The sequence below is a fragment of the Citrobacter sp. CtB7.12 genome (assembly GCF_001297795.1).
Taxonomy (GTDB): Bacteria; Pseudomonadota; Gammaproteobacteria; order Enterobacterales; family Enterobacteriaceae; genus Citrobacter_A; species Citrobacter_A amalonaticus.
The window spans coordinates 1-87,864 of the sequence record NZ_LIFT01000020.1; the positions used below are offsets into that span (position 1 = coordinate 1).

The following is an 87,864-nucleotide window of genomic DNA, read 5'->3' on the forward strand; positions in this document are numbered from 1 at the left end:
TGGACTGACCCCATAAATCTGGACAGTTTATATTAAGCGGCCTTCAGAGCCTGGGCCCGGTACTCTACCGGACTCAGGCCTTTTAGTTTCAGGCTTATCCGCTCGTTGTTGTAGTAACGGATATAATCCTCTATCGCCTTCCTCAGTTCGCTGATATTGCTGAACTGACTCAGGTAAAAACACTCCGATTTCAGCGTCCCGAAGAAGTTTTCCATCACGGCATTATCCAGACAGTTTCCTTTTCGGGACATACTTTGCGTCATGCCCTGCGCCTTTAACTTTGCCTGATAGCCTGCCATCCGATATTGCCAGCCCTGATCTGTGTGCAGCAAGGGGGCGTCGTCTGGTCCGAGCTTTAAGAACGCATCCCGCAGCATGGTATTAACCATCTCCATCACCGGCCTTTCCGACAGGCTGTAGGAGATTATTTCCCGGTTAAAAAGATCGAGTACCGGCGACAGGTACAGCTTTTTACCCTGCAGCGAGAACTCTGTAACATCCGTAACCCATTTTTCATTGGCTTTTGATGCACTGAAGTTCCTGCTCAGGATATTGGGGGCTGCCTTGCCTGTTTCCCCCTTCCATGAGCGGTATTTCTTCGCCCTTATCAGAGACCGGAGCGACAGCTCTGTCATCAGCCGCTGCACGGTTTTATGGTTCACCAGCAGACCCTGCTTTCTCAGCGAAAGCGTGATCCTGCGGTAGCCATAACGGCCTTTGTGCCAGGCGTATATCTCACGGATTTTATCTTTCAGCCCGGCATGCCTGTCCACCTGCTTCAGGGCATTCATATTGTAATACCATGTACTGCGGGACATGCCTGCCGCGCGCAGGAGGTCTCGCAGAGCGTGCTTATGCCTCAGTTCACTGATTATCAGGGCTTGCTGCCGTTTTTTTCGCTCTGAACCAAGGCCTTCAACTTTTTTAGATAGGCATTCTCTGCCCGCAGGTAACGGAGTTCAGCCCGGAGTTCTTCGGGGGAGAGTTTTTCCAGTTCTTTATCTGTAGGGGATGGGGGGATTTTTTGTTTTGTCATTTTTCCAGGCCGTCCGCGTTGAATGTTTAGCAGTCCTTCCGCTCCGGCATCGTTGTACACGCAGACCCAGTGTCGGACAAGCGTTTCTGCAGAGAGATTAAACCGGGCAGCTGCTTCACGCATCGTCAGGTGGTCACGGATAACCGCCCGGACGACGACGAGTTTAAATTCAGCTGAATGATGTTTATTTTTCCCTGACAGCCCTTCCATACCGTGGAGTTGCCACGCCCTGACCCAGCGACGGACGGAAGTTCTTTCAACACCAAAACGGTCGGCTGTACGCTCTTCTCCGTCTTTTCCGGACAAATAATGATTAACCACAGCCAGTTTTGTTTCAGGGGAATATTTTGGCTTTGCCATAAAAAACTGCACCTTACTCAGTTGAGTGTCCAACTTTTGGGGTGCAGTCCAGTATTTCAGCGGGGCTTTTTATTTCCATTCCTTATACGCGATCCGCTTTTTTTCTGCGTCCAGGCTGCGATAATTAAGACAAGGCGCAATGCGGTAATGGCGCATTGCCGGGAGCAGAGGACTACATTATGGATTACGAATTTCTGCGCGATGTTACCGGTCGGGTTTTGGTGCGCATGTCCATGGGTCACGAAGTGGTCGGGCACTGGTTTAATGAAGAAGTGAAAGAAAACCTGGCCCTGCTGGACGAAGTGGAACAGGCGGCTAACGCGGTAAAAGGCAGCGAACGTTCCTGGCAACGGGCGGGGCATGAATATACGCTCTGGATGGACGGCGAAGAGGTGATGATCCGCGCCAACCAGCTGGAGTTTACCGGCGACGAAATGGAAGAAGGGATGAATTACTACGATGAAGAAAGCCTGTCGCTGTGCGGCGTCGAGGATTTCCTGCAGGTGGTAAACGCCTATCGGGAATTTCTGCGTCAATCCTGAATAATTTCAATCATCAGTGGAGCCGGGCGTCTGCGTCCGGTTTTTTTTTACCGAAAAATGATTGTTTGATTTTTATTAATCATTTTAAAACTGTGATCTGGCCCATTTGTGATCTAAAATTGATTAAATATAATCGTTGTGATTTTATTTAATCACAACACAACAACAGGCGGGAAGACCATGAACATCAAGAAGGCAATAGAACGCGTACCCGGCGGCATGATGGTCGTGCCATTGGTTATCGGTGCCATTATCAATACCTTTGCCCCGCAGGCGCTGGAGATCGGCGGATTTACTACCGCGCTGTTTAAAAACGGCGCCGCGCCGCTAATCGGTGCATTCCTGTTGTGCATGGGCGCAGGGATCAGCGTGAAGGCGGCACCTCAGGCTTTATTGCAGGGCGGTACGATTACCCTGACCAAACTGCTGATCGCCATTGCGCTCGGTCTTGGCGTTGAGCACCTGTTCGGGACTGAAGGGATCTTTGGCTTAAGCGGACTGGCGATTATTGCTGCCATGAGTAACTCGAATGGGGGGCTGTACGCGGCATTAGTCGGCGAGTTCGGTAACGAGCGTGACGTCGGCGCAATCTCTATTCTGTCTCTTAATGACGGTCCATTCTTTACCATGATCGCGCTGGGTGCTGCGGGAATGGCCAACATTCCGATCATGGCACTGGTGGCGGTCCTGGTCCCGCTGGTGGTTGGCATGATCCTCGGTAACCTCGATCACAACATGCGTGACTTCCTGACCAAAGGCGGACCGCTGTTGATCCCGTTCTTCGCCTTTGCGCTGGGGGCTGGCATCAACCTCGAAATGCTATTGCAGGGCGGTCTGGCGGGCATCCTGCTGGGGGTGTTAACCACGTTCGTCGGCGGCTTCTTTAACATCCGCGCAGACCGTCTGGTGGGCGGTACCGGGATTGCCGGAGCGGCGGCCTCCAGTACTGCCGGTAATGCCGTTGCAACGCCGCTGGCGATAGCCCAGGCTGACCCTTCGCTGGCGGAAGTCGCTGCTGCTGCCGCGCCATTGATTGCCGCCTCCGTGATCACCACCGCGATCCTGACGCCGATCCTGACCTCGTGGGTTGCCAAAAAACAGGCTCGTCAGGTTACTCAGGAGAATAAAGCATGAAAATGATCGTCATTGCCGATGATTTTACGGGCTCTAACGATACCGGCGTGCAACTGGCGAAAAAAGGCGCACGCACAGAGGTAATGCTCACCCCGACGCAGAAGCCTTCCCGTCGTGCTGATGTGCTGGTGATCAACACAGAGAGCCGGGCAATCCCGTCGGCGCAAGCCGCGCAGGCGGTACAACAAGCGTTAGCCCCCTGGTGTGAAGGGGAAACCGCGCCGCTGGTGTATAAAAAAATTGATTCTACGTTTCGTGGCAACGTCGGCGCCGAGGTGACGGCGGCGATGCGCGCCGCTAACCGGACGCTGGCCGTGATTGCGGCGGCGATCCCCGCCGCAGGGCGCACAACACGCGATGGACTGTGCCTGGTCAACGGAACGCCATTACTGGAGACCGAATTTGCCAGCGATCCCAAAACGCCGATTATCTCTTCGCGCATTGCGGAACTGGTCTCGTTGCAAAGTGACATTCCGGTGCATGAAGTGTCGCTCGACGATGTCCGTCGCGGACGACTGAGCGCGCTGTTAGCCGCTTTCGCTGCTGAAGGTGAGTGCATGGTGGTGGTGGATGCCGTTGAGGACCGTGATTTGTCGCTGATTGCGCATGCAATCTGTGAGCAGGAGACGCTGCCGTTACTGGTCGGCGCGGCTGGTCTCGCCAATGCCCTGCCGGTCCGCCTGTTTATGCAGGAAAAGCAAGCGTTGCCGGTGCTGGTCGTCGCGGGTTCGATGAGTGAAGCCACGCGACGTCAGGTAGACAAGGCGCTGTGTCAGGACCGGGCAAAGGTTGTCGATATCGATGCCTCACGACTGGCCTCTGCCGGTTTCGAACAGGAAATCGCGTCGGTGGTGGAGCAGGCCTGCGCGTTACTGAGCCGTCACCACCATACGATTTTACGTACCAGTCGTAGTGCGGACGACCGACAGATGATCGACACGCTGTGTGCCAGCGTCGGGATGAGCCGTCAGGCGCTTGGCGAACGGTTAAGCCAGCGTCTTGGAATCATCACGTTACGCATTATTGAGCAGGCGCGTATTGGCGGCCTGTTCCTGACCGGAGGGGATATTGCGACCGCCGTTGCCAGTGCGCTGGGGGCGGAAGGCTATCGCATTCAGAGCGAGGTAGCGCCGTGCATTCCGTGCGGAACGTTCGTGAACAGCGAGATTGACGATCTGCCGGTGATCACCAAAGCAGGAGGATTCGGCTCCGACAGTACCCTTTGTGATGCGCTTTATTTTATTGAGGAGATGTACAGTGGTAACTAAAACCGTCGCGATTACGATGGGCGATCCTGCGGGGATCGGCCCGGAAATTATTGTTAAAGCGCTCAGTGAAGATGAACTTAACGGCGCGCCGCTGGTGGTAGTGGGATGCCTGCAAACCCTGAAGCGGTTACAGGCCAACGGTCTGGCGGAGGGCGTGACGTTTCGCGCCATTACGCAGGTGGCGGACGCCCGCTTCGTGCCTGGTGTGATTCATGTGATTGATGAACCGCTGGCGGACCCGGACGCACTGGAGCCGGGTAAAGTGCAGGCTCAGGCAGGCGATCTGGCTTATCGCTGCGTAAAACGGGCAACGGAACTGGCGATGAAAGGCGACGTTCATGCTATCGCCACTGCGCCGTTGAACAAAGAAGCCCTGCATCTTGGCGGGCACCATTTCCCCGGACACACCGAGTTGCTGGCGACGCTGACGGAAAGTCGCGACTACGCGATGGTGCTTTATACCGATAAGCTGAAAGTCATTCACGTTTCCACCCATATCGCCCTGCGTAAGTTCCTCGATACCCTGAACGGTCAGCGCGTGGAGACTGTTATTAGTATCGCCGATACCTTCCTGAAGCGTGTGGGTTATGCGCAGCCGCGTATAGCCGTGGCGGGGGTGAATCCACATGCTGGTGAGAACGGGCTGTTCGGCGATGAGGAGATTCGCATCGTCGGTCCGGCGATTGAGAACATGAAGGCAAAGGGGATGGATGTTTACGGCCCATGCCCGCCGGACACTGTATTTTTGCAGGCGTATGAAGGTCACTATGACATGGTGGTGGCGATGTACCACGATCAGGGCCATATCCCGCTGAAGCTGCTGGGTTTTTATGACGGCGTCAACATCACTGCCGGTTTGCCGTTTATTCGCACCTCCGCCGATCACGGGACGGCATTTGATATCGCCTGGACGGGAAAAGCAAAATCTGAGAGCATGGCCGTATCGATTAAACTGGCAATGCAACTGGCATAATTTCCTGTTATGAAAGGACAACACCGTCTGGATCAGATTGTGGCGTATTTGAAAAATCATACGCTGGTGACCGTGGAACAACTGGTGGATGCCGTTGAGGCCTCTCCGGCAACGATCCGCCGCGATCTGATCAAACTGGATGAACAGGGGGTGATCAGTCGCAGCCACGGCGGTGTGGCGTTACGGCGTTTTGAAGCAGTGCAACCGACCACCAACGAGAAGCAACTGCGATCGCCCGCCGAAAAACGGGCGATTGCGCGTTATGCGGCCTCGATGGTGCATGCGGGCGATGCCGTGGTGCTTGATGCCGGAACCACGATGCTGGAGCTGGCAAAATGTTTAACTCATCTTCCCCTCAGAGTCATTACCGTTGATCTGCACATCGCCCTGTTTTTATCCGAGTTTCGCCAGATAGAGGTGACTATTGTCGGTGGGCGAATTGATGACAGCAGCCAGTCATGCATCGGCGAGTTTGGCCGCAAAATGCTGCGCAGCGTCTATCCTGATATCGCGTTTATGAGCTGTAATACCTGGAGTATGGAAAAGGGCGTGACCACGCCGACTGAGGACAAAGCGGGACTGAAGCAGGAAATTATCGCCAATGCGCAACGAAAAGTGCTGCTGGCCGACAGCAGCAAATACGGCGCGCATTCGCTATTTAATGTGGCTTCTCTCAGTCGCTTTACCGACGTCATTACCGATGTTAATTTACCGCAAGACGTACAGGCCGAACTGAAAGCGCAATCCGTCGCCCTGACGCTGGTACAGCCTGAGTAATTAACGTTGGGATAACCCCAGGAGATGAGTGATGGGTAATGAAATACCCCTGAAATATTATGATATTGTGGATGAGTATTCGACGGAATCCGCAGAACCGATTAACGCGTCGGAGCGTGATCCTCTTGCTCGCTATTTCCAGCTACTGATTGCTCGCTTAACAAATAACGAAGAGATCAGCGAAGAAGCGCAGCAGGAGATGGCGGTCGACGCTGGCATTGACGCGCAACGCATCGATGATATCGCAGAATTCCTGAATCGATGGGGAAATGAATAGTCTCGGATTCGGCTCAGGCACTCCGCAGAGTGCCTGAGCATTTTTCTTACACGCTCGGGATATTGCGCCCGTAGTAAATCTCTCGCATCTCTTTCCACAGCGCAGCGGTAATCTCTTTACGCTCTGCGTCGGTCAAGTCTTCTGGTCGGGTATGGAACATGTAGTGCTTAAGGTCGAACTCTTTAAGCAGCATTTTGGTATGGAAGATATTTTCCTGATACACGTTCACATCCACCATGTCATACAACGACTTCATATCCTCGGACATAAAGTTCTGAATGGAGTTAATCTCATGATCGATAAAGTGCTTCATCCCGTTGATATCACGGGTAAAGCCACGCACGCGATAATCGATGGTCACGATGTCGGATTCAAGCTGGTGGATCAAGTAATTCAGTGCCTTCAAGGGAGAAATCACACCGCAGGTTGAAACCTCAATATCGGCGCGGAAGGTGCATAATCCGCCTTCCGGGTGGCTTTCCGGATAGGTATGCACGCAAATATGGCTCTTATCAAGATGGGCGACCACCGTTTCCGGCAGCGGGCCGGGATGCTCGGTTTTATCAATCAACTGCGGATCGACAGGTTCTTCGCTCACCAGAATGGTGACGCTGGCACCCTGAGGTTCGTAATCCTGACGGGCAATATTCAGGATATTGGCGCCGATGATAGAGCAGGTTTCTGACAGAATTTCGGTCAGACGGTTAGCGTTGTAGAGTTCGTCGATATAGGCGATGTATCCGTCGCGCTCTTCGGCGGTTTTGGCATAGCAGATATCGTAAATACAAAAACTCAGACTTTTAGTCAGGTTGTTAAAGCCATGCAGTTTCAGTTTTTTCAATTTCTTATCTTCTCCTTAGGACGATGCTGTCGCCAGCGCGTCTTGCAGATACTGGGGTAAGGCAAACGCTGCCGTGTGGATTGCCGGGTTGTAATAGCGACACTTAAGGCCAGAGGTGTGAAAACGCGCCTGGATGATTTCAGTCGACAGGTGGCGCAACGCTTCATTATCGGTCGCCCACGCGAAAGTCATTATGCCGCCGTAGTAGGTGGGGATCGCCGCCTGGTAGAAGCCAACGTCGGCGAAGTAATGGCTGAGCTTACGGTGGCTGTCGAGGGCTTCATCCTGTTGCAGGAAGCAGACGCCGTTCTGCGCGACAAAGATCCCGCCCGGATTCAGGCAGCGTTTACAACCTTCGTAGAATGCCGAGGTGAACAGACTCTCACCGGGACCGATCGGATCGGTGCAGTCGGAGATGATCACATCAAACGTGTTCTGCGTCTGGTTGACGTAATTCACGCCGTCGTCGATCACCAGCGTAAAGCGCGGATCGTCATAGCTACCGGCGTTGTGGTTGGGCAGATACTGGCGGCAGAACGAGACAACGCCAGCATCGATTTCCACCATCGTGATGGTTTCAACGTTTTTGTGCCGGGTGACTTCGCGCAGCATCGCACCGTCGCCACCGCCGATAATCAGTACGTGTTTCGCGTGACCGTGAGCCATCAACGGAACGTGCGTCATCATCTCATGATAGATAAACTCATCGCGCTCGGTGGTCTGCACCACGCCGTCCAGCGCCATTACGCGACCAAAGGCGGCGTTTTCGAAGATGATGAGATCCTGATGCGCGGTCTTCTCGTGATAAAGAACGTTATCGACGGCAAAGTACTGCCCAAACTGGTCGTGTAGCGTTTCATGCCACTGTGGTTTTTCGGCCATAGGGTGATGCCTCCTTTGTTAACACCCGTAAAAAAAGGGCGCAACATCATAGCTAACAATGACCGTTGATGCACGGTCATTGTTTCAGCAACAGGGACGGGAGGTTATTTGACGTAAGCCAGCAGGCTCAGGGAGTCGCGCGCCAGCGCTTTGCATTTTTTGGCGACAGGGATACCGATACCGCTGAGATCGCGATAGCTGTCTTCGCCGAGGGATTTCATATCGAAGGTGTCGTAATTGCTGAGGTCCCACTGGTTTTGCTGAGCAAAGAAGACCAGTGCGCGGCGAATCTGCCCGTTGGGTAAATTCTGGTAGCCGCAGTCATTTTTCAGAAAGACAAAAACGGCCGTCAAATCGGCCATATCTTCGGCTTCAGATTCACTGAGCGCATAGCTGTTTGCGCATACGGCCATCAGGCTGCCGAACAACACGGTTCTGAAAAACGTCTTCATTGCTTCTACCACTGCATTACGGAAAGTCAACGTTAGCATACTGGAGGCGAAGCGACGACTTTTATTATCTATTAAGTGATATCCCTGGCTTGACCTTGCCGTAAGGGGAGGGTCTATGCTCAGAGATTAGCGTTATTTCGCCTGCAGCAAAATAAGGAAATAATTATGCAACGTCGTGATTTCTTAAAATATTCTGTGGCTCTGGGGCTGTCGTCAGCCTTACCGCTCTGGAGCCGCACCGTTTTTGCCGCCCAACGCCCCACGTTGCCCATTCCCGAGCTTCTCACCGCCGACGCACGTAACCAGATCTCGCTGATGGTGAAAGCGGGTCAGTCGACCTTTGCCGGAAAAGCGGCAACCACCTGGGGCTATAACGGTAATCTGCTCGGGCCTGCGCTGAAGTTGCAAAAAGGCAAAGCGGTGACGGTGGATATCCACAACCAGCTTCAGGAAGAGACCACAGTGCACTGGCATGGGCTGGAGGTGCCGGGTGAGGTGGATGGCGGGCCGCAGGGGATTATCCCGGCGAGCGGAAAACGTACCGTTACGTTTACGCCGGATCAGCGAGCGGCGACCTGCTGGTTTCATCCCCATCAGCATGGGAAAACCGGGCATCAGGTGGCGATGGGCTTAGCGGGGCTGGTTCTGATTGAGGATGAAGAAATTCATAAGCTGCTGCTCCCGAAGCAGTGGGGAATCGACGATATCCCGGTCATCGTGCAGGACAAACGGTTTAACGCGGCCGGGCAGATTGATTATCAGCTTGATGTGATGACGGCGGCTGTAGGCTGGTTTGGCGATACGCTACTGACCAATGGCGCCATTTATCCTCAACATGCTGCGCCGCGCGGCTGGTTACGTCTGCGGTTGCTTAACGGTTGTAACGCCCGTTCACTCAATTTTGCCGCCAGCGATAAGCGTCCGCTGTACGTCATTGCCAGCGACGGCGGGCTGCTGGCGGAACCGGTAAAAGTAAATGAACTGCCCATGCTGATGGGCGAGCGTTTTGAAGTACTGGTGGACGTCAGTGACGGTAAACCGTTTGATTTGGTTACCCTGCCGGTCAGCCAGATGGGGATGGCGATTGCGCCGTTTGATAAGCCGCATCCGGTCATGCGTATTCAGCCGGTTGCCGTGAATGCCTCCGGTACGCTGCCGGACACTCTAAGTACCATGCCTGCGCTACCTGCGGTTGACGGCCTGACGGTACGTAATCTGCAACTGTCGATGGATCCGATGCTCGACATGATGGGAATGCAGATGCTGATGAAAAAGTATGGCGATCAGGCGATGGCGGGCATGCATCACGGGCAGATGCAGGGGCATATGGGCAACATGCAGCATGGCGACATGGGCCATATGAACCACGGCGGTCAGTTTGATTTCCATAACGCGAATAAGATAAACGGCGTGGCGTTCGATATGAACAAGCCGATGTTCGCGGCCAGCAAAGGTCAATATGAACGCTGGGTCATCTCCGGGGTGGGCGATATGATGCTGCATCCGTTCCATATCCACGGTACGCAGTTCCGCATCCTGTCGGAGAACGGCCAGACGCCTGCGGCCCATCGTGCGGGCTGGAAAGATACCGTTCGGGTGGAAGGCAGCGTCAGCGAGGTGTTAGTGAAATTTGATCACATCGCGCCCAAAGAGCATGCCTATATGGCGCACTGTCATCTGCTGGAACATGAAGATACCGGCATGATGTTAGGCTTTACGGTATAAGCGACGGATGGCGATGTCGGTTTTCCCGGAATCGCCATCCATCAGTAATAAGAATAATACCACTCTCATCCTTAATTTCTGAAAATAGATTAGGGCCGTATTTTTATTCCTCTTTCGGGATATACTCGCGGAATCTGACCATCAAACCTGAGGTGAAAAATGGATATTTTCCGTAAAATTGTGGCGGCTTCTTTTGCTATGTTAGTGGCGATTTCTGCTCATGCCGGAATGGACATGGAGCGTAAACACTTTCCCGAGCTGAAGTTAAGCATCGAAATTCCGCAAACGCTGACGCCTATGTCGGCGGAAATGGCGAAAATTAAATACCCGTTTGAGAATCGTCCACAGATCATTTATGGCGACGAGAGAGGTAAAGCCTCACTGGGCGTGACGGCGGGTCGCAACGCACTGCCTGCGGCGCAGCTGGATATGATGAAAGATGCGATGTTGAAAATGTTAGCTAACTACAAACCAGAGGCAGAAGCCGTTACGGTTGATGGGCATAAGGCATGGCTAGTGACTTTCCGCTCTCAGGCTGCGGATAGCGAAATTCTGAATCTGATGCTGATTACCAGTCAGGATAATAAAGCTGTGCAGGTTGCCTTTAATATGACGAAGGATTTAGTTGACCAGTATCAGGATGTCGCAAAAGCGTCATTAATGTCGCTTAAGTTTGACTAATCATTATCGCTAAATATCGATAAGCGCCCGCAAGTATTGTGGGCGTTTTGCGTTAAAAAAAGACAGCGTGGGATTTCCACGCTGTCTCTGCTCAGAACAAAATGGTTTTATTTCGCGTCGTCAGGCAAGGCGTAAGCGACAATATAATCGCCCATCTTCGTACCAAACGAGCCGTGGCCTCCGGCTGAAATTACGACATACTGTTTACCTTTCACCTCATAGGTCATCGGTGTGGCTTGTCCACCGGCTGGCAGACGCCCCTGCCACAGTTTCTCACCGTTGCTCATGTTATAGGCGCGCAGGTAGTTATCCGCCGTGGCGGCAATAAACAACACGTTGCCCGCCGTTGAGATAGGACCGCCCAGCATTGGCATCCCCATATTGAACGGTACTGGAACCGGCATCGGGAACGGCATGCTGTCCTGCGGCGTGCCAATGCGTTTTTTCCAGACTACCTCATTGGTCTTCAGATCCAGCGCGGAGATATAACCCCAGGCCGGTTGCTTACATGGCAGACCAAACGGCGACAGGAATGGGTTCAGCGTGACGCCAAACGGCACGCCATATTGCGGCTGGATGCCGGATTCGGTGCCTGTGCCTTTTGCATCTTTCGGCTGTTCCATCGGATTACCCGGACCGCGTGGGATCAGCTTCGAGACGAACGGCAGCGCCATCGGGTTGGCAATCGCCACCTGACGGTTCGGATCGACCGAGATACCACCCCATTCGAACATCCCGAGGTTGCCCGGGAACACCAGCGTGCCCTGCTCAGACGGCGGGGTAAAGATGCCCTCATAGCGCATCTGGTGGAACATCACGCGGCACACCAGTTGATCGAACATGGTGGCGCCCCACATATCCGCTCCGGTCAGATCTTTTTTCGGACGGAAACTCAGTTCAGAGAACGGCTGCGTTTTGCTGACGTAATCGCCTTTCGCGGCACCCTGCGGAACCGGTTTTTCCGGTGCCGGAACGACCAGTTCACCGTTACGGCGGTCGAGGACAAAGATGTTACCGGTTTTCGCTGGCGCGTAGATAACAGGGACTTTCTCACCGTTGACGGTGATATCCGCCAGCGTCGGCTGGGACGGCATGTCCATATCCCACAGATCGTGGTGGACGGTCTGATAGCTCCAGGCAAGTTTACCGGTGGTCGCGTTCAGCGCCACAATCGAGCTGGCGTAGCGTTCCTGCTCTGGCGTACGGTTACCCCCCCAGATATCCGGCGTAGTCACCCCCATCGGCAGATAGACCAGATCCAGCTTCGCGTCGTAGGCCGCCGGAGCCCAGGAGTTCGGCGAGTTAAAGGTAAAAGAGTGCTCATCGGAAGGGATTGCATTCGGGTCTTTCGCACCCGGATCGAACGCCCACAGCAGTTTACCGTTATTGACGTCAAAACCACGGATCACGCCCGAGGTTTCGCGGGTGGAGAAGTTATCCGTTACTGAACCAGCAATCACAATCGTTTTATCGGTGATGATTGGCGGCGATGTTGGCTCATACAGACCCGGCGTGGTGTCCGGCATGTTGGTCTGCAGATTCAGAATACCTTTGTTGGCAAAGGTTTCACACAGCTTGCCGGTTTCGGCATTCACCGCAAACAGACGACCGTCGTTGACGGGCAGGATGATACGGCGCGGACAGTCGGCAACCACTTCCGGGGACGCGTTATCGGCTTTCGCTTCATGGTACGACACGCCACGGCAGGTCACGTGCTGGAAGCTGGTGTTGGTATTGAGTTGCGGATCGAAATGCCACTTCTCTTTACCGGTAGCGGCATCCAGCGCGAACAGACGCTGATGGGCGGTACAAAGATACAGCGTATCGCCAACCTTAATCGGCGTCACTTCATTGGTGATTTCACCCGGATCGTTCGGCTGCTTCAAGTCACCGGTGCGGAACACCCACGCTTCTTTCAGATTGTGGACGTTATCGGCGTTGATCTGTTTGAGCGGCGAGAAACGCTGGCCTTCCTGATTACGACCATACGCGGGCCAGTCGTTGTCCGAAATGGCGGAGATAGGTTCGGCTGGTGTGGCGTCGGCGCTCAGCGTGCCGTTGATCTCCTGCGGATCATGAAAGCCCGCCCAGGTGAGGAGCCCGCCGCTGATCAGCAGGGCCACCACCAGAGCGGCTACGGCACCGCGGGAAGGGACGAGCAGGCGATGCCAGACGAACGGTAAAATCAGCCAGATGCCGAAGAAGACCAGAATATCGCTGCGCGGCGTCAGCGCCCAAAAGTCGAACCCGACCTCCCACACGCCCCAAATCAGGGTGGCGAGGAGCAGGGCGGCGTACAGCCAGAGTGCGGAACGTTTGCTGCGCCAGAGCAATACGGCAACGCCCAGCATCACCAGTCCCGCAATCGGGTAGTACCAGGAGCCGCCAATGGCGACCAGCCAGCCTCCGCCGATCAAAAGATAAAGCCCGCATAGCGCTGCAAAGAGGGCCGTTAGCGTCACGAGTAACCGTGGCGAACGTGCGTTGTTATCTGCCATAAAAATACACCATCTCAATTTGTTAATTTTTTAGTAGCAATTAATTATAGGATTTAACATGTGTGATCGTCATCACAAAATGAGCTTTATTAAGAGATGCCGCGAATAAATACTTTTACTGGTATACTGCGTGCCTTGCGCTTAGATGCTGACTTATCAAGAGCAGGCATTGAGTGATTTGTTTTTAAATCATATGGTTAGAGATATGAAACATACTGTAGAAGTCATGATCCCCGAAGCGGAGATCAAAGCGCGTATCGCTGAACTGGGCCGTCAGATTACTGAGCGTTATAAAGACAGCGGCAGTGATATGGTGCTGGTGGGTCTGCTACGTGGCTCATTCATGTTTATGGCGGACCTGTGCCGTGAAGTGCAGGTATCTCATGAAGTCGATTTTATGACCGCCTCCAGCTACGGTAGCGGCATGTCCACCACCCGAGACGTCAAGATCCTTAAAGATCTCGATGAAGACATTCGCGGCAAGGACGTGCTGATTGTGGAAGACATTATCGACTCCGGTAACACGCTGTCGAAAGTGCGTGAAATCCTGAGCCTGCGTGAACCGAAATCCCTGGCGATTTGCACCCTGCTGGATAAACCCTCTCGCCGTGAAGTGAACGTTCCGGTCGAGTTCATCGGGTTCTCCATTCCGGATGAGTTCGTGGTGGGTTACGGTATTGATTACGCTCAGCGCTATCGTCATCTGCCGTATGTCGGCAAAGTGGTGCTGCTGGACGAATAAGCGTAAAAAAGCCGGGAAAATCCCGGCTTTGACTGGATACATCCCTGGTGTATGACCGGGGATTTTTATTTGTGATTGACGTGCTTCTGGCTGAGGTTAGACACGCCCTGACGATAACGCTGCTCCAGGGTGGCGCGACTGGTCGCGGTCACTTCCAGATCGCGCAGCAGGCCGTCGTGAATACCGTATGCCCAGCCGTGGATGGTCACTTTCTGACCCCGTTTCCAGGCTGACTGCATGATGGTGGAGTGGCCCAGGTTATACACCTGTTCCATCACGTTCAGCTCGCACAGCGTGTCCATACGGCGCTCTTGCGGCATTTCACCCAGCAATGAGCTATGTTTGAACCAGATATCACGGATATGCAGCAGCCAGTTGTCGATGAGGCCCAGTTCCGGGTTATCGACCGCAGCCTGTACGCCGCCACACCCGTAGTGACCACAGATAATAATGTGTTCAACTTCGAGGACATCAACGGCATACTGAACAACAGAGAGGCAGTTGAGGTCGGTGTGGATGACCAGGTTGGCCACATTACGGTGGACAAATAATTCGCCCGGTTCAAGACCGGTTAAACGTTCTGCGGGAACGCGACTGTCGGAACATCCAATCCATAGAAAGCGCGGTTTTTGCGCTTGCGCCAGTTTCTCAAAAAATCCGGAATCCTCTTCCACCAGCATTTTTGACCATAGTGCATTGTTGCTGATGAGTGTATCTATGTCTTTCATGGAGGTTAACGACCTGTAACCAAATAAGTGCGTTGGGCTAATATAGGGCAACTCCGGGATTATTTAAACCACATATAAAGTGTAAGTACGTAAGGTAAGTAAAAATTTATGACCATTGCGCTGGAACTTCAACAACTTAAAAAAACCTATCCTGGCGGTGTTCAGGCACTGCGCGGGATAGATTTACAGGTCGAAGCGGGGGATTTTTACGCGCTTCTGGGGCCGAACGGGGCAGGCAAGTCGACCACTATCGGTATCATCAGCTCGCTGGTGAATAAATCGTCCGGGCGCGTCAGCGTCTTTGGTTACGATCTCGAAAAAGATGTCGTCAACGCCAAACGTCAACTCGGGCTGGTGCCACAGGAATTTAACTTCAACCCGTTTGAGACCGTACAGCAGATTGTGGTCAATCAGGCGGGCTACTACGGCGTGGAGCGAAAAGAAGCGGTTGAGCGCAGCGAAAAGTATTTAAAACAACTCGATCTGTGGGAAAAACGCAACGAACGTGCGCGGATGTTATCCGGCGGGATGAAGCGCCGTCTGATGATCGCCCGCGCGCTGATGCACGAGCCGAAGCTACTGATTCTCGATGAACCGACAGCGGGCGTCGATATTGAACTTCGCCGCTCAATGTGGGGATTTTTGAAGGATTTAAACGATAAAGGCACCACGATCATTCTGACCACTCACTATCTGGAAGAGGCAGAAATGCTCTGCCGCAACATCGGGATTATTCAGCACGGCGAGCTGGTCGAAAACACCTCGATGAAGAACCTGCTCTCTAAGCTCAAATCCGAAACCTTCATTCTCGATCTGGCGGCGAAAAGTCCGTTACCGCAGCTGGAGGGCTATCACTATCGGCTGGTGGATACCTCTACGCTGGAAGTGGAAGTGTTGCGTGAGCAGGGAATTAACAGCGTGTTCAGCCAGCTCAGCGCGCAGGGCATTCAGGTATTGAGTATGCGTAACAAAGCGAACCGCCTTGAAGAGCTGTTTGTGTCACTGGTTCATGAAAAACAAGGAGATCGCGTATGATGCAGCTTTACTGGGTCGCGCTGAAAAGCATCTGGGCGAAAGAAATTAACCGTTTTATGCGGATCTGGATCCAGACGCTGGTGCCGCCCGTCATCACCATGACGCTCTATTTTATTATCTTCGGCAACCTGATTGGTTCCCGCATTGGCGAGATGCACGGTTTCAGCTATATGCAGTTTATCGTGCCGGGTCTAATCATGATGGCGGTCATCACCAACGCGTATGCGAACGTGGCGTCGTCATTCTTTAGCGCCAAATTCCAGCGCAACATTGAAGAGCTGCTGGTTGCGCCGGTGCCGACACACGTGATTATCGCCGGTTTTGTCGGCGGCGGTGTGGCGCGCGGACTGTGCGTCGGGGTGCTGGTGACGGCGATTTCACTGTTCTTTGTTCCGTTCCAGGTGCATTCGTGGCTGTTTGTGGCGCTGACGCTGGTTCTGACGGCGATTCTGTTTTCACTGGCGGGGCTGTTGAACGCCGTATTTGCGAAAACCTTTGATGATATCAGCCTGATCCCGACGTTTGTCCTGACGCCGCTGACCTATCTCGGTGGGGTGTTTTACTCCCTGACGCTGCTGCCGCCGTTCTGGCAGGGCTTATCGCAACTGAACCCAATCGTCTATATGATTAGCGGCTTCCGCTACGGCTTCCTCGGCATTCACGATGTGCCGTTAGTGACTACGTTTGGCGTGCTGGTGGTCTTTATTGTGGTGTTTTATCTGCTGTGCTGGTCTTTAATCCAGCGCGGTCGCGGGTTGCGTAGCTGACCGTTTTCACCCTCTCCTCCCGGTGAGGAGAGGGTGATTGTTGACCATTGTCATCATTCTCCATTTGTCACTCTGATAAACTACTTGCCTGCTAATGAGGTGAGAAATGCTAGGCTGGGTCATAACCTGTCATGACGATAAGGCTGAGGAACTGCTGAGCCTTCTGGAAAAAAAACACGGCTCACTGGCGCAATGCCGGGCGGTGAATTTTTGGCGTGGATTGAGCGCGAACATGCTGAGTCGGATGATGTGCGACGCATTGCATGCTACGGATTCCGGTGATGGCGTCATCTTTCTGACCGACCAGCCCGGTGCGGCGCCGTATCGCGTGGCGTCACTGCTGAGCCATAAACATCCGCAGTGTGAAGTCATTTCCGGCATTTCTGTAACGTTGCTGGAGCAAATGCTCCCAACACGAGAATCCATGAGTAGTCAGGCGTTTCGCGACCAGATAGTTGCTCTTGGTGGGCCAGAGGTGACCAGTCTTTGGCATCAGCAACAGAAAAATCCTCCCTTTGTTCTGCTGCACGATTTGTATGAGTATTGATCATTCTTATTAATGAGGTGAATTGATACAATCGCTGCGTTGTTTCTTGCCCCGGTTATGGTTAATGATGAAATATCTGTTTCTGCTGCTGCTGTCCCTCTCTACAGTCGTCAGTGCGGCGTTGCCTGCTCGCTATATGCAAACCACTGAAGATGCGGCTATTTGGGCGCAAATAGGCGATGACATGGTGACCGTGGGAAATATTCGCGCCGGACAGATTATTTCTGTCATTCCGGTCGCGGCGGATTATTACGAATTCAAATTCGGTTTTGGCACCGGGTTTATTGATAAGGGCCATCTGGAACCGGTGCAGGGTAAACAACGCGTTGAGGACAGCCTCGGCGATCTCAATAAACCGCTCAGCAATCAGAATCTGATCACCTGGCAAGCCACCCCCGTTTATAACGCACCGAATATTGGTAGTGCGCCGTTTGGCATACTGGCGGATAATCTGCGTTATCCCATCATCAGTAAACTGAAAGACCGGCTGAATCAAACCTGGTATCAGATTCGCATTGGCGACCGGCTGGCCTGGATAAGCGCCCTCGATGCCCAGGAAGACCGTGGATTGCCTGTGCTGACCTATCACCATATTCTGCGCGATGAAGAGAACACCCGTTTTCGTCATACCTCCACCACCACGTCAGTTCGCGCCTTCAGCAACCAGATGACCTGGCTGCGCGATCGCGGATACCGTACGCTGACGATGGCGCAAGTGGAAGGCTATGTGCGTAACAACATGAATCTGCCCGCGCGAGCGGTGGTGATTACCTTTGATGACGGCCTGAAGTCAGTGAGTCGTTATGCTTATCCGGTGCTGAAGCAGTATGGGATGAAGGCCACGGCGTTTATTATCTCGTCGCGAATTAAAGTTCGCCCACAAAAATGGGACCCCAAATCGCTGCAGTTTATGAGTATTTCAGAGCTTAATGGTATCCGCGACGTGTTTGACTTTCAGTCCCATACGCACTTTTTACATCGGGTCGACGGCTATCACCGGCCAATCCTGCTCAGCCGCAGCCATCACAATATTCTGTTTGATTTTGCACGCTCCCGGCGTGCGCTGGCCCCGTTTAATCCCCATGTCCTTTATCTTTCGTATCCGTTTGGCGGTTATAACGCGACGGCCGTAAAAGCCGCGGAAGAGGCTGGATTTCACCTGGCGGTGACTACGATGAAAGGGAAGGTGAAGCCGGGGGATAATCCGTTTTTACTGAAACGCCTGTATATCTTAAGAACGGATTCGCTGGAGACGATGTCGCGGCTGATCAGCAATCAGCCGCAGGGGTAGTTCGTTTACGCAACCTGAACCGGAATGGCTTTTGCGGTGCGTTTCATTTCATTATCGCCTTCGAAGTAAGCGACCTTTGGCTGCCAGCGGCGCGCTTCTTCGTCTGACATGGTCACGAAGCTGGCGATGATCACAATGTCGCCCACGCTGGCACAGTGTGCCGCTGCGCCGTTGACGGAGATGATTCTGGAACCGCGCTCGGCGGCAATCGCATAGGTGGAAAAGCGTTTACCGTTGCTCACGTTCCAGATATCGATGGCTTCATTTTCCAGAATCCCGGCGGCATCCAGAAAATCCTGATCGATGGCGCAGGAACCTTCATAGTGCAGGTCCGCCTGAGTTACTTTCACGCGGTGGAGTTTGCCCTGCAGCATAGTGCGAATCATAACGTCTACCTTAAACTCGTATCGATAACGAAGCAGGTCGAAACCTGCTTTGAGAAATTTCTCAGGCAGTATTGCCCGATTTTTAACCCCTGTCTACTGGGTTAATGCAACCGTCTGATTGTCAATTAACCGTGCCTGGCCAAGCCATGCGGCAACCAGAATCACCGCACGCTGGCTGCTTTCGGTTAGCTCAAGCAGCGTGTCAGCATCGCGGATCTGAATGTCATCGGGGCGGAAGCCTTTTTCCGTCAGCTCCTGTTCAGCGATGGCAATAATCTCTTCCAGTTCACGCTCGCCAGCCTGCAGTTTCTCCGCGATGCGGCCCATCACTTTGTACAAACCTGGGGCGATTTTGCGTTGTTCGGCCGTCAGATAACCGTTACGCGAACTCAGGGCTAAACCGTCTTTGGCGCGAATAATCGGCACGCCGACGATCTCGATGTCGTAGCCCATGTCGGCAACCATTTTGCGGATCAGCGCCAGTTGCTGGAAGTCTTTCTCGCCAAAGCAGGCGACGTCCGGTTGTACCAGATTGAACAACTTGCTGACGATGGTTGAAACCCCACGGAAATGGCCCGGGCGGCTGGCGCCTTCCAGCATCGTCGAAAGGCCGGGGACATCCACGTAGGTCTGCCCGTCGGTGCCCTGAGGATAGATTTGGTCCGGTGCGGGAGCAAAGACGAAATCCACCTTACGCTTGTTCAGTTTTTCGCAGTCTTCCTGCAGCGTGCGGGGGTAGCGCACCAGATCGTCCGGACGGTCAAACTGCATTGGGTTGACGAAAATACTCACCACCACGATGTCCGCACGGGCTTTGGCTTCATCCACCAGCTTCATGTGACCATCATGCAGGTTGCCCATCGTCGGCACCAGCGCAATGCGCTTCCCTTCCTGACGGGCTCTGCGGATATGCTGGCGCAGCAGCGGCAGGGTTTCAATAATCAGCACAACAAGACTCCTTAATGGAAACTGTGTTCTTCGCCCGGATAGACGCCGGACTCAACCTCGGCAATATACTGCCGTACCGCGGCGCGCATGTCGCCTGCTTGCGTAAGGAAATTTTTGGCAAATTTCGGAATATGGCCGCCGGTGATGCCAAAGGCGTCGTGCATGACTAAAATTTGTCCGTCGGTCACGTTGCCTGCACCGATACCGATAACCGGAATGGAGAGCGCCTCCGTCACGCGTTTGGCCAGTTCAACCGGAACGCATTCCAGCACGATGAGCTGCGCGCCTGCGGCTTCCAGCGCCAGGGCATCGTCCAGCAAAACCTGTCCGGCATCGCCACGGCCCTGAATTTTATAGCCGCCGAAAATATTGACCGACTGTGGCGTCAGGCCCAGGTGTCCGCAGACGGGGACCGCGCGCTCGGTGAGCATTTTCACGGTCTCCACCAGCCAGGCGCCACCTTCAATCTTGACCATATTCGCGCCCGCACGCATGACGGTGGCCGAATTTTCAAAGGCCTGTTCCGGCGTCGCGTAAGCCATAAACGGCAGATCGGCGAGCAGCAGGCAATTCGGCGCGCCGCGACGCACCGCCTGCGTGTGGTAAGCGATATCCTCAACCGTCACCGGCAGGGTGGAGTCATGCCCCTGTACTGTCATCCCCAGGGAATCCCCGACCAGCATCACATTGATCCCTTCGTCGGCAAACAGTCTGGCGAAACTGTAGTCATAAGCAGTAATGGTGGCGAAGCGTTTTTTCTCTTGTTTGCACTTCTGCAACAGCGAGAGGGTGGTCGGTTTCATAACATTTCCTGATGGTGAACGTCATATTTACCGGCATTCTAACAGTCACATTCAGGGGGGCAATTGTTTTAAGCAACTGTTTGCGCGAAAGCAATAAACAGGAAATGAGGTGAGGGCCATTACCAGTGTGCGGGTTTTTCTGCACCAAGATGAGTGAGTCTCTGTTGCAGTGAGGTACCGTCAGGGAAGTGCAGGTCAGGGGCGATTTCGAACAGCGGCCAGAGCATAAAACCGCGATTTTTCATATCGTAATGCGGCACGGTCAGGCGTTCGCTGTTGATGACGCGATCGCCAAACAGCATGATATCCAGGTCTAACGTGCGCGGTCCCCAGCGTTCGGCCTTGCGTACCCGGCCCTGCTGGAGTTCGATGCGCTGGGTGTGGTCGAGCAGGGCTTCTGGTTCGAGCGTTGTTTCCAGCGCCACGGCGGCGTTCAGGTAATCGGGCTGATCCTGTGGGCCCAGCGGCGGGGTTCGATAAAAAGAAGAGATGGCGACAATCTGGCTTTCGGGGATCTCGCCTATCGCGTTGACGGCAGCATTGACCTGCTCCAGAGGAGAGGCCAGATTACTGCCCAGTGCGATATAAACGAGGGTCATGCCGTTCCTTCACGACGCGGCGCACGCTTGCGCGGACGACGGTGACGACGGCGCGGCGATGGATCTTCATCCAGCTCGTTCAGCATGCCTTTCTGCTCGGGTGGCGCAGAAACCTGGAATTCTCCCCACCACTGCGCCAGACGCTGCAGTTCGGCATTGTTTTCCACTTCAGCACGCAGAGCGAGTAAATCATATGCGGCGCGGAATTTCGGATGCTCCATCAGCTTCCACGCGCGTTTACCCTGACGACGGGACATGCGCAGCTGTAGCTGCCAGATATCGCGGGTCAGCGACGTGAGGCGTTTCGGGATTGCCAGCGAACGGCAGGCTTCATCGAGCACTTCATTCATTGCCAGCGCAAACGCGTCATAGTAGGCCAGACCGCTTTCCTGGGCGATTTTCTGCGCCATTTCCAGCAGCGGATACCAGAACATCGCGGCAAACAGGAAGGCCGGGTTAACGCGCATATCGTTATGAATGCGGTTATCGGTATTTTTCAGTACCTGCGCGATGATACGTTCCATTGCGCTGTCGCCATTCTCGGTGAAATAGCGCGTAATGGTCGGGAACAATGGTTGGAACAGGCTGTATTCGCGCAGCTTTTTATAAGTTTCATAGCCGTAGCCCGCCTGTAGCAGCTTCAGCGCCTCTTCAAACAGACGCGCAGGCGGGATATCGTTGAGCAGCGTGGCCAGGCGCGGGATCGGCTCTGCCGTTTCCGGGCTGATCTTCATATCGAGCTTGGCTGCGAAACGCACGGCGCGCAGCATCCGCACCGGATCTTCGCGATAGCGGGTTTCCGGATTGCCGATCAGGCGAATCACGCCATCTTCCAGATCCTGCATGCCGCCGACATAGTCGCGAACGGTGAAATCGGCGACGCTGTAATAAAGGCTGTTAATGGTGAAGTCACGGCGCTGGGCGTCTTCTTCGATGGAGCCGAAAATGTTGTCGCGCAGCAGCATGCCGTTTTGTCCGCGCTGGGACGTGGTGCGGTCGCTTTCGCTGCCTTCGTGGTGACCTCGAAAGGTGGCGACTTCAATAATTTCAGGGCCAAACATGACGTGCGCCAGACGGAAACGGCGGCCAACAAGACGGCAATTGCGGAACAGCTTGCGCACCTGGTCCGGCGTCGCATTGGTTGTGACGTCAAAATCTTTCGGTTTTTTGCCGAGCAGAAGGTCGCGGACGCCACCGCCAACCAGCCAGGCTTCATATCCCGCTTTATTCAGCCTGTACATTACCTTCAGGGCATTTTCACTGATATCTTTGCGTGAAATAGCGTGCTGCTCGCGCGGGATGACCGTCATACGCGGACGGGCGACGGCAATTTCGGCCTCGCTCTCCTCGCGGCTTAGCACCTTGCGGCAAAAATTAGCGACTCGGGTAAAAATAGTGCACCTCGGTAGTGTCAAACAATATTCAGAATTCAGTTCAAATCGTTGGCTGTGTAAAAATAGCGGCTAATCATAGCTCAGCACGACGTATTTGAGAATGCCGGATTTACAATCGCCGATTCAGGTATCGTCGAAAGCGTCCAGTTTGCCACGGCGGATGCCAGGATCTCATCGACGCGCATCTCCTGCCACGGCAAATCGCTCTGTTGCCCGAGAAAGTGTAGCGCGTCGATAAGAACAGGGCGTGGATCGCCGTGCGGCAAGGCAGGGGCATGATTCTGTTTGGAAAGTTTAGCGCCTTGTTCATTGAGCGCCAGCGGTAGATGAATATAGTCGGGAGGCGTCCAGCTGAACTGCTGGTACAGTGAAATTTGTCGCACCGTCGGTTCGATCAAATCGGCGCCGCGCACGATTTCGCTGACCCCCTGAAAATGGTCATCCACCACCACCGCCAGGTTATAGGCGAACAGTCCATCACGGCGATGGATAATAAAATCCTCTCTCGCCAGTCGTTCGTCAGCCTGAATGTCTCCGCGCAGCCGATCGTGAAAACGGGTGACAGGATGCCGCTGTTTAATCCGCACCGCCGCCTGTTCCGGCCCGTGGTGTAACTCACGGCAATGACCATCATATATTCCGCCAATGCTCTGGATCCGCGCACGGGTACAGGTGCAGTAGTAGCTCAGCCCCCGGTCGTATAACCAGGCGAGCGCTTCGCGGTAGGCGTCATGGCGTTGTGACTGCCATAAAATGTCGCCATCCCAGTGCAGGCCGTAATGTTCCAGTTGACGCAGAATAGTGTCAGCGGCACCGGGAACTTCACGAGGGGGATCAATATCTTCTATACGTACTCGCCATACTCCCTGACGGGCGCGAGCCTGTAAGTAGCTGCCCAGCGCAGCAATGAGGGAGCCAAAATGCAGTTCACCGGAAGGCGATGGAGCGAATCGGCCAATGTAGTGTGAGTCAGTCATCTTTGTGTAAAAATGAACAGGCGGGGAAAGCCCCGCCTGTTGTAAACGTTTCAAACGCCAGGCCTTAGCCCGCCATCTGTTTTTCGCGAATTTCAGCCAGCGTTTTGCAGTCGATGCACAGATCGGCTGTCGGACGCGCTTCCAGGCGACGAATACCAATTTCCACACCGCAGGATTCGCAGTAGCCGAAATCTTCGTCTTCAACCTTCTTCAGCGTTTTCTCGATCTTTTTGATCAGTTTGCGCTCACGGTCACGGTTACGCAGTTCGAGGCTGAACTCTTCTTCCTGTGCGGCACGGTCTACCGGGTCCGGGAAGTTGGCAGCTTCATCCTGCATATGAGTAACGGTGCGATCGACTTCATCCCTAAGTTGATTACGCCATGCTTCAAGAATACGCCTGAAGTGCGACAGCTGGGCTTCGTTCATATACTCTTCGCCCGGTTTCTCCTGGTACGGCTCCACCCCAGCGATGGCGAGAATACTCAGGGACGATGTTTTACGGTTTTGCCCTTCTTGCATGTTGCTTCTCCTTAACACGCACTATCGATCCCCATGTTCGGGGGAAAAATCAGGTCGCTATAAATAGCAGATGCTTTTCCGGATAGCAATTAACTAAACGTAACACTTGACAACCCTGTGAGGAAAAGCGTATTTGCGCACGCGACCAGAATACTAAATAACCAATTGTTTACAACACTATAAAGTGACAGTTAATGGCTCTATCAGAGTCATACTATCGGCAGAAAGTTCCGCTTTATAAACCAGAATTTCTACCCCCTTACGCTGTGCTTCGAACAATAGTTGCGCATATTTCGCGTCAATATGGCGCGCGGGTGAAAACCGTGTAATGGCGGAGTGCAGGACGGCAAAGAAAATCACTGCGCGTTTGCCCTCAGCCGCTACGCTCATCAGTTCCCGAAGATGTTTCTGACCTCGTTCAGTGATGGCATCGGGAAAATAACCAAAATCCTTTTCCGCTAACGTTACCGATTTCACTTCAATATAGCAGTCAGGCCGCGAATCTGCCTGTAACATAAAATCAATGCGGCTCCGTTCGGCGCCGTATTTTACTTCGCTTCTCAGCGTGGAATAACCTGAAAGTTCTGAAACTCGCCCCTGTTCAATGGCCTCTTTCGTCAGCCTGTTAGCCCATAACGTATTCACACAAATTAACGCGCCCGTCTGGGTTTGCGTTAATTCCCAGGTGTGCGGATATTTGCGTTTACTATTCTCCGACGTCGAATACCAGACCGTATCACCGGGCGTTGCACACCCGGTCATCGCCCCGGTGTTAGGGCAGTGTAGCGTGAGTTCAGTCCCGTCAGGTGTGATCACATCGGCTAAAAAGCGTTTATACCGCTGAACCAGCGTCGCGCGCTGGAGAGAAGGAGTAAATTGCATCGCGCATTTCCTTAATTAGTCGCTGAGCGTCCAGCGCTGAAGTTCCGTATAACGCGTGCGACCGCGTGCAAAGGTCGAGGCATAGAGGGTAAATTCCGTCACCGGAAAGGACCAGCAAAAGCCCGGCGGCGGGATCGCCACCGCATGGCTTGCATCGCGCAGTAGCGTGACGTGAGGGTGAAACGGCTGCGGACTCTGATAACAACCGCTGCGCGCCGCCTGGGCTCGCAGCATATTGGCCAGTTGCAGCAGCCCACGTGGGGACTGACGCGTCCCCAGCCAGACCACACGAGAGCGTAACCACTGCCCGGCATCATCGAGATTGAGCGTAAAACCCGGCTGGCGAATGCGTCCGGCAAGGGCGATCAGCGCCTGTTGTTTGTCTGCGCTCACATCGCCTAAAAACGCCAGCGTTAAATGCAGATTTTCGGCCGCGACCGGTCGCCCCGCTTCAGGGGGGAAATGCGCCGCTCGCCACTGTATTATCTCTTCGCGCACGGTGGTGGGGAGTTCGAGGGCAAAAAACAGCCGTTTCGGCTCAGACATCTTAGGTACTCGGTTATGAATTAACGCGATGCTACAATGCGGCGCGAAGAATGTTAACCCTCTGGAGCCATTTGTGACGTCGTTACCTGTTGCCGCTGTACTGCCTGAATTGCTTACCGCTCTGGATTCTGCGCCGCAGGTTCTGCTGAGCGCGCCGACGGGTGCCGGTAAGTCAACCTGGTTACCGCTACAGTTTCTGGCACATAAAGGGTTCGAAGGGCGGATTATCCTGCTGGAACCGCGTCGTCTGGCGGCACGAAACGTGGCGCAAAGGCTTGCGGAACTGCTCAATGAAAAGCCCGGTGAGACGGTCGGTTACCGGATGCGATCGCAATCCTGCGTCGGGCCAGCAACACGGCTTGAGGTGGTTACCGAAGGGGTTCTGACGCGTATGATCCAGCGTGACCCGGAACTCAGTGGCGTTGGGCTGGTGATCCTCGATGAATTTCACGAACGCAGTTTGCAGGCGGATCTCGCACTGGCGCTGCTGCTGGATGTGCAGCAAGGGCTGCGCGACGATCTCAAACTGTTGATTATGTCCGCCACGCTGGATAACGATCGCCTGCAACAGTGCCTGCCGGATGCGCCGGTGATCGTTTCCGAAGGGCGCGCCTTTCCCGTTGAGCGGCGTTATCAACCGCTGGCGTCGCAATTGCGTTTCGACGAAGCCGTGGCGGTCGCCTGCGCCGAGCTGCTGCGCAGAGAGCCAGGCTCGCTGCTGCTGTTTCTACCCGGTGTCGGGGAGATCCTGCGCGTACAGGAGCAATTAAGTACGCGAGTCGGCAGCGATGTGCTGCTGTGTCCGCTGTATGGCGCGCTGTCGCTCAACGATCAGCGCAAAGCGATTTTGCCGGCCCCGGACGGGATGCGCAAAGTTGTGTTGGCAACCAATATTGCGGAAACCAGTCTGACCATTGAGGGGATTCGACTGGTGGTGGATTGCGCGCAGGAGCGGGTGGCGCGGTTTGATGCGCGAACCGGGTTGACCCGGCTTATCACTCAGCGCATTAGCCAGGCCTCAATGACCCAGCGCGCCGGGCGTGCCGGGCGTCTGGAGCCGGGGATTTGTCTGCATCTGCTGGCGAAAGAGCAGGCGGAACGCGCGGCAGCACAGGGGGATCCTGAGATGTTGCACAGCGATCTCTCCGGTTTGCTGATGGAGTTGTTGCAGTGGGGATGTCGCGATCCCGCGCAACTCACCTGGCTGGATCTGCCACCCGCCGTCAACGTACAGGCGGCGAAACGATTACTGCACATGCTGGGCGCGCTGGATGACGAGCAGCTCAGTGCGATAGGGCAAAAAATGGCGGCGTTGGGTAACGATCCGCGCCTGGCCGCGATGCTAGTCAGTGCTGCCACGCCCGACGATGCAGCTACGGCAGCAAAGCTGGCAGCCATTCTTGAGGAGCCGCCGCGGATGGGCAATACCGATCTGGGAGTGGCGTTTTCCCGCCATCAGCCTGCCTGGCAGCAGCGCAGTCAGCAACTTCTCAAACGTCTGAATGTTCGTAACGGCGAAGCGGATGCGTCGCGCATCGCCCCACTGCTGGCCCAGGCCTTTGCCGATCGCATCGCGCGTCGACGCAGCCAGGACGGGCGTTATCAACTGGCGAACGGTATGGGCGCGGCGCTGGATGTCGATGATGCGCTGGGGCGGCACGAATGGTTGATTGCGCCTCTGTTGCTGCAGGGGAGCGCGTCGCCGGATGCGCGGATCCTGCTGGCGCTGCCGCTCGATATCGACGCGCTTATCTCGCGTTGTCCTGAACTGCTACAGCAGTCTGATACCATTGAGTGGGATGAGGCGCAGGGGACGCTGAAAGCCTGGCGTAGAATGCGGATAGGCGAACTGACGGTTAAAGTCCAGCCGCTGGCAAAACCGTCTGAAGACGAGTTGCATCTGGCGATGCTTAACGGTATCCGCGATAAAGGCCTGAGCGTGCTCAACTGGACGCCTGCGGCAGAACAACTGCGGTTACGTTTGCATTGTGCGGCGAAATGGCTGCCGGAGTATGATTGGCCTGCGGTGGACGACAGGACATTGCTGGCCACGCTGGAGAACTGGCTGCTGCCGCATATGAGCGGCGTGCATTCGCTGCGCGGCCTGAAATCGTTGGATGTTCACCAGGCATTGAGCGGATTACTGAATTATTCCCTGCAGCAACGTCTGGTGAGTTCGTTACCCACACATTACACTGTGCCGACGGGAAGTCGGATAGCCATTCGTTATCACGAAGATAACCCGCCGGCGCTGGCGGTCAGAATGCAGGAGATGTTTGGCGAGGCCAAAACGCCGACTATTGCGGAGGGCCGCGTGCCACTGGTGCTGGAGCTCTTATCCCCCGCGCAGCGACCGTTGCAGATTACTCAGGATTTGGCCGCGTTCTGGCAAGGGTCGTATCGCGACGTGCAAAAAGAGATGAAAGGGCGCTACCCCAAACATGTCTGGCCGGACGATCCGGCGAACACGGCGCCGACGCGGCGAACCAAAAAGTATTCGTAGGCCGGATAAGGCGTTTATGCCGCATCCGGCAAAAGAGCAGTAAAATTGAGAGATTTCTTCTTCTGTCTTCTGACGGAAGAACAGAGAATCAGGCCTTTGCGCCTGAATGTTGCGGAGAAAAAGCATGGCCGGGAATGACCGCGAGCCAATTGGACGCAAAGGGAAACCCACGCGTCCGGTGAAACAAAAGGTGAGCCGTCGCCAACTCAGAGATGATGAGTACGACGACGAATATGATGATGACTATGAGGATGAAGAACCGATGCCGCGTAAAGGTAAAGGCAGAGGGCGTAAGCCTCGTGGTAAGCGCGGCTGGTTGTGGCTGCTGCTGAAAATTGCGATTGTTTTTGCGGTACTGCTTGCCATTTACGGCGTCTATCTGGATCAAAAAATCCGTAGCCGTATCGATGGCAAGGTCTGGCAGTTGCCGGCGGCGGTATATGGCCGGATGGTCAACCTTGAGCCGGAAATGTCGGTCAGCAAAAACGAAATGGTTAAACTGCTGGAAGCCACCCAGTACCGTCAGGTCAGCAAAATGACGCGTCCTGGCGAGTTTACCGTGCAGGCGAACAGTATTGAGATGATCCGCCGTCCGTTTGATTTCCCGGACAGCAAGGAGGGTCAGGTGCGCGCGCGTCTGACGTTCGATGGCGGCCGCCTGGATACCATTGTCAACATGGACAACAACCGCCAGTTCGGTTTCTTCCGTCTCGATCCGCGTTTGATTACCATGCTGTCGTCGCCAAACGGTGAACAGCGTCTGTTTGTCCCGCGTAGTGGCTTCCCGGATCTGCTGGTGGATACGCTGCTGGCGACGGAAGACCGTCATTTCTATGAACATGACGGGGTGAGTCTGTACTCCATCGGTCGCGCGGTGCTGGCGAACCTGACCGCCGGACGCACGGTACAGGGGGCAAGTACCCTGACCCAACAGCTGGTGAAAAACCTGTTCCTCTCCAGCGAACGTTCGTACTGGCGTAAGGCTAACGAAGCCTATATGGCGCTGCTGATGGATGCGCGCTACAGCAAAGATCGTATTCTTGAGCTGTATATGAACGAGGTGTATCTCGGTCAGAGCGGTGATAATGAGATCCGTGGATTCCCGCTGGCGAGCCTGTACTACTTTGGCCGTCCGGTAGAGGAACTGAGCCTTGATCAGCAGGCGCTGCTGGTAGGGATGGTGAAAGGGGCCTCAATCTACAACCCCTGGCGCAACCCGAAACTGGCGCTTGAACGTCGTAACCTGGTGCTGCGCCTGCTGCAACAACAACAGGTGATCGATCAGGAACTCTACGACATGCTGAGCGCGCGTCCGTTAGGCGTGCAGCCGCGCGGTGGGGTGATCTCACCACAGCCCGCGTTTATGCAGATGGTGCGTCAGGAGTTGCAGGCGAAGCTGGGTGATAAAGTAAAAGATCTCTCCGGCGTGAAGATCTTCACCACCTTTGACTCTGTCGCCCAGGATGCCGCTGAGAAAGCCGCCGTTGATGGCATTCCGGAACTGAAGAAACAGCGCAAACTGAGCGATCTTGAAACGGCGATTGTAGTGGTAGACCGCTTCAGTGGCGAAGTCCGCGCTATGGTCGGCGGCGCTGAGCCGCAGTTTGCAGGCTATAACCGCGCGATGCAGGCACGTCGCTCGATTGGTTCACTGGCCAAACCGGCAACCTATCTGACCGCGCTGAGCCAGCCGAAAATCTATCGCCTGAACACCTGGATTGCCGATGCGCCGATTGCGCTGCGTCAACCAAACGGCCAGGTGTGGTCGCCGCAGAACGATGACCGTCGCTACAGCGAAAGCGGAAAAGTGATGCTGGTGGATGCGTTGACGCGTTCTATGAACGTGCCGACGGTCAATCTGGGGATGGCGCTTGGCTTGCCGGCTGTCACCGACACCTGGCTGAAGCTGGGCGTGCCGAAAGAGCAGTTGCATCCGGTTCCGGCTATGCTGCTGGGGGCACTGAACCTGACGCCGATCGAAGTGGCACAGGCGTTCCAGACGATCGCCAGCGGCGGTAATCGTGCGCCGCTTTCCGCGCTGCGTTCGGTCATCGCTGAAGACGGCACTGTGCTGTATCAGAGCTTCCCGCAGGCGGAGCGTGCCGTTCCGGCGCAGGCCGCCTATATGACGCTGTGGACGATGCAGCAGGTGGTGCAGCGTGGTACTGGTCGTCAGCTGGGCGCGAAGTACCCGAATCTGCATCTGGCGGGTAAAACCGGGACCACCAACAACAACGTCGATACCTGGTTTGCCGGTATTGACGGTAGTCAGGTGACCATCACCTGGGTGGGTCGCGATAACAACCAGCCGACGAAGCTGTACGGGGCGAGCGGGGCGATGTCGATTTATCAGCGCTATCTGGCTAACCAGACGCCAACGCCGCTCACGCTGACGCCACCGGAAGATATTGCGGAGATGGGCGTCGACTATGACGGCAACTTTGTCTGCAGTGGCGGTATGCGCACGTTGCCAGTCTGGACCTCCGATCCCGACTCGCTCTGCCAGCAGGGCGAAATGATGCAGCAGCCGACCGGGAACCCGTTCGATCAATCCTCTCAGCCACAGCAACCGCAGCAACAGCCGCCGAAGGAAGAGAAGAAAGACAGCGATGGCGTGGCGGGATGGATTAAGGATATGTTTGGCGGTAACTAACCGCCGTGCCGGATGGCGCTTCGTTTATCCGGCCTACCGGCTCATGCAGGTTTTGGGTGGTAGGCCGGATAAGGCGTTTTCGCCGCCATCCGGCAATGCCTTCACAGAAACATTTCCGGCTTCTTTTTAACCCTTTCTTTTCATCTGGATATTTCTTAACCCCTCAGTTTTGGTAGGGACGCGTATCGCTTGCTATCGCGGCCGCGTTTCGAATATTATTCTGCCGTCATAATAATAATTCTCGTTTACGTTATCATTCACTTTCCATCAGAGATATACCAATGGCGCGTCAAAAAACTGCTCAGCCAAAACACTCGCTGCGTAAAATCGCAGTCGTAGTAGCCACAGCGGTTAGCGGCATGTCTGTCTATGCACAGGCGGCGGTTGAACCGAAAAAAGAAGACACTATCACCGTCACTGCGGCTCCTGCTCCGCAGGAAAGTGCATGGGGACCATCTCCGACCATTGCCGCGAAGCGCTCCGCCACTGCAACCAAAACTGATACGCCTATCGAAAAGACTCCGCAGTCTGTTTCGGTAGTGACGCGTGAAGAAATGGATATGCATCAGCCTGGGTCGGTGAAAGAGGCTTTAGCCTATACGCCCGGCGCAGCTGTTTCTACACGTGGCGCTTCCAGTACTTATGATTTCGTTATCATTCGTGGCTTCTACACCCCTGGTCCGACCCCGAACAATTACCTTGATGGTATTAAACTACAGGGTGATTACTACAGTTCTGCCGTTGTTGACCCTTACATGCTTGAACGTGTAGAGATGATGCGTGGGCCAACTTCTGTTCTTTATGGGAAAAGTAACCCAGGTGGCCTGATCTCTATGGTCAGCAAAAGCCCAACATCAGAGCCGTTAAAAGAAATTCAGTTCAAAATGGGGACAGATAATCTGTTCCAGACCGGTTTTGATTTCAGCGATTCTCTGGATGATGACGGCGTCTATTCCTATCGTTTAACAGGGCTGGCGCGTTCTAATGACGAACAACAGGATTTCGCGAAGCAGAAGCGCTATGCCATTGCGCCGGTGTTTAGCTGGAAACCTGATGAAAGAACTAATCTGACGTTGCGTGCAAACATTCAGAATGAACCTTCAACGGGTTATTACGGATGGTTGCCGAAAGAAGGTACTGTGGTTCCGTTGCCTGATGGTTCCCGTTTGCCAGTAAGCTTTACTGACTACGCTCCGAACAATACTTATTCACGTTATGAGCGTATGGTTGGCTACAGCTTTGAACACAGTTTTGATGATACTTTCACTGTGCGCCAAAATTTACGCTATAGCCAAATTAAGACATCCCAGCAGAGCGTGTACGGTTTTGGTGCTGTGGGTAATCAATTGACCCGCTCAAGCATCGTAGCCAATGAACGCTACAATGATTTCGGCGTGGATACCCAGTTGGAAAGCAAGTTCGCGACGGGAGACGTCGGACATACTTTGCTGACCGGTATCGACTATTCACGTTTGCGTAATGATATCGATAACGCCTACGGAACTGCACCGTCGTTAGATATGAATAACCCCGTGTATACGGATGTTGATTTCCCGGACGCGAAACCGTTCCAGCTCAATACCCAGCACCAAACTGGTGTGTATGTCCAGGATCAACTGGAATGGAATAAATGGGTTGCAACATTGGGAGGTCGTTATGACTGGTCCCAGCAGGCAACAACCATTCGTGCCAGCAATCAGAAAGTTGAACGTAACGATGAGCAATTCACCTGGCGTGGTGGGATAAACTATCTCTTTGACAACGGTATTACACCGTACTTTAGCTACAGCGAATCTTTCGAGCCGAACCCATCTAAAGCGTGGGCTGCAACACCTGCTGACAACGTTGCTTATGCGCCGTCAAAAGGCAAGCAATATGAAGCTGGTGTGAAATATGTTCCAAAAGATCTGCCGGTTGTTGTTACTGCTGCTGTGTATGAGCTGACAAAAACAAATAACCTGACCACCGATCCGCTGAATCCGTTTGCACAGGTTCCAGCCGGTGAAATACGTTCTCGTGGCGTTGAGTTAGAAGCGAAAGCCGCAGTGAATGCGAACATTAACGTGACAGCGTCTTATACGTATACCGATGCTGAATATACGGAAGACACGTCGCTTAAAGGTAAAACGCCTGTTCAAGTACCAAAAAATATGGCTTCTCTGTGGGGCGATTACACCTTCAATGAAGGCCCGCTGTCTGGTTTAACTCTGGGAACAGGTGGTCGTTATGTCGGTTCCAGCTATGGTGATCCAGCGAACTCCTTCAAAGTGGGTAGTTCAACAGTGATGGATGCTGTCGTTAAATACGATCTCGCACGCCTGGGTATGGCGGGTTCTAGCGTTGCAGTTAACGTTACCAACCTGTTTGACCGCGAATACGTCGCCAGCTGCTTTAACACCTATGGCTGCTTCTGGGGCGCGGAACGTCAGGTCGTTGCTACCGCAACCTTCCGTTTCTAATTTTTCTTTGGGCACGCATTGCGTGCCCGCTTTACAAGTTGGCCGCTATGCAGGAACAGACTCATCATCCCGATACCACGTTTGCACTGCGTGATGTCTCCTTTCGCGTGCCAGGTCGCACGCTTCTGCACCCTCTGTCGTTAACTTTTCCCGTCGGTAAAGTGACTGGCCTGATTGGTCACAATGGTTCAGGTAAATCCACGTTGTTAAAAATGTTGGGTCGCCATCAGCCGCCGTCAGAAGGGGATATCCTGCTCGATGCGCAACCGCTGAACAGTTGGAACAGCAAAGCGTTTGCCCGTAAGGTGGCGTATTTACCGCAGCAGTTGCCGCAGGCGGAAGGGATGACCGTACGTGAACTGGTGGCGATTGGTCGCTATCCGTGGCACGGGGCGCTGGGCCGTTTTGGCGTCGCGGACAGAGAAAAAGTGGAAGAGGCGATCGCGCTGGTAGGGTTAAAACCCCTGGCGCATCGTCTGGTCGACAGTCTTTCCGGCGGTGAACGTCAGCGCGCGTGGATTGCGATGCTGGTGGCGCAGGACAGTCGCTGTCTGCTGCTCGATGAACCCACCTCGGCGCTGGATATTGCCCACCAGGTGGATGTGCTGGCGCTGGTTCATCGACTCAGCCAGGAGCGTGGCCTGACGGTGATCGCTGTGCTGCATGATATCAACATGGCTGCCCGCTACTGTGACTACTTAGTCGCCTTGCGCGGGGGCGAAATGATTGCCCAGGGAACGCCCGCCGACCTGATGCGTAGCGAAACCCTGGAACGTATTTATGGCATCCCGATGGGGATCCTGCCGCATCCGGCAGGCGCTGCACCTGTGAGTTTTGTGTATTGATGAGCGGCTTACACCACATAACACGTCGTCGTTTATTAACGGCGATGGCACTTTCCCCGCTGCTCTGGCAGATGAAACCGGCGCGCGCGGCCGCTGTCGATCCACATCGTATCGTGGCGCTGGAGTGGCTGCCGGTCGAGCTGTTGCTGGCGCTTGGCGTGACGCCCTATGGCGTGGCAGACATTCCTAACTACCGCCTGTGGGTGAATGAACCGCCGCTGCCAGCATCGGTGATTGATGTCGGATTACGCACTGAGCCGAACCTTGAGCTGCTGACCGAAATGAAACCCTCCTATATGTTCTGGTCGACAGGGTACGGCCCTTCTCCCGAAACGCTGGCGCGAATTGCGCCCGGACGTGGCTTCAACTTCAGCGATGGCAAACAGCCCTTAGCCGTGGCGCGTCGATCTCTGATCGATATGGCGCAGATGCTGAATCTGGAATCTGCAGCTGAGCGACATCTGGCGGAATACGACCAGTTTATTGCCAGCCGGAAATCGCGCTTTGTGCAGCGCGGAGAGCGCCCGCTGCTGTTGATCACTCTCCTCGATCCTCGCCATATGCTGGTTTTCGGCCCGAACTGCCTGTTCCAGGACGTGCTGGATGAATACGGGATTCGCAACGCCTGGCAGGGAGAAACCAATTTCTGGGGCAGTACGGTGGTCGGAATCGATCGCCTTGCAGCCTACAAAGATGCCGATGTGCTTTGCTTTGATCATGGGAATAACAAAGAGATGGCCACGCTGATGGCAACGCCGCTCTGGCAGGCGATGCCGTTCGTGCGTGAAGGGCGTTTCCAGCGCGTACCGCCCGTGTGGTTTTATGGCGCCACACTGTCGACCATGAATTTTGTCCGTATTCTGGATAATGCGCTGGGGGGCAAGGCGTGAGTCAACGTATTGCACGTTTCCCGGCGTTATTGCTGGCGCTGTTGTTTATCGTCGCCGTAGGGTTAACCTGGACGAATTTCACCGTTGCGCTGCCGCGTACCCAGTGGCAGCAGGCGCTGTGGTCACCGGATATCGACGTCATCGAGCAGATGATTTTCCATTACAGCCTTCTCCCTCGTCTGGTGATCTCCCTGCTGGTTGGGGCCGGGCTGGGTCTGGTTGGCGTGCTCTTTCAACAGGTGCTGCGTAACCCGCTGGCCGAACCGACCACGCTGGGCGTGGCGACCGGCGCACAGTTAGGGATGACGGTCACGACATTGTGGGCGATACCGGGCGTGATGGCCGGGCAGTTTGCCGCTCTGGCGGGCGCCTGTATTGTCGGGGCGCTGGTGTTTGGCGTCGCCTGGGGAAAACGACTTTCTCCCGTCACGCTGATCCTCGCCGGTCTGGTGGTCAGTCTGTACTGCGGGGCCATCAACCAACTGTTAGTCATCTTTCACCACGATCAGTTGCAGAGCATGTTCCTGTGGAGTACCGGAACGTTGACGCAAACTGACTGGGGCGGTGTGCAGCGTCTGTGGCCGCAGCTGCTGGGCGGCGTCATGCTCACTCTGTTGTTGTTGCGCCCGCTAACCCTGATGGGGCTGGATGATGGCGTTGCGCGCAACTTAGGGCTGGCGCTGTCGCTGGCGCGTCTGGCGGCGCTGACGCTGGCGATTGTACTTAGCGCGCTGCTGGTCAATGCGGTAGGGATTATCGGTTTTATCGGTCTGTTTGCGCCGCTGTTGGCGAAAATGCTGGGCGCGCGTCGTCTGCTGGCGCGCCTGATGCTGGCTCCGCTGATTGGGGCGCTGATTCTGTGGCTGTCCGATCAGGTTATTCTCTGGCTGACCCGCGTATGGATGGAAGTGTCCACCGGTTCTGTGACGGCACTGATCGGCGCACCGCTGCTGCTGTGGCTGCTACCGCGCCTGCGTAGTATGAGCGCGCCGGACATGAACGTCAGCGACCGGGTGACGACGGAACGTCAGCATGTGCTGGGTTATGCGCTGATCGGCGGCGTGCTGCTGTTGATCGGGGCATATGTCGCGCTGTCGCTGGGGCGTGACGCGCAGGGCTGGAGCTGGGCCAGCGGCGTGCAACTGGAAGAACTGATGCCCTGGCGCTGGCCGCGCATTCTGGCGGCGATGATCGCCGGGGTGATGCTGGCGGTGGCGGGGTGTATCATCCAGCGGCTGACCGGGAACCCGATGGCGAGTCCTGAGGTGCTGGGGATCAGCTCCGGCGCGGCGTTCGGCGTTGTGCTGATGCTGTTTCTGGTGCCGGGCGATGCGTTTGGCTGGCTGTTGCCCGCAGGGAGTCTCGGTGCTGCCGCCACGCTGTTGATCATTATGATTGCCGCCGGACGGGGAGGGTTCTCCCCCCACCGTATGCTGCTGGCCGGGATGGCGCTCAGCACGGCCTTCACCATGCTGCTGATGATGCTACAGGCAAGCGGCGATCCGCGCATGGCCGGGGTACTGACCTGGATCTCCGGTTCGACCTATAATGCGACGGGTCAGCAGGTGCTGCATACCGGGGTGGTGATGGCGATCCTGCTGGCGATCACGCCACTGTGCCGTCGCTGGTTGACGATTTTGCCGCTGGGCGGTGATACCGCCCGTGCAGTCGGTATCGCGCTGACACCGTCGCGGGTTGGCCTGCTGCTGCTGGCAGCCAGTCTGACGGCTGCCGCCACAATGACAATCGGCCCACTGAGTTTTGTCGGGCTGATGGCGCCGCATATCGCGCGGATGTTAGGTTTTCGTCGAACGATGCCGCATATTGTGATGTCGGCGCTGGCGGGAGGATTATTGCTCATCTTTGCCGACTGGTGCGGGCGGATGGTGCTGTTTCCGTATCAGATCCCGGCGGGGATACTCTCGACGTTTATCGGTGCGCCGTACTTTATTTATCTGTTACGTAAGCAGAGTCGTTGATTCGGATGTTTTTCGTGTAGGCCAGATAAGACGCTTCGCGTCGCCATCCGGCAATAAAAAAGCCGGGTGGCGGCTTCGCCTTACCCGGCCTACGGTTTAAAACGTACTCTGTTACAGCTTTGCAAACACCCGACGCGCGGCGTCGATAGTGTTATTGATGTCTTCCATGCTGTGCGCTACGGACATAAAGCCCGCTTCAAACGCGGATGGCGCAAGGTAAATCCCCTCGTCCAGCATCATGTGGAAGAAGCGCTTGAAGCGTTCCACGTCACAGGCCATCACGTCCTGATAGCAGGTGACAGTTTTCGCGTCGGTGAAGAAAATCCCGAACATGCCGCCAACGTGGTTAACGACCAGCGGGATCGCGGTTTCCTCTGCCGCTTCCAGCAGACCTTCCGCCAGGCGCGTCGTGAGTTCATCCAGCGTTTCGTGAATGCCCGGCTGCGCCACTTCGGTCAGACAGGCAAAACCGGCCGCCATGGCAATGGGATTGCCGGAGAGGGTGCCCGCCTGATAAACCGGGCCGGTCGGGGCCAGCGCGTCCATCACGTCGCGACGACCGCCGAACGCTCCTACAGGCATACCGCCGCCAATGATTTTGCCCAGACAGGTCAGATCCGGCACCACGCTGTAGTAATCCTGTGCGCCAGCCAGCGCCACGCGGAAGCCGGTCATCACTTCGTCGATAATCAGCAGCGCGCCGAACTCATCGCACAGTGCGCGCAGACCCGGCAGGAATTCCGGCAGCGGCGGGATGCAGTTCATATTGCCTGCCACTGGCTCAACGATGATACAGGCGATCTCCTGCGGGAACTGCTCGAACGCGGCACGCACGGAATTGAGATCGTTATAAGTACAGGTCAGGGTATGCTTTGCAAAATCTGCCGGCACGCCGGGAGAGTTCGGCTGGCCCAGCGTCAGTGCGCCGGAGCCGGCTTTTACCAGCAGACAGTCCGCGTGGCCGTGGTAGCAGCCTTCAAATTTGATGATCTTATCGCGGCCAGTGAAACCACGCGCCAGACGAATGGCGCTCATGGTCGCTTCGGTACCGGAGTTGACCATTCGTACCATGTCCATCGTCGGTACCAGTTCGGTCACAAGCTCCGCCATTTTGACTTCCATCTCGGTCGGCGCGCCAAAGCTCAGGCCGCGCTCAGCCGCTTCGATCACCGCGTTGCGGATCGCCGGATGGTTGTGTCCCAGCACCATCGGTCCCCAGGAGCCGACGTAATCGATATAGGCTTTGCCATCGACATCGTACAGATATGCGCCGTCCGCTTTTTCGATAAACAGCGGAGTACCACCCACGCCAGTAAAGGCGCGAACAGGGGAGTTAACGCCGCCGGGGATTAGCTCGCGTGCTGCGCTGTAGAGGTTTTCAGACTTACTCATGGATGGGTTCCTGGTTCGTAGAAAAAGTGAATGCCCGCTATTCTAGTTATTCAGAGAAGGTTATGAAAGTTTTGCGCATTTGAAACATTACGATTTGCAGGGGATTTTCGGGTAAGAGGCGAGTACAATGCCGCCTCTGCATTTGTATTACCAATTAATGATCATCTGATGAAGACAGAAACTCCCTCTTTTGAAGCACAGCAAATTGTGCGCTTACGGCGCAGGGACCAAATCCGTCGACTGCTGGAGCGAGATAAAACACCGCTGGCGATCTTAATGATGGCGGCAGTGGTGGGGACGCTTACCGGTCTGGCAGGCGTGGCGTTCGAAAAAGCGGTGAGCTGGGTGCAAAACCTGCGTATCGGTGCGCTAGTGAATGTGGCTGACCATCCGATGCTGCTCTGGCCGTTGGCGTTTATTCTCTCTGCATTACTGGCGATGGTCGGCTATTTTCTGGTGCGTAAATTTGCGCCGGAAGCTGGCGGGTCGGGGATCCCGGAGATCGAAGGGGCGCTGGAAGAGCTTCGCCCCGTCCGTTGGTGGCGTGTGTTGCCGGTGAAGTTTATCGGTGGGATGGGCACGCTGGGTGCAGGGATGGTGCTGGGACGCGAAGGGCCGACGGTACAAATCGGCGGAAATATTGGCCGCATGGTGCTGGATATCTTCCGCATGCGTAGCGCCGAGGCGCGCCACACGCTGTTGGCAACCGGGGCAGCGGCAGGGCTTTCTGCCGCCTTCAACGCACCGTTGGCGGGCATTCTGTTTATCATTGAGGAGATGCGCCCGCAGTTTCGCTATAACCTTATCTCGATCAAAGCCGTCTTTACCGGCGTGATCATGTCGAGCATTGTTTTCCGCATTTTCAACGGTGAATCGCCGATTATCGAAGTGGGGAAACTGTCCAACTCACCGGTCAATACGCTGTGGCTGTATCTGATCCTCGGGATGATTTTTGGCTGTGTAGGACCGGTTTTCAATAAGCTGGTGCTGCGTACTCAGGATATGTTCCAGCGCTTTCACCATGGAAACACCACTAAATGGGTGCTGATGGGCGGGGCGATTGGCGGTCTGTGTGGCATTTTGGGGCTGATTGAACCAGCGGCGGCTGGCGGCGGTTTTAACCTTATCCCTATTGCGGCGGCGGGCAATTTTAGCGTCGGACTGTTGCTGTTTATCTTTATCGCGCGAGTGATCACCACGTTGCTCTGTTTCTCTTCCGGTGCGCCCGGCGGGATCTTTGCGCCGATGCTGGCGCTGGGTACGTTGTTGGGCACCGCATTTGGTATGGCAGCAGCGGCAGGCTTTCCGCATTATCAGCTTGAGGCCGGAACGTTCGCCATTGCCGGAATGGGCGCGTTGCTGGCGGCATCGGTGCGCGCGCCGTTGACCGGGATTGTGCTGGTGCTGGAGATGACCGATAACTATCAGCTCATTTTGCCAATGATTATTACCTGTCTTGGCGCAACACTATTAGCACAATTCCTGGGCGGAAAACCGCTATACTCCACTATCCTTGCCCGCACGCTGGCGAAGCAGGAAGCGGAGCAGGCGGCAAAAAGTCAGACGACCACCGCTGGCGAGAATACTTGAATGAAATACCAGGGTATTAGATAATGGCGTTAATATTGGGTCAGAATTTGCCCAATTGCCGATGTCGTTTGGAGCAAAAATATGAGTGATGACGTAGCGCTGCCACTGCAATTTACTGAAGCAGCAGCCAATAAAGTAAAAAGCCTGATCGCGGACGAAGAAAACCCGAACCTGAAACTGCGTGTCTATATCACCGGTGGCGGTTGCAGCGGTTTCCAGTATGGTTTTACCTTTGATGACCAGGTCAACGAAGGCGATATGACCATCGAGAAACAGGGCGTTGGCCTGGTGGTTGACCCTATGAGCCTGCAGTATCTGGTCGGCGGTTCCGTTGACTACACCGAAGGTCTGGAAGGTTCTCGTTTTGTAGTTACCAACCCGAATGCGAAAAGCACCTGCGGGTGTGGCTCTTCCTTCAGCATCTGAGTGCTGTCTGTAATGCGCCCGGTAAGCGCAGGCGCTACCGGGCAAAGCGCCTAATCCGGCCTGGATTTAACGGCTATTCTCATCTAACGCAAATGTCGGCAGCTTCAGATGCCAGCGGATCGCCGCGAGGCGAATGACCAGCGTCACAACCATCCCCATCATACTGGCGGCTTCCAGCGGCATCGCGAAGGTGTAATACGCGGTTGCGTGGACAATACCGCCGATAATACAGGCCGTTGCGTAGATTTCCGTACGCAGGATCATCGGGATTTCTCGTGCCAGCACATCGCGAATAATACCGCCGCCCACGCCGGTGATGACACCCATACAGATAGCCACCAGCGGCCCCGTCCCAGCTATAAATGCTTTGTTGACGCCGATCCCGACAAACACCGCCAGGCCGACGGCGTCCAGCACCGGCAGCATCCATTTAGGCAAGCGTCTGGGCTGACGCACCAGCAGGATCGTCAACATGCTGGTGACCATCGCCACCACCAGATCGGTTGGGTCTTTAACCCAGAAAACGGGACCGTTATCTAATGCCATATCACGGATCGTCCCGCCGCCCACGGCGGTAACGACGCCCAATACCAGCACGCCAAACGGGTCCATACGCAGTTTCCCGGCCAGTAACACGCCAGAGATAGCAAATACTGCTGTGCCTACAATATCCAGCCAATAGACGAGCATGATCAAATCCTCACAACACACCTGTTGGGGCAGGCGCTAATTCACCAGGGAAAGCGCATTACAGAGTTGTTTTGCGGCGAGGATAATACGCGGGCTTGCGCGTTCAAACCAGTCACTGTTGAGAGGAATTACCGGAATTTGTAGTTGATCACCCCAGTATTGCTTAATTTTGAGAATTTCACCTGCATCGCCGGCGACAACGATCGCTTGCGGCGCGCGCGCCAGCACCTGTTCACGACTGACCTGCGGCCAGGGAACCCGACTGCCGGCAAAGATGTTTTCTCCCCCGCAGAGCTCAATAACCTCGTTTTGAATCGATCCTTTTCCGCTGGTAAAGGGCGGATTGATACCAAACTGCAAAAACACGCGTTTTTTCGTTTTGCCTGCATACTGAGATTTTAGCTGCGAATAGTCGTCCAGCAAGGTTTGCGCGGCGTGCTTTGCCATTTCGGGATGCGGGCTAAAGTCGGCCAGCTTCTGCAACGTGTCGGCAATCTGTTCGATGGTGACGGCATCGATCCACATGACCTTGATGCCCAGCGAGGAGAGTTGATTGACCTGTCGTTCGGCATTACCGCCGCGCCAGGCGAGGACCAGATCCGGCTTCAGCGCCACAATCCGTTCCAGATTCATGCCTTGCCAGGTCGAGATCTGCTCGATGCGTTGCGCCTGTGGCGGATAGTCTGAATAGCTGCTGACGCCAACGGGGGTGATCCCGGCGGCAAAGGCGAGTTCCGTGTTGGCGGGAGAGAGTGAAATCACGCGCGGTGCGGCATGCAGCCACACCGGGAGGGCTAACAGCAGGGCGACAAGCGCCCTGGAGAAGGATTTAGCCATGCGCCAGTTTCTGTACCAGCGATTCAACCATCAGCGTGGATTGCTTCGCGGCAACGGCCAGGAACTCATCAAAGCTGAGATGGGACTGCTGATCGGCAACGTCCGAGATCGCGCGGACCACCACAAACGGTACCTTGAAGTTATGGCAAACGTGCGCAATCGCGGTGGCTTCCATCTCAACGGCAATGGCCTGCGGGAAGTTGTGACGGATTTTCGCCAGCCCCACGGAGCCGTTAATAAAGGCATCGCCGCTGACAATCAAGCCGCGTACCGCGTTCAGGTTCAGCTCAGCGATGCAGGATTCCGCTGCGGCAATCAGTTTTTCATCGGCTTTAAAACCGGCCGGGCAGCCCGGCAGTTGGCCGAACTCATAACCAAATGCGGTGACGTCAGCGTCGTGATAGCGCGCTTCATCAGAGACCACAATGTCGCCCACTTTCAGGGTTGGAGCGAGGCCGCCTGCGGAACCGGTGTTAATAATGACGTCCGGCTTGCAGCGTTCAAGCAGCAGCGTAGCGCCCAGCGCCGCCGCCACTTTACCAATACCGGATTTCAGCAGCGCAACGTCGATTCCGTTAAGCTGACCGGTGTAAATTTCACAACCGCCCAGGGTGAGAGTTTGACGGTTTTCGATTTTGTCACGCAGCAGCGTAACCTCTTCTTCCATTGCACCAATGATGCCGATTTTCATAGATTTACTCGCGCCAGGTGAGATTTAAAGGCATAGTCTATCATGCGCTTAAGGCGAAGTGCATTCTCACGCGGGAGAGGACATGTCACAGATTGATTTCCGGAAAAAAATAAACTGGCACCGTCGTTTTCGTTCACCGCAAGGGGTCAAAACTGAGCATGAGATCCTGCGCATTTTTGAAAGCGACCGTGGACGCATTATTAACTCTCCGGCGATCCGTCGCCTGCAGCAGAAAACCCAGGTGTTTCCCCTTGAGCGTAATGCCGCCGTGCGTACGCGCCTTACCCATTCGATGGAAGTTCAGCAGGTGGGGCGTTATATCGCCAAAGAGATTTTAAGCCGCCTCAAAGAACAAAAACTGCTGGAACCATACGGCCTGGATGAGTTAACGGGACCGTTTGAGAGCATCGTCGAAATGTCCTGCCTGATGCATGACATTGGCAACCCGCCGTTTGGGCATTTTGGCGAGGCGGCGATCAACGACTGGTTTCGCCAGCGCTTACATCCGGCGGATGCGGAAAGCCAACCCTTAACCGAAGATCGTTGCATTGTGGCGACGTTGCGTCTGCGCGAAGGCGAGGAGTCGTTGAACGATATCCGCCGTAAAGTACGCCAGGACCTGTGTCATTTCGAAGGGAATGCTCAGGGGATTCGGCTGGTACATACCTTGATGCGAATGAACCTGACATGGGCCCAGGTCGGCGGGATCTTAAAATATACCCGTCCGGCATGGTGGCGGGGAGAAACGCCCGCGACGCACAACTATTTAATGAAAAAACCCGGCTATTACCTTTCTGAAGAACCGTATATTGCGAGGTTACGTAAAGAACTCGATCTGGCGGTTTACAGTCGCTTTCCGTTAACGTGGATAATGGAAGCCGCCGACGATATCTCTTATTGTGTCGCCGATCTGGAAGATGCGGTAGAGAAAAGAATCTTCAGCGTTGAGCAACTCTATCATCATTTATATGAGGCCTGGGGGGAGCATGAGAAAGGTTCGCTCTTTGCGCAGGTTGTCGAAAATGCCTGGGACAAATCACGGGCGAATTATCTGAGCCGCAGTACTGAAGATCAATTTTTCATGTATTTGCGGGTGAATACACTTAATAAACTGGTGCCCTACGCCGCGCAGCGTTTTATTGATAACCTGGAACAAATCTTTGACGGAAGGTTTAATCAGGCATTGCTGGAAGACGGCAGCAGCTTTAGTCGCCTGCTGAAAATCTATAAAAATGTTGCGATGAAACATGTGTTTAGCCATCCTGATGTGGAGCAACTCGAATTACAGGGCTATCGGGTGATCAGTGGCTTACTCGATATCTACCGTCCTTTATTAAGCCTGCCGCTTGCGGATTTCAGTGAGCTGGTGGAAAAAGAACGCCTGCAGCGCTTTCCTATCGAATCCCGCTTATTTCAGAAATTGTCAACGCGTCACCGACTGGCCTATGTGGAGGCCGTGGGTAAATTAACACCAGATTCGCCTGAGTATCCCGTGCTGGAATATTATTATCGTTGCCGGCTGATCCAGGATTATATCAGCGGCATGACAGACCTCTATGCATGGGATGAATACCGCCGCCTGATGGCGGTCGAACAATAGACTGAGTTTTGTAAAGACGGACAATAAATTTTTACCTTTTCCATAAACTTCTGTCCGGAACTTAGCGTTATAAAATGAATCTGACGTACACAGCAATTTTGCGTTATCTGTTAATTGAGATTGAGACACATGAAAAAAACCACATTAGCAATGAGTGCACTGGCTCTGAGTTTAGGTTTGGCGTTATCCCCGCTTTCTGCAACGGCGGCTGAAACTGCATCAGCGACGACCGCACAGCAGATGCCAAGTCTGGCACCGATGCTCGAAAAAGTGATGCCATCGGTGGTCAGCATTAACGTGGAAGGTAGCACAACCGTCAATACGCCGCGGATGCCGCGTAATTTCCAGCAGTTCTTTGGTGATGATTCCCCGTTCTGCCAGGACGGTTCCCCGTTCCAGAGTTCGCCTTTCTGCCAGGGCGGCCCACAGGGCGGTAATGGCGGCGGCCAGCAGCAGAAGTTTATGGCGCTGGGTTCCGGTGTCATCATTGATGCCGCGAAAGGCTATGTCGTCACCAACAACCACGTGGTGGATAACGCCACGGTGATTAAGGTTCAACTGAGCGATGGCCGTAAATTCGACGCTAAGATCGTCGGCAAAGACCCGCGCTCTGATATTGCGCTGATCCAGATTCAGGATCCGAAAAACCTGACGGCGATTAAGCTGGCTGACTCTGACACCCTGCGAGTGGGGGATTACACTGTCGCCATCGGTAACCCGTTTGGTCTCGGCGAGACGGTCACTTCCGGTATCGTCTCTGCGCTGGGCCGTAGCGGCCTGAATGCGCAGAACTATGAAAACTTCATTCAGACCGATGCGGCGATCAACCGCGGTAACTCCGGCGGCGCGTTGGTTAACCTGAACGGCGAGTTGATCGGTATTAACACGGCGATCCTCGCGCCGGACGGCGGCAACATCGGTATCGGATTTGCGATCCCGAGCAATATGGTGAAAAACCTGACCTCTCAGATGGTGGAATTCGGCCAGGTGAAACGCGGCGAACTGGGTATCATGGGTACCGAACTGAGCTCCGAACTGGCGAAAGCGATGAAAGTCGATGCACAGCGCGGTGCCTTTGTCAGCCAGGTCATGCCGAACTCGTCCGCTTCGAAGGCTGGAATTAAAGCCGGGGATGTGATCACTTCCCTGAACGGTAAGCCGATCAGCAGCTTTGCCGCACTGCGTGCGCAGGTTGGCACCATGCCGGTGGGCAGCAAAATTACCCTCGGCCTGCTGCGCGACGGTAAGCCGGTTACCGTGAATCTGGAACTGCAGCAGAGCAGCCAGACTCAGGTTGATTCCAGCTCCATCTTCAGCGGTATTGAAGGGGCTGAAATGAGTAACAAAGGTCAGGATAAAGGCGTCGTGGTGAACAACGTGAAAGCGAACACCCCGGCGGCGCAGATTGGCCTGAAGAAAGGGGATGTGATTGTCGGCGCTAACCAGCAGCCGGTGAAAAACATCGCCGAACTGCGTAAAATCCTCGACAGCAAACCGTCTGTCCTGGCGTTGAACATTCAGCGTGGCGACAGCAATATCTACCTGTTGATGCAGTAATCTCCCTAAAACCCCTTCCTGTCACAGGAAGGGGTTTCTTTTTGTGATATTTCCCACAACTCCATACTTCTTCCCTTTGCTTTGTGCATCTGCACAATGTCAGCGTTTGTTATCTTCTTTATGCTGGAGCTCTGCTCACAGGAGGGCTTTATGGCTGGCTGGCATCTTGATACCAAAATGGCGCAGGATATCGTGGCACGCACGATGCGCATTATTGATACCAATATCAACGTGATGGATGCCCGTGGACGGATCATCGGCAGCGGCGATCGCGAGCGAATTGGGGAATTGCACGAAGGCGCGCTGTTAGTCCTCTCTCAGGGCCGCGTGGTGGATATCGATGATGCCGTTGCGCGTCATCTGCATGGCGTTCGTCAGGGGATTAACCTGCCGCTGCGCCTGGAAGGCGAAATTGTGGGCGTGATTGGCCTGACCGGCGAACCGGAACATCTGCGCAAATATGGCGAACTGGTGTGCATGACGGCGGAGATGATGCTGGAGCAGTCGCGCCTGATGCATCTGCTGGCCCAGGACAGTCGCCTGCGTGAAGAGCTGGTGATGAACCTGATTCAGGCGGAAGAGAACACGCCAGCGTTGACCGAGTGGGCGCAACGTTTAGGTATCGACCTCAACCAGCCGCGCGTGGTGGCGGTGGTGGAAGTGGACAGCGGACAACTCGGCGTGGACAGCGCTATGGCGGAATTGCAGCAATTACAGAATGCACTGACCACCCCGGAGCGTAATAACCTGATTGCGATCGTTTCGCTGACCGAGATGGTGGTGTTAAAACCGGCGTTGAATTCGTTTGGCCGTTGGGATGCCGAAGATCACCGCAAGCGCGTTGAACAGCTGATTGCGCGCATGAAAGAGAACGGACAGTTGCGCTTTCGCGTTTCGCTGGGCAACTATTTTACCGGGCCTGGCAGTATCGCGCGTTCGTACCGTACTGCGCGCACGACGATGATGGTCGGCAAACAACGAATGCCGGAAAGCCGCAGCTACTTTTATCAGGACTTAATGCTGCCGGTACTGCTCGACAGTCTGCGCGGCGGCTGGCAGGCCAATGAGCTGGCGCGTCCGTTGGTGCGGCTGAAGGCGATGGACAATAACGGCCTGTTGCGCCGCACTCTGGCGGCGTGGTTTCGCCACAACGTGCAGCCGCTGGCGACCTCTAAGGCGCTGTTTATTCACCGGAATACGCTGGAATATCGACTGAATCGCATCTCGGAATTGACCGGGCTGGATTTGGGGAATTTCGACGATCGGCTGCTGCTGTACGTGGCGTTACAGCTGGATGAGCAGCATTGATTCATTGCCTGATGGGGCTACGCTTATCAGGCCTACGCGGATGTGCCTGTAGGCCTGATAAGGCATATGACGCCGCCATCCGGCAACAAACTGCTTATTTTCGCGTCAGCTTTTCCAGATCGGCTTCGATTTCGGTGATCTTATTCGCCACCACGCTTTCCAGATGGCGTAAATCATCAAGGATCTTACGTTTCAGATCCACTTCCGTGCGATCGCGCTGGCAGATCTGATCGAGTTCGTCGATCACATAGCGCAGGTTGGGACTGATCTCCTGTACCTCTTTGTATCCCTGACCCACTCCATCGGCAACCACGGTTTTGCGCTGGCGGGGGTATTTAAACTTCACGCTTTTGGCAAAGAACTCACCTTTATCCTTCTGGAAATAGATTTTCAGGATATCGTTATTGGCTTCTTGCCGCAGGCTGTAACGATCGATTTCTTCAGGATTAGTAATGCCCAGACTTTTCAGATTGTCATACATAGCGGTACCCTTAAGCTCACTATAACTATTGAATAATTAACGAAAAGCCCTGTTTCTGCCACTCGCAGATGTAAAAAAAGCGGGCTAAGCCCGCTTTTTCAAATCGCCGTTAGTCGATGGTACGCAATAACTCGTTGATGCCGACCTTGCCACGGGTTTTGGCGTCGACTTTTTTCACTATTACCGCACAGTACAGGCTGTACTTGCCATCTTTCGACGGCAGGTTGCCGGAAACGACAACGGAGCCTGCCGGAACGCGACCATAATGGACTTCACCGGTTTCACGGTCGTAAATGCGGGTGCTCTGACCAATATAAACGCCCATCGAAATCACCGAGCCTTCTTCGACAATCACGCCTTCTACGACTTCAGAACGCGCGCCGATAAAGCAGTTATCTTCGATGATGGTCGGGTTCGCCTGCAGCGGCTCCAGTACGCCACCGATGCCGACGCCGCCGGACAGGTGAACGTTCTTACCGATCTGCGCGCAGGAACCAACGGTTGCCCAGGTATCGACCATCGTGCCTTCATCAACGTAAGCGCCGATGTTGACATAGGACGGCATCAGCACGGTGTTACGGGCGATAAACGCACCCTGACGAACTGCCGCAGGCGGAACCACACGGAAGCCTTCTTTCTGGAAGCGTGCTTCGTCGTAGTCGGCGAATTTCATCGGCACTTTATCGAAGTAGCGGCTTTCCGCGCCATCGATCACCTGGTTATCGTTGATACGGAAAGAGAGCAGCACCGCTTTCTTCAACCACTGGTGAGTCACCCACTGACCGTCTACCTTTTCTGCCACGCGCAGCGCGCCGGAGTCCAGCAGGGAAATCACCTGATTCACCGCTTCACGGGTCACGGTATCCACATTGGCCGGAGTAATGTCGGCACGGCGCTCAAAAGCGGTCTCAATAACGTTCTGTAACTGCTGCATTGTTAAACTCTTTCCCTATAAATAAACACACTACCCTTTATCGTTTGGATTGAGGGCCTCTGTCAACCGTTGATGCACTTCCTGCTGCAGCGCATTATTAAGTGCACGCCGGTCTGCTGTAGCGATTATGAATAAATCTTCTACTCGCTCACCAATGGTTGTAATTCGGGCGCCATGAAGCGAAATTCCCAGATCGGCAAAAATTTGCCCGACCCGCGCCAGCAGCCCTGGCTGATCGAGCGCGATAAGCTCGAGGAACGATTTGCGGTCGGTGTGCGTGGGCAGGAATGTGACCTCGGTATCGACGGTAAAGTGGCGTAATTTTGCCGGCTGTCGGCGCGGCTGCGGCGGCTGCCAGCTGCGCTGGGTGATTGCCTGTTCCAGCCCAAAGCGGATGGCTTCATGCCTGTCTGACGACAGCGGGCTGCCGTCCGGTTCCAGTACGATAAAGGTATCCATCGCCATGCCATCGCGGGTGGTGAAAATCTGAGCATCGTGGACGCTGAGGTTACGCCGGTCCAGCTCGGCGCAGACGGCGGCAAACAGATACGGGCGATCCGGACTCCAGATGAAGATTTCCGTCCCGCCGCGCGTTGCCTGCGGGCTGAGCAGAATTAGCGGCTCGCTGAGATCGTGCTGCAACAGATGACGCGCATGCCAGGCCAGCTGGTTCGGGCTGTGGCGCACGAAGTAGTTGGCGCGACAGCGCGACCAGATATGGTGCAATGCTTCTTCATCAATGTTATCCATCCGCAGCAGCGCCAGCGCCTGCAACTGGTGATGGCGCACGCGTTCACGCATATCCGGCGTGTTTTGCATTCCCCGACGCAGCTGTTTTTCCGTGGCGAAGTACAGCTCGCGCAGCAAACTTTGCTTCCAGCTGTTCCATAGCGTTTCGTTAGTGGCGCATATATCCGCCACCGTCAGGCAAACCAGGAAGCGCAGGCGATGTTCCGTCTGTACTTCTTCGGCGAACTGCTTAATCACTTCGGGATCCTGAATATCCCGGCGCTGAGCGGTCACCGACATCAGCAGGTGCTGGCGAACCAGCCAGGCAATCAGCTGCGTTTCGCGCGAGTTCAGGCCGTGCAGTTCCGCAAACTTGAGCACGTCCTGTGCGCCCAGCACCGAGTGGTCGCCGCCGCGTCCTTTGGCAATATCATGGAACAGCGCGGCGATGAAAATTAGCTCAGGCTGGCGCAGACGCGGCCAGAGATCCACACACAATGGGTGGCGCTGACGGGTCTCTTCTTTGGCAAAACTTTCCAGCTTCAGCATCACGCGAATCGTGTGTTCGTCCACCGTGTAAGCATGGAACAGGTCAAACTGCATCTGCCCGACAATACGTGACCACTGCGGCATGTAGGCCCACAGCACGCTATGGCGGTGCATCGGCAGCAGACCGCGGCTGACCGCACCAGGGTGACGCAGCATACTGAGAAACAGCGATCGCGCCTCCGGGATGTAGCACAGCGGCTGATTCAGATGGCGGCGCGCATGGCGCAGATGGCGCAGGGTGGTGGAGTAGATCCCGGTGATCGCACTGTTGCGTACCATGGTGTAGAACATCCGCAGGATCGCTTCCGGTTCGCGGATGAACAGATCGTCCTGACGCAGATCGATCAGCGTGCCGCGCAGTTGAAAATCGTCATCAATAGGACGCGGCTTTTCGTCGGCGGACAGCGCGAGGATCGCTTCGTCAAACAGCTGCAGCAGCATCTGGTTGAGTTCCGTGACGCGGCGGGTGACGCGGAAGTAATCCTTCATCATCTGCTCAACCGGCTCGTTGCCTTCGCCACTGTAATTCAGGCGCTGAGCGACGCTCAACTGGCGATCGAACAGCAGGCGGTTATCGTAACGACTGACCACTAAATGCAGGGCAAAACGAATGCGCCACAGAATGTGCAGGCACTCGTTGAGCTCAGCGCGCTCTGCCTGAGTCAAAAAGCCGAAGCCGACCATTTCGTCGAGCGAGGTAGCGCCAAAATGGCGACGGGCGACCCACTGCAGCGTGTGGATATCGCGCAGACCGCCGGGGCTACTTTTGATATCCGGCTCGAGGTTATAGCTGGTGCCGTGATAGCGCTGGTGGCGCTGATGCTGCTCTTCCACTTTGGCGGCGTAGAACTTGTCGGAGGGCCAGAAACCTTCGCTGAAGATATGTTTTTGCAGCGCCAGAAAAAGGGCCACGTCGCCAATCAACAGACGGGTTTCAATCAGGTTGGTGGCGACGGTCAGGTCCGACAAGCCTTCCAGCAGGCATTCTTCCAGCGTACGTACGCTGTGCCCGACCTCCAGTTTGACGTCCCACAGCAATGTCAGCAGCTCGCCGACCTTTTGCGCTTGATCGTCCGGTAATTTTTTACGACTCAGGATGAGCAGGTCGATATCGGAAAGCGGGTGAAGCTCACCGCGTCCGTAGCCACCGACGGCGACCAGCGCCAGATCGGCAATCTGTCCAAAACCGGCGTCGATCCACAGACGTTGCAGCAACTGGTCGATAAACTCGGTCCGGGCTTCAATCAGCTGTTCGGCGGAAATCCCGCTGTCGAAGGCATCGCCCAGCCATTGCTGGAACGCGTCGATATGCGTTTTGATTCCGGCGACGGTGAGTTCGTCGCGAGACCAGGTCCCCGGGTTCTGCGGCTGACCGGGGAGGGTGGGGAGTGCGGTATTCGCGTGTTGTTCAGGAAGTGTATTCATTATGCGCCACCCATTAAAAAAGCCGGATATGGCGAAAGTGCCTTATCCGGCCTACGGAATAGTGCCATTTGTAGGCCTGATAAGCGAGAGCGCCATCAGGCAAAAAAGTTATGCGTCGTGCGTAATGACCGCCGGGATGGTGTCATCCTTACGTAACGTCAGAATTTCACAGCCGTTATCGGTCACCACAATAGTATGCTCGTATTGTGCAGACAAGCTCCGGTCTTTGGTTTTGACCGTCCAGCCGTCTTTCATTGTGCGGATACGGTAATCACCGGCGTTGAGCATCGGTTCGATGGTAAAGGTCATGCCCGGTTTCAGCACCACGCCGCCGTCATCCGCATCATAGTGCAGCACCTGCGGCTCTTCGTGGAAGCCACGACCAATGCCGTGTCCGCAGTATTCACGCACCACGGAGAAACCTTCTCCTTCCGCATATTTCTGGATCGCCGCACCGAGCGTACGCAGACGGATACCTGGTTTCACCATTCGCAGCGCCAGATACAGGCTTTCCTGGGTGACGCGGCACAGACGCTCGCCCAGTATGGTCGGTTTGCCAACGATAAACATTTTGGAGGTATCGCCGTGGTAATCGTCTTTAATGACGGTCACGTCGATGTTGACGATATCGCCATCTTTTAGATGTTTGGCATCATCCGGAATCCCGTGACATACCACTTCATTAATAGAGATGCAGACGGATTTCGGATAACCGTGATAGCCGAGACAGGCCGAGATCGCATGTTGCTCGTTAACGATGTAGTCGTTACAGATACGATCCAGTTCACCCGTGCTAACGCCCGGTTTGATATACGGTTCGATCATCTCCAGCACTTCCGCGGCCAGACGGCCCGCGACGCGCATTTTTTCGATTTCTTCAGGGGTCTTGATTGAGATAGCCATGAATTCTGTCCATCAGTGTCGATTATTTCGACAATAATTGTGTAAGTGCTGTCAATGGTATCAGTCCAGCATACATGCTGCCAAATTGAGAATCATTAACAGCACAGCAAGCCAACAATTATTGGTGTCCACGGCGTATTTGTGGTATAAAGCGCGCCGGACTTCCGATCTCATTTCGTATACACAGAATGGACGGAAGCGACAAATCTCACTTTGTGTAACAACACACACGTATCGGCACATATTCCGGGGTGCCCTTTGGGGTCGGTAATATGGGATACGTGGAGGCATAACCCCAACTTTATCTATAGAGGTTTTAATCATGGCAACTGTTTCCATGCGCGACATGCTCAAGGCTGGTGTTCACTTCGGTCACCAGACCCGTTACTGGAACCCGAAAATGAAGCCGTTCATCTTCGGTGCGCGTAACAAAGTTCACATCATCAACCTTGAGAAAACTGTACCGATGTTCAACGAAGCGCTGGCTGAACTGAACAAGATTGCTTCTCGTAAAGGTAAAATCCTTTTCGTTGGTACTAAACGCGCTGCAAGCGAAGCGGTGAAAGACGCTGCTAACAGCTGCGACCAGTTCTTCGTGAACCATCGCTGGCTGGGCGGTATGCTGACTAACTGGAAAACCGTTCGTCAGTCCATCAAACGTCTGAAAGACCTGGAAACTCAGTCTCAGGACGGTACTTTCGAAAAGCTGACCAAGAAAGAAGCGCTGATGCGTACTCGTGAGCTTGAGAAACTGGAAAACAGCCTGGGCGGTATCAAAGACATGGGCGGTCTGCCGGACGCTCTGTTCGTCATCGATGCTGACCACGAGCACATTGCTATCAAAGAAGCAAACAACCTGGGTATTCCGGTATTTGCTATCGTTGATACCAACTCTGATCCGGATGGTGTTGACTTCGTTATCCCGGGTAACGACGACGCAATCCGTGCTGTTAGCCTGTACCTGGGCGCTGTTGCTGCAACCGTTCGTGAAGGCCGTTCTCAGGATCTGGCTTCCCAGGCGGAAGAAAGCTTCGTAGAAGCTGAATAATAAGGCTTGATAACTTCCCTGAAATAGTGCGAGTTGCAGGAAGGCGGCAAGCTCGAGAATTCCCGGGAGCTTACATCAGTAAGTGACTGGGATGAGCGAGCGAAGAAAACGCTCCTGCGGTTCGGAATATGAAGGGGAAGAGCCCTTATAAACCAGGTAGTATCATGTTTGGTTAGGGGGCCTGTATATGGCCCCCTTTTTCACTTTTAAATCTGTGCGGTTTGACGCCGGGCAGATCAAATCTTCCGAGGATTTTAGAATGGCTGAAATTACCGCATCCCTGGTAAAAGAGCTGCGTGAGCGTACTGGCGCAGGCATGATGGATTGCAAAAAAGCACTGACTGAAGCTAATGGCGACATCGAGCTGGCAATCGAAAACATGCGTAAGTCCGGCGCTATCAAAGCGGCGAAAAAAGCAGGCAACGTTGCTGCTGACGGCGTGATCAAAACCAAAATCGACGGCAACATCGCTTTCATTCTGGAAGTTAACTGCCAGACTGACTTCGTTGCTAAAGATGGTGGTTTCCAGGCATTTGCTGACAAAGTGCTGGATGCCGCTGTTGCTGGCAAAATCACTGACGTTGAAGTGCTGAAAGCGCAGTTCGAAGAAGAGCGCGTTGCGCTGGTAGCGAAAATCGGTGAGAACATCAACATCCGCCGTATCGCTTCCCTGGAAGGTGACGTTCTGGGTAGCTACCAGCACGGTGCGCGCATCGGTGTTCTGGTTGCCGCTAAAGGCGCAGACGAAGAGCTGGTTAAGCAGCTGGCAATGCACGTTGCTGCAAGCAAGCCTGAATTTGTTAAGCCGGAAGACGTGTCTGCTGAAGTGGTAGAAAAAGAATACCAGGTTCAGCTGGACATCGCGATGCAGTCTGGTAAGCCGAAAGAAATCGCAGAGAAAATGGTTGAAGGCCGCATGAAGAAATTCACCGGCGAAGTTTCTCTGACGGGTCAGCCTTTCGTTATGGAGCCAAGCAAGTCTGTTGGTCAGCTGCTGAAAGAGCACAACGCTGACGTTACTGGCTTCATCCGCTTCGAAGTGGGCGAAGGCATCGAGAAAGTTGAGACTGACTTTGCAGCAGAAGTTGCTGCGATGTCCAAGCAGTCTTAATTGTCGAAAAGGAGCCGCCTGAGGGCGGCTTCTTTTTGTCACCCGTCTCGCAAAATCAGTATGGCTCTTATTTCGTTGTACTGAGTAGCGACATATCATTGTCGCCAGAATTTACCCCCATTTTTAATCGTTGACAGTCTCAGGAAAGAAACATGGCTACCAATGCAAAACCCGTCTATAAACGCATTCTGCTTAAGTTAAGTGGCGAAGCTCTGCAGGGTTCGGAAGGCTTCGGTATTGACGCAAGCATACTGGATCGTATGGCTCAGGAAATCAAAGAACTGGTTGAACTGGGTATTCAGGTTGGTGTGGTGATTGGTGGCGGTAACTTGTTCCGTGGTGCTGGTCTGGCGAAAGCGGGTATGAACCGAGTTGTGGGCGACCACATGGGCATGCTGGCCACCGTGATGAACGGCCTGGCAATGCGCGATGCGCTTCACCGCGCCTATGTGAACGCCCGCCTGATGTCCGCTATCCCACTGAATGGCGTATGCGACAACTACAGCTGGGCAGAGGCTATCAGCCTGCTGCGTAATAACCGCGTGGTTATCCTCTCTGCGGGTACCGGTAATCCTTTCTTCACCACTGACTCTGCGGCGTGCCTGCGTGGCATTGAAATCGAAGCCGACGTGGTGCTGAAAGCGACGAAAGTCGATGGCGTCTTTACTGCCGATCCGGCGAAAGATCCTGCTGCTACGATGTACGAGCAGTTGACCTACAATGAAGTTCTGGATAAAGAACTGAAAGTGATGGATCTGGCGGCGTTTACGCTGGCGCGTGACCACAAATTGCCGATTCGTGTCTTTAACATGAACAAACCTGGCGCACTGCGTCGCGTCGTCATGGGTGAAAAAGAAGGCACATTAATTACGGAATAATTCCCGTATTGGCCAATTACGGGTAAGATTTGCCTTTACCCGGCGGGACTTTTATATCCTGTGTCATAAATTAAACGAGACTATACTGAGCACATTCTGAATACACAAAGTCATTCATGCTGCGTCAAGGCGACAAGAGCGTGAATCTCCAGGAGCGTACCTGAGTACGTGACTGGAGTGAACGCTTGCAGTCAACGCAGAGGCAGCTTGAAGGATGAAGTGTATTGTGTGCTGTCTGGTCTGACTGAGACTAGTATCCAAGGATTCGTAACGTGATTAGCGATATCAGAAAAGATGCTGAAGTACGCATGGAAAAATGCGTAGAAGCGTTCAAAAACCAAATCAGCAAAATACGCACGGGTCGTGCTTCTCCCAGCCTGCTGGATGGCATTGTCGTGGAATATTACGGCACGCCAACGCCGTTGCGTCAGCTGGCAAGCGTAACGGTAGAAGATTCCCGTACCCTGAAAATCAACGTGTTTGATCGCTCCATGAGCCCGGCCGTTGAGAAAGCGATTATGGCTTCTGACCTCGGTCTGAACCCGAGCTCCGCAGGCAGCGATATTCGCGTTCCGCTGCCTCCGCTGACGGAAGAGCGTCGCAAAGATCTGACGAAAATCGTTCGTGGTGAAGCTGAACAGGCGCGTGTTGCCGTACGTAACGTCCGCCGTGACGCGAACGACAAAGTGAAAGCACTGCTGAAAGACAAAGAGATCAGCGAAGATGACGATCGCCGTTCTCAGGACGACGTACAGAAAATGACGGATGCCGCCATCAAGAAAGTGGATGCGGCGCTGGCAGATAAAGAAGCAGAACTGATGCAGTTCTGATTCCGCTGTACGCTCAAAACGCCGCTCAGAAGATCATACGATCGGCTGGCGGCGTTTTGCTTTTTATCCTGTCTCTTTTTTCGGATGTTTGATGAAGCAATTAACCATTCTGGGTTCGACCGGCTCTATCGGTTGCAGCACGCTGGACGTGGTGCGTCAAAACCCTGAGCACTTTCGCGTTATCGCGCTGGTGGCAGGTAAAAATGTCAGCAGTATGGTGGAGCAGTGCCTGGAATTCTCCCCGCGTTATGCCGTGATGGACGATGACGCCAGCGCGCGCCTTCTCAATGACGCGCTGAAGCAGCATGGTAGCCATACGGAAGTTCTCAGGGGGCAACAGGCGGCTTGTGATATGGCGGCGCTTGATGAGGTCGATCAGGTCATGGCGGCCATCGTTGGCGCGGCGGGCCTGCTGCCAACGCTTGCCGCCATTCGCGCGGGAAAAACCATTCTGCTGGCAAACAAAGAATCTTTGGTGACCTGTGGACGCCTGTTCATGGACGCCGTGAAGCACAGTAAAGCCCGACTTTTACCGGTAGACAGCGAACATAACGCTATTTTTCAGAGTATGCCCCAACCCATTCAACACAATCTGGGATACGCTGACCTGGAGCAGAATGGCGTGATGTCCGTTTTGCTTACCGGGTCTGGTGGCCCGTTCCGGGAAACGCCGCTGCATGAACTGGTGTCGATGACGCCCGATCAGGCATGCCGTCATCCGAACTGGTCGATGGGACGTAAGATCTCCGTCGACTCAGCCACTATGATGAATAAAGGTCTGGAATACATTGAAGCGCGTTGGTTGTTTAACGCCAGTGCCCGTCAGATGGAAGTGCTGATTCACCCGCAGTCGGTGATTCACTCGATGGTGCGTTATCAGGACGGCAGCGTTCTGGCGCAACTGGGTGAGCCAGACATGCGCACGCCTATCGCACATACGATGGCCTGGCCGAATCGCGTAACCTCTGGCGTTGCACCGCTCGATTTCTGCAAACTCAGTGCGTTGACGTTTAGCGCGCCGGATTACCAACGTTACCCGTGCCTGAAACTGGCGATGGAGGCGTTTGAGCAGGGGCAGGCCGCTACAACCGCGCTGAATGCAGCCAATGAAATTGTCGTTGCTGCATTTCTTGCTGAAGAAATACGCTTTACCGATATCGCCGATCTCAATTTAGCCGTGCTGGAGCAGATGGATCTACAAGAACCGCAGAGCGTCGATGACGTACTTAAGGTCGATGCGATTGCGCGAGAAGTCGCCAGAAAACAAGTGATGCGACTCGCAAGCTGAGGATTATCCTCCCGGAGGAGATCGTGCTATTTGTTAGCGTTGTGCTTCAGTGATATAGTCTGCGCCACCTGATCGCAGGTATTTGGCTTTTTTCGGTCAGGTAAGCCGTGGTTTGACACGGCTTTTTTGTGGATGCACAAAATCATTCAGGTTGCATCAAGGTGGCAAGTGAATGAGTTTCCAGGCGCATACAAAGAGTATGTGACTGAGGCGAATGATCACAGCCAACGAAGAGGCAGCCTGAAGGATGAAGAGCAAAAGGCTTCAGTATTCCTGAGTACCGCTAAATCCTTTCAGGGACTATAAACGCGTTATGTTGTCTGCAACTCAACCAGTAAGCGAAAATTTGCCTGCACATGGCTGTCGCCATGTCGCGATCATTATGGATGGCAATGGTCGCTGGGCGAAAAAGCAAGGGAAGATTCGCGCATTTGGGCATAAGGCCGGAGCGAAATCCGTCCGCCGTGCCGTCTCTTTTGCTGCCAACAATGGTATTGATGCGTTAACGCTGTATGCCTTTAGTAGTGAAAACTGGAACCGACCGGCGCAGGAAGTGAGTGCGTTAATGGAGCTATTTGTGTGGGCGCTTGATAGTGAAGTGAAAAGCCTGCATCGCCATAACGTCCGCCTGCGCATTATTGGCGACACCAGTCGATTTAACTCGCGTTTGCAAGAACGTATTCGTAAGTCTGAAGCGCTTACCGCCCAGAATACCGGGCTGACGCTGAATATTGCGGCGAATTACGGCGGACGTTGGGACATTGTCCAGGGAGTCAGACAACTGGCAGAACAGGTGCAGGAAGGTTTACTGCGTCCTGATCAGATTGATGAAGACATGCTCAACCAACAAATCTGTATGCATGAGCTGGCTCCGGTGGATTTAGTAATTAGGACTGGGGGAGAGCATCGAATAAGTAACTTTTTGCTTTGGCAAATTGCCTATGCCGAACTTTACTTTACAGATGTTCTTTGGCCCGATTTCGATGAACAAGACTTTGAAGGTGCACTGCATGCCTTTGCTAATCGAGAGCGTCGTTTCGGCGGCACCGAGCCCGGTGATGACAAAGCCTGATGGGGGTCGCTTTTGCTGAAGTATCGCCTAATTTCTGCTTTCGTTTTAATACCCGTGGTCATCGCGGCGCTGTTTCTGCTGCCGCCGGTGGGGTTCGCCATTGTGACGTTGGTTGTTTGTATGCTGGCCGCGTGGGAATGGGGACAGTTAAGCGGTTTTGCCACGCGCACGCAACGCGTCTGGCTGGCGGTGCTGTGTGGGCTATTGCTCGCACTGATGCTGTTTCTGTTGCCGGAATATCATCATAATATTCATCAGCCGATGGTCGAAGCCTCGTTGTGGGCATCGCTGGGCTGGTGGGTTGTTGCGTTAGTGCTGGTGTTTTTTTACCCCGACTCGGCGACGATCTGGCGTAATTCGAAGACATTACGCATAATTTTTGGCGTGCTCACGATCGTTCCCTTCTTCTGGGGAATGCTGGCGCTGCGTGCATGGCACTATGACGAGAATCATTACAGTGGCGCAATATGGCTGCTCTATGTCATGATCCTGGTCTGGGGGGCGGACTCCGGGGCGTATATGTTTGGCAAACTGTTTGGCAAACATAAACTGGCGCCGAAAGTGTCGCCGGGGAAAACCTGGCAGGGCTTTTTTGGTGGCCTTGCCACAGCGGCTGTGATCTCCTGGGGTTACGGCATGTGGGCGAATCTGGATGTTGCGCCTGTCACCTTATTAATCTGTTCTATTGTCGCTGCGCTGGCCTCCGTGCTGGGCGATCTGACTGAGAGCATGTTTAAGCGTGAAGCAGGAATTAAAGACAGCGGTCATTTGATTCCAGGACACGGTGGTATTCTGGACCGTATTGACAGCCTGACGGCGGCAGTACCGGTCTTTGCTTGCCTGTTGTTACTGGTATTCAAGACGCTTTAACGGAAGGTTTTATGCTGAGTATTCTCTGGAATCTGGCTGCATTCATTGTCGCACTGGGTGTGCTGATCACCGTGCATGAATTTGGTCATTTCTGGGTTGCCCGGCGCTGCGGTGTCCGTGTCGAGCGCTTTTCCATTGGATTTGGTAAAGCGCTCTGGCGCCGTACCGATCGGTCTGGGACCGAATATGTCATCGCCCTGATCCCGCTGGGCGGTTATGTCAAAATGCTGGATGAGCGCGCGGAACCGGTGATTCCGGAGCTGCGCCACCACGCTTTCAACAACAAAACCGTCGGCCAGCGCGCCGCGATCATTGCCGCCGGTCCGGTTGCCAATTTCCTTTTTGCCATCTTCGCTTACTGGCTGGTGTTTATCATCGGCGTCCCCGGTGTTCGTCCGGTTGTTGGTGAAATTACGCCCAACTCGATTGCCGCTCAGGCGCAAATTATTCCTGGCACGGAACTTAAAGCCGTTGATGGTATCGAAACCCCTGATTGGGACGCAGTGCGTTTACAGTTGGTCGCAAAAATTGGCGACGAACAGACGACAATCAGCGTGGCGCCTTTCGGCAGCAACCAGCGACAGGAAAAAACGCTGGATTTGCGGCAGTGGGCATTTGAGCCTGATAAGGAAGATCCTGTATCTTCTTTAGGGATTCGACCGCGCGGACCACAGATTGAACCGGTGCTGTCAGAAGTCCAGGCTCAGTCCGCCGCAAGTAAGGCGGGTTTGCAAGCTGGCGACAGGATCGTTAAAGTCGATGGTCAACCGCTAACGCAGTGGATGACGTTCGTGAACCTGGTGCGCGATAATCCGGGTCAGCCGTTAGCGCTGGAAATTGAAAGGCAGGGCAGTGCCTTGTCTTTGACATTAATTCCGGATTCGAAACCGGGTAATGGGAAGGCAGAAGGGTTTGCCGGTGTTGTGCCGAAAATCATTCCTCTGCCGGATGAGTACAAGACAGTACGCCAGTATGGGCCATTCAGCGCCATTGCACAGGCCACGGATAAAACGTGGCAGTTGATGAAGCTGACGGTCAGTATGCTGGGAAAATTGATAACCGGTGATGTGAAACTGAACAACCTCAGTGGGCCGATTTCTATCGCTCAGGGGGCTGGGATGTCAGCGGAGTTCGGGGTGATTTATTATCTGATGTTCCTTGCGCTGATTAGCGTGAACTTAGGGATAATCAACCTGTTTCCGTTGCCCGTTCTTGACGGGGGGCATCTGCTGTTCCTGGCGATTGAAAAGCTTAAGGGCGGACCGGTATCCGAGCGGGTTCAAGACTTTAGTTATCGCATTGGCTCGATATTGCTGGTGCTGTTAATGGGGCTTGCACTTTTCAATGATTTCTCTCGGTTGTAAGAGAGTTAGTTAGGAAGAACGCATAATAACGATGGCGATGAAAAAGTTGCTCATAGCGTCGCTGCTGTTTAGCAGCGCGACCGTATACGGTGCTGAAGGGTTCGTAGTGAAGGACATTCATTTCGAAGGCCTGCAGCGTGTCGCCGTTGGTGCGGCCCTCCTCAGTATGCCGGTGCGCACAGGCGACACGGTTAATGATGAAGATATCAGTAATACCATTCGCGCACTGTTTGCCACTGGCAACTTTGAGGATGTTCGTGTCCTTCGCGATGGCGATACGCTTCTGGTTCAGGTAAAAGAACGTCCGACTATTGCCAGCATCACCTTCTCCGGTAACAAATCGGTGAAAGATGACATGCTGAAGCAAAACCTCGAGGCTTCTGGCGTGCGTGTTGGCGAATCTTTGGATCGCACCACCATTGCCGATATCGAGAAAGGTCTGGAAGACTTCTACTACAGCGTCGGTAAATACAGCGCCAGCGTGAAAGCCGTTGTCACGCCACTGCCGCGCAACCGTGTTGACCTTAAACTGGTGTTCCAGGAAGGGGTATCGGCGAAGATCCAGCAGATCAATATCGTCGGTAATCATGCCTTCAGCACGGATGAACTGATCTCTCACTTCCAGTTGCGTGATGAAGTTCCGTGGTGGAACGTTGTTGGCGATCGCAAATACCAGAAGCAGAAACTGGCGGGTGACCTTGAAACCCTGCGCAGTTACTACCTGGATCGCGGTTACGCGCGTTTCAACATCGACTCAACGCAGGTCAGCCTGACCCCGGATAAGAAAGGGATCTACATTACCGTGAACATCACGGAAGGCGAGCAGTATAAGCTTTCTGGCGTTCAGGTAACGGGGAACCTGGCGGGGCACTCTGCGGAGATCGAAAGCCTGACCAAAATTGAGCCGGGCGAACTCTATAACGGCACCAAAGTGACCAAAATGGAAGATGATATTAAGAAGCTTCTGGGTCGCTATGGTTACGCCTATCCGCGTGTTCAGTCACAGCCGGAAATCAACGATACTGACAAAACCGTTATGCTGCGCGTAAACGTTGATGCGGGTAACCGTTTCTACGTGCGTAAGATCCGTTTTGAAGGTAACGACACGTCCAAAGATGCCGTCCTGCGTCGCGAAATGCGCCAGATGGAAGGGGCATGGCTGGGCAGTGATATGGTTGATCAGGGTAAAGAGCGTCTGAACCGTCTGGGTTACTTTGAAACGGTCGACACCGACACGCAGCGTGTTCCGGGCAGCCCGGACCAGGTAGACGTGGTCTATAAGGTGAAAGAGCGTAACACCGGTAGCTTTAACTTTGGTGTCGGTTACGGTACGGAAAGCGGCGTAAGCTTCCAGGCCGGTGTTCAGCAGGATAACTGGCTGGGCACGGGTTACGCGGTAGGGATTAACGGTACCAAGAACGATTACCAGACCTACAGCGAACTGTCCGTCACCAACCCGTACTTCACTGTTGATGGCGTGAGTCTGGGTGGGCGCATCTTCTATAACGACTTTGATGCGAACGATGCGGATCTGTCTGACTATACCAACAAAAGTTATGGTACAGACGTCACGCTGGGCTTCCCGGTCAACGAATACAACACCCTGCGTGCGGGTTTAGGGTATGTGCATAACTCCCTGTCTAATATGCAGCCGCAGGTCGCGATGTGGCGTTATTTGAACTCCGTGGGTGAATACCCGAGTGAATCGAATGACCGCAACTCCTTTAGCGCCAACGACTTCACCTTCAACTATGGCTGGACTTATAACAAGCTTGACCGTGGCTTCTTCCCGACGGAAGGGACGCGTATCAACCTGAACGGTAAGGTGACGATCCCTGGCTCTGATAACGAGTTCTACAAAGCGACACTGGATACCGCAACCTACGTACCGATCGACGACGATCATAAGTGGGTGGTCCTCGGTCGTACCCGTTGGGGTTATGGGGATGGAATCGGCGGTAAAGAGATGCCGTTCTATGAGAACTTCTATGCCGGTGGCTCCAGCACCGTGCGTGGCTTCCAGTCCAATACCATTGGTCCGAAAGCCGTTTATTATCCATCCAGCAGTCGTCATGATGGCGATAGCGACTACGATAACGAATGTGAAAGCACGCAATCGGCGCCGTGTAAATCGGATGATGCAGTGGGCGGTAACGCCATGGCTGTCGCCAGCCTGGAGTTCATTACCCCAACGCCGTTCATCAGTGATAAATACGCCAACTCGGTACGTACTTCGTTCTTCTGGGATATGGGTACCGTCTGGGATACTAACTGGGATTCAAGTGCATATTCCGGTTATCCAGACTACAGTGATCCAAGCAATATCCGTATGTCTGCTGGTATCGCATTACAATGGATGTCCCCATTGGGGCCGTTGGTCTTCTCCTACGCCCAGCCGTTTAAGGATTACGATGGAGACAAAAAAGAGCAGTTCCAGTTTAACATTGGTAAAACATGGTAATTGTTCTTCGCAAAGGAATGTAATGGTAGTGTAGCGATGACTTAAGGCGATCATCTTGCATGGGATCGCCTGGCCACGCAAAGAACTGCACCTTCGGGTGCAAATGGGATGGTAAGGAGTTTATTGTGAAAAAGTGGTTATTAGCGGCAGGTCTCGGTTTAGCAATGGTTACGTCTGCACAGGCTGCTGACAAAATTGCTATCGTCAACATGGGTAGCCTGTTCCAGCAGGTTGCACAGAAGACCGGTGTTTCCAACACGTTGGAAAATGAGTTTAAAGGCCGCGCGAGCGAACTGCAGCGTATGGAATCCGATCTGCAATCTAAAATGCAGCGTCTGCAGTCCATGAAAGCGGGCAGCGATCGTACTAAGCTGGAAAAAGACGTGATGGCTCAGCGCCAGACCTTCTCTCAGAAAGCGCAGGCTTTTGAGCAGGATCGTGCACGTCGTTCCAACGAAGAACGTGGCAAACTGGTTACCCGTATCCAGACTGCAGTGAAATCTGTTGCCAGCAGCCAGAGCATCGATCTGGTCGTTGACGCAAACACCGTTGCTTACAACAGCAGCGATGTAAAAGACATCACCGCTGACGTACTGAAACAGGTTAAATAAGTAATGCCTTCAATTCGACTGGCTGATTTAGCAGAACAGTTGGATGCAGAATTACACGGTGATGGCGATATCGTCATCACCGGCGTTGCGTCCATGCAATCTGCGCAAACGGGTCACATCACCTTCATGGTGAATCCAAAATACCGTGAGCACCTGGCCTTATGCCAGGCGTCTGCCGTTGTCATGACGCAGGACGATCTTCCTTTTGCTAAGAGTGCTGCGTTGGTAGTGAAAAATCCTTACCTGACGTACGCGCGAATGGCGCAAATTTTAGATACCACGCCGCAGCCGGCACAGAACATTGCACCGAGTGCAGTAGTTGATGCGACGGCAACGCTGGGTAGCAATGTTTCAATTGGCGCAAATGCGGTGATTGAGTCTGGCGTGGAGCTTGGCGATAACGTGGTTATCGGCCCGGGCTGCTTCGTCGGGAAAAATACGAAAATTGGGGCCGGTTCGCGTCTGTGGGCGAATGTATCGGTTTACCACGACATTCAGATCGGTGAGAATTGCCTGATCCAGTCCAGTACGGTCATCGGTGCTGACGGTTTTGGCTATGCCAACGATCGCGGCAACTGGGTGAAGATCCCGCAGTTAGGTCGCGTTATTATTGGCGATCGTGTGGAGATCGGCGCCTGTACCACCATCGACCGTGGCGCGCTGGATGATACTGTGATCGGCAATGGGGTTATCATTGATAACCAGTGTCAGATTGCACATAACGTTGTGATTGGCGACAATACGGCGGTTGCCGGTGGCGTCATTATGGCGGGCAGCCTGAAGATTGGCCGTTATTGCATGATCGGCGGTGCCAGCGTAATCAACGGGCATATGGAAATATGCGACAAGGTTACCGTGACGGGCATGGGGATGGTGATGCGTCCCATCACTGAACCAGGCGTCTATTCCTCAGGCATTCCGCTGCAACCTAACAAAGTATGGCGTAAGACAGCCGCACTGGTGATGAACATTGATGATATGAGCAAGCGCCTCAAAGCCATTGAGCGCAAGGTTAATCAACAAGACTAAACTCTCACCCGGTCACACATACTTTACGGCCTGTCGGCATTCATACGATTGCGGCAGGCCGTGTTATTATTGGCTTTTAGCATATTTGGACAGGAAGAGTATTTTGACTACTAACACTCATACTCTGCATATTGAAGAGATTTTAGAACTTCTGCCGCACCGTTTTCCGTTTTTACTGGTTGATCGCGTGCTGGACTTTGAAGAAGGTCGTTTTCTGCGCGCAGTGAAAAATGTCTCCGTTAACGAGCCGTTTTTCCAGGGGCATTTCCCGGGTAAACCGATTTTCCCTGGCGTGCTGATTCTGGAAGCCATGGCACAGGCTACCGGTATTCTGGCGTTTAAAAGCGTTGGTAAACTGGAGCCGGGAGAACTCTATTATTTCGCCGGTATCGATGAAGCGCGCTTTAAGCGTCCTGTCGTGCCAGGCGATCAGATGATCATGGAAGTCACTTTCGAGAAAACGCGCCGTGGCCTGACCCGCTTCAAAGGGGTTGCTCTGGTCGACGGTAAAGTAGTTTGCGAAGCAACGATGATGTGCGCTCGTAGCCGGGAGGCCTGATACGTGATTGATAATTCCGCCTTTGTTCATCCGACCGCCATTGTGGAAGAGGGCGCTTCACTTGGCGCTAACGTTCACATTGGTCCTTTTTGTCTTGTTGGACCCCATGTTGAAATTGGTGAGGGTACCGTACTGAAGTCTCACGTTGTCGTGAATGGTCATACCAAAATTGGCCGCGATAACGAGATATATCAGTTCGCCTCCATTGGCGAAGTGAACCAGGATCTGAAATATGCTGGTGAACCGACCCGTGTGGAAATTGGCGATCGTAACCGCATTCGCGAAAGCGTTACCATTCATCGTGGCACAGTGCAGGGCGGTGGATTGACGAAGGTGGGCAGCGATAACTTACTGATGATCAATGCTCATGTGGCACACGATTGCACAATAGGGGATCGCTGTATTCTGGCTAATAACGCCACGCTAGCGGGTCACGTCTCCCTGGATGATTATGTCATCATCGGTGGCATGACCGCTGTGCACCAGTTCTGCATTATTGGTGCACACGTGATGGTTGGCGGCTGTTCTGGCGTTGCTCAGGACGTTCCGCCGTACGTTATTGCGCAGGGCAACCACGCGACGCCGTTTGGCGTCAACATCGAAGGGCTGAAGCGTCGCGGATTTACTCGCGAAGCGATCACCGCCATCCGCAATGCATACAAAGCGTTGTACCGTAGTGGCAAAACGCTGGAAGATGTAAAACCGGAAATCGCCGAACTGGCGAAGCAGTATCCGGAAGTACAGGCGTTCAGCGATTTCTTTGCCCGCTCGACGCGCGGTCTGATTCGTTAATGGCTGAGCAGCGCCCCTTAACGATTGCCCTGGTCGCCGGAGAAACCTCCGGCGATATTCTTGGTGCTGGCTTAATCCGGGCGCTGAAGGCGCGTGTTCCCGACGCGCGTTTTGTCGGCGTCGCAGGCCCACGTATGCAGGCCGAAGGCTGTGAAGCCTGGTATGAAATGGAAGAACTGGCGGTGATGGGCATTGTGGAAGTGCTTGGACGCCTGCGTCGTCTGCTGCATATCCGCGCCGATCTGACTCGTCGATTCACTGAGCTGCAGCCCGATGTCTTCGTTGGTATAGATGCACCCGATTTCAATATCACCCTCGAAGGGAATCTGAAAAAACAGGGTATCAAAACGATTCATTACGTCAGTCCGTCCGTCTGGGCGTGGCGACAGAAACGCGTTTTCAAAATAGGCAGATCCACCAATATGGTTCTGGCTTTTCTGCCTTTCGAAAAAGCGTTTTACGACAAGTACAACGTGCCGTGCCGTTTTATCGGTCACACCATGGCGGACGCGATGCCTCTGGACCCGGATAAAAACGCGGCGCGAGATGTGCTGGGGATCCCCCGTGACGCGCACTGTCTGGCATTATTACCCGGCAGTCGCGGTGCGGAAGTCGAAATGCTCAGCGCCGACTTCCTGAAAACGGCCCAATTGTTGCGCCAGACCTATCCTGATCTTGAGGTGGTGGTGCCATTGGTGAACGCCAAACGGCGCGAGCAGTTTGAGCAGATCAAAGCAGAAGTCGCCCCGACGCTTTCCGTCCATATGTTGGATGGGATGGCTCGAGAAGCGATGATTGCCAGCGATGCCGCGTTGCTGGCATCCGGTACCGCTGCGCTCGAGTGCATGCTGGCCAAATGCCCGATGGTGGTGGGATATCGCATGAAGCCCTTTACGTTCTGGCTGGCGAAGCGACTGGTGAAGACAGATTATGTCTCGCTGCCAAACCTGCTGGCGGGAAGGGAACTGGTGAAAGAGCTGTTGCAGGAAGAGTGCGAGCCGCAAAAGCTGGCTGAGGCGCTTCTCCCCTTACTGGCGAACGGTAAAACCAGTCATGCGATGCACGATACTTTCCGCGAACTGCATCAGCAGATCCGCTGTAATGCTGATGAGCAGGCGGCGGATGCGGTCCTGGAGTTAGCACGATGATCGAATTTGTTTATCCACACACGCACTTAGTGGCGGGTGTGGATGAAGTCGGACGTGGTCCGTTGGTAGGCGCGGTCGTTACCGCAGCCGTGATCCTCGACCCGGCTCGCCCGATTGTGGGTCTTAACGATTCCAAAAAATTATCTGAAAAGCGCCGTCTGGCGCTGTATGACGAAATCAAAGAAAAAGCGTTGAGCTGGAGTCTCGGTCGTGCGGAACCGCACGAGATCGATGAGCTGAATATACTCCACGCCACGATGTTGGCCATGCAGCGAGCGGTGGCGGGGTTACATATTGCGCCGGAATATGTGCTGATCGATGGTAATCGCTGTCCGGCATTACCTGTGCCGTCTCTGGCGGTAGTGAAGGGCGACAGTCGGGTGGCGGAGATCAGCGCCGCGTCTATTCTTGCAAAAGTCACGCGTGACGCCGAAATGGCCGCGTTGGATAGCGTTTTCCCGCAATATGGTTTTGCCCAGCACAAAGGGTATCCAACCGCTTTCCATCTGGAAAAACTGGCTGAATATGGCGCAACGGAGCATCACCGACGTAGTTTTGCTCCCGTTAAACGCGCACTGGGACTCGCGTCCTGATTCTTGTGTCGAAGGAATCTGAAGATGTCTGAACCTCGTTTCGTCCACCTGCGGGTGCACAGCGACTACTCCATGATCGATGGGCTGGCAAAAACCGGGCCGCTGGTGAAAAAGGCGGCCGCGTTGGGCATGCCTGCGCTGGCGATCACCGATTTTACTAACCTCTGTGGTCTGGTGAAGTTCTACGGAGCGGGTCATGGTGCAGGGATTAAACCCATTGTTGGCGCTGATTTCCATGTTCAGAGCGAGCTGATGGGGGATGAACTGACGCATCTGACAGTGCTTGCCGCCAATAACACCGGGTACCAAAATCTGACGCTGTTGATTTCAAAAGCCTATCAACGCGGCTATGGCGCGGCGGGGCCGATCATCGACCGTGACTGGCTGATCGAACTGAAAGAAGGGTTGATCCTGCTTTCCGGCGGGCGCATGGGTGACGTCGGGCGCAGTCTGCTTCGCGGTAACGGCGCGCTGGTTGATGAGTGTGTCGCGTTCTATGAAGAACACTTCCCGGATCGTTACTTCCTTGAGCTTATCCGCACTGGTCGTCCCGATGAAGAGAACTATCTTCATGCTGCCGTTGCGCTGGCGGAAGCGCGCAGTTTGCCGGTGGTCGCCACCAACGACGTGCGCTTTATCAACAGTGATGACTTTGACGCGCATGAAATTCGCGTTGCTATCCACGATGGTTTCACCCTCGACGATCCCAAACGTCCGCGTAATTACTCGCCGCAGCAATATATGCGCTCGGAAGAGGAGATGTGCGAACTCTTCTCTGATATTCCGGAAGCGTTGGAAAACACCGTTGAAATTGCCAAACGCTGTAACGTAACGGTACGTCTGGGCGAGTATTTCCTGCCGCAGTTCCCGACAGGCGATATGACCACGGAAGATTTCCTGGTCCAGAAATCGAAAGAAGGGCTGGAAGAGCGTCTGGCCTTCTTGTTCCCGGATGAAGCCGTGCGAAAAGAAAAGCGGCCGCCTTACGATGAACGTCTGGATATTGAACTGCAGGTGATCAACCAGATGGGGTTCCCGGGTTACTTCCTCATCGTGATGGAATTTATCCAGTGGTCGAAAGATAACGGCGTGCCGGTAGGGCCAGGCCGTGGTTCCGGTGCGGGCTCGCTGGTGGCTTACGCGCTGAAAATTACCGACCTCGACCCGCTGGAATTTGACCTGCTGTTCGAACGTTTCCTTAACCCGGAACGTGTCTCGATGCCTGACTTCGACGTTGACTTCTGTATGGAGAAACGCGACCAGGTGATTGAACACGTGGCCGACATGTATGGCCGTGATGCGGTATCGCAGATTATTACCTTCGGTACGATGGCGGCGAAAGCGGTGATCCGCGACGTGGGTCGCGTACTGGGCCACCCGTACGGCTTTGTCGATCGTATTTCGAAACTGGTGCCCCCCGATCCGGGGATGACGCTGGCGAAAGCCTTCGAGGCTGAACCGCAACTGCCAGAAATCTACGAGGCAGATGAAGAGGTTAAAGCGCTGATCGACATGGCGCGTAAGCTGGAAGGCGTGACCCGAAACGCCGGTAAACACGCTGGTGGTGTGGTTATCGCCCCGACGAAAATCACCGATTTTGCGCCGCTGTACTGTGATGAACAGGGGCTGCACCCGGTTACCCAGTTTGATAAAAACGACGTGGAATATGCCGGCCTCGTGAAGTTCGACTTCCTTGGCTTGCGTACACTCACTATCATTAACTGGGCGCTGGAGATGATTAACGCCCGCCGTGAAAAGAACGGTGAGCCGCCGCTGGATATTGCCGCTATCCCGCTGGACGATAAGAAAAGCTTCGATATGCTGCAACGCTCGGAAACCACGGCGGTCTTCCAGCTTGAATCCCGCGGCATGAAAGACCTGATTAAGCGTCTACAGCCTGACTGCTTCGAAGATATGATAGCCCTGGTGGCCCTGTTCCGTCCGGGGCCGTTGCAGTCCGGCATGGTAGATAACTTCATCGACCGTAAGCACGGGCGCGAAGAGATCTCCTATCCGGATGTGCAGTGGCAACACGAAAGCCTGAAACCAGTACTGGAGCCAACCTACGGCATCATCCTGTATCAGGAACAGGTCATGCAGATTGCCCAGGTGCTTTCTGGCTATACTCTTGGCGGTGCGGATATGCTGCGTCGTGCGATGGGTAAAAAAAAGCCGGAAGAGATGGCCAAACAGCGCTCCATCTTTGAAGACGGCGCGAAGAAAAACGGTATTGACGGCGAACTGGCGATGAAAATCTTCGACCTGGTGGAGAAATTCGCCGGGTACGGGTTTAACAAATCGCACTCTGCTGCCTACGCGCTGGTCTCTTACCAGACGCTGTGGCTGAAAGCGCACTATCCTGCTGAGTTTATGGCGGCGGTAATGACTGCCGATATGGACAACACCGAGAAGGTGGTAGGGCTGGTGGATGAATGCTGGCGCATGGGGCTGAAAATCCTGCCGCCGGATATCAACTCCGGGCTGTACCACTTCCACGTCAACGACGATGGCGAGATTGTCTACGGTATCGGCGCGATCAAAGGCGTGGGTGAAGGCCCGATCGAGGCGATCATTGAGGCGCGTAACAACGGCGGCTATTTCCGTGAGCTGTTTGATCTTTGCGCGCGCACCGATACCAAAAAGCTCAACCGGCGGGTGCTGGAAAAATTGATCATGTCCGGGGCCTTTGACAGGCTGGGGCCGCATCGTGCTGCGCTGATGAATTCGCTGGGCGATGCGCTGAAAGCCGCCGATCAGCACGCGAAAGCAGAAGCGATTGGTCAGGCAGATATGTTCGGCGTGCTGGCGGAAGAGCCGGAGCAAATTGAACAATCCTACGCCAGCTGCCAGCCGTGGCCAGAGCAGATGGTTTTAGATGGGGAACGCGAAACGTTGGGGTTGTACCTGACGGGTCACCCGATCAACCAGTATTTGAAAGAAATTGAGCGCTATGTCGGAGGCTACCGGCTGAAAGACATGCATCCGACAGAACGTGGTAAAGTGACCACGGCTGCGGGGCTCGTCATTGCCGCAAGGGTTATGGTCACCAAGCGCGGCAATCGTATCGGCATCTGTACGCTGGATGACCGTTCCGGACGTCTGGAGGTGATGTTATTTACCGACGCCCTGGATAAATACCAGCAATTGCTGGAAAAAGACCGCATACTTATCGTCAGCGGACAGGTCAGCTTTGATGACTTCAGCGGGGGGCTTAAAATGACCGCCCGCGAAGTCATGGATATTGACGAAGCCCGGGAAAAATATGCTCGCGGGCTTGCTATCTCGCTGACGGACAGGCAAATTGATGACCAGCTTTTAAACCGACTCCGTCAGTCTCTGGAACCCCACCGCTCGGGGACAATTCCAGTACATCTCTACTATCAGAGGGCGGATGCACGTGCGCGGTTGCGTTTTGGCGCGACGTGGCGTGTCTCTCCGAGCGATCGTTTGCTTAACGATCTCCGTGGCCTCATTGGTTCGGAGCAGGTGGAACTGGAGTTTGACTAATACAGGAATACTATGAGTCTGAATTTCCTTGATTTTGAACAGCCGATTGCAGAGCTGGAAGCAAAAATCGATTCTCTGACTGCGGTGAGCCGTCAGGACGAGAAACTGGATATTAACATCGATGAAGAAGTGCATCGTCTGCGTGAAAAAAGCGTAGAACTGACGCGTAAAATCTTCGCCGATCTTGGCGCATGGCAGGTTGCCCAACTGGCACGCCATCCGCAGCGTCCTTACACCCTGGATTATGTTCGCCTGGCGTTTGATGAATTTGACGAACTGGCGGGCGATCGCGCTTATGCGGACGATAAAGCTATCGTCGGCGGCATTGCGCGTCTGGACGGTCGTCCGGTGATGATCATTGGTCATCAGAAAGGCCGCGAGACCAAAGAGAAAATCCGTCGTAACTTCGGGATGCCGGCGCCGGAAGGCTATCGTAAAGCGCTGCGTCTGATGGAAATGGCCGAGCGTTTCAACATGCCGATCATTACCTTTATCGACACTCCGGGGGCTTACCCAGGCGTGGGTGCCGAAGAGCGCGGTCAGTCCGAAGCTATCGCCCGTAACCTGCGTGAAATGTCACGTCTGAGCGTGCCGGTTATCTGCACCGTGATCGGCGAGGGCGGTTCCGGTGGCGCGCTGGCGATCGGCGTGGGCGATAAAGTGAATATGCTGCAATACAGCACCTATTCCGTTATCTCTCCGGAAGGCTGTGCTTCCATTCTATGGAAAAGTGCGGACAAAGCGCCGCTGGCCGCAGAAGCGATGGGGATCATTGCGCCACGTCTGAAAGAGCTGAAGCTGATTGATTCCATCATCCCGGAACCGCTGGGCGGCGCGCATCGTAATTCGGAAGCGATGGCGGCTTCGCTGAAAGCGCAACTGCTGGCGGACCTCGCGGATCTCGATGTATTGAGCACAGAAGATTTGAAAAACCGTCGCTATCAGCGTCTGATGAGCTACGGCTACGCGTAAGCGTTGACCATTCCGAAAAGGGCCACAATTTGTGGCCCTTTTTTTTACCTGCGGTTTGAACAGGCTATGATTAGCTAAGGTTTTTCCAGGAGGAACGCATGAATATCATCGCCATTATGGGGCCGCACGGGGTTTTTTATAAAGACGAGCCCATTAACGAGCTTGAGCGTGCGCTGCAATCACAGGGATTTCAGATTATCTGGCCGCAAAACAGTGTCGACCTGCTGAAATTTATCGAACACAACCCGCGCATTTGTGGGGTGATTTTTGACTGGGATGAGTACAGTCTCGATTTGTGCAGTGAGATTAACCAGCTCAATGAGTATTTACCGCTGTATGCGTTTATCAACACGCATTCGACGATGGATGTCAGCGTTCACGACATGCGCATGGCGCTATGGTTTTTCGAGTATGCGCTCGGGCAGTCGGAAGATATCGCGACGCGCATTCGCCAGTACACCAACGAGTACCTCGACAATATCACGCCGCCTTTTACCAGAGCGCTGTTCACCTATGTGAAAGAGGGGAAATACACCTTCTGCACGCCGGGTCACATGGCCGGAACGGCCTATCAAAAAAGTCCGGTTGGCTGCCTGTTCTATGACTTTTTCGGTGGCAATACCCTGAAAGCGGATGTGTCGATATCAGTCACTGAACTGGGTTCGTTACTCGATCACACCGGGCCACATCTGGAGGCTGAAGAGTATATCGCCCGAACGTTCGGCGCAGAGCAGAGTTATATGGTGACTAACGGCACCTCCACCTCAAACAAAATTGTGGGGATGTATGCCGCGCCAACCGGCAGTACGCTGTTGATTGACCGTAACTGCCATAAGTCGCTCGCGCATTTGTTGATGATGAGCGACGTCGTCCCGATCTGGCTGAAACCAACGCGTAATGCGCTCGGTATTCTGGGCGGCATTCCGAAGCGTGAGTTCACGCGCGAGAGTATTGCGAACAAAGTTGCCACCACGGCGCAGGCGCAGTGGCCAGTTCATGCCGTGATCACTAACTCGACCTATGACGGCCTGCTGTATAACACTAACTGGATCAAACAGACGCTGGATGTCCCCTCTATCCACTTCGATTCTGCCTGGGTGCCCTATACCCACTTCCATCCCATTTATCAGGGGAAAAGCGGGATGAGCGGTGAACGGGTGCAGGGCAAGGTGATTTTCGAAACGCAATCCACCCACAAAATGCTGGCGGCGCTATCGCAGGCGTCGCTGATCCATATTAAAGGAGACTATGACGAAGAGACCTTCAACGAAGCGTTTATGATGCACACCTCGACCTCACCGAGTTATCCGATTGTCGCCTCCATCGAGACGGCGGCAGCGATGCTGCGGGGAAATTCCGGTAAGCGATTAATCAATCGCTCTGTGGAGCGCGCGTTACATTTTCGCAAAGAAGTGCAGCGGCTACGTGAAGAGTCTGACGGTTGGTTCTTTGATATCTGGCAGCCGGAAGAGGTTGATGAAGCCGCGTGCTGGCCGGTGGCACCCGGTGAAGACTGGCACGGATTTACCGATGCCGACGATGACCATATGTTCCTCGATCCGGTAAAAGTCACGATCCTGACGCCCGGTATGAACGAGCAAGGGGAGATGAGTGACGAGGGGATCCCCGCCGCGCTGGTGGCGAAATTCCTTGATGAGCGCGGCGTGGTGGTGGAGAAAACCGGGCCGTACAATCTGCTGTTTCTCTTCAGTATTGGTATCGATAAAACCCGGGCAATGGGGCTGTTGCGTGGACTGACCGAATTTAAACGCTCTTACGATCTCAATTTGCGCGTGAAGAATATGCTGCCGGATCTGTATGCAGAAGATCCTGATTTTTATCGCAACATGCGTATTCAGGATCTGGCGCAAGGGATCCACCAGCTCATCCGCCAACACGATCTTTCCGGCCTGATGCTGCGTGCGTTTGATACATTGCCGGAAATGATCATGACGCCGCATCAGGCCTGGCAGCGACAGATCAAAGGCGAAGTCGAAACGGTCCCCCTCGATCAACTGGTGGGACGCGTGTCGGCGAATATGATCCTGCCATACCCTCCCGGCGTGCCGCTGCTGATGCCGGGAGAAATGCTCACCGAGCAGAGTCGCGCCGTACTCGATTTTCTGCTGATGCTCTGTTCTGTTGGTCAGCGTTATCCGGGCTTTGAAACGGATATTCACGGGGCGAAACAGGATGACGACGGCGTATACCTCGTACGAGTCTTAAAAACGGCATGACGACTTGCCTTCAGCGCTCCCGGGCGGGTAACGTGCTGATGATAAATAACGGAGATGAAGACACTATGCTGGGATTAAAACAGGTTCACCATATTGCGATTATTGCGACAGACTATGCCGCGAGTAAGTCCTTCTATTGCGATATTTTGGGGTTTACGCTGCTGAGCGAGGCCTACCGCGCAGAACGAGACTCGTGGAAGGGCGATCTGGCGCTGAACGGACAATATGTGATTGAGCTTTTTTCATTTCCTTTCCCGCCGGCGCGTCCAGGGCATCCGGAAGCCTGTGGCTTGCGCCATCTGGCGTTCAGCGTGGATAACCTGGATAATGCGGTAGCGCATCTGGAGGCGAATCACGTTAATTGTGAAGCCATCCGCATTGATCCCTTCACCAACAAGCGCTTCACCTTTTTTAAAGACCCGGATGGCCTGCCGCTCGAATTGTATGAGCAGTAAGGCTTGTTATTGTGACGATTGCCCGGTAACGTGCCGGGCAACGTCACTGTAAATAACCGCTATGACAACACTCACGCTGAACACCTCGCTTATCACTTCCCGACAGATACTGGTCGCCTTTAGCGGCGGTCTGGACTCTACCGTGCTCTTACACCAACTGGTGCAATGGCGGACGCAACAACCGACTCTCTCGCTTCGCGCCATGCACATCCATCATGGACTTAGCGCTCACGCCGATGAGTGGGTGGCACACTGTGAAGCCATCTGCGCGCAATGGCAGGTTCCGCTGGTGGTGGAGCGGGTCACGCTGGTGGACGCCGGGCTGGGAATCGAAGCGCAGGCCCGGCAGGCGCGGTATCAGGCATTTGCCGATGCGCTATTGCCCGGTGAGGTGTTGGTGACTGCCCAGCATCTTGACGATCAGTGTGAAACCTTTTTGCTGGCGCTCAAACGCGGCAGCGGACCGGCTGGGCTGTCTGCAATGGCGGAGAGTGCTGAGTTTGCGGGCACGTTACTCATTCGTCCGTTATTGACGCAACCCCGTGCGGCACTGGAGCAATGGGCAAGGCAACATCAGCTTCGCTGGATTGAAGATGAAAGCAATCAGGATGACGCCTACGATCGCAACTTCCTGCGTTTGCAGGTTCTGCCGCTTCTGCAACAGCGCTGGCCGCATTTCGCTGACGCCACGGCACGCAGCGCAGCGCTGTGTGCTGAACAAGAGAGTCTGCTGGATGAACTGCTTGCCGATGAACTGTCTTCTTGCACCACAGATAACGGCACGCTGGAGTTAACGCCGCTCATGGCGATGAGCCGTGTCCGGCGCGCTGCGCTACTTCGCCGCTGGCTGGCGGCGAAAAATGCGCCGATGCCTTCACGCGATGGACTGGAACGTCTCTGGCAGGAGGTGGCGCTGGCGCGTGAAGATGCGTCACCGTGCCTGCGTTTCGGCGAGTACGAGGTGCGGCGCTTTCAGGGACAGCTGTGGTGGATTAAATCTGTTGTCGGACAAAGTGAGACAATACTGCCCTGGCCTCGCTGGCAGTTACCGCTCACGTTGCCTGCCGGGCTGGGCCATCTGCGGTTACTGGTGGGGGACGAATTACGCGCGCCTCATGAGGATGAGCGTGTCAGTATCCGTTTTAAAGCGCCGGGAATGCTGCATATCGTTGGCCGTAGCGGTGGCCGCAAGCTCAAGAAAATCTGGCAGGAGTTGAATGTACCTTCCTGGCGACGAGATACCACGCCATTGCTGTTTTACGGCGAAACGCTGATTGCGGCTGCAGGCGTATTTGTCACGCGTGACGGCGCGGCGGGTGAGGAGTCGGGGGTGAGACTGGTGTGGGATCAAATCGGTGGAAATACCTGATGGCGCAGCGCCACCAGGCAATATGGGTTCAGGATTCGCTAACCACCACGGTACCGATTTCCGGATGGCTGAAGCTGACAATTTTATCGAGACGAAGCTCGCGCGTTTCACCCGCAACCTCGGTGATTAGGTATTCCACGTTTTTCCGTGAAACCAAATCGTTGGCTTTCGCTTGCAAAACTTCACCATCTTTCAGTTCCAGCGTCAGTAATAAATGATGCTGGCAGGCGAGCTCAAGGTTGTCGTAGTCATCACAGTTGATGGGTTGGTATGTATCATTCATTGACATAATCGCTCACCAGTAAGTTCGCCGCAGCATACGCCGCCTTTTCCCTGACCGACTCTGAAAGGGCACTGTCTGCCGCTATTTCATTAAGCACCTTCAATACGCAACCCAGCGCATCCGGGATATACCCTAAGTCTCCGCTGGCGATTTCCGCATACCGCTTGCGTATTAACTCACAATATTTTTCCACATGCCCTCCTGTCAGCATTCTGACTTAACCGTGGATGCAAGTCTAAGCCTACGAAGATAAACTCTGTTTAGCAAGGTGACTATACCACAGCCATTCACGCAATATCAGCGCCTGATTGATGATCCCCGGACAGCCTTTTGGCTCCTTTTTCGCTACAATGGCTGCCTGATTCGAAAGGAGTTTTTCCATGGCGCTTAAAGCGACAATTTATAAAGCCGTCGTCAACGTGGCTGACCTTGACCGCAACCAGTTTCTTGATGCGGCGTTGACGCTGGCGCGTCACCCCTCTGAAACCCAGGAACGAATGATGTTGCGTCTGCTGGCGTGGATTAAGTATGCGGATGAGCGTCTCCAGTTTACGCGTGGCTTAAGCGCAGAGGATGAACCGGAAGCGTGGTTGCGTAACGATCATCTGGGTATCGACTTGTGGGTTGAACTGGGGCTACCGGATGAGCGCCGTATTAAGAAAGCGTGTTCTCAGGCTGCTGATGTGGCGCTGTTTGCCTACAATAGCCGGGCGGCGCAGATCTGGTGGCAGCAGAATCAAAGCAAATGCGCGCAGTTTTCGAATCTCACTGTCTGGTATCTGGATGATGAACAACTGGCCCAGCTTAGCGCCTTTGCGAGCCGTACCATGACGCTACAGGCGACAATTCAGGACGGGGCGATCTGGCTGTCTGATTCTCAGAATAATCTGGAAATTCATCTGACGCCTTGGCAACAACCGGTATGATCGTCATTTCGCGGACTGTCTCGATCCCCGACGATGAGCTGGAGATCACCGCCATTCGCGCCCAGGGCGCAGGAGGACAGCACGTCAATAAGACCTCAACGGCGATACATTTGCGTTTTGACATTCGGGCCTCCAGCCTGCCAGAGTATTATAAGGAACGTCTGCTGGCTGCCAGCCATCATCTGATTACCGCTGATGGCGTGATGATTATTAAGGCGCAGGAGTACCGCAACCAGGAACTCAACCGGGAAGCGGCGCTTGCCAGACTGGTAGCGGTTATAAAAGAGCTCACCGCAGTACAAAAAAGCCGACGCGCAACCCGACCGACGCGGGCATCGAAAGAGCGAAGATTAAACTCGAAGGCGCAGAAATCCTCAGTAAAAGCCCTTCGCGGTAAAGTCCGTCGTGATGACTGACGGGCAGGAATAAAATGTGATAGGGAGTCAGGGTGAAAAAAACACTACTTTCAGCGATGGCGGCATTTACGCTCTTCGCATTGATTGGCTGTAACAACCGTTCAGAGGTTGATGTTATCCAGCCGACTCAGGTTGCAGAATTAAAACCGATGCAGCAAAGCTGGCGGGGCATTCTGCCTTGTGCCGACTGCGAGGGTATTGAGACCTCACTGTTTCTGGAGAAAGATGGCACATGGGTAATGAACGAACGCTATCAGGGCGTGCGTGAAGAGCCGTCTTCTTTTGCTTCCTACGGCACCTGGGCGCGCACGGCCGATAAACTGGTGCTGACCGACAGTCAGGGTGAGAAGTCTTATTATCGCGCGAAAGGCGAAGCGCTGGAGATGCTGGATCGGGAAGGCAATCCGGTTGAATCACAATTTAACTATACGCTTGAACCGGTGAAATCCAGTTTGCCGGTAACGCCAATGGCGATGCGTGGCATGTATTTCTATATGGCGGATGCCGCGACCTTTACCGACTGCGCAACCGGAAAGCAGGTTTCTGTTGCCAGTAACGCAGAACTGGAACGCGGTTATCTTGCGGCGCGTGGCACCAGTGAGAAACCGGTGCTGTTGTCCGTCGAAGGGCACTTCACGCTGGAGGCGAATCCGGATACCCATGAGCCGGTGAAAACGCTGATGGCCGATAAAGAGATTAAATTTATTCCGGGTAAGAGCTGCACCGACTGAGTGATGGACTCAACGATAACTGTCCGGGTGACTGGACAGTTATCGTCTTACCCGCAGTTTTGCTATTGTGTATCGCGCTTAACGCGTCAGTCCTACAAAACGTCCCGTCTTGATATAAATCCCTAACTTCAAATGACCGACATAGCGTAGCTGCGTTTCTGGCTTAAATGCGGCAACGTCGCCTTCCCGCATGTGCATCAGGTCAGCAGGGCTGATCCAGCCCGATTGCGCCAGGGTTAGCGGATGTCCCGCTTTGGTAAATGCATCAGTGACGAATTCAGAGCAAAACCACGCCGTTTTTTCTCCTTCGCGGGCATCGCTCAACTGCGCTTTCGCCAGCCCGCTGACACACTGTTGCCGGAAATCCGCAGAGAAGGGGTTTAGTGAACACATCTGGCGAGTCACCATAAACGGAATGAATTCCACGATACCGCGATAGTTATAGCCGCTGTCTTTGATTTTATAGGCGAAGGTTTTGATTTCAGCGGCCTGTTGCGGAGTCAGCTCCGGGACTCTCAGGGCAAAAAGTTTATCACTGTGTTTCATCGCCTGTTTGAGTGACACGATTTGTACGCCAGCGCCGGTGGCTTCTGCGACTTCATTATCGCCCAGATAGACGGCAACGTGGCTTACGGAAGCATTGCTGAACGCGCGGATGCCTAATGAGGTCACCCCGAGGCTGGAGGAGAACAACAGATCGCCTGGCTTAAGGTCGGTATCGGTAATTTCGACGAGTGCTTTATTCGTGAATGAGCTCTGGCGCTGGAATGTAACCGCCCATTTTTTGGATTGTGCATCAATGGCGGCGGCGGATTTATTCGGTGGGCTGACGTCAACGGTGCAGGCCGAAAGCAAAAGAAGGCAAGGGAGGAACAGGCGGTAATACGCCGTGAGTTTAGCCATTTTATACAATCCATGTAAAAAAGAGGCCCTGAAAATCAGAGCCTCTTATGACATCAGCCTTTAATCTGTTTAACCAGATAGTTGACGATGTCGCCGGTTTTTATCAACTGTTTCTCGCCATTGCGACGGTATTTGTATTCAATATCGTCGTTGTCGAGGTTACGGTCGCCCAGCACGATAGTGTGCGGAATACCGATCAGCTCCATATCGGCGAACATCACGCCTGGGCGCTCTTTACGGTCGTCCATCAGCACTTCGATGCCCTGCGCACGCAGTTCGGCATACAGTTTTTCCGCCAGTTCCTGCACACGATAGGACTTGTGCATGTTCATCGGCAGAATCGCCACCTGGAACGGCGCGATAGCGTCAGGCCATACGATCCCGCGCTCGTCGTAGTTCTGCTCAATAGCCGCTGCTACCACGCGTGTGACCCCGATACCGTAACAACCCATAGTCAGGATCTGGTTGCGGCCATCTTCACCCTGGACGGCGGCTTTCATTGCTTCCGAGTACTTGGTGCCCAACTGGAAGATATGACCGACTTCGATACCGCGTTTGATCAGCAACGTGCCTTTTCCATCCGGGCTTGGATCGCCGGCGACGACGTTACGGATATCAGCGACTTCCGGGGTTGCGACATCGCGATCCCAGTTAATGCCGAAGTAATGCTTACCATCCACGTTAGCGCCTGCCGCGAAATCACTCATTGCGGCAACGGTACGGTCAATAATCACCGGCACTGGCATGTTTACCGGGCCCAAAGAACCCGGACCGGCATTCACCAGCGCGCGGATCTCTTCTTCGGTTGCAAACGTCAGCGGGCTGGCAACCTGCGGCAGTTTTTCCGCTTTGACTTCGTTCAGTTCGTGATCGCCGCGAACCAGCAGTGCGACCAGCGGAGACTTGCTGTCTTCCACGGCTTTCACCAGCAGGGTTTTCACGGTTTTCTCGATTGGCAGACTAAACTGTTCAACCAGCTCGGCGATGGTTTTTGCGTTCGGCGTATCAACCAGCGTCATTTCTTGCGTTGCAGCGGCGCGCGGCGCTTTCGGCGCAACGGCTTCCGCAAATTCAATGTTGGCCGCGTAGTCAGAGGAATCAGAGAAGATCACATCGTCTTCGCCGCTCTGTGCCAGTACCTGGAATTCGTGCGAGGCGCTACCGCCGATAGAACCGGTGTCAGCCTGTACCGCGCGGAAATCCAGCCCCATGCGGCTGAAGATCTTGCTATAAGCCGCGTACATCGCGTCGTAAGTTTCCTGCAGAGATTCCTGAGAAGTATGGAAAGAGTACGCATCTTTCATCAGGAATTCACGGGAGCGCATCACGCCGAAACGCGGACGCACTTCGTCACGGAATTTAGTCTGAATCTGGTAGAAGTTCAGCGGCAGCTGTTTGTAAGAGCTGAGCTCGTTACGAATCAGATCGGTGATCACTTCTTCATGCGTTGGGCCAAGTACGAACGGACGATCGCCACGGTCAGCAATACGCAGCAGTTCCGGACCGTACTGTTCCCAACGACCACTCTCTTGCCACAGTTCAGAAGGCTGAACCACCGGCATTAACACCTCGATCGCACCGGCGTTGTTCATCTCTTCACGCACGATGTTCTCAACTTTTTTCAGGACGCGCACGCCGGTCGGCAGCCAGGTGTATAACCCGGAGGCCAGCTTGCGGATCATCCCGGCGCGTAGCATCAGCTGGTGGCTGATCACCTCGGCGTCGGCAGGTGTCTCCTTCAGAGTGGAGAGCAGATATTGGCTAGTACGCATGTTGTTACGGTTCCAGTTGAACGATCGAACAGGCTCAATGTGAGCCTGACACAAAAAAAGTAACTCAGTTTACCAGCGAGAAAGGGATGTCAAAAGAGAAGGGCGTGAAATTAGCGGGGTTCAAGCGCAAAGACTTCAAAACCCGTCTCGGTTACGCGCCAGCGCACGTTGAAATCATGCAGCCAGACAGCATAATTTTTACCGGTCTCTTCCCCTTTTCGATAGGCAGGACGCGGATCCTGCGCCAGCACATCACGAATAAACGTCTTCAGCAGGGGATAACGTTTTTCCAGCGCGGGAAACTGTTGCTCAATCTCGTCGGTAAAACTCACCGACATTTCGGCTTGCGGTGCCTGTTGCGCGTAGCTGGCGGTCGCATTCGGTAGCGATTCCGCGAACGGCAGGTAAGGCTTGATATCGATGACCGGCGTACCGTCAACCAGATCCAGACTGCCCAGTTGCAGAATGACCTGATCTTTCTGACAGACAACGCCTTTCAGTTCAACCAGCGACATGCCGACGGGATTGGGGCGAAATGTTGAGCGCGTAGCAAATACGCCCATCCGCGCATTGCCGCCAAGACGAGGCGGGCGCACGGTGGGGCGCCATCCCCCTTCCATCGTCTGATGGAAAACAAAGATCACCCATAAGTGGCTGAATGCTTCAAGACCGCGTACCGCATCGGCCTGATTGTAAGGAGACAGCAGGTGCAGTTCGCCGTTGACGCTTTTTACCAGCCCTGGCTGGCGGGGAACGGCGAACTTCTCTTTGTAAGGCGAGCGAATGACACCGATTTGCTCAAACTGAAAATGACTCATTTAGCCGAGATGTTGAGCGCAGAACCAATGCAGACAGCCTGACGATAACAACCCGGCGTCCCGCTGGTGACTTCACAGCTATGCAGTAACACGGCATTGGCTTTCATTTTTGACGCATTAATCTGCATGCGTTTACGTGCTGTCGGGATGTTCGGCGGAGAGTCTTGGTTAGAGGCCTGACAGGATTCACCGGTCACTTCACCGAGATCGCGGAACGGCTTGCCGACCAGATCTTCAGCATTAGTGTAAATTCTGACGGGAACAGCGCGCGGCGCTTTCGGTTTTTCCGGCTCCGCTTTTGGCGGGGTTGCGGTGCTTTGAACGGGTTCAACAGGGGATCTGCTTAGCATGGAACAGCCGCTCAGCATGAGTGCCAATAAACAGATCGGTAAAGCACGCATAATATTTCCTCAATGAATGATCTAACTGTCACATATTGAATCAGGAGCTTGCATAAATGACAAGACGGGCAAACGCCCGTCCTGAATGATATTACAGATTGTGAAAAGCGCCTAAAAATTACCAGCCCTTAACAGCACCACCGTTGAAGACTTTATTGGCGGCTTCGTAAACTTCGTCAGACTGATAGGCCTGAACGAATTTCTTCACGTTCTCCGCGTCTTTGTTATCTTCACGGGTCACGATCAGGTTGACGTACGGGGAATCTTTATCTTCAACGAAGATACCGTCTTTCGCCGGCGTCAGGTTGATCTGGCTGGCATAAGTGGTGTTGATTACCGCCAGAGCAATTTGCGCATCGTCAAGAGAACGCGGCAACTGAGGGGCTTCCAGTTCAACAATTTTCAGATTTTTCGGGTTCCCGACGATATCCAGTGAGGTCGGCAGCAGACCCACGCCATCTTTAAGTTTGATCAGACCGACTTTTTGCAGCAGCAGCAGAGAACGGCCCAGGTTGGTTGGATCGTTCGGAACCGCTACCTGTGCGCCATCCTGAAGCTCATCCAGAGATTTGATTTTTTTAGAGTAGCCCGCAATCGGATAAACGAAGGTATTGCCTGCGGCAACCAGCTTGTATCCGCGATCTTTGATCTGCTGATCCAGATACGGTTTGTGCTGGAAGGCGTTGGCATCGATATCGCCTTTGCTCAGCGCTTCGTTCGGCAGAACGTAGTCATTGAAGGTCACCAGTTCGACGTCCAGACCGTATTTTTCTTTCGCAACTTTTTGTGCGACTTCAGCTACCTGCTGTTCCGCACCGACAATCACGCCGACTTTGATGTGGTTTGGATCTTTTTCATCCTGACCGCAACCCACGAGTGCCAGAGAACCAATCAGGGCGCCGACTGCCGCAATGGTTTTGAATTTGAACGCCATGCTTATTTCCTTAATGTGATAATTGTGTTTTGTAGAACGTTACTTGTGCGTCACAGTCCGGACGATGCGATCGCCCGCGAACTGAATTAAATAAACCAGAACAACGAGTAATACCAGTACCGTATTCATAACAGTAGCATTGTATCCAATATAGCCGTACTGATAGCCGATCTGTCCAAGACCGCCGGCACCCACGGCACCGCCCATGGCGGAATAACCAACCAGGGTAATCAGCGTAATTGTCGCAGCGTTTACCAGCCCTGGCAGGGCTTCTGGCAGCAGCACCTTACGTACAATTTGCAGCGGTGTTGCGCCCATTGCGCGGGACGCTTCAATCAGGCCGGTCGGGATTTCCAGCAGGGCGTTTTCCACCATACGGGCGATAAACGGTGCCGCGCCGACGGTGAGCGGGACAATGGCAGCCTGCAAACCGATTGATGTCCCGACAATCACACGAGTGAACGGAATCATCCATACCAGCAGAATAATGAACGGAATCGAACGGAAGATGTTCACAACCGCAGACAGTGTGCGGTAGAGCTTCGCGTTCTCAATGATTTGCCCGGGACGCGTGACGTACAGCAGCACGCCAACGGGAAGACCAATCACAAAACCAAAGAACCCGGATACGAAGGTCATCGCCAGCGTTTCCCAGACGCCACGAACCAGCAGCCACATCATCGGCTCAGACATAACCCAGTACCTCTACTTTTACATGGTGTTCCTGCAGCCAGGCAATCGCGGCTTGCGTTTCTTCTTGTGTGCCGTGCATTTCAGTCAGCATGATGCCGAACTTCACGCCGCCGGCGTAATCCATCTGCGCGCTAATAATGTTGTTATTCACGTTAAAGCGGCGCGCTGTTTCGGAAAGCAGCGGCGCATCCACCGACTGACCGGTGAATTCCATGCGCAACATCGGGACGCTGTCGGTCGTCGATTCCGCTTTGAGGCGTGCCAGATAATCTTCCGGAATATCCAGATGCAGTGTGGACTGAATAAATTTCTGCGCCAGGGGCGTTTTCGGGTGGGAAAACACTTCGCTGACGGTATCTTGCTCAATCAGCTCACCGTTGCTGATGACGGCTACGCAGTCGCAGATGCGTTTCACCACGTCCATTTCGTGCGTGATCAGTAGAATGGTCAGGCCAAGGCGACGGTTAATGTCTTTCAGCAGTTCAAGAATGGAGCGAGTAGTGGCTGGGTCCAGCGCACTGGTCGCTTCATCACATAGCAACACTTTTGGCTGACTTGCCAGTGCACGGGCGATAGCGACACGCTGTTTCTGACCACCAGACAGATTCGCAGGGTAGCTGTCGTGCTTATCACCCAAGCCAACGAGATCGAGCAGTTCCGTCACGCGGCGCTTAATTTCTTCTTTTGGGGTGTTATCGAGTTCCAGCGGCAGCGCGACGTTACCAAAAACGGTTCGGGAGGCCAGCAGGTTGAAGTGCTGGAAAATCATGCCAATCTGACGACGCGCCTTAGTCAGTTCAGATTCTGATAGCGTCGTCAGTTCCTGTCCGCCAACCTGAACGCTTCCTTCTGTCGGGCGCTCCAGCAGGTTTACACAGCGGATCAGCGTACTTTTACCTGCGCCTGAGGCACCGATAACGCCATAAATTTGTCCGGCAGGAACATGCAGGCTAACGTTATTCAACGCCTGAATGGTGCGGGTCCCCTGATGGAACACTTTGGTGATATTCGAAAGTTTAATCATTGATTATTTATTATCGTAATGAAGTTACCGTGGCATTTTCGTCTGTCTGATGCGGTCAAAAGCCGTCAACAAAATGGATGTTAAGGCATCCAGACGTCTAAATCAATCAGGGTTTCTACGATGAGCACTTTCTTGCCTGCCGAAACATGCGATACTAGCGGCACATGCCTTATTCAGGAGCTATAAAAGGTGGCAAAGTCCGTACCCGCTATTTTTCTCGACCGTGACGGCACAATTAATGTTGATCACGGCTACGTACACGAAATCGACGAGTTCGAATTTATCGACGGTGTTATTGATGCTATGCGCGAGCTTAAAACACTGGGCTATGCGCTGGTAGTTGTCACCAACCAGTCAGGGATTGCGCGCGGCAAATTTACCGAAGCGCAGTTTGAAACATTAACAGAGTGGATGGACTGGTCACTGGCCGATCGCGATGTCGACCTCGACGGTATCTATTATTGTCCACACCACCCGCAAGGCAGTGTGGAAGAGTATCGCCAGGTTTGTGATTGTCGTAAGCCGCATCCCGGTATGCTGATCTCGGCCCGCGATTTCCTGCACATTGATATGGCCGCGTCTTATATGGTGGGCGACAAATTAGAAGATATGCAGGCTGCGGCTGCGGCAGGAGTCGGGACAAAAGTGTTAGTGCGAACCGGCAAGCCCATTACTGCGGAAGCAGAAAATGCGGCAGATTGGGTATTAAATAGTCTTGCTGATCTGCCATCGGCGATAAAAAAGCAGCAAAAATAAGCATTGTGGTTAAAAGGTGAGCGGTTGAAATAAAACTGCATTTTTCCGCTTGTCTTCCTGAGTCGACCCCCTATAATGCGCCTCCATCGACACGGCGGATGTGAATCACTTCACACAAACAGCCGGTTCGGTTGAAGAGAAAAATCCTGAAAATCAGGGTTGACTCTGAAAGAGGAAAGCGTAATATACGCCACCTCGCGACAGAGCGCTAAAGCGCGTCGCAACTGCTCTTTAACAATTTATCAGACAATCTGTGTGGGCACTCAGAGTGACATGGATTCTTAACGTCGCAAGACGAAAAATGAATACCAAGTCTCAAAGAGTGAACACGTAATTCATTACGACGTTTAATTCTAAGAGCATCAAACTTAAATTGAAGAGTTTGATCATGGCTCAGATTGAACGCTGGCGGCAGGCCTAACACATGCAAGTCGAACGGTAACAGGAAGCAGCTTGCTGCTTTGCTGACGAGTGGCGGACGGGTGAGTAATGTCTGGGAAACTGCCCGATGGAGGGGGATAACTACTGGAAACGGTAGCTAATACCGCATAATGTCGCAAGACCAAAGAGGGGGACCTTCGGGCCTCTTGCCATCGGATGTGCCCAGATGGGATTAGCTTGTTGGTGAGGTAACGGCTCACCAAGGCGACGATCCCTAGCTGGTCTGAGAGGATGACCAGCCACACTGGAACTGAGACACGGTCCAGACTCCTACGGGAGGCAGCAGTGGGGAATATTGCACAATGGGCGCAAGCCTGATGCAGCCATGCCGCGTGTATGAAGAAGGCCTTCGGGTTGTAAAGTACTTTCAGCGGGGAGGAAGGGGTTAAGGTTAATAACCTTAGCCATTGACGTTACCCGCAGAAGAAGCACCGGCTAACTCCGTGCCAGCAGCCGCGGTAATACGGAGGGTGCAAGCGTTAATCGGAATTACTGGGCGTAAAGCGCACGCAGGCGGTCTGTCAAGTCGGATGTGAAATCCCCGGGCTCAACCTGGGAACTGCATTCGAAACTGGCAGGCTTGAGTCTCGTAGAGGGGGGTAGAATTCCAGGTGTAGCGGTGAAATGCGTAGAGATCTGGAGGAATACCGGTGGCGAAGGCGGCCCCCTGGACGAAGACTGACGCTCAGGTGCGAAAGCGTGGGGAGCAAACAGGATTAGATACCCTGGTAGTCCACGCCGTAAACGATGTCTATTTGGAGGTTGTGCCCTTGAGGCGTGGCTTCCGGAGCTAACGCGTTAAATAGACCGCCTGGGGAGTACGGCCGCAAGGTTAAAACTCAAATGAATTGACGGGGGCCCGCACAAGCGGTGGAGCATGTGGTTTAATTCGATGCAACGCGAAGAACCTTACCTGGTCTTGACATCCACAGAACTTGGCAGAGATGCCTTGGTGCCTTCGGGAACTGTGAGACAGGTGCTGCATGGCTGTCGTCAGCTCGTGTTGTGAAATGTTGGGTTAAGTCCCGCAACGAGCGCAACCCTTATCCTTTGTTGCCAGCGGTCCGGCCGGGAACTCAAAGGAGACTGCCAGTGATAAACTGGAGGAAGGTGGGGATGACGTCAAGTCATCATGGCCCTTACGACCAGGGCTACACACGTGCTACAATGGCATATACAAAGAGAAGCGACCTCGCGAGAGCAAGCGGACCTCATAAAGTATGTCGTAGTCCGGATTGGAGTCTGCAACTCGACTCCATGAAGTCGGAATCGCTAGTAATCGTGGATCAGAATGCCACGGTGAATACGTTCCCGGGCCTTGTACACACCGCCCGTCACACCATGGGAGTGGGTTGCAAAAGAAGTAGGTAGCTTAACCTTCGGGAGGGCGCTTACCACTTTGTGATTCATGACTGGGGTGAAGTCGTAACAAGGTAACCGTAGGGGAACCTGCGGTTGGATCACCTCCTTACCTTAAAGAACCTGCCTTTGTAGTGCCCACACAGATTGTCTGATGAAAA

General features: G+C 54.1%; 80 protein-coding genes, 1 rRNA gene and 1 pseudogene. 50 read left to right on the top strand and 32 right to left on the bottom strand.

Going from position 1 to position 87,864, the window contains the following annotated elements; translation table 11 throughout:
* Window positions 1-32: 32 nt before the first annotated feature.
* Window positions 33-1,396, bottom strand: a protein-coding gene (locus AOY24_RS25050; protein WP_099433379.1) for an IS3 family transposase whose coding sequence is annotated in 2 segments (ribosomal slippage) — window positions 33-928 and window positions 928-1,396 — 1,365 coding nt in all. Because the reading frame shifts where the segments join, the coding sequence is not laid out codon by codon here.
* A 179-nt stretch (window positions 1,397-1,575) separates the two neighbouring features.
* Here AOY24_RS25050 and yacL point away from each other — a divergent pair.
* From yacL to AOY24_RS19030, 6 genes are all read left to right on the top strand, one after another.
* Window positions 1,576-1,938 carry a protein YacL gene (gene yacL / locus AOY24_RS19005; protein ID WP_054177165.1) on the top strand — a complete coding sequence of 121 codons (363 nt, stop codon included), beginning with the start codon at window positions 1,576-1,578 and terminating at the stop codon, window positions 1,936-1,938.
* A 180-nt stretch (window positions 1,939-2,118) separates the two neighbouring features.
* A complete protein-coding gene (locus AOY24_RS19010) occupies window positions 2,119-3,072 on the top strand; it encodes a 2-keto-3-deoxygluconate permease 1 (protein WP_042997906.1) in 954 nt (317 codons plus the stop codon).
* Window positions 3,069-4,340, top strand: coding sequence for a D-threonate kinase (locus tag AOY24_RS19015; RefSeq protein WP_054177166.1), 1,272 nt, complete (start codon window positions 3,069-3,071; stop codon window positions 4,338-4,340). The genes AOY24_RS19010 and AOY24_RS19015 overlap by 4 nt, the downstream gene beginning before the upstream one ends.
* Window positions 4,330-5,313 (top strand): D-threonate 4-phosphate dehydrogenase, encoded by a 984-nt coding sequence (locus tag AOY24_RS19020; RefSeq protein ID WP_080343246.1) that lies wholly within the window; start codon window positions 4,330-4,332, stop codon window positions 5,311-5,313. The genes AOY24_RS19015 and AOY24_RS19020 overlap by 11 nt, the downstream gene beginning before the upstream one ends.
* Before the next feature lie 9 nt (window positions 5,314-5,322).
* Complete coding sequence (locus AOY24_RS19025; RefSeq protein ID WP_054177167.1) at window positions 5,323-6,090, top strand: DeoR/GlpR family DNA-binding transcription regulator; 768 nt, start codon at window positions 5,323-5,325, stop codon at window positions 6,088-6,090.
* A 31-nt stretch (window positions 6,091-6,121) separates the two neighbouring features.
* Complete coding sequence (locus AOY24_RS19030) at window positions 6,122-6,367, top strand: YmjA family protein (protein ID WP_054177168.1); 246 nt, start codon at window positions 6,122-6,124, stop codon at window positions 6,365-6,367.
* Between the two features lie 46 nt (window positions 6,368-6,413).
* Here AOY24_RS19030 and speD read toward each other — a convergent pair whose 3' ends face one another.
* The 3 genes from speD to AOY24_RS19045 all read right to left on the bottom strand — a co-directional run bounded on the left by speD (window position 6,414) and on the right by AOY24_RS19045 (window position 8,542).
* Entirely contained in the window at window positions 6,414-7,208 is a 795-nt protein-coding gene (gene speD, locus AOY24_RS19035; protein WP_044255425.1) for an adenosylmethionine decarboxylase, read from the bottom strand.
* Between the two features lie 15 nt (window positions 7,209-7,223).
* Entirely contained in the window at window positions 7,224-8,090 is an 867-nt protein-coding gene (gene speE, locus AOY24_RS19040; protein ID WP_044267433.1) for a polyamine aminopropyltransferase, read from the bottom strand.
* Between the two features lie 104 nt (window positions 8,091-8,194).
* Window positions 8,195-8,542, bottom strand: a complete 348-nt coding sequence (locus tag AOY24_RS19045; RefSeq protein ID WP_000846617.1) for a YacC family pilotin-like protein — start codon at window positions 8,540-8,542, stop codon at window positions 8,195-8,197.
* A 165-nt stretch (window positions 8,543-8,707) separates the two neighbouring features.
* Here AOY24_RS19045 and cueO point away from each other — a divergent pair, with 165 nt between their 5' ends.
* Complete coding sequence (cueO, locus tag AOY24_RS19050) at window positions 8,708-10,267, top strand: multicopper oxidase CueO (RefSeq protein ID WP_054177169.1); 1,560 nt, start codon at window positions 8,708-8,710, stop codon at window positions 10,265-10,267.
* A gap of 159 nt (window positions 10,268-10,426) precedes the next feature.
* Window positions 10,427-10,948, top strand: a complete 522-nt coding sequence (locus AOY24_RS19055; RefSeq protein ID WP_054177170.1) for a hypothetical protein — start codon at window positions 10,427-10,429, stop codon at window positions 10,946-10,948.
* 107 nt (window positions 10,949-11,055) lie between these two features.
* Here AOY24_RS19055 and AOY24_RS19060 read toward each other — a convergent pair whose 3' ends face one another.
* The gene (locus tag AOY24_RS19060; RefSeq protein ID WP_054177171.1) at window positions 11,056-13,446 is read right to left on the bottom strand and encodes a glucose/quinate/shikimate family membrane-bound PQQ-dependent dehydrogenase; all 2,391 of its coding nucleotides are present in this window, start codon (window positions 13,444-13,446) and stop codon (window positions 11,056-11,058) included.
* Window positions 13,447-13,651: 205 nt separating this feature from the next.
* Here AOY24_RS19060 and hpt point away from each other — a divergent pair, with 205 nt between their 5' ends.
* Window positions 13,652-14,188, top strand: coding sequence for a hypoxanthine phosphoribosyltransferase (hpt, locus tag AOY24_RS19065; RefSeq protein ID WP_042997896.1), 537 nt, complete (start codon window positions 13,652-13,654; stop codon window positions 14,186-14,188).
* Between the two features lie 65 nt (window positions 14,189-14,253).
* Here the strand turns inward: hpt and can are convergent, their stop codons facing one another.
* A complete protein-coding gene (gene can / locus AOY24_RS19070) occupies window positions 14,254-14,916 on the bottom strand; it encodes a carbonate dehydratase (RefSeq protein WP_042997895.1) in 663 nt (220 codons plus the stop codon).
* Between the two features lie 108 nt (window positions 14,917-15,024).
* Between can and AOY24_RS19075 the strand changes: the two genes are divergently transcribed.
* The 4 genes from AOY24_RS19075 to AOY24_RS19090 all read left to right on the top strand — a co-directional run bounded on the left by AOY24_RS19075 (window position 15,025) and on the right by AOY24_RS19090 (window position 18,556).
* The gene (locus AOY24_RS19075) at window positions 15,025-15,951 is read left to right on the top strand and encodes an ABC transporter ATP-binding protein (RefSeq protein WP_054177172.1); all 927 of its coding nucleotides are present in this window, start codon (window positions 15,025-15,027) and stop codon (window positions 15,949-15,951) included.
* Window positions 15,948-16,718 (top strand): ABC transporter permease, encoded by a 771-nt coding sequence (locus AOY24_RS19080; RefSeq protein WP_042997893.1) that lies wholly within the window; start codon window positions 15,948-15,950, stop codon window positions 16,716-16,718. Before AOY24_RS19075 ends, AOY24_RS19080 begins: the two co-directional genes overlap by 4 nt.
* A 106-nt stretch (window positions 16,719-16,824) precedes the next feature.
* Window positions 16,825-17,265: a PTS sugar transporter subunit IIA gene (locus tag AOY24_RS19085; RefSeq protein WP_044326907.1), complete on the top strand. Its 441-nt coding sequence runs from the start codon at window positions 16,825-16,827 to the stop codon at window positions 17,263-17,265.
* 64 nt (window positions 17,266-17,329) lie between these two features.
* Window positions 17,330-18,556 (top strand): polysaccharide deacetylase family protein, encoded by a 1,227-nt coding sequence (locus tag AOY24_RS19090; protein WP_054177173.1) that lies wholly within the window; start codon window positions 17,330-17,332, stop codon window positions 18,554-18,556.
* A 5-nt stretch (window positions 18,557-18,561) separates the two neighbouring features.
* On the opposite strand, the gene panD is transcribed toward AOY24_RS19090, so the two are convergent.
* The 9 genes from panD to thpR form a co-directional block, all read right to left on the bottom strand.
* Window positions 18,562-18,942, bottom strand: a complete 381-nt coding sequence (gene panD / locus AOY24_RS19095) for an aspartate 1-decarboxylase (RefSeq protein WP_042323756.1) — start codon at window positions 18,940-18,942, stop codon at window positions 18,562-18,564.
* 93 nt (window positions 18,943-19,035) lie between these two features.
* Complete coding sequence (panC, locus tag AOY24_RS19100; RefSeq protein WP_042997891.1) at window positions 19,036-19,890, bottom strand: pantoate--beta-alanine ligase; 855 nt, start codon at window positions 19,888-19,890, stop codon at window positions 19,036-19,038.
* An 11-nt stretch (window positions 19,891-19,901) separates the two neighbouring features.
* Complete coding sequence (gene panB, locus AOY24_RS19105) at window positions 19,902-20,693, bottom strand: 3-methyl-2-oxobutanoate hydroxymethyltransferase (RefSeq protein ID WP_042997890.1); 792 nt, start codon at window positions 20,691-20,693, stop codon at window positions 19,902-19,904.
* Between the two features lie 119 nt (window positions 20,694-20,812).
* Window positions 20,813-21,292 carry a 2-amino-4-hydroxy-6-hydroxymethyldihydropteridine diphosphokinase gene (gene folK / locus AOY24_RS19110; protein WP_042997889.1) on the bottom strand — a complete coding sequence of 160 codons (480 nt, stop codon included), beginning with the start codon at window positions 21,290-21,292 and terminating at the stop codon, window positions 20,813-20,815.
* On the bottom strand, window positions 21,289-22,686 hold the full coding sequence (gene pcnB / locus AOY24_RS19115; RefSeq protein ID WP_205685287.1) for a polynucleotide adenylyltransferase PcnB: 1,398 nt from the start codon (window positions 22,684-22,686) through the stop codon (window positions 21,289-21,291). The genes folK and pcnB overlap by 4 nt, the downstream gene beginning before the upstream one ends.
* A gap of 80 nt (window positions 22,687-22,766) precedes the next feature.
* Window positions 22,767-23,663, bottom strand: coding sequence for a tRNA glutamyl-Q(34) synthetase GluQRS (gene gluQRS / locus AOY24_RS19120; RefSeq protein WP_054177174.1), 897 nt, complete (start codon window positions 23,661-23,663; stop codon window positions 22,767-22,769).
* A gap of 64 nt (window positions 23,664-23,727) precedes the next feature.
* A complete protein-coding gene (gene dksA, locus AOY24_RS19125; RefSeq protein ID WP_003829221.1) occupies window positions 23,728-24,183 on the bottom strand; it encodes an RNA polymerase-binding protein DksA in 456 nt (151 codons plus the stop codon).
* A gap of 177 nt (window positions 24,184-24,360) precedes the next feature.
* Window positions 24,361-25,065, bottom strand: coding sequence for a DNA/RNA nuclease SfsA (gene sfsA, locus AOY24_RS19130; RefSeq protein WP_042997887.1), 705 nt, complete (start codon window positions 25,063-25,065; stop codon window positions 24,361-24,363).
* Window positions 25,066-25,080: 15 nt separating this feature from the next.
* Window positions 25,081-25,611: an RNA 2',3'-cyclic phosphodiesterase gene (thpR, locus tag AOY24_RS19135; RefSeq protein ID WP_042997886.1), complete on the bottom strand. Its 531-nt coding sequence runs from the start codon at window positions 25,609-25,611 to the stop codon at window positions 25,081-25,083.
* A 73-nt stretch (window positions 25,612-25,684) separates the two neighbouring features.
* Between thpR and hrpB the strand changes: the two genes are divergently transcribed.
* From hrpB to fhuB, 6 genes are all read left to right on the top strand, one after another.
* Window positions 25,685-28,114: an ATP-dependent helicase HrpB gene (hrpB, locus tag AOY24_RS19140; protein ID WP_054177175.1), complete on the top strand. Its 2,430-nt coding sequence runs from the start codon at window positions 25,685-25,687 to the stop codon at window positions 28,112-28,114.
* Between the two features lie 124 nt (window positions 28,115-28,238).
* Entirely contained in the window at window positions 28,239-30,767 is a 2,529-nt protein-coding gene (mrcB, locus tag AOY24_RS19145; protein WP_054177176.1) for a bifunctional glycosyl transferase/transpeptidase, read from the top strand.
* Between the two features lie 281 nt (window positions 30,768-31,048).
* Window positions 31,049-33,226 carry a ferrichrome porin FhuA gene (gene fhuA / locus AOY24_RS19150; RefSeq protein ID WP_054177177.1) on the top strand — a complete coding sequence of 726 codons (2,178 nt, stop codon included), beginning with the start codon at window positions 31,049-31,051 and terminating at the stop codon, window positions 33,224-33,226.
* 47 nt (window positions 33,227-33,273) lie between these two features.
* The gene (gene fhuC, locus AOY24_RS19155; protein WP_044255394.1) at window positions 33,274-34,071 is read left to right on the top strand and encodes a Fe3+-hydroxamate ABC transporter ATP-binding protein FhuC; all 798 of its coding nucleotides are present in this window, start codon (window positions 33,274-33,276) and stop codon (window positions 34,069-34,071) included.
* Entirely contained in the window at window positions 34,071-34,961 is an 891-nt protein-coding gene (fhuD, locus tag AOY24_RS19160; RefSeq protein ID WP_042997881.1) for a Fe(3+)-hydroxamate ABC transporter substrate-binding protein FhuD, read from the top strand. Before fhuC ends, fhuD begins: the two co-directional genes overlap by 1 nt.
* Window positions 34,958-36,940 (top strand): Fe(3+)-hydroxamate ABC transporter permease FhuB, encoded by a 1,983-nt coding sequence (fhuB, locus tag AOY24_RS19165; protein WP_044328511.1) that lies wholly within the window; start codon window positions 34,958-34,960, stop codon window positions 36,938-36,940. Before fhuD ends, fhuB begins: the two co-directional genes overlap by 4 nt.
* A 111-nt stretch (window positions 36,941-37,051) precedes the next feature.
* Here fhuB and hemL read toward each other — a convergent pair whose 3' ends face one another.
* Window positions 37,052-38,332: a glutamate-1-semialdehyde 2,1-aminomutase gene (gene hemL, locus AOY24_RS19170; protein WP_042997879.1), complete on the bottom strand. Its 1,281-nt coding sequence runs from the start codon at window positions 38,330-38,332 to the stop codon at window positions 37,052-37,054.
* A gap of 168 nt (window positions 38,333-38,500) precedes the next feature.
* Between hemL and clcA the strand changes: the two genes are divergently transcribed.
* The 3 genes and pseudogenes from clcA (at window position 38,501) to erpA (ending at window position 40,348) form a co-directional block, all read left to right on the top strand.
* A complete protein-coding gene (gene clcA / locus AOY24_RS19175; protein WP_054177178.1) occupies window positions 38,501-39,922 on the top strand; it encodes a H(+)/Cl(-) exchange transporter ClcA in 1,422 nt (473 codons plus the stop codon).
* A gap of 31 nt (window positions 39,923-39,953) precedes the next feature.
* Window positions 39,954-40,007 (top strand): annotated as a pseudogene (yadW, locus tag AOY24_RS25670) (small protein YadW); the annotation flags it as partial.
* Window positions 40,004-40,348: an iron-sulfur cluster insertion protein ErpA gene (gene erpA / locus AOY24_RS19180; protein WP_042997877.1), complete on the top strand. Its 345-nt coding sequence runs from the start codon at window positions 40,004-40,006 to the stop codon at window positions 40,346-40,348. The pseudogene yadW and the gene erpA, both read left to right, overlap by 4 nt.
* Window positions 40,349-40,414: 66 nt before the next feature.
* On the opposite strand, the gene AOY24_RS19185 is transcribed toward erpA, so the two are convergent.
* Genes AOY24_RS19185 through mtnN form a run of 3 tightly spaced genes read right to left on the bottom strand, consistent with a single transcriptional unit; the run spans window position 40,415 to window position 42,566 of the window.
* Window positions 40,415-41,038, bottom strand: a complete 624-nt coding sequence (locus AOY24_RS19185) for a TRIC cation channel family protein (RefSeq protein ID WP_042997876.1) — start codon at window positions 41,036-41,038, stop codon at window positions 40,415-40,417.
* Window positions 41,039-41,074: 36 nt separating this feature from the next.
* On the bottom strand, window positions 41,075-41,875 hold the full coding sequence (gene btuF / locus AOY24_RS19190) for a vitamin B12 ABC transporter substrate-binding protein BtuF (RefSeq protein ID WP_054177179.1): 801 nt from the start codon (window positions 41,873-41,875) through the stop codon (window positions 41,075-41,077).
* The gene (mtnN, locus tag AOY24_RS19195) at window positions 41,868-42,566 is read right to left on the bottom strand and encodes a 5'-methylthioadenosine/S-adenosylhomocysteine nucleosidase (RefSeq protein WP_044255386.1); all 699 of its coding nucleotides are present in this window, start codon (window positions 42,564-42,566) and stop codon (window positions 41,868-41,870) included. The genes btuF and mtnN overlap by 8 nt, the downstream gene beginning before the upstream one ends.
* 82 nt (window positions 42,567-42,648) lie before the next feature.
* Here mtnN and dgt point away from each other — a divergent pair, with 82 nt between their 5' ends.
* The 3 genes from dgt to cdaR all read left to right on the top strand — a co-directional run bounded on the left by dgt (window position 42,649) and on the right by cdaR (window position 47,031).
* Window positions 42,649-44,166, top strand: a complete 1,518-nt coding sequence (gene dgt, locus AOY24_RS19200; RefSeq protein ID WP_042997873.1) for a dGTPase — start codon at window positions 42,649-42,651, stop codon at window positions 44,164-44,166.
* A 129-nt stretch (window positions 44,167-44,295) separates the two neighbouring features.
* Window positions 44,296-45,723 (top strand): serine endoprotease DegP, encoded by a 1,428-nt coding sequence (degP, locus tag AOY24_RS19205; protein WP_044255385.1) that lies wholly within the window; start codon window positions 44,296-44,298, stop codon window positions 45,721-45,723.
* Between the two features lie 150 nt (window positions 45,724-45,873).
* Window positions 45,874-47,031, top strand: a complete 1,158-nt coding sequence (gene cdaR / locus AOY24_RS19210; protein WP_044255383.1) for a DNA-binding transcriptional regulator CdaR — start codon at window positions 45,874-45,876, stop codon at window positions 47,029-47,031.
* Between the two features lie 94 nt (window positions 47,032-47,125).
* On the opposite strand, the gene AOY24_RS19215 is transcribed toward cdaR, so the two are convergent.
* From AOY24_RS19215 to map, 4 genes are all read right to left on the bottom strand, one after another.
* On the bottom strand, window positions 47,126-47,512 hold the full coding sequence (locus AOY24_RS19215; RefSeq protein WP_042997870.1) for a DUF3461 family protein: 387 nt from the start codon (window positions 47,510-47,512) through the stop codon (window positions 47,126-47,128).
* A 109-nt stretch (window positions 47,513-47,621) separates the two neighbouring features.
* Window positions 47,622-48,446 carry a 2,3,4,5-tetrahydropyridine-2,6-dicarboxylate N-succinyltransferase gene (gene dapD / locus AOY24_RS19220; protein ID WP_042997869.1) on the bottom strand — a complete coding sequence of 275 codons (825 nt, stop codon included), beginning with the start codon at window positions 48,444-48,446 and terminating at the stop codon, window positions 47,622-47,624.
* Window positions 48,447-48,476: 30 nt separating this feature from the next.
* On the bottom strand, window positions 48,477-51,149 hold the full coding sequence (gene glnD, locus AOY24_RS19225; RefSeq protein WP_042997868.1) for a bifunctional uridylyltransferase/uridylyl-removing protein GlnD: 2,673 nt from the start codon (window positions 51,147-51,149) through the stop codon (window positions 48,477-48,479).
* Between the two features lie 108 nt (window positions 51,150-51,257).
* Entirely contained in the window at window positions 51,258-52,052 is a 795-nt protein-coding gene (gene map / locus AOY24_RS19230; protein WP_042997867.1) for a type I methionyl aminopeptidase, read from the bottom strand.
* A gap of 322 nt (window positions 52,053-52,374) precedes the next feature.
* On the opposite strand from map, the gene rpsB reads away from it, so the two are divergent.
* From rpsB to tilS, 20 genes are all read left to right on the top strand, one after another.
* Entirely contained in the window at window positions 52,375-53,100 is a 726-nt protein-coding gene (gene rpsB, locus AOY24_RS19235) for a 30S ribosomal protein S2 (RefSeq protein WP_012133990.1), read from the top strand.
* Window positions 53,101-53,359: 259 nt separating this feature from the next.
* Window positions 53,360-54,211: a translation elongation factor Ts gene (gene tsf, locus AOY24_RS19240; RefSeq protein WP_042323696.1), complete on the top strand. Its 852-nt coding sequence runs from the start codon at window positions 53,360-53,362 to the stop codon at window positions 54,209-54,211.
* A gap of 152 nt (window positions 54,212-54,363) precedes the next feature.
* Entirely contained in the window at window positions 54,364-55,089 is a 726-nt protein-coding gene (pyrH, locus tag AOY24_RS19245; RefSeq protein WP_042997866.1) for a UMP kinase, read from the top strand.
* A gap of 272 nt (window positions 55,090-55,361) precedes the next feature.
* Window positions 55,362-55,919: a ribosome recycling factor gene (frr, locus tag AOY24_RS19250; protein ID WP_042323692.1), complete on the top strand. Its 558-nt coding sequence runs from the start codon at window positions 55,362-55,364 to the stop codon at window positions 55,917-55,919.
* Between the two features lie 91 nt (window positions 55,920-56,010).
* Window positions 56,011-57,207 (top strand): 1-deoxy-D-xylulose-5-phosphate reductoisomerase, encoded by a 1,197-nt coding sequence (ispC, locus tag AOY24_RS19255; RefSeq protein WP_054177180.1) that lies wholly within the window; start codon window positions 56,011-56,013, stop codon window positions 57,205-57,207.
* Window positions 57,208-57,520: 313 nt separating this feature from the next.
* Window positions 57,521-58,279 (top strand): (2E,6E)-farnesyl-diphosphate-specific ditrans,polycis-undecaprenyl-diphosphate synthase, encoded by a 759-nt coding sequence (ispU, locus tag AOY24_RS19260; RefSeq protein WP_042997864.1) that lies wholly within the window; start codon window positions 57,521-57,523, stop codon window positions 58,277-58,279.
* A gap of 12 nt (window positions 58,280-58,291) precedes the next feature.
* Window positions 58,292-59,149: a phosphatidate cytidylyltransferase gene (gene cdsA, locus AOY24_RS19265; RefSeq protein WP_042997863.1), complete on the top strand. Its 858-nt coding sequence runs from the start codon at window positions 58,292-58,294 to the stop codon at window positions 59,147-59,149.
* Window positions 59,150-59,160: 11 nt separating this feature from the next.
* Window positions 59,161-60,513: a sigma E protease regulator RseP gene (gene rseP, locus AOY24_RS19270; RefSeq protein WP_044255374.1), complete on the top strand. Its 1,353-nt coding sequence runs from the start codon at window positions 59,161-59,163 to the stop codon at window positions 60,511-60,513.
* Between the two features lie 31 nt (window positions 60,514-60,544).
* On the top strand, window positions 60,545-62,974 hold the full coding sequence (gene bamA, locus AOY24_RS19275; protein ID WP_044255371.1) for an outer membrane protein assembly factor BamA: 2,430 nt from the start codon (window positions 60,545-60,547) through the stop codon (window positions 62,972-62,974).
* Between the two features lie 125 nt (window positions 62,975-63,099).
* On the top strand, window positions 63,100-63,585 hold the full coding sequence (gene skp / locus AOY24_RS19280) for a molecular chaperone Skp (protein WP_042323679.1): 486 nt from the start codon (window positions 63,100-63,102) through the stop codon (window positions 63,583-63,585).
* Between the two features lie 3 nt (window positions 63,586-63,588).
* Window positions 63,589-64,614, top strand: a complete 1,026-nt coding sequence (gene lpxD, locus AOY24_RS19285; protein WP_042997860.1) for a UDP-3-O-(3-hydroxymyristoyl)glucosamine N-acyltransferase — start codon at window positions 63,589-63,591, stop codon at window positions 64,612-64,614.
* A gap of 103 nt (window positions 64,615-64,717) precedes the next feature.
* Window positions 64,718-65,173: a 3-hydroxyacyl-ACP dehydratase FabZ gene (fabZ, locus tag AOY24_RS19290; RefSeq protein ID WP_003018528.1), complete on the top strand. Its 456-nt coding sequence runs from the start codon at window positions 64,718-64,720 to the stop codon at window positions 65,171-65,173.
* Window positions 65,174-65,176: 3 nt separating this feature from the next.
* Window positions 65,177-65,965 (top strand): acyl-ACP--UDP-N-acetylglucosamine O-acyltransferase, encoded by a 789-nt coding sequence (gene lpxA / locus AOY24_RS19295; protein ID WP_042997859.1) that lies wholly within the window; start codon window positions 65,177-65,179, stop codon window positions 65,963-65,965.
* Window positions 65,965-67,113 (top strand): lipid-A-disaccharide synthase, encoded by a 1,149-nt coding sequence (gene lpxB, locus AOY24_RS19300; RefSeq protein WP_042997858.1) that lies wholly within the window; start codon window positions 65,965-65,967, stop codon window positions 67,111-67,113. Before lpxA ends, lpxB begins: the two co-directional genes overlap by 1 nt.
* Entirely contained in the window at window positions 67,110-67,706 is a 597-nt protein-coding gene (gene rnhB / locus AOY24_RS19305; RefSeq protein ID WP_054177181.1) for a ribonuclease HII, read from the top strand. The genes lpxB and rnhB overlap by 4 nt, the downstream gene beginning before the upstream one ends.
* Before the next feature lie 24 nt (window positions 67,707-67,730).
* On the top strand, window positions 67,731-71,213 hold the full coding sequence (gene dnaE, locus AOY24_RS19310; protein WP_054177182.1) for a DNA polymerase III subunit alpha: 3,483 nt from the start codon (window positions 67,731-67,733) through the stop codon (window positions 71,211-71,213).
* A gap of 12 nt (window positions 71,214-71,225) precedes the next feature.
* On the top strand, window positions 71,226-72,185 hold the full coding sequence (gene accA / locus AOY24_RS19315) for an acetyl-CoA carboxylase carboxyl transferase subunit alpha (protein WP_054177183.1): 960 nt from the start codon (window positions 71,226-71,228) through the stop codon (window positions 72,183-72,185).
* A 98-nt stretch (window positions 72,186-72,283) separates the two neighbouring features.
* Complete coding sequence (gene ldcC, locus AOY24_RS19320; RefSeq protein WP_054177184.1) at window positions 72,284-74,422, top strand: lysine decarboxylase LdcC; 2,139 nt, start codon at window positions 72,284-72,286, stop codon at window positions 74,420-74,422.
* 65 nt (window positions 74,423-74,487) lie between these two features.
* Window positions 74,488-74,877 carry a VOC family protein gene (locus AOY24_RS19325; protein ID WP_042997853.1) on the top strand — a complete coding sequence of 130 codons (390 nt, stop codon included), beginning with the start codon at window positions 74,488-74,490 and terminating at the stop codon, window positions 74,875-74,877.
* A 61-nt stretch (window positions 74,878-74,938) separates the two neighbouring features.
* Window positions 74,939-76,246, top strand: coding sequence for a tRNA lysidine(34) synthetase TilS (tilS, locus tag AOY24_RS19330; RefSeq protein WP_054177185.1), 1,308 nt, complete (start codon window positions 74,939-74,941; stop codon window positions 76,244-76,246).
* Between the two features lie 28 nt (window positions 76,247-76,274).
* Here the strand turns inward: tilS and rof are convergent, their stop codons facing one another.
* Both rof and AOY24_RS19340 read right to left on the bottom strand, forming a co-directional pair.
* Window positions 76,275-76,535 (bottom strand): Rho-binding antiterminator, encoded by a 261-nt coding sequence (gene rof / locus AOY24_RS19335; RefSeq protein ID WP_042323659.1) that lies wholly within the window; start codon window positions 76,533-76,535, stop codon window positions 76,275-76,277.
* Complete coding sequence (locus AOY24_RS19340; protein ID WP_042323658.1) at window positions 76,522-76,722, bottom strand: YaeP family protein; 201 nt, start codon at window positions 76,720-76,722, stop codon at window positions 76,522-76,524. The genes rof and AOY24_RS19340 overlap by 14 nt, the downstream gene beginning before the upstream one ends.
* Before the next feature lie 187 nt (window positions 76,723-76,909).
* Between AOY24_RS19340 and AOY24_RS19345 the strand changes: the two genes are divergently transcribed.
* Genes AOY24_RS19345 through nlpE form a run of 3 tightly spaced genes read left to right on the top strand, consistent with a single transcriptional unit; the run spans window position 76,910 to window position 78,602 of the window.
* Window positions 76,910-77,455: a YaeQ family protein gene (locus AOY24_RS19345; protein ID WP_044327028.1), complete on the top strand. Its 546-nt coding sequence runs from the start codon at window positions 76,910-76,912 to the stop codon at window positions 77,453-77,455.
* A complete protein-coding gene (gene arfB, locus AOY24_RS19350) occupies window positions 77,452-77,871 on the top strand; it encodes an alternative ribosome rescue aminoacyl-tRNA hydrolase ArfB (RefSeq protein ID WP_044327027.1) in 420 nt (139 codons plus the stop codon). The genes AOY24_RS19345 and arfB overlap by 4 nt, the downstream gene beginning before the upstream one ends.
* 32 nt (window positions 77,872-77,903) lie before the next feature.
* On the top strand, window positions 77,904-78,602 hold the full coding sequence (nlpE, locus tag AOY24_RS19355) for an envelope stress response activation lipoprotein NlpE (RefSeq protein WP_042997849.1): 699 nt from the start codon (window positions 77,904-77,906) through the stop codon (window positions 78,600-78,602).
* A 78-nt stretch (window positions 78,603-78,680) separates the two neighbouring features.
* Here nlpE and AOY24_RS19360 read toward each other — a convergent pair whose 3' ends face one another.
* The 7 genes from AOY24_RS19360 to metN all read right to left on the bottom strand — a co-directional run bounded on the left by AOY24_RS19360 (window position 78,681) and on the right by metN (window position 85,147).
* The gene (locus AOY24_RS19360; protein ID WP_044327026.1) at window positions 78,681-79,505 is read right to left on the bottom strand and encodes a YaeF family permuted papain-like enzyme; all 825 of its coding nucleotides are present in this window, start codon (window positions 79,503-79,505) and stop codon (window positions 78,681-78,683) included.
* Window positions 79,506-79,558: 53 nt separating this feature from the next.
* Entirely contained in the window at window positions 79,559-81,277 is a 1,719-nt protein-coding gene (gene proS, locus AOY24_RS19365; protein WP_042997847.1) for a proline--tRNA ligase, read from the bottom strand.
* 110 nt (window positions 81,278-81,387) lie between these two features.
* Complete coding sequence (gene tsaA / locus AOY24_RS19370) at window positions 81,388-82,095, bottom strand: tRNA (N6-threonylcarbamoyladenosine(37)-N6)-methyltransferase TrmO (protein ID WP_042997846.1); 708 nt, start codon at window positions 82,093-82,095, stop codon at window positions 81,388-81,390.
* The gene (rcsF, locus tag AOY24_RS19375) at window positions 82,092-82,496 is read right to left on the bottom strand and encodes an Rcs stress response system protein RcsF (protein WP_042323642.1); all 405 of its coding nucleotides are present in this window, start codon (window positions 82,494-82,496) and stop codon (window positions 82,092-82,094) included. The genes tsaA and rcsF overlap by 4 nt, the downstream gene beginning before the upstream one ends.
* A gap of 118 nt (window positions 82,497-82,614) precedes the next feature.
* Window positions 82,615-83,430, bottom strand: coding sequence for a methionine ABC transporter substrate-binding lipoprotein MetQ (gene metQ / locus AOY24_RS19380; protein ID WP_042997845.1), 816 nt, complete (start codon window positions 83,428-83,430; stop codon window positions 82,615-82,617).
* Window positions 83,431-83,469: 39 nt separating this feature from the next.
* On the bottom strand, window positions 83,470-84,123 hold the full coding sequence (locus AOY24_RS19385) for a methionine ABC transporter permease MetI (RefSeq protein ID WP_042323638.1): 654 nt from the start codon (window positions 84,121-84,123) through the stop codon (window positions 83,470-83,472).
* Window positions 84,116-85,147, bottom strand: coding sequence for a methionine ABC transporter ATP-binding protein MetN (gene metN / locus AOY24_RS19390; RefSeq protein WP_042997844.1), 1,032 nt, complete (start codon window positions 85,145-85,147; stop codon window positions 84,116-84,118). Before metN ends, AOY24_RS19385 begins: the two co-directional genes overlap by 8 nt.
* Window positions 85,148-85,336: 189 nt before the next feature.
* On the opposite strand from metN, the gene gmhB reads away from it, so the two are divergent.
* A complete protein-coding gene (gene gmhB, locus AOY24_RS19395; RefSeq protein ID WP_042997843.1) occupies window positions 85,337-85,903 on the top strand; it encodes a D-glycero-beta-D-manno-heptose 1,7-bisphosphate 7-phosphatase in 567 nt (188 codons plus the stop codon).
* Window positions 85,904-86,273: 370 nt separating this feature from the next.
* Window positions 86,274-87,815, top strand: a 16S ribosomal RNA gene (locus AOY24_RS19400).
* The last annotated feature ends 49 nt before the right edge of the window (window positions 87,816-87,864 follow it).

Excerpts from the sequence above, each read along its gene's own strand:
- degP (WP_044255385.1), top strand. The coding sequence starts at position 44,296 with ATGAAAAAAACCACATTAGCAATGAGTGCACTGGCTCTGAGTTTAGGT.
- AOY24_RS19345 (WP_044327028.1), top strand. The coding sequence starts at position 76,910 with ATGGCGCTTAAAGCGACAATTTATAAAGCCGTCGTCAACGTGGCTGAC.
- lpxB (WP_042997858.1), top strand. The coding sequence starts at position 65,965 with ATGGCTGAGCAGCGCCCCTTAACGATTGCCCTGGTCGCCGGAGAAACC.
- AOY24_RS19025 (WP_054177167.1), top strand. The coding sequence starts at position 5,323 with ATGAAAGGACAACACCGTCTGGATCAGATTGTGGCGTATTTGAAAAAT.
- tsf (WP_042323696.1), top strand. The coding sequence starts at position 53,360 with ATGGCTGAAATTACCGCATCCCTGGTAAAAGAGCTGCGTGAGCGTACT.
- dgt (WP_042997873.1), top strand. The coding sequence starts at position 42,649 with ATGTCACAGATTGATTTCCGGAAAAAAATAAACTGGCACCGTCGTTTT.
- erpA (WP_042997877.1), top strand. The coding sequence starts at position 40,004 with ATGAGTGATGACGTAGCGCTGCCACTGCAATTTACTGAAGCAGCAGCC.
- AOY24_RS19185 (WP_042997876.1), bottom strand. The coding sequence starts at position 41,038 with ATGCTCGTCTATTGGCTGGATATTGTAGGCACAGCAGTATTTGCTATC.
- folK (WP_042997889.1), bottom strand. The coding sequence starts at position 21,292 with ATGACCCTCGTTTATATCGCACTGGGCAGTAATCTGGCCTCTCCTCTG.
- tsaA (WP_042997846.1), bottom strand. The coding sequence starts at position 82,095 with ATGAGTCATTTTCAGTTTGAGCAAATCGGTGTCATTCGCTCGCCTTAC.
- tilS (WP_054177185.1), top strand. The coding sequence starts at position 74,939 with ATGACAACACTCACGCTGAACACCTCGCTTATCACTTCCCGACAGATA.
- hpt (WP_042997896.1), top strand. The coding sequence starts at position 13,652 with ATGAAACATACTGTAGAAGTCATGATCCCCGAAGCGGAGATCAAAGCG.
- arfB (WP_044327027.1), top strand. The coding sequence starts at position 77,452 with ATGATCGTCATTTCGCGGACTGTCTCGATCCCCGACGATGAGCTGGAG.
- can (WP_042997895.1), bottom strand. The coding sequence starts at position 14,916 with ATGAAAGACATAGATACACTCATCAGCAACAATGCACTATGGTCAAAA.
- cueO (WP_054177169.1), top strand. The coding sequence starts at position 8,708 with ATGCAACGTCGTGATTTCTTAAAATATTCTGTGGCTCTGGGGCTGTCG.
- lpxD (WP_042997860.1), top strand. The coding sequence starts at position 63,589 with ATGCCTTCAATTCGACTGGCTGATTTAGCAGAACAGTTGGATGCAGAA.
- fhuD (WP_042997881.1), top strand. The coding sequence starts at position 34,071 with ATGAGCGGCTTACACCACATAACACGTCGTCGTTTATTAACGGCGATG.
- map (WP_042997867.1), bottom strand. The coding sequence starts at position 52,052 with ATGGCTATCTCAATCAAGACCCCTGAAGAAATCGAAAAAATGCGCGTC.
- fhuC (WP_044255394.1), top strand. The coding sequence starts at position 33,274 with ATGCAGGAACAGACTCATCATCCCGATACCACGTTTGCACTGCGTGAT.
- AOY24_RS19090 (WP_054177173.1), top strand. The coding sequence starts at position 17,330 with ATGATGAAATATCTGTTTCTGCTGCTGCTGTCCCTCTCTACAGTCGTC.
- hemL (WP_042997879.1), bottom strand. The coding sequence starts at position 38,332 with ATGAGTAAGTCTGAAAACCTCTACAGCGCAGCACGCGAGCTAATCCCC.
- rpsB (WP_012133990.1), top strand. The coding sequence starts at position 52,375 with ATGGCAACTGTTTCCATGCGCGACATGCTCAAGGCTGGTGTTCACTTC.
- AOY24_RS19325 (WP_042997853.1), top strand. The coding sequence starts at position 74,488 with ATGCTGGGATTAAAACAGGTTCACCATATTGCGATTATTGCGACAGAC.
- glnD (WP_042997868.1), bottom strand. The coding sequence starts at position 51,149 with ATGAATACACTTCCTGAACAACACGCGAATACCGCACTCCCCACCCTC.
- yacL (WP_054177165.1), top strand. The coding sequence starts at position 1,576 with ATGGATTACGAATTTCTGCGCGATGTTACCGGTCGGGTTTTGGTGCGC.
- btuF (WP_054177179.1), bottom strand. The coding sequence starts at position 41,875 with ATGGCTAAATCCTTCTCCAGGGCGCTTGTCGCCCTGCTGTTAGCCCTC.
- ldcC (WP_054177184.1), top strand. The coding sequence starts at position 72,284 with ATGAATATCATCGCCATTATGGGGCCGCACGGGGTTTTTTATAAAGAC.
- metQ (WP_042997845.1), bottom strand. The coding sequence starts at position 83,430 with ATGGCGTTCAAATTCAAAACCATTGCGGCAGTCGGCGCCCTGATTGGT.
- pyrH (WP_042997866.1), top strand. The coding sequence starts at position 54,364 with ATGGCTACCAATGCAAAACCCGTCTATAAACGCATTCTGCTTAAGTTA.
- AOY24_RS19075 (WP_054177172.1), top strand. The coding sequence starts at position 15,025 with ATGACCATTGCGCTGGAACTTCAACAACTTAAAAAAACCTATCCTGGC.
- AOY24_RS19060 (WP_054177171.1), bottom strand. The coding sequence starts at position 13,446 with ATGGCAGATAACAACGCACGTTCGCCACGGTTACTCGTGACGCTAACG.
- rseP (WP_044255374.1), top strand. The coding sequence starts at position 59,161 with ATGCTGAGTATTCTCTGGAATCTGGCTGCATTCATTGTCGCACTGGGT.
- AOY24_RS19085 (WP_044326907.1), top strand. The coding sequence starts at position 16,825 with ATGCTAGGCTGGGTCATAACCTGTCATGACGATAAGGCTGAGGAACTG.
- AOY24_RS19010 (WP_042997906.1), top strand. The coding sequence starts at position 2,119 with ATGAACATCAAGAAGGCAATAGAACGCGTACCCGGCGGCATGATGGTC.
- dapD (WP_042997869.1), bottom strand. The coding sequence starts at position 48,446 with ATGCAGCAGTTACAGAACGTTATTGAGACCGCTTTTGAGCGCCGTGCC.
- accA (WP_054177183.1), top strand. The coding sequence starts at position 71,226 with ATGAGTCTGAATTTCCTTGATTTTGAACAGCCGATTGCAGAGCTGGAA.
- AOY24_RS19385 (WP_042323638.1), bottom strand. The coding sequence starts at position 84,123 with ATGTCTGAGCCGATGATGTGGCTGCTGGTTCGTGGCGTCTGGGAAACG.
- rcsF (WP_042323642.1), bottom strand. The coding sequence starts at position 82,496 with ATGCGTGCTTTACCGATCTGTTTATTGGCACTCATGCTGAGCGGCTGT.
- gluQRS (WP_054177174.1), bottom strand. The coding sequence starts at position 23,663 with ATGACTGACTCACACTACATTGGCCGATTCGCTCCATCGCCTTCCGGT.
- rof (WP_042323659.1), bottom strand. The coding sequence starts at position 76,535 with ATGTCAATGAATGATACATACCAACCCATCAACTGTGATGACTACGAC.
- cdaR (WP_044255383.1), top strand. The coding sequence starts at position 45,874 with ATGGCTGGCTGGCATCTTGATACCAAAATGGCGCAGGATATCGTGGCA.
- AOY24_RS19015 (WP_054177166.1), top strand. The coding sequence starts at position 3,069 with ATGAAAATGATCGTCATTGCCGATGATTTTACGGGCTCTAACGATACC.
- metN (WP_042997844.1), bottom strand. The coding sequence starts at position 85,147 with ATGATTAAACTTTCGAATATCACCAAAGTGTTCCATCAGGGGACCCGC.
- panD (WP_042323756.1), bottom strand. The coding sequence starts at position 18,942 with ATGATTCGCACTATGCTGCAGGGCAAACTCCACCGCGTGAAAGTAACT.
- AOY24_RS19045 (WP_000846617.1), bottom strand. The coding sequence starts at position 8,542 with ATGAAGACGTTTTTCAGAACCGTGTTGTTCGGCAGCCTGATGGCCGTA.
- clcA (WP_054177178.1), top strand. The coding sequence starts at position 38,501 with ATGAAGACAGAAACTCCCTCTTTTGAAGCACAGCAAATTGTGCGCTTA.
- ispU (WP_042997864.1), top strand. The coding sequence starts at position 57,521 with ATGTTGTCTGCAACTCAACCAGTAAGCGAAAATTTGCCTGCACATGGC.
- AOY24_RS19080 (WP_042997893.1), top strand. The coding sequence starts at position 15,948 with ATGATGCAGCTTTACTGGGTCGCGCTGAAAAGCATCTGGGCGAAAGAA.
- mtnN (WP_044255386.1), bottom strand. The coding sequence starts at position 42,566 with ATGAAAATCGGCATCATTGGTGCAATGGAAGAAGAGGTTACGCTGCTG.
- AOY24_RS19360 (WP_044327026.1), bottom strand. The coding sequence starts at position 79,505 with ATGGCTAAACTCACGGCGTATTACCGCCTGTTCCTCCCTTGCCTTCTT.
- fhuA (WP_054177177.1), top strand. The coding sequence starts at position 31,049 with ATGGCGCGTCAAAAAACTGCTCAGCCAAAACACTCGCTGCGTAAAATC.
- speE (WP_044267433.1), bottom strand. The coding sequence starts at position 8,090 with ATGGCCGAAAAACCACAGTGGCATGAAACGCTACACGACCAGTTTGGG.
- ispC (WP_054177180.1), top strand. The coding sequence starts at position 56,011 with ATGAAGCAATTAACCATTCTGGGTTCGACCGGCTCTATCGGTTGCAGC.
- dksA (WP_003829221.1), bottom strand. The coding sequence starts at position 24,183 with ATGCAAGAAGGGCAAAACCGTAAAACATCGTCCCTGAGTATTCTCGCC.
- AOY24_RS19030 (WP_054177168.1), top strand. The coding sequence starts at position 6,122 with ATGGGTAATGAAATACCCCTGAAATATTATGATATTGTGGATGAGTAT.
- proS (WP_042997847.1), bottom strand. The coding sequence starts at position 81,277 with ATGCGTACTAGCCAATATCTGCTCTCCACTCTGAAGGAGACACCTGCC.
- sfsA (WP_042997887.1), bottom strand. The coding sequence starts at position 25,065 with ATGCAATTTACTCCTTCTCTCCAGCGCGCGACGCTGGTTCAGCGGTAT.
- rnhB (WP_054177181.1), top strand. The coding sequence starts at position 67,110 with ATGATCGAATTTGTTTATCCACACACGCACTTAGTGGCGGGTGTGGAT.
- dnaE (WP_054177182.1), top strand. The coding sequence starts at position 67,731 with ATGTCTGAACCTCGTTTCGTCCACCTGCGGGTGCACAGCGACTACTCC.
- bamA (WP_044255371.1), top strand. The coding sequence starts at position 60,545 with ATGGCGATGAAAAAGTTGCTCATAGCGTCGCTGCTGTTTAGCAGCGCG.
- panB (WP_042997890.1), bottom strand. The coding sequence starts at position 20,693 with ATGAAACCGACCACCCTCTCGCTGTTGCAGAAGTGCAAACAAGAGAAA.
- thpR (WP_042997886.1), bottom strand. The coding sequence starts at position 25,611 with ATGTCTGAGCCGAAACGGCTGTTTTTTGCCCTCGAACTCCCCACCACC.
- AOY24_RS19055 (WP_054177170.1), top strand. The coding sequence starts at position 10,427 with ATGGATATTTTCCGTAAAATTGTGGCGGCTTCTTTTGCTATGTTAGTG.
- mrcB (WP_054177176.1), top strand. The coding sequence starts at position 28,239 with ATGGCCGGGAATGACCGCGAGCCAATTGGACGCAAAGGGAAACCCACG.
- AOY24_RS19215 (WP_042997870.1), bottom strand. The coding sequence starts at position 47,512 with ATGTATGACAATCTGAAAAGTCTGGGCATTACTAATCCTGAAGAAATC.